The following is a 114,543-nucleotide window of genomic DNA, read 5'->3' on the forward strand; positions in this document are numbered from 1 at the left end:
GCTCCGCTTCCCGCGGGGCGCCCACCTTCCAGCCCGCAATTATGCGGAGCAGAACCCCCGCCGAAACCGGCGGCAACACAGACCTTACAGGCCGGCGCTCTGCATAATCCCGCTCTCCGCATAATCGACGCGGCCGGCGAAGACGCGGTGGCTGGGGGCGTTCTCGCCAGAGCGGTTGGCTTCGGGGACGATGCGGACGTTCTTGGCCTGGACGCTGAGGGTGACGATTTGGCCACTGAACTCGTTGCCGGTCTTCTTGAAGGTGCCGATGGTCGCCATGATAGTTCTCCTTGAACTCTGTTCCGAGCCCGCACCATTGCGGCCTCGATGGCGATCAACAGGCCGGAGGCGATCGACGCGGCACCTGCTCGCAGGCCTAAGCGGAGCGGAGGATGGCCGCCAGGCGACTTTCTTGTTTCGCGAGGAATGACGGCGCAGCCGGCAGGGGAAGAAAGTCGATCGGCGCCATTGCCGCATAGGCGATCGAGGCGTAGCCGACCTTCGGCCAGATCAGCCCATCGATGAGGTCGCTTGGAGCGCTCGGTCAGACAGAGACGCATCAAGGAGATTATTGCCGACCCGTCGCGCTGCCTACCAGACCGGCAATAAATTCAGCCGGCAGTTCCCGCCCGCGTCCAGCCGATGAAGTGGGATCGTCGCTCCAGGCGGCGCATGCGAAAGAAAGCTCAAGACATTCGCCGTCGCGGTGTTGCGCGAGCAGCTTTGCCGATTGGCTTGCGTTTCAGAGAGGCTGCGACATGGGCTGCGCAAGTCTAGTCGTCGATACGCGCTTTGCTGCATCATCGCACCAACCGACGACGGGGATGGCGCACGCAAGCCTCGCTCGACCGACCCTTCTTTGCGATGCGCTTAGGCGCGCGCCATGCCGCCTTGTCCCGAGGGCGCGGTCCCTGCCAACGTCGTCACGCGAACGAATGCAGTGACGCCGACTGCAATGGCGCCGATCACAGAGAAGATGATCTGCCATGTCTCGGACGGCATAGTATGCTTCACAATGCCATGAGTGGCGTGGTAGCCGGCGATTGCGGCGGGCGCGACAAAGGCGATGGCGATCACCAGCCTCAGCCAAAGCGGCTTCACGAATACGAGCAGGACGTGGCCGACGCCGAGAGTGATCAGGGCCGCTATAAATCCGACGGCAATGCCGCCGAGCCATCCTGCACCTGTGCCATAGGCCCAAGCGCCGGCTGTGACACCGGCAAACAAGGGGAGCGCATAGACTGCGAGATAGAATAGCAAACAGCAGAGTACGCCGATCGCGGCGATGCTGGCGATAATACCGATGACGATCATGGCGATGGTCTCCCGTGAGAAGAATGTCTAACGGTCGCGCCTTCCACCACCACCGCAGCGCGACATGAGAATAGCTGAAACCGAGCATGAACGGGAGCGGAAATCCCGTAGGATTTCCGCTTGCGGCCGTGACGCTTCGCCCGCGGTCAGCGGGCGAAGGGATCGACCTCGTGAACGATGGCCGCAGATTCGCCGTCATATTCGGTGGCGGGCATGACGCCCATGGTGCCATCGCCGGCCTGGAAGATGACGATTGAGACCATGAGGGTGGTGGCGAGGCTGAAGGCGAAGGCGTGAGCTTGATTGAGGGACATCTGACCGGCTCCTGTCTTGGAGGCGGGAGACCATCTCCCGCGCGACAGGCGCCCGATGTGTCCGGCCGATGGCCGCAATCACCGCGCAGGTGAAGCTGGAGCGGCGGCATGCTCGCATAGCCGACCCTTTACGGGTTGATGGCGTCAGGCCAGCGGCTGGACCAAGGATCAGCGCAATGGAAGCGGGAGATGGATTTCCGCCATGACGGGAGCCGCGTCGCGATCATCTTCGCGATAGCTTGCAGGCCGGCACGCGCCACGCTCGCAGCAAAGGCGTCTTCAACGGGTTGACGGGAGGACGGATGACCCCGGCGGAGCTGCAATACGCTCGTCTGATCTTGCGCGGTCGCACCGTGGATGACTTCGAGGACGTCGGCTATCATGTCCGGACGATCTCTGGAATTGCTTGGGAAGACGCATGAAGAAGCACCGCGTTTACTCAATCAGCGTCGCGAGCGTGTATCCGCACTATGTCGCCAAGGCGGAAAAAAAGGGGCGCACCAAGCCGGAAGTCGACGAAATCATCTGTTGGCTAACTGGGCATAGCCAAGAGACTCTAGATGATGAGTTGGAAAAGAAGACCACCTTCGAGGATTTCTTCGAGCATGCGCCTCAGCTGAACCCTTCGCGATCGCTGATCACGGGCGTGATTTGCGGCTATCGGGTGGAAGACATCCAAGAACCACTCATGCGGGAAATGCGCTACCTGGACAAGCTGATCGACGAACTCGCCAAGGGTCGGCCGATGGCGAAAATCTTGCGGAACTAGCAAAGCCCTTTGGGTTGAGATGAGGGCTTCCTCAGCTAGCACAAGCCATGCGATCTCGTAGTTGAACGGTGGAAAGGCGGCGCTCACGCGCCGCCTCCCTTCGGGCGGAAGTCGAACAGCGGGATGCCGAGCTTCCTGGCCTTATCGGCGAGATTGTCCTGAATGCCGGTGCCGGGGAAGACGATGACCCCGATCGGCAGGACGTCCAGCATTTGGTCGTTGCGCTTGAACGGTGCGGCCTTGGCGTGCTTTGTCCAGTCGGGCGCGAAGCCGACCTGCGGCACCTTGCGGGTGTCGGCCCATTTCGCCGCGATCTTCTCGGCGCCCTTCGGCGACTTGCCGTGCAGCAGCACCATGTCGGGGTGCTTGGCGTGGACCTGATCGAGCTTGGCCCAGATCAGGTGGTGATCGTTGAAATTGAGTCCGCCCGTGAAGGCGATCTTCGGACCGGCGGGCAGCAACACCTGATTGTCGGCGCGTTTCTTGGCGGCGAGGAAGTCCCGGCTGTCGATCATCGCCGAGGTCAGGTTGCGATGGTTGACCATCGATCCGCTGCGCGGACGCCAGTTCGATCCGGTGTGGCGCTCATAGTGTTCGGCGGCCTGGTCGCGCATCAGCTCGAAGGCGTTGCGGCGTTCGATCATGGTCTGGCCCTCGGCCGTCAGGCGTTCCAGCTCGACGGCCTTCACCTCGCTGCCGTCCTGTTCGCGCTGACCGCGGCGCTGCGCCTGCTCGTTGTCGTCCAGTTCGCGCTCGATCCGGTTGGTGGCTCGGTGGAAGACGTTGACCGTCGACCAGAGGAGATCGTCAAGGTCGGGCTCGAGGCGTGTGTCTTCCAGGGTGGCGATCAGGGCGTCGAAGATGTCGGCGATGGCGCCGGCGACATGGTCGCCCTCCGGAAGCGGTCGTGGATCGGGTTCATCCGTAAAGGGACGGTAGCCGTAAAGCTGGAGTTCGCTCAGGACATGGTCGGTGGGGGAAGAGGCGTGGTGCGGTTCGTAGTCGTCGTGCTCGCTCATCGGGATGCTCCGTCGGTTCGACCGCGACCCTCGCGGCCTTCATGGCGACGAAAGCCGGCGGGCGGTTCGGACCTGCATCCGCAGCGAAGCGGAGGGCCGGAGCGCAGCGGAGGATGACGAAGGCGGGCTATTTTGCCTCGCGATGGAAAGCGGCCTCTGGCCGCGCCGGAAAATAGTCCGCCGCAGACATTGCGGGTCCGGGCCGTTTGCTGGCCGATCGCCCTCTCGAAGGCCGAGGGCGCGGTTCTCTCCGACCTGGGGATCATCCGAGCGATGCCGACGACGGCGCTCCCGCCGCCTGCATTCTCCTTGCGGCCTATGCCGCCAGCGCCATGAAGCGCGCGACGTCCTGTGGCGCGATCTGCACCCGGGCCGCTGCCCGGAGGCTGTCCAGGCCTGCCAAGCGAAGATCCTCGTTGAAGTCGCCCAGGCTCGGAGACACCACGACCGCCTCGATCCCGGCCGCGTTCGCCCGTTCGATCAACGTCGCCATCGCACCGTCACCGGCCGGATCGTTGTCGCGGGCGATGTAGAGCCGGCGCAGCGTGTCGGGGAACAGGATGGCCGAGAGATGCGCCGCTGAGAGCGCCGCCGCCATCGGCATGGTGGGCAGCGCCATTCTGAGCGACAGCATCGTCTCGATGCCTTCGCCGGCCGCCATCACGTCGCCCGCCACACCGAAACGAACGGCATGTCCCAGGAGATCGCCCATCGCCCGTCTCGGCGTGTCGATCGGGGCCTTGTCCGAGCCGTCCGGGGCGAGCCATGTGCGATGCGCGCCGGTTTGACGCCCGCCCTGATCGGTGACCGATGCGATCATGGCCGGCCAGGTCTCGGTCGGGGAATGTTCGTCGGGCCGGTAGTAGCAGCGGGGATGGAAGCGGAGGCTTCCGGTTCCGTGCAAATCCGTAATGCCGCGTGTGCGGAGATACGTCTTGACGAGTGTGCCCGAAATCGGCTGCGCCATCGCAAACAGCCGCCGTGCCGCTTCCGGTGATCCTGATGGCGCCGGTGACTTGCGCTCGCCACCATGCGGACGGTCCGGTTCGGGATGCGGCATCGACAGGAAGGTGCGCGCCTCATCGGCGACGTCCTTGAAGTCGACCAGGCCGCAGCTCTCGCGGATGACATCGAGGAGATCGCCATGCTCGCCGGTGGCGGCGTCGGTCCATTTTCCCTTGGCGCCCTTGCCAGATTCGGCGCCCTTCAGGCGGACGAACATGGACCGCCCCGGCGTGTTGCGGGCATTGCCGACCAGCCAGTAGCGTCCTTCACGTCGGCCGTTGGAAAGATAACGACGGCAGACCGCCTCAGCCAGCCTGGCCATACGGCGTGCCAGATCGGATGCGTTGTCCGACATCGTGTCCTCCGAGACGAGAAAGGGCCCGCCATCGCTGGCGGGCCCCCGACAGTGCGGTTGGCTCCTTCGTTATTCGGCCGCGGTCGCGTGAGCTTCGAGCGCGACCGAGTCATCCTCGGCCACGTCCTTATCTTCCGCCACGGCCGTTTCGCCGCCGTCCGCCGTCATTTCTACGCCCGCCGCATCGGCGTCTGCTTCCGCGGCGTCGATGGCGTCGGTCTCAACGGAGTTCGGCACATCGCGCCCGGGCGTGCGCAGCGGCTCAGGAAGCCATCCGGACTCCGCCAACAGCGTTTCGGCCTGCCCCGCCATCTCGGCCTTCTTGAGGTGCTCGATGCGGTCACCCGCTCGCGCACCTTTCGCCTCCCGCACGGCTGCGAGGATGCGGGCCTTGGTCACCCGGCCGAAATAGGTGTCGATCGTCGGCGTCCAACCGGCTGCGACCATGTCGAGATCGACGGCCTGGGCGACCCGGTCGGCGTGGGCGAGCGCGCGAGGCTTGCGATTGTACGCCTCATAGATCGCGTTGACCGACAGCGAGACGCAATGAGCGAACAGTGCATGACGGCTGTCACCGTCGAACGTCATAAGCCCGTCCCAAAGTTCGACCGGTTCCTTGGGCAGGGTGGCGAGCCAGGCCTGATGCCGGGCGTCGAAAGCGACAGCGAGCGTGCTGTCCGCGAGACCCGGCGCTTGAGCGCTGAAACCGGCGCTCTTCAGATCGAGCTCCAGACAGGTGTCTTGCGCATAGCGGTAGAACACCTTGAGGCACAGGGAATGCAGCGCGGCGACGAAGGCGATGTCAGGATTCTCGCCCAGCGCGTGGCGAAGCGCGAGGGTCCGATGGGACGTCAGCTCGGTCATCAGCCGGTCGGGGATCGGCTTGATACCATCGTCTTCCTCGGGCTCATTCGCGGGAGGCTCCGTGCCTGCGGCCACGCTCGTACCGTCATGCTCGGTTCGCGCCGCGATCGTCGGCTCGTCGGCCGGATCGGTCTCGGCGTTCTCCGGGGCGGTCGGAAGTTCGTCCTCGGGGCGGACATAGCCGCGCTCGATGCGCGCGGTGCCAGAACCGTCGATGCTGACGAAGGCGCCAGCTCGCGCGACCTCCTCGGGATCGAAGGCCTGTGGGCGATCATCGAAGGCGGCAAGCGCCGTCTCGATCTCGCCGAGCCGCTGATCGACCTCGTCGGGCAGTTCCTCGGCTTCGGCGTAGGTCTCCTCCAGACCGTCCATCTCGGCTTGCAACGCATCGCGCGTCGCCTGCTCATCGCCGGTGAGCGGAATCTGCTCGCCGCGCAATTGCCGCAGGCCATAGGCGTGGCCGTAGGCAAAGTCGGGCGCGACATCGATCCACTTCCAGCCTTCGGCGCGGATCGCCTCGGACTGCTCGCGCAGCTTCTCGGCCACCTGCATGTCGAGGAGACCGACATCCTGCAGCCAGCCGCCGTCGTCGCCCTGGAACAGGTCGCGCAAAATCACGCCGCCCGCCTTAGTGTAGGCGTCGAGGCCGATGAACTGCGCGCGCTTATCAGACGCCCGCACCGCGCCCTCGGTGAGCATCCGGCGGATGACGTGCGGCTCCTTGGAGAAGGACTGGCTCAGACGTTCGAACACCTGTTCCTGACGCTCGTGGTCGCCGTTGACAGTGAAGGCCATGAGCTGGTCCAGCGTCATGCCGTCCTCGGCATAGACGTCGAGCAGCTTGGGCGAGACGGATGCAAGGCGGAGGCGCTGCTTGACGACCGACACGGCGACGAAGAAGGCCGCGGCGATGTCCTCCTCGGATTGGCCCTTCTCACGCAGCGCCAGAAAGGCCCGGAACTGATCGAGCGGATGCAGCGGCGCGCGCTGGACGTTCTCGGCGAGACTGTCTTCCTCGGGAATGCCGTCCTCGCGCACGACGCAGGGCACGGGTGCGGTCTTGGCCAAGCGCTTCTGCTTGACCAGAAGTTCGAGCGCGCGGAAGCGGCGGCCGCCGGCCGGAACCTCGAACATGCCGGTCTCGCCGCCTTCGGCGTCGCGAACCGGCCGCACGGTGATGCTTTGCAGGAGCGTGCGCCTGCCGATGTCCTCGGCCAACTCGTCGATCGAAACGCCGGCCTTGATCCGGCGAACATTAGACTGGCTCAGCACCAGCTTGTTGAACGGGATGTCCCGCGATGAGGACAGGACGATCTTCTGAACTCGGGTCATGGTCATTCTCCATGACGGGCGGCCGTGAGACTCTCTCTCGACCTCAACCCGTCACGAAGCGAGCGCAGCCCTCTTCCTCTAGGAAGGCTGGGGCTGCGCGGAATCGTAAAGGCGTGGAGCCGTGGACCCGGCTCCACGCCTCCCGGTACTACCGGACGCTGGAAAGGAGTTTCGCTGCTTTGCCCTCCAGCTCCAGCCGTGCATCCTGATGCGGCTTGGCGCGGGCGAGCGCCGTGATCCCCTGGACGAAATCGAAGATCGACTCCGGCGGACGCCCTTCTTCTTCCAGCACGGTGGCGATGATCTTCTCGGTCTCGGGACGCGAGAAACCGCGCCTGCGCAAGAAGCTCTCGCGATCCTCATCCTTTCGGGCGACGATCTGCTCGCGAGCGGCCCTGATCCCCGCCAGAAACGGTGCGGGCGATGACGTGGCGAAGCGTTCCAGCGCCGGCGCCGCCTGATGCGCGAACCGGTGGCTGGCGAACTTGCTGTGGCGGATTGAGATCTCCTCGAGGCCCTCGGCGCCCCAGATGTTGCGATTCATGCAGACGGCGCGGAGGTAGAAGGACGCCATGCCGAGCGTCTTGGAGCCCACCTCGCTGTTCCAGCAAAAGAAGCCGCGGAAGTAGAGGTCGGGATCGCCGTTGGGTAGGCGGCCAGCTTCGATCGGGTGGGCGTCGTCGACCAGGAAGAGGAAGACATCGCGATCGGAGGCGTAGAGGGTGGTCGTGTCCTTGGTGACCTCGACCAATGGGTTATGCGTCATGGTCGACCAATCGAGCAGGCCCGGCACCTTCCAGCGCGTATCGCCCGTACCCTCACCGGCGATCTTCATGACCGCGGCGACAAGCTCATGGTCCCAGATGCGGCCATAGTCCGGGCCGGTGACGGCGCGCAGTTCGATCCGCCCGTCGTCCGCTTCCAGCGTCTTCACCAGCTCGGCCCGGTGCGAGAGCAGCCCGTGCTGCATGTTGATGCCGGCAAGCGGCGCGGGGAGCTGCCGCATATAGCCGGCGGGCGCGCCGACCAGGCTGCACATCTGGCCGAATGACCAGTGCGTCGGAGCGATGGGCTCCTCGCGGCCGGGCACGATCAGCGCCAGACGTTCGGCGTTATCGCGACTGGCCTCGACACGAAGGGTCCGGGTCTCGACGGTGCGGGCGGTGGCACGGTCGGCGCGTGCGCGAACGGCGGCGTAGAGGGCGCTGAGCGACAGGTAGCGTTCGTCGTCCGGCCGCGAGAACCATTCGGACGACACCCGTCCGATCCGCTCGCCTTGCGAAATGTCAACTTTATACCCGGCGGAAACCGGCGATGCGCTGGAGCCGTTCCGCTCGGCGATGATGCTTGTCAGTGTCATGGCAGTATCTCCATGACGGGCCGGCCGGGAGCCTCTCTCGACGCTCAACCCGTCACGGCGACAGCCGCAGCCCTCTCCCTCTAAGAGGCCGCCGGATACTCAGACCGCCCATTACCTGTCTCTGTTCGCCACAGCACGATGGCGCGCGGTTTTGGTTGCACGGCGCACCATGGCGCTGCTCTTTTGCGGCATGACTCAGAAGCGGCGACATGCGCGCCGGGTCCTGCCTGTCTGGTCTGGCGCTCCTGAAGACCTTTTCGATTATGCGCAGCCGGCCGCACCCCGCGCGGGCGGCTCGCGCGCGTGTTCGGAGGAACCGATCAGGGTGACAGACGACTGGCCAGACGTTGTGCCGATCACCGAGGCAGAACTGCGGGTCATTGAAGGCCACTTCGCCGAAGAGCTTGACGCAATCTTCGGGCCGCGCGCCTGAAGCACGAATGAAAAGGGCTTGAATTGTTAGTCGACACGACGTACATTGTCAGGGAATTGTAGACCATGCCCGGGGTGAACCCAATGCCGCGCAAACAGCCCAAGATCGAACGGGAAACGCCCAACCGTGTCGAACGCCTCGGATTCCGTCTGGATGAAGAGACGAAGGATCTCATCGAGCGAGCCGCCCACCTCTCACGGCGCAAGGTCAGCGACTTCTGCGTAACCGCGCTCACCGACACTGCGCGCCGGACGATCGCCGAGCATGAGATGTTGGTGTTGTCCGACCGCGACCGCGCGGCATTCTTCGACGCGCTGGTCAATCCGCCTGAGCCGAGCGAGCGGCTGGTCCGCGCCCTGGCAGAGCACAAGCGCCGGGTCGCTTCCTGAGCATGGTGGCGTCTCGGCCAGATCTGAAGATCGAGGCGCTAGCGTCGCATCACGACCGGGACGGCTTTGCCTGCGGCGTTGACAGCCTCGATCGTTATCTCCGGGCGCAGGCGAGCCAGGATGTGCGACGCAAGGCAAATGGTGTCTTCATTCTGATCGAGTCGGATAAGCCCGATGTCGTGTTGGGTTATTATACGCTATGCGCGACCGGCGTGACGCAGGGCGACGTGCCCGCCGCTGCCCGCAAGTACATCCCGCGCTATCCTCTGGTCAGCGCCACGCTGGTTGGACGGCTGGCCGTCTCCGAAGCACGGCAGGGTGAGCGCCTGGGCGCGATGCTTCTCGCCGACGCCATGCGGCGCGCTTATGCGAGCGCCGCCACGGTCGGTTCTTCGATGCTGGTGGTGGACGTCATCAGTGAGCGCGCTGCCGCCTTCTATGAAGGAAACGGCTTCGTGCGGCTGCCGGATTCGCTCCGGCTGGTGTTGCCGATGCATGCAATCCAGCGATTGGTGGAACCATGACCGACGCAGAACCTGTATCGCCTGATGCGACGGTCGCAAATGCAGTCGCCAAGGCCGCGCTCTATCTGCGCGTCTCGACGGGACGCCAGGCGGAGAGCGATCTGTCGATTCCCGATCAGCGGCGACAGATCACCGCCTATTGCGTCGCCAAGGGTTGGAACGTAGCGGCTGAATTCGTTGAGCCGGGCAACACCGCGACCGACGATCGCCGGCCGGCGTTCCAGGCGATGATCGACGCGGCGCTGGTGAAACCGCCAACCTTCACCGTCATCATTGTTCATTCCTTCTCGCGCTTCTTCCGCGACCAATTCCAGTTCGAATTCTACGTCCGCAAGCTGGCGAAGAATGGCGTCCGCCTGATCTCGATCACGCAAGACCTGGGCGATGACCCGATGAGCGTGATGATGCGGCAGATCATGACGTTGTTCGATGAGTACCAGTCGAAAGAGAACGCCAAACACACGCTGCGCGCCATGAAGGAGAATGCGCGTCAAGGCTTTTGGAATGGCGCGCTGCCGCCGATCGGCTATCGCATCGTCGCCGCCGAGCAACGCGGTGCGAAAATCAAAAAGAAGCTGGAGATCGATCCGATCCACGCCGACACGGTGCGCCTGATCTACAGGCTGGCGCTCAATGGTGACGGCGACCGCGGCCCGATGGGGATCAAGTCGATCACCACCTATCTCAATGAGCGCAACATCCGCACCCGCGACGGCGGCCGGTGGGGCATCGCCTCGGTGCATCAGATCCTCACGCGCACGACCTATATCGGGCAGCATCGGTTCAACACGCGCGACCACAAGACGCGCACGGCAAAACCCGAGGCCGAGCATGCGGTCATGGACGTGCCGCCGATCATCACCGAAGCGGAGTTCGAGGCCGTCCAGGCGGCGTTGAAGGCGCGCAGCCCGAAATGGATGCCCCCGCGCGCGGTGAGCGGTCCGACTTTGCTAACCGGGATTTGCTTCTGCGCATCTTGTGGCGGTGCGATGACGCTACGGACCGGCAAGGGCAGCGCAGGCGGCATGTATCGCTATTACACCTGCTCGACGAAAGCGCGGCAGGGCGAGCGCGGTTGTCGCGGTCTGACAGTGCCGATGGACAAGCTTGACCGAGCCGTCGTCGATCACCTGGAGTGGCGGCTACTCGATCCGGCGCGTTTGACGACGATGATGGATCAATTGCTTGAGCGACGTGAGGAATGGAATGAACGCCGTCGCGGGCACATCGCAGAGCTGCGCAAGCGCGCCGCCGAAGCGGAAGCGAAGTTGAAGCGTCTTTACGAAGCGATCGAGAACGGCGTGGTCGACATGGCCGACCAGTCGCTGAAAGCTCGCATTGCAGAACTCACCGCGGTGCGCGACCAGGCGCAGGCTGACGCGGAACGCGCAGCTTCAGCGGTGGAGCGACTCGGGCCAGCGATCACGTCGGACAGTTTGCGGCGGTTCGCGCTCGCCGCTCGCCGCAAGCTGCGGAACGAAGATGGAACCTATCGGCGGGACCATTTGCGTGCGCTCGCGCAACGCGTCGAGGTCGTCGACCCGAGCGAAATTCGCATCCTCGGGACGAAAACCGAACTGCTACGGACACTTGTCGCCGCTGCGGGCGTAGAATCGGCGGCTGCCGACGTTCGCAGTTTTATACCGAAGTGGCGCACCCGGCACGATTCGAACGTGCGGCCTTTGCCTTCGGAGGGCAACGCTCTATCCAGCTGAGCTACGGGTGCCTGGATCAAGACCGAGGGCCTTCTTATCGGAAGCCTGCCATGGCGGCAACAGGGGGGCGGCGTGCGGGATGAGGGTGCACAGCTTTTCATGACCGGCGCACCCGGCCCGATTGGCGAGCGAGGCGCGTGAGAGGATCGCACGCGCGGCGACCTATCCGGCGCGGGGCTCGGCCTCGGCTTCGGCCTGCAAGGCCGCGAGGAGGGTCATGAAGCGCTCGCCCTGCACCAGCACGTGGGCGCGCAGGCGCTCGGCCGCGGCGGGACCGTCGCCTGCGAAGAGCGCTTCGACGATGGCTTCGTGCTCGGCGAAGGAGGCTTGCATGCGCCGGGGAACCTTCAGCTGGAGCCGGCGGTAGGGCTGGAGGCCGCGCTGCAGACGCAGCGCCTCGCCGGCGAGAACGCGGTTGCCCGTGGCGGCATAAACGGCGGCGTGGAAGCGCGCATTGGCGGGATAATAAGCCGCCTCGTCATGGCAGGCGACAGCTTCCCTGCAGGCGGCGTGGGCCTCGGCGATGGTGGCGCGGTCGGATGGGCCGAGGCGCTGGGCGGCGAGGCGGGCGCAGGATGCCTCGATCTCCGCCATCAGCTCGAAGGATTCGATCAGCTCGCGGGGCCCAAGCAGCACCACGAAAGCCCCGCGCCGGGGCCGGATCTCCACCAGCCCCGAGGCGGCCAGCTGGATCAGCGCCTCGCGGATTGGCGTGCGCGAGACGCCGAAGCGGTCGGCGAGACCGACCTCGTCCAGCCGCTGGCCCGGCCGCAGCCGGCCGGCGACGATGTCGTCCTCCAGGGCCTCCCGAAGGCGCGGCGTCTGCTCTCCCCGCACGAAATCTCTCCGTCGGCGGCCGATCCCAAAAACAAAGGCCAGACCGCTCCAATGCAACACGTAAATTCTTGCATACAAGATTGTTGACAGGAAATGCAATTGGGACTTCACTCCCCTCGCCGCCGTCGGAGCGCGATCCCGCAGATGCTGGTCCAGACGATTTCCTCCCCCGCCGCCGGATCTGGCCCGTCGCCGGCGTGCCACGCGCAGGCCATCGGCCCGGACTTGAGCAGAGGCATCACCCGAAAGTCATGGGGTGCGGCAGCGCTTCCAGGCTTGCCTTCGCGGCCGGCTCGCCGTCCCATTGGTATTCCAATCGGCATGTTCACCGACGGCGGGATGCGGCGATGAGTTCCAACACCTCCTTCTTCGGCGATCTTCTCACCTCCATCGCGGATCGCGGCCGCGCGCTGCTTGATCGCAACGCCCGGGTCTCGGGCGCCACCAAGGCGGCAACGCTGGTGGAGCGCTGCGAGCAGTTGCTCTCCGGCCGGGGCGAAGCGTCCGGCGTGGCGCTCGCCACCGACATCCTCGACCGCTACGCAAGAATGAAGACCGGCGAGCGCATCGCCTTCTTCGAGGCGCTGGCGGAAACCTTCGGGCCGGATCGCACGCGGCTCGAAAAGGCCATCGAGAGCTATGGCCGCACCGGATCGGACGCCGCGGCGGCCGAGCTCCACCTGGCCAGCGAGCCGCGCCGGCAGGAGCTGTTCCGGCGGTTCAACCTTGCGCCCGGCGCCACGCTCTCCCTCGTGCGCATGCGCGAGCATCTCATGGATGCGATGGTGCTGCGCCGGGACCTCGCCGCCGTGGACCGCGACTTCGGCCATCTCTTTTCGTCCTGGTTCAACCGGGGGTTCCTCGTGCTGCGCCGCATCGACTGGTCGACCCCCGCGAACGTGCTGGAGAAGATCATCCGCTACGAGGCGGTGCACGCCATCCGCGACTGGAACGACCTGCGCGCCCGCGTCGATAGCCCGGACCGGCGCTGCTACGCCTTCTTCCATCCGGCGCTCGTGGACGAGCCGCTGATCTTCGTGGAAGTCGCGCTCACCAAGGACATTCCCGGCGCCATCGCTCCCCTGCTTGACGAGCAGCGCGAGCTTCTCGATCCGGAAAAGGCAACCACCGCAGTCTTCTATTCCATCTCCAACTGCCAGCGTGGCCTCGGCGGCGTCTCGTTCGGCAATTTCCTCATCAAGCAGGTGGTGGAAGAAATCTCCCGCCAGATGCCGTCGCTCACCACCTTCGTCACCTTGTCGCCGGTCCCCGGCTTCCGCACGTGGCTGGAAGCGGAGCGCAAGGCGGAAGCCTCGCCCGCCATCACGCCTGCCGATCGCGAGACCCTGAAAGCGCTGGACGCGGCTGACTGGGCGGAGAAGGCGGAGGTGCGCGAGACGCTGGCCCCGGCCCTCGCGGCAGCCGCTGCGCACTACTTCCTGGTGGCGCGCACGAACAAGGGCAAGCCGGTGGACCCGGTGGCCCGCTTCCATCTCGGCAACGGCGCGCGGCTGGAGCGCATCAATCCCATGGGCGACCTCTCGCCGAAGGGCATCTCCCAGGCGGCCGGCCTGATGGTCAATTACCGCTACGTCCTCGCCGATATCGAGAAGAACCACGAAGCCTTCGCCGGGAAGGGCGAGGTCGTGGCGAGCGCGGCGGTCAAGAAGCTGCTGAAGGGCGAGACCGGCGTTCGCGCCCTCGTCCCCATTCCCTGAGCGCGGCCGACGCGCCCCAACGAGACGAGTGATGACCCATAACCACCTCTTCAGTGCCATCCGCGCCGCCGTTCCCGCCCTGGACAAGCCCCTGGCTTTTCTGGCCGACGGGCAGGCCGAGACCTACGGCGACGCCCTTGCCCTCTCCGCCCGTCTCGCCAACCTTCTCAAGGCGCGCGGCGTGAAGCCGGGGGACCGGGTGGCCGTGCAGGTGGAAAAGTCCTGGCCGGCGCTCGCCCTCTATCTCGCCGCGATCCGCGCCGGCGCGGTCTACCTGCCGCTCAACACCGCCTACACCCTGAACGAGGTGGAATATTTCCTCTCCGATGCCGAGCCCGCCGTGTTCGTCTGCCGCCCGGAGATCGAAGCGGAGGCGCGTGCGCTGGCAACCCGTCTCGGCGTCGCCTGCGTGGAAACCCTGGCCGCCGACGGCACCGGATCCCTGACACAGGGCGCGGCCGATTTATCCGACACGTTCGAGGACGCAGCGCGCGGGCCGGAGGATCTTGGCGGCATCCTCTACACCTCGGGCACCACGGGGCGCGCCAAGGGCGCCATGCTCACCCACGACAATCTCCTCTCCAATGCCCTGACCTTGCGCGACTGCTGGCGCTTCACCGCCGACGACGTGCTGCTCCACGCCCTGCCGCTGTTCCACACCCATGGCCTCTTCGTCGCCTCCAACATCGTGCTGCTGGCCGGCGCCTCCATGGTGTTCCGGTCGAAGTTCGACCCCAAGGAGGCCACCGCGCTGATGTCGGCGGGCAAGGTCACAAGTCTCATGAGCGTGCCCACCTTCTACACCCGCCTCCTCGACCAGCCGGGTCTCACGCGGGAGGCGACCGCCGGAATGCGGCTCTTCATCTCCGGCTCGGCGCCTCTTCTGGCGGAAACCCACCGCGCCTTCCAGGAGCGCACCGGCCACGCCATCCTGGAACGCTACGGCATGACCGAGACGGGCATGAACACGTCCAACCCCTATGACGGGGCGCGCATCGCCGGCACGGTGGGCTTCCCCCTGCCGCAGGTGGAAGTCCGCGTCACCGACCCGGAGACCGGACGCGTCCTGCCAGCCGACGAGATCGGCATGGTGGAGGTGAAGGGCCCCAACGTCTTCAAGGGCTATTGGCGCATGCCTGAGAAGACGGCGAGCGAGTTCCGCGACGGCTTCTTCATCACCGGAGACCTCGGCAAGATCGACCCTGCGGGCTATGTCCACATCGTCGGCCGCGGCAAGGACCTCGTCATCACTGGCGGCTTCAACGTCTACCCGAAAGAGGTGGAAGGCGAGATCGACGCTATCCCCGGGGTGGTGGAGAGCGCGGTGATCGGTGTGCCCCATCCCGATTTCGGCGAGGGGGTCACCGCCGTGGTGGTGACGGCGCCCGACGCGGTGCTCACCGAGGATGCCATCCACCGCGCCCTCGAATCCCGCCTTGCCAAGTTCAAGCAGCCCAAGCGCGTCTTCTTCGTCGGCGAGCTGCCACGCAACACAATGGGCAAGGTGCAGAAGAACGTGCTGCGCGAAACCTACAAGGACATCTATCGCAACGTTGCGTAAAGTAGCCGCCCTCGGGCGGAGGGGCCGACGGCGGGTCAACTGCCGCGGAACTTAAGACAACAGAAAACGGGATACGCCAACGGCCCGCGCTTGAGCAGGTCGAACCGGGAGGAAAGCCATGATCGGACCGCGTTCCATCGCACGCGCGAAAGCGCTTGCCTGCGCCCTTGCCTTCACCGCCTTCGCCGGGCCGGCGCTGGCGCAGGACATCACGCTCAAGGCCTCGCACCAGTTTCCCGGCGGTAAGGGGGATCCGCGCGACGAGATGGTGCAGATGATCGCCCGCGACGTGGAGGCGGCCAACGTCGGCCTGAAAATCCAGGTCTTCCCCGGCGCCTCCCTGTTCAAGGCCAACGAGCAGTGGGGCGCCCTCACCAAGGGCCAGCTCGACATTTCGTCCTTCCCGCTCGATTACGCCTCGGGCCGCGTGCCGCAATTCTCGGCGACGCTGATGCCCGGCCTGGTGCGCAATTTCGATCGGGCGGACCGCCTCAACGCCTCGCCCTTCATGCAGGAGATCAAGAAGATCGTCGAGGCGCAGGGCGCCATCGTGATCGCCGACGCGTGGCTCTCCGGAGCCTTCGCCTCCAAGAAGGGCTGCATCACGGGCCCGGACAGCATCAAGGGTCAGGTGACGCGGGCCGCGGGCCCCGCCTTCGAGCAGATGCTGGCGGCCGCCGGCGCCTCCATCGCCTCCATGCCGTCTTCGGAAATCTACTCGGGCATGCAGACCGGCGTGCTCGACGCCACCAACACCTCATCCGAGAGCTTCGTCTCCTACCGCCTGTTCGAGCAGGTGAAGTGCCTCACCGCGCCGGGCGCCAACGCCCTGTGGTTCATGTACGAGCCCGTGCTCATGTCGAAGCAGGTGTTCGACCGGCTGAAGCCCGAGCAGCAGAAGGCCATCCTCGCCGCCGGCAAGAAGGCTGAGACGTGGTTCGCGCAAGAAGTGCGCAAGGGCGACCAGAAGCTCGCCGAGACCTTCAAGAAGGCCGGCGTCGAGGTGATCGAGATGTCCGCATCCGATTACGACGCCTGGCTGAAGGTGGCGCAGGCGAGCGCCTACAAGAACTTCTCCGACAAGGTGAAGGGCGGCGACGAGCTCATCAAGAAGGCGCTCGCGGTGCAGTGACGGCACGGCGGGCGTCCCCGTGGCGCCCGCCTGCCTCGCCCGTCAGGCGGCGTGCCGCTCGCCGACGTGGCCGTTCCGCAAGGACCTTCCGCCAGAACTTCCGCCACAAGGCTTTTCCATGACACGCTCCTTCCTCGCCGCCGTGGACGGGCTCTCGCGTGCCGCGGCGCTGCTCGCCGGGCTGCTGCTCATCGCGTCCATGCTGGTGATCTGCCAGATGATCTTCCTGCGCTACGTGTTCCGCGCGCCCACCATCTGGCAGACCGACTTCGTGATCTTCACCGCCACGGCCGCCGTCTTCCTCGGCGCGCCGTACGTGCTGCTCACCCGCGGCCATGTGGGCGTCGATGTGATCGAGATGGTGGTGACAAAACCGGTCCAGCGCCTGCTCGGCATCGCCGGCGCCGTCCTGGGCCTTGCCTTCGCCCTGGCGATGACGGTCGCGAGCTCCATCTTCTTCTACGAGGCCTATGTGAACGAGTGGCGCACCTCCACGGTGGCGGCCATCACCCTGTGGATCCCGCTGCTGCCGCTGCCAGTCAGCTTCGCCCTGCTCTCCCTCCAGTATGTCGCCGAACTGGTGCGCCGCATTACCGGCACCGACGGCTTTGGAGAACGCCCGTGACGAGCCTCTCCCCCACTCTGGCCGGCCTTCTGGTGATCGGCCTTCTCTTCCTGCTGCTCGCCACCGGGATGCCCATCGCCTTCGCCCTCGGCCTCACCGCCATCGGCGGCCTGCTGCTGGCCAACGGGCCGGGGGTGTTCGAGGTGCTGGCAGAGACCATGTTCGCCGGCATCGCCAACCTCGCCTATGTCTCGATCCCCATGTTCGTGCTGATGGGCGCGGCCGTGGCGGCGACGCCGGCAGGACGCGACCTCTACGAGGCGCTGGACCGCTGGCTGAACCGGGTGCCGGGCGGCCTCGTGCTCTCCAATATCGGCGCCTGCGCCATCTTCGCCGGCATGACCGGGTCGAGCCCCGCCACCTGCGCCGCCATCGGCAAGATGGGCATCCCGGAGATGCTGAAGCGCGGCTATCCGGCGTCCGTCGCCACCGGCTCCATCTGCGCCGGCGGCACGCTCGGCATCCTCATTCCGCCATCCGTGACCATGATCGTCTACGGCATCGCCACCGAGACCTCCATCGGCCGGCTGTTCCTTGCCGGGGTGATGCCGGGCCTGATGCTGACCGCCATGTTCATGGCCTGGGCGCTGTACGACTGCCGGCGCAAGGGGTTCCGCTTCGACGACCGGGGCCGCAGCTTCTCCTTTGGCGAGAAGCTCGCCGCTCTGCCGCGGGTGGCGCCCTTCCTCATCATCATCCTCGGCACGCTCTACGTGCTGTACGGCGGCGTCGCCACGCCGTCCGAGGCCGCGGGGGCCGGGGCGTTCCTGACGCTGGGCGTCGTCATCATCATGTACCGGTTGTTCCGGCCGAAGCCCATCTTCGAGATCTTCTCCTCGACCATGCGCGAAAGCGTCATGATCATGATGATCATGGCCTCGGCCGAGCTGTTCGCCTTCGCCTTGTCGTCGCTGTTCATCACCCAGACGGTCGCCGCCACCATCGCCGGGCTGGAGGTGAACCGCTGGGTGCTGATGGGCATCATCAACCTGTTCCTGCTGGTGGCCGGCATGTTCCTGCCGCCGGTCGCCATCATCGTGATGTCGGCACCCCTGCTCTACCCGATCATCGTCTCGTCGGGCTTCGATCCCTATTGGTTCGCGGTGGTCCTCACCATCAACATGGAGATCGGCCTCATCACCCCACCGGTGGGCCTGAACCTGTTCGTGGTCAATGCCATCGCACCGCAGGTGCCGACCGCGCAGGTGCTCAAGGGCGCCCTGCCCTACGTGCTGCTGATGCTGGGCGGCATCGTCATCCTCAGCATCTTCCCCGCCATCGCCACTTGGCTCCCCGACCTCATCATGGGGCCGGTGCGCTGAGGCTGGCTCAGCGCGTCACCGGGATCACGTCCACGCCCACCGCGAGGGCGTGATCGCCGGAGGTGACGATCACTCCGTCCACAGGCGCCACGTCGGCATAGTCGCGGCCGACGGCGAGGATGATGTGGTCGTCGCCGGCGGGGATGGCATTGGTGGGGTCGAGGCCGATCCAGCCGAGATCGGGCCCGCACCACACCTCGGCCCAGGCATGGGTGGCGTCCGCTCCCTCGAGCCGTGGCTGGCCCTCGGGCGGAATGGTCCGCAGATAGCCGGAGACGTAGCGCGCCGGCAGGCCGAGGCCGCGCAGGCCGGCGATCATCACCTGGGCGAAGTCCTGGCAGACCCCCGCCTTCGCGGCGAAGGCCTCGTGCGGCGCCGTGGTGACGATGGTGGCGCCGGGCTCATAGGTGAAGTCGTCGTGGATGCGGTGCATCAGCTCCAGCGCCCCTTCCAGCACCGGGCGGTCGCCGCGGAAGCTCGCGGCGGTCCAGTCGGTGATGTCGGCGTCGAGAGGCACCGAGCGGCTCGGAAACAGGCCATGGGCGGCGGCATCCGGGCCGAGGTCCTGCTGCTCCAGCGCCGCGGCGCGGACCTCGTCCACGAGGGCGGTCGTGGCGGGATCCGGCAAGGGCGTGGAGATCACCTCCACCCGGCTGCGGGTGGTGATGGCGAGCTTCCCGTGCGGCTGGTCGATGGTGAGCCAGGCGAGGCCGTTGCCGAAGAAGTCGATCCCGTGCTCGATCTCGGCGGGCTCGGGTTCGATGTCCAGCATGTGGGCAATGACGTGCTGGTGGCCGATGCGGTCCACGGGCGCCATGCGCAGCACCTGGCGCACCACGCGCACCGGCACCTGGTAGCTGTAGGTGGTGGTCTGGCGGATGTCGTAGAGCACCTTCAAACCTCTCTCGCCGCTCCGGCGCGATCGCTCACATGCCGATGGTGAGGGTCATTTCGGGGGAATGGCCCTGCAGGAAATAATGCGCCGACACCTCATCGGAGAGCTGCATCAGCATCTCCTCCATCGCATCGAACCATTGCGGCTCGAAACTTTCCGCCGTGGAGGCGGCGAGCTCCGCCTCCATGCGGGCGACGAGGCGCTCCCACAATGGCGGGGGCGCATCCTGGTCGCGGCCGGGCATGACCTTCAGATGGTTGGCCATGCGGTGAACCTGGAACGCCACCGATCGCGGATTGTCCGGGTCGAGCAGCACGAGATCCAGCACGGGGCCGCGGGCCTCCATCATCACGTAGCGCGTGCGGTAGGTGATGAGGCTGTCGGCCACCTGGAGCAGCGCATCCAGCGAGCCGTGGGGCGCGCCCAGCTCGCCGAAGGTACGGGCGAAACGCAAGGTGCCGATGGACCGCTCGATGCGCCGGCCCAGTTCCAGGAAGCGCCAGCCGGTGAGCCGGTTCATGTTCTCGGAAGCCAGGCCCGAGAAGGCCGCGATAATGCGCAGCGCCGCATCCGCCCGCTCGGCCACGTCGGCCTCCGAAGGGGCGCTCGGGACGGGGGCGGCGACGCAGGTCTCAAGGTCCACCAGAGCCCGCCACGCGTCCGGGGAGAAGCGGTCGCGGATCACCGAGGCGGCCGCCCGGGCCGCCTGCACCAGCTGGGGAAGGGCGCCCGGAACATCGCGCCGGGTCAGCACGGCGACCGCGTAGCGGGCGGGCGTCGCCCGGGCGAGATCGCGGGGCATGGCACCCCACGCGCCGAGCAGGCGCAGGAGGCGCCCGACGAGGGGGCTGGCGCTGCTGTCGCCGCTTTCGGCGAGCCGGCCCACCAGCACGCGGGAGAGTCGCAGCGTCGCCTCCGCCCGCTCCACGTAGCGCCCGAGCCAGAAGAGATTGTCCGCCGCCCGGCTTGGCAGGGTGCCAGAGGAGCGGCGAACCCTCACGTTGTCGGGGCTTGGCAGAAGCGTGGCGTCGGTGACCTCGGTGTCCGACAGCACCCACACGTCGGCCGAGCGGTCGCCCTTCTGCATGGAGACGGCGCGCGCGTCGGCGGCCGAGGAAATGCGGCAGAATCCGCCCGGCATTACCGCCCAGCCCTTGTCGGTGGCGGCGAGGAACACCCTCAGCATGAACGGGCGCGGGGTGAGCTTCTCCCCGGTCCAGACCGGCGTGGTGGACAGGCGGGCGATGTCCTGCCCCACCACGTCCGCACCGCGCCGCGCCAGAAGGGTGGACAGGCGCCGGCGATCGGCATGGGAGAGATCCGCGCCCAGCACCGAGCCGCCGTCCGGCAGGCCCGGCAGCACCCGGCCGAAGGCCGATGAGATGACGAGCTCGTCGAGATGCTCCATCACCTGCGCCCGCTCCGCTGGCTGGCCGCACCACCAGGTGGCCACATGGGGCAAGGTGAGGGGCCGCCCGGTGAGGCGGGTGGCGATGCGTGGCAGGAAGGCGAGGAGCGCCGGCGCCTCCACGATGCCCGTGCCGAGCGCATTGGCCAGCGCCACCCCGCCCATGCGCACCGCCTGCACCAGCCCCGGCACGCCAAGGCGCGAGCGGGCATTGAGCTCCAGGGGATCGGCGAAGTCGGCGTCGAGCCGGCGCAGCAGCACATCGATGCGCCGCAGGCCGGCGACGGTGCGCACATGGAGCGTGTCGCCGCGCACGGTGAGGTCCTCGCCCTCCACCAGAAGGAAGCCGAGATAGCGGGCAAGCAAGGCGTGCTCGAAATAGGTCTCATTCAGCGGGCCGGGGGTGAGCAGGCCGATGCGGCCCTCCCCCGTCCGGTCGAGCTTCATCAGCGAGGTCCGCAGCGCCTGGAAGAAGGCGGCGACCCGCTTCATGTTGAGATTGCGGGAGACGTCCGGCAGCGCGCGGGTGGAGGCGAGGCGATTCTCCAGCGCATAGCCGGCGCCAGATGGCGCCTGGGTGCGGTCGGCCAGCACCCACCAGCGCCCGTCGGGCCCCCGCCCCACATCGGCGGCATAGACCCGCAGGTAGCGGCCGCCCTCGGGCCGCACGCCCACCAGCGGCCGCAGGAATTCGGGGCTGCCGGCGACCGCCGCCGCGGGAAGGTCGCCGTCGGCCACCAGATGGCCGGGACCGTAAAGGTCCTGCAGCACCTCTTCCAGCAGTTCGGCCCGCTCGATCAGGCCCTTGGAGAGGGTTTCCCAGTCCGCATCGCCGATGATGAGGGGCATGTGGCTGAGTGACCACGGCCGCTCGCCGCCACCGGCGTCGTCATAGACGCGGTAGAACACGCCGCTGTCGCGCAGATAGCGATCGGCCGAGGAGAAGCGGCGGCGCAGCTCCGCCGATCCAAGCTCGGCCAGCGCCGCGAGGAAGGGCAGCCAATGCCGGCGCGGCTGGCCTTCGGCGTCCATCATCTCGTCGCGGACGCCCGGAAGTGTCCGGTATCCGCCGATGAGACTCTCGGCCGCGGCCCTCTCGAATACTTCGCTCCGCTGCTCGGCCCCCGACACGATAATCCCTTCCGCGCCCGGTGCGTCCGGGCGTCCCATTATGCCTGCCACAGCGGGAGATGCACCTTTCTTCCGTTCATCCGCAGTGCCGCCCGTGCCGACGGACGGGCGGAACCGCGGGCGAAGCGCGAGCTGGACTGGTCCTTGACCGAGCCGCCCCGGTCGTCCGGGCGGCTCGCTCTTCAGGCGTGATGCAGCGGCGTCATGCGTCGAACGGCCGGCGCAGGTCGAGGGTGGTGGGGAATTCGTCCGGCGCCGTCTCCAGCACCACCGTTGCGGCGCCTGGCGTGTGGCCGAATGGGACGAAGCGAGCCAACCGCCGTGCCTCGGCCTCGTAGGAGTTCACCGGGAAGGTATCATAATTGCGGCCGCCCGGGTGGGTGACGTGATAGACGCAGCCGCCGCGCGAGCGCTGGCTCCAGGTATCCACCACATCGAAGGTGAGAGGCGAGTGCACCGGGATGGTGGGGTGCAGCCCCGACCACGGCTGCCAAGCCTTGTAGCGCACGCCGGCGACGAACGTGCCGTTCCGCCCGGTGGGGGCCAGCGGCACCTTGCGGCCGTTGCAGGTGAGGATGTGACGCGAGGGATTGAAGCCCTCCACCTTCACCTGAAGGCGCTCCACCGAGGAGTCCACGTAGCGCGCAGTGCCGCCGATGACTCCCTCCTCGCCCAGCACGTGCCAGCATTCCAGCGCCTGCCGCACCTCCACGTCCACGCCGCTGCGCTGGACCGTGCCGAAGGACGGGAAGCGGAACTCGTACTGGGCCCGGAACCACTCGGGGTCGAAGGCATAGCCGGCGTCGCCGAGGTCCTCCAGCACGTCGAGGAAGTCCGCCCAGACGAAGTGGGGGAGCATGAAACGGTCCGTCAGGATCGTGCCCCAGCGGGTGCAATGGCCCTGCACGGGGTTGTTCCAAAGCCGGGCGATGAGGGCGCGCAGCAGCAATTGCTGCGCAAGGCTCATGCGCCAGTCCGGCGGCATCTCGAAGCAGCGGAATTCCACCAGCCCGAGACGGCCCGACGTGCTGTCGGGCGAATAGAGCTTGTCGATGGAGATTTCCGTGCGGTGGGTGTTGCCGGTCACGTCCACCAGCAGGTTGCGCAGCAGCCGGTCCACGAGCCATGGCGCAGGCGGAGTGCCGGAGCCGGGCAGCGGGATCTTGGAGAAGGCGATCTCCAGCTCGTAGAGGCTGTCGTGGCGCGCCTCGTCCACGCGCGGGTGCTGCGAGGTGGGGCCGATGAACAGGCCGGAGAACATGTAGGAGAGCGAGGGATGGCGCTGCCAGAAGAGCAGCAGGCTCTTCAGCAGGTCGGGCCGGCGCAGGAAGGGGCTGTCGGCCGGCGTGGCGCCGCCCACCACCACGTGGTTGCCGCCGCCGGTGCCCGTGTGGCGACCGTCCACCATGAACTTCTCGGTGCCGAGGCGGGCGAGCCGCGCCTCCTCATAGAGGATGCGCGTGATCTCCACGCAGCCGGCCCAGCTGTTGGAGGGATGCACGTTCACCTCCAGCACACCCGGATCGGGCGAGAGGCGGATCACGTCGAGGCGATAGTCGAAGGGCGGCGGATAGCCTTCGAGATGGATCGGGGAGTTGAGCTCGATGGCGGCCTGCTCGATGGCGGCGATGAGGTCGATATAGTCCTCCAGCACCTCCACCGGCGGCAGGAACACGCACAGGCGCCCACCCCGCGGCTCGACGCAGAGAGCGGTCCTCGTATCCACCGTGAAGATCTGGGTGTCGTGGCGCGCGAGATAGTCGCGCACCTCCGCCTGGGCCCGCTCGCCGGCGCCGAAGGCCTCGGTGCGCGGCGCCACGGAATAGCGCTCGCGGGTCACGTCGTAGGGCACCTCGGGCATTTCCCCGCCCTGGTCCGCGGCGCTGCGATAGCGCGCCGCCACCGCATCGGCGTCGGGCAGCGGGCCGCGCGGCTCGAAGGGGTCGGCCGGCACGGTGTAGGGATAGCGGGTCGGCGCCAGATACTTCAGCGATTCCAGCGGAAGGCGATAGCCGATGGGGCTTTCGCCGGGAATAAGGAAGAGGAACTCGCGGCGGTAGCTCCACTCCTCCGAGCGCCATGCCGGCCCCTCCGGGGTGGCGACCCGGCGCAGGGGCAACACGGAGCCGGAGGGCGTGCCCAGGCCCTGATTGAAAGCGCGGGCCAGCATGCGGCGCTGTACCTCGTCCGCCATGCGCTCGTCGCCGGGGGCGATGTTCTCGGGAAGGCACTGCTCCTTCCACATGAAATAGATGTTGTCCTCGTAGGCCTGCTGGACAAACTGTTCCCCGGCCCCGAGCTTCTCCGCCACCGTCTTGCAGAAACGCTCGGCATCGGCGGAGGTGGCGCCGTAATTCACCTTCTCGTCGGCGATCAGGTCCTCGCGCCGCCACATGGGCTGGCCGTCCTTGCGCCAGAACAGGTCGAACGACCAGCGCGGCAGCGTTTCGCCCGGATACCACTTGCCCTGGCCGTAGTGCAGGACGCCTTCGGTCGAGAAGCGGCGGCGCAGACGGCGGATGAGCTCGTCGGCGCGCACCCTCTTCTGCGGGCCCAGGGCCTCGGTGTTCCATTCGGGCGACTGGTAGTCGTCGATGGAGACGAAGGTGGGTTCGCCACCCATGGTCAGGCGCACGTCGCCGGCCTTGAGATCCTCGTCCACTTTCCGTCCTAGGGCGTCGAGGGCGCTCCAGGTCTCGTCCGAGAAGGGCAGCGTCACGCGCGGCGCCTCGGCCACGCGGGTGACGTTCATCTCGAAGCCGAACTCCGTCTCCGCCTTCTCCATGAGGTAGCCGCTGATGGGCGCGGCAGAACGGTAGTGGGGGGTCGCAGCGAGCGGGATGTGGCCTTCGCCGCAGAGCAGGCCCGAGGTGGGATCGAGGCCGATCCATCCCGCGCCCGGCACGAACACCTCGCACCAGGCATGGAGGTCGGTGAAGTCCACGTCGGTGCCCGAGGGCCCGTCGAGGGCGGCGACGTCCGGCTTCAGCTGGATCAGGTAGCCCGAGACGAAGCGCGCGGCGAGGCCGAGGTGGCGCAGCAACTGCACCAGCAGCCAGCCGGTGTCGCGGCAGGAGCCGAGCTTCTTCGCCAGCGTCTCGTCCGGCGTCTGGACGCCGGGCTCCATGCGGATCACGTAGCCGATATCGCGCTGGAGGCGCTGGTTGATGCCGACCAGGAAGTCGACGATGCCCATGGGCTCGCGCGGCACCGAGGCCACCAGGGCGTCGAACAGCGCGCCCTCGTTCTCCAGCTCCAGATAGGGCGCGAGCTCGGCCTTCAGCTCGGGCGCGTAGGTGAAGGGAAACTTCTCGGCATAATCCTCGACGAAGAAGTCGAACGGGTTGAGCACGTCGAGCTTGGCGAGGAGGTCGACCTCCACCTTGAAGGTCTTCACCTTCTCCGGGAAGACGATACGGGCCAGCCAATTGCCGAAGGGATCCTGCTGCCAGTTGATGAAATGCTCGGCAGGGGAAATCTTGAGCGCATAGGCCGGAACGTCGGTGCGGCTGTGGGGCGCCGGCCGCAGCCGGATGGTCTGCGGGCCGAGGACGACGGGCCGCTCGTAGGTGTAGCTCGTGACGTGATGCAGGCTCGCGAGGATCGACATGATGGCACCTGGTCCTGCGGGCGGCAGCCCAATGGAGGGTCAGGAGAGCCGAGCCGGGCTGCTTCGGATGGCGCCCGGACGATTGCCCCCTGAAATCTGAGACGACTTATCTACCGCCCCGCTTGCGATGCAAGCCGGGCGGTGTGTGGCGGCGGTTTGTGGTCAAGGTTAGACAAGGCTGTTATGGGGCGGAAGCGCGACTTTGCGGCGACAACCGCCCACCTGCGGGGCAGTTGCCTGGTGTTTCAGCAGTGCCGCCGCGACCCGATCAGGCAGATGCGGGAGCCGGCGGCACGCCGGCACCACCGACGGGCGTTTCCGGCGGCTCGGGCGGCGCATGGCCGCGCGCGGTCTTCTTCTTGCCCTTGCGCCCTTCCTCGAAGCGCTGAAGCACCGTGTAGAAGGACGGCACGAACAGCACGGCAAGGCAGGTGGAGGCCAGCATGCCCGACACCACCGCGATGCCGATGGACTTGCGCGAGTTTGCGCCGGCGCCGGTGGCGAACACCAGCGGCAGCACGCCGAGGATGAAGGCGAAGGAGGTCATGAGGATGGGGCGGAACCGCAGGCGCGAGGCCTCCACCGCCGCATCCATGATGTCCATGCCCTCCATCCGTTTCTCGCGGGCGTATTCGACGATCAGGATCGCGTTCTTGGAGGCAAGCGCGATCAGCAGCACGAGGCCGATCTGGGTATAGAGGTTGTTGGGCACCCCGAGGGCGAGGAGCGCGCCCACGGTGCCGAGCAGGGCCAGCGGCACCGCGAGGATCACCGACAGGGGTTGGATCCAGCTCTCATACTGTCCGGCGAGGACGAAATAGACCAACAGGATGGCGAGGCCGAAAACATAATAGATCTGATTGCCGACCGCCTTCTCCTGGTAGGACATGGCGGTCCATTCAAAGCCGGTGCCCGGCGGCAGTGTCGAGGCGGCGATCTGCTCCATGAGCGAGAGGGCCTGGCCGGACGAGAAGCCGGCCGCGTTGGATCCCACCACCGACGAGCTCGGATAGAGGTTGTAGAGCGAGATCAGCGGCGGGCCCTGCACCATCTTGATGTCCACCAGGGTGCCGAGGGGCACCATGGCGTTCTGCGAGGGCGAGCGCACCTTCAGCTGCATGAGGTCGGCCGGGGTCACCCGGTAGCCCGACTCGGCTTGGATGTAGACTTGGAAAACGTTGCCGAACTTGTTGATCTGGTTGACGTAGGTCGAGCCCAGATAGGCCGAGATGGTGTCGAACACCTGACCCACCGTGACGCCCAGGGTCTCGGCCTTGATGCGGTTGACGTCCACCTGGATCTGCGGCGCACCGGCGCGGAAGGAGGACGAGACATGAGTGAGGGCGGACTGCGCCCGCGCCTTGTCCACCATGGACGTGGTGATCTGCTCCAGCAGGCGGTAGTCGAAATTACCGTTGCGCAGCTGCGGCTGCATGGTGAAGCCGGCGGCGTTGCCGATGCCCTGGATGGCCGGCGGCACGAGGATGAGCACCTCGGCCTGCTCCACGTCCGCCACCGCCTTGTTCAGATTCTGGTAGAGCGACAGCAGGTCCTGCCCGGTGGTGGAATAGCGCACGTCCCAGGGCGTGAGCGTGATGTAGGTGACGCCGGCATTGGCGAGGGTCGACGAATTGTCGAGCACCGAGATGCCGGAGATGGCGAGCACGGTCTGCACGCCCGGGACCTTGCGGATGCGCTCCGAGACGTCCGCCAGCACCTCCTTGGTGCGGTTGAGGTTCGAGGCGTCCGGCAGCTGCACGTGGGCGAGGAAGTAGCCCTGGTCTTCGATGGGCAGGAAGGCGGTCGGGATGCGGGTGAGCCCCCAGCCGGCCACCGCCATGAGGGCGATGGCGATCAGGACCATCAGCTTGGAATGATGGACCATGCGGCCGATGAGGCTGGCGTACCCGTGCTCCGCCTTGCCGTAGATCGCGTTGAAGCCGCGATAGATGAAGTTGCGCTTCTCCGGCGGCACTGGCGGCCGCAGCCACAGGGCGCACTGGGTGGGCTTGAGGGTCGCGGCGTTGATGGCGGAGATGAAGGCGGTGGCGGCGATGACCAGCGCGAACTGCTTGAACATCTGCCCGGTGAGGCCCGGGATGAACGAGGCCGGCAGGAACACGCTCATCAGCACCAGGGTGATGCCCACCACCGGACCGAACAGTTCGTCCATGGCCTTTTCGGCGGCCGGCTGGCCCTCCATGCCCTCCTCGATATGCCGCGCCACGCCTTCCACGATGACGATGGCGTCGTCCACCACGATGCCGATGGCGAGGATGATGGCGAAGAGGGTGGAGAGGTTGATGGTGAAGCCCATGGCGTCCATGGCGGCGAAGGCGCCGATGATGGTCACCGGCACGGTCGTCGCCGGCACCAGCGTGGCGCGCCAGTCCTGCAGGAACAGCAGGATGACCACCAGCACGAGGATCGCGGCCTCGAACAGGGTCTTCCACACTTCGTCGATGGAGGCGGTCACGAACAAGGTCGTGTCGAACGGGATGGCGTAGTCCAGGCCCTGCGGGAAGTCCTTCTTCAGGTCCTCCATCTTCTTGGCCACCCGCTGCGCCACGTCGAGGGCGTTGGCGGCGGGGAGCTGGAAGATGCCGATGCCGGCAGCGGGCTTGTTGTCCTGCTGGAAGTCCTTGGAATAGCTCTGCGCGCCGAGCTCCACCCGCCCGATGTCGCGGATGCGGACGATCCGGCCGCCGTCGGAATTGTCCACCTTGACGATGATGTTCTCGTAATCCTTCACGTCGTCCAGGCGGCCCGCGATGTTGACCGTGTACTGGAAGGCCGCGTTGGACGGGGCGGGAGGAATGCCGAGCTGGCCGGGGGTGACGATCTGGCTCTGCTTCTGGATGGCGTTGGAGACGTCGGTGGGCGTCAGGCCAAACGCCTGCATGCGGTCGGGGTCCATCCAGACGCGCAGGGCGTAGGTGCCGGCGCCGAACACCGCAACGTTGGCGACGCCGTCCACGCGCTCCAGCTCGTTCTGGATGTTGATGATGGCGTAGTTGTTGAGGAAAAGGCCGTCATAGCGGCCGTCCGGGGAAATAAGGGTCACGAACTCGAGGATCGAGGTGCCCTTCTGCAGGATGGTCACGCCCTGGTTCTGCACCGCCGCCGGAAGCGAGGCGAGAGCGATGTTGACCCGGTTCTGCACCAGCACCTGCGCCATGTTCGGATCGGAGCCGATGGCGAAGGTCACGACCAGCGTATAGGTGCCGTCCGAGGCCGACCAGGACTGCATGTAGAGCATGCCCTCGACGCCGTTCACCTGCTGTTCGATGGGCAGGGCGACCGTGTCGATGAGCGTCTTGGCCGACGCGCCGGGATAGGAGGTGGAGACCGACACCGTGGGCGGCACGATGTTGGGATATTGCGAGACCGGCAGCCGCATCAAGGACACGAGGCCGATGAGCACGAACACCAAAGCGAGCACGTTCGAGAGGACCGGCCGCTCGATGAAAAAGCGCGAGATCATGGGCGCTGCCTGATGTTCGAGGGCGGTCAGTTCTTCGGAGCGGCGGGAGCGGCCGGCGCGGGTGCAACCGACGGCGCCGGAACCGCGGGAGCGTTGGCCGGGGCGACGCCCGCCGGCTTCGGCAGCGGCTTGTTGCCGTCATCGGTAGCGGGCGGCGCGACGCCGACGATCTTGCCCTGCTCGGCCTGAACCTTGGAGCCCGGCACCGCGCGCTGCATGCCGTTGATGACGATGCGATCGCTGGTGGTGAGGCCGCTCGACACCGCGCGCAGGCCGTCGGCCTGGAGCTGGCCGAGGGTGATCTGGGTCTGGCTGACCACGTTGTCGGCGTTGACCGTCAGCACGTAGGGGCCGAGCTGGCTGTAGCTGATGGCGGAATCGGGGATCAGCACGGTCGGCGCCGGCTTGCCCAGGGGCACGCGGACGCGGGCGAACAGGCCGGGGAGGAGCGCGAAGTCGTCGTTCTGGAACACGCCGCGCACGGTCAGCGTGCCAAGGCTCGGATCCACCTGCGGCGCGATGTAGTCGATGCGGCCGCGATGGGGATAGCCGGTCTCGGTCTGCAGCCCGATCTCGATCGGGATGTCCGGGATGTCGTGGGTGAGGGAGGTGAGCGAACGCCCGTCCTTCGCGAGGTTTTCCTTGATTCGCAGGACTTCCTGCTCGCTCAGGGTGAACCAGACCCAGATCGGGTTGAGCTGCACGATGGTGGCGAGCTTGGTGGGCCCGCTGTAGCCCACGAGGGCGCCTACATCCTGCAAATGCGCCGTCACCGCGCCGTCGAACGGCGCCGCCACCTGGGTGTAGCCAAGATTGATCTCGGCGAGCTGGAGCGAGGCCTGCGCATTGGCCACGCCGGCAACGGCGGAATCGCGCTTGGCGCGGGCCTGGTCGAGGGTCGCCTGGGAGGCGAAGTCCTGCTTGGCGAGCTGGGCCTGACGGTTGTACTCCGCCTCGGCCTGCACCTGCGACGCCTGGTTGGACGCAAGCGTCGCCTTCGCCTGGTCGAGCTGCGCCTGGTAGGTGTCCTGCTCGATGGTGAAGAGCACGGTACCCTTCTTGGCGAAGGCGCCGTCCTTGTAATTGATGGCGGTCAGGAAGCCCTGGACGCGGGCATTGAGGTCCACCGAATTGATGGCGGCCGTGTTGCCGGTGAGCTCAAGCACGCGGCTGACCGGCTTTTCCACCACGGACGCCACGGTCACCGTGGGAGGCGGAGGCGGCACATAGGTGTTCTTTTCCTCGCAGGCCGCCATGGTGAGCCCTGCGCACAGAGCAAGGCCCGCACGTCCCGTACGGAACACCTGAATACCCCCCACCATTCCTAATCCCCCAATTGTGCCGCGATACTAGAGGCCGGGATTCGGCATGTCCACGAACGCCCCTGCTCTATCCTGCTTGCGCCGGATGGATTTGGCTGAAGCGGTGCAGGATGGCAACGCTTTCCATCCGGTGGAGGGAATGCTCAGGCGGCTTTGCTGAGAGCCACATCGGGCCGTCGGTTGGTCGCCCTTGTCGAATGGTGGCGCGCGATGCGGGGGCCTCGCATTGACATTGCACCGACCCGTTCATAAGTGTCCGCTTGGTGTGCTGCCCGCCGAAGCGGTGCGGTTGCGGCTGCGCGTTTGGTCGCTGCGCCCGCTTCCCGTCCGGTCGGACTTCAAGACGCCCCATTGGGGGTGTCCAACGGCGCGCATCGTTGACCGGAGGGTCCGGCGGCCCGTCTCCGCCCTCCTTGAGACCTGACGGAACGGAACAGAGAAACCCATGTTAGGTGGACTTGCCCGCAAGCTCTTCGGCTCCGCGAACGATCGCCGGGTGAAAGGCTACCGTCCCCGCGTCCAGGCCATCAATGCGCTGGAGAAGGAGCTCGAAGCCCTCTCCGACGACGCGCTGCGCGCGCGGACCGAGATGTTCCGCACCCAGTTCGCCGAGGGAACGAGCCTCGACGACCTGCTGGTGCCCGCATTCGCCACCGTCCGCGAGGGCGCCAAGCGCGCGCTCGGCATGCGCCATTTCGACGTGCAGCTCATCGGCGGCATGGTGCTGCACGACAGCTCCATCGCCGAGATGAAGACCGGCGAAGGCAAGACGCTGGTCGCGACCCTCCCCGTCTACCTCAATGCCATCGCCGGCAAGGGCGTGCACGTGGTGACGGTGAACGATTATCTCGCCAAGCGCGACGCCGAGTGGATGGGCAAGCTCTATCGCTTCCTCGGCCTCTCCACCGGCATCATCGTCCACGGCCTCGACGACGACGAGCGCCGGGACGCCTACAATTGCGACGTCACCTACGCCACCAACAACGAGCTGGGGTTCGACTACCTGCGCGACAACATGAAGTACGAGCGCGCCCAGATGGTGCAGCGCCCGCACTTCTACGCCATCGTGGACGAGGTGGACTCGATCCTCATCGACGAGGCGCGCACGCCCCTCATCATCTCCGGCCCGCTCGACGACCGGTCCGACTTCTACAACACCATCGATCTCTATATTCCCCGCCTCTCCAAGGAAGACTACGAGGTGGACGAGAAGCAGCGCTCCGTCACCATGACGGAAGCGGGCATGGAGAAGATGGAGCAGATGCTGGCCGAAGCCGGCATCCTGAAGACCGAGAGCCTCTACGACATCGAAAACGTCTCGGCGGTCCACCACGTCAACCAGGCCCTGCGCGCGCATACCCTGTTCCAGCGGGACAAGGACTATATCGTGCGCAACGGCGAGGTGGTGATCATCGACGAGTTCACCGGCCGCATGATGCCGGGACGACGCTATTCGGAAGGCCTCCACCAGGCGCTGGAGGCCAAGGAGCGCGTCCAGGTCCAGCCGGAGAACCAGACCCTCGCCTCCATCACCTTCCAGAACTATTTCCGCCTCTACGAGAAGCTCGCCGGCATGACCGGCACCGCTGTCACCGAGGCGGCGGAGTTTTCCGACATCTACAAGCTCGAGGTGTTGGAAATCCCCACCAACGTGCCGATCTCCCGCGTCGACGACGACGACGAGGTGTATCGCACCGCGAGCGAGAAATACGCCGCCATCATCGAGCTCATCAAGGATTGCTCGCAGCGCGGCCAGCCGGTGCTGGTGGGCACCACCTCCATCGAGAAGTCCGAGCTTCTGGCGGAATTGCTCAAGCAGGCCGGCTTCCACCAGATCGACTTCGGCGACCCCAACGCCTTCGCCCACGACCGCTCCGGCAAGGCCTTCGCAGTGCTGAACGCGCGCTATCACGAGCAGGAGGCCTATATCGTCTCGCAGGCGGGCGTGCCCGGGGCGATCACCATCGCCACGAACATGGCCGGCCGCGGTACCGACATCAAGCTCGGAGGCTCCGCCGACATGCGCATCGCGAGCGAGCTGGAACACCTTCCCGAGGGGGCGGAGCGCACCGCCGCCGAGGATAAGATCCGCGCCGAGGTGGAGGAGTTGAAGCAGAAAGCGCTGGCCGCCGGCGGGCTCTTCGTGCTCGGCACCGAGCGCCACGAGAGCCGGCGCATCGACAACCAGCTGCGCGGCCGCTCGGGCCGCCAGGGCGACCCCGGCCACTCCAAGTTCTTCCTGTCGCTCGAAGATGACCTGATGCGCATCTTCGGGTCGGACCGGCTCGACGGCATGCTGCAGCGCCTCGGCCTCAAGGAAGGCGAGGCGATCATCCATCCCTGGATCAACAAGGCGCTGGAGAAGGCGCAGCAGAAGGTGGAGGCGCGGAACTACGACATCCGCAAGAACCTCCTGAAGTATGACGACGTGCTCAACGACCAGCGCAAGGTGGTGTTCGAGCAGCGCGTGGAGCTGATGAACGACGACGATGTGGCCGAGACCGTGGAGGACATGCGCCACGCCCTCATCACCGAGCTCGTCGCCAAGTTCATCCCCGAGAATGCCTATCCCGAGCAGTGGGACGTGGACGGCCTCGACGAGGCTCTCAAGGAAGTCCTCGCTTTGGACCTGCCGGTCAAGGACTGGGCCAAGGAGGAGGGCATCGCCGGGCCCGAGGTGACCGAGCGCATCATCCGCCGCGCCGACGAATGGATGGCCGCCAAGACCGCCCAGTACGGGCCGGACATCATGCGCTATGTGGAGAAGTCCATCCTTCTCCAGACCCTCGACCATCTGTGGCGCGAGCACATCGCCATGCTCGACCACCTGCGGCAGGTGGTGGGCCTGCGCGGCTACGCCCAGCGCGATCCGCTCAACGAATACAAGTCCGAGGCTTTCAACCTCTTCTCCGCGCTGCTGAACCGCCTGCGCGAGATCGTCACCGCCCAGCTCATGCGGGTCGAAATCGTCGCCCAGCCGCCCATGACGGACGAACTGCCCGCCATGGAGGCGCACCACGTCGACCCCTTCACGGGCGAGGACGAGATGTCCAGCGTCGGCGCCGCCCTTGGGCAACGGCCGGAGCCCCTGTTGTCGGGGGACGTGGCGGTGGCGGAGCGCGATCCCGACGATCCGTCCACCTGGGGCAAGGTCGGCCGCAACGAGGCCTGCCCCTGCGGCTCGGGCAAGAAGTTCAAGCACTGCCACGGCCGCTTCGGCTGAGGTGGCACCCCCGGCGCGGTCATCCCGCGCCGGGCCACGGCCTGCAGGCTCAGCCGCGCCGGTGGCCGATCGCCCGGTCGATCCCCACGAAGATCAGCGCGGTGACGAAGAACACGACCGCCAGCACCACGGCATTCTGAGCCATCTTCTCGGCCCCGAGCTTGGCCGGATCGAGGAACCAGTAGGCGTACCAGCCGTCCGCCTCACCGCGCGCCAGCGCATAGACGAGATAGGCCAGTGGTGGCGCCATGGCCCATGGGGTATCGGCCAGCCGCAATCGCCCGTGGGGCCCAAGCAGCCAGACAATCAGGAACAGCACCGGCACCGCCTGATGCAGCAGGCGGTCGGCGACCAATTGCGCGCCTTGCGGGCTCCAGACGTGGCGTAGCAGCAACGCATAGATGATCCCGACCAGCACGATGGAAACCACCGCCGTCAACCGCGCCCGTGCCCCGGTGAGCGCGTGCAGCCCGCCCAGCGCGATCTCGGTGGCGACGATGGCGACGCCGAGGTTGGTGAGCACCGTGAAGAAGCCGAGGAAGCGCCACAGCGCCGGGCCGAAGCCCTGGCCGGCGGCGGCCATCGTCTGGACCACGATAACCAGCTGGAGGATCAGCGCCGCCCAGCCGACGACTGCCGTGAGGGCGGCCATCGGTCGGCACCACGCACCATGCCCCATTCCCCGCCTCCCCCAGCGTTCCCGAGGCGAGCCTAAGCTCAACCTCCTACGGCCGGCAAGGAGCGCGCCAGCGCGGCCCGCCGAAGCGGTAGGCGCCTCGGTCTACTGGGAATAGGAGCTGGTTGCGACCGCCGTCGGCTTCGGCGACGGGAGGGGCTTGGCCGGGGCGCCCGGGGCCTCAGCCGGTGCTGCCGCTGCGCCGGTGCTGCCGGTGGTGGCCGGGGCGCCGTCGCCGTCATCGGCGCGCATCAGCGCGTCGGCCTGGAGCTTGGCCGGCGTCTCCTTCGGCGGGTTCACATACTCAGGCAGGCGGCCGGGCGCCTGGGTATAGGAGAGTTGGCCGGTCTCGCGCTCCTTGAGCTTGGCGAGGAACACGGGGTGCATGCCGCCATCGGCGCCGGTCTTCACCGGGGCCACGGGAGAGGTGGTGGCGAGCGCCGCCACCTGCGCGTCGTCCGAACGCTGCTTGGAAGCCACCGCCGAGGCAATCTGCTCCGGCACCTGATAGGGCGGGCAGGCCTGGCTGGCCTCGAAAGAGCGGCCCGGCGCCGGCGTGGCGTCGAACACGTAAGTGCGGTTGCAGACCGACACCTTCGGCTCCTGCTTGGTCACCTCGAAGTGGTCGTAGCCCTGCTTCAGGTTCCGCCAGAAGGCCATATTGGGGTTATTGCGGTAGCGGGCGAGGTTCTTCGCCGTCATCCGGAAGGGATAGGCCTGCACCTGGAAGGCGCGCTGGCCGCCGGCGAAGCTCTCGCGGGCGAGGGAAAAGATTTCGGAAATCTGGTCGTCGGTCATGGCATAGCAGCCCGAGGACGAGCAGTCGCCGTGCACCATAAGGAAGTCGCCGGTGCGCCCGTAAGCCTTGTCATAGGCGTTCGGGAAGCCAAGATTGAACGCCAGATAATAGCTGGAATTCGGGTTCATCTGGCCGGGGGTGATCGTGTAGAAGCCCTCCGGCGCCTGCCTGTCACCCGTTCCCACCTTGGGGCCCAGCTCTCCTGACCAGCGGCAGATGGGATAGGTCTTCAGCAGCGCGTAGCTGCCGTCATTGGCCACCTTCCACACCTCAAGCTCAGATTCCTGCTTGAAGATGCGCACCAGGATGGGGCTCGACGGCGCCATGTCCTTCTTGGCGATCAGAGAGACCATCTCCGGAGACAACGGCTTGTTGGCCTTGCGCGCCACCTCGGAATCTGTGGCGTTGCAGCCCGCGAGCACCAGCGCCGCGCAGCCGGCGAGGGCCACCATGCGGAACCGGGACGAAAGACGGCTGAAGGCAAAACGGCTCAACACGCTGCTCCTGGGTCCACACCGGCCATGCGACCGATAAGGCTAGCCCCCCGCCCTTGACGGGACGTTACCGCCGCCGTGCTGGCACCGATGGAGAAAATAAGGCAAATGCGGCCAAGATGAGGAGCGGCGCACGCTTGTCCCTCATGCCGTGCCGACATGGTTAAAGCGACCTGCCGATGGCGAGGAACTTGTCGCGCCGCGCCTTGCGCACCGCGGTCCCGTCCATTCCGGCCAGCGCACCCAGCGCTTCGGCGATGGCGTCGCCCGCCGCGGCGATGGCGGCATCCGCATCGCGATGCGCGCCGCCCGCGGGCTCCTTGACGATGCCGTCGATCACGCCGAAGCGGAGCAGGTCCTGGGCGGTGATCTTCATGTTGGTGGCGGCATCCTGCGCCTTGGCGGTGTCGCGCCACAGGATGGAGGCTGCGCCTTCCGGCGAGATCACGCTGTAGATGGCGTGCTCCATCATCAACACCTTGTTTGCGGTGGCGATGGCGATCGCCCCGCCCGAGCCGCCCTCGCCGATGATGAGCGCCACATTGGGCGCCGCCAGCGAGAGGCAGGCGTCAGTGGAGCGGGCGATGGCCTCGGCCTGGCCCCGCTCCTCGGCGCCGATGCCGGGATAGGCGCCGGCGGTATCCACCAGCGAGATCAGCGGAATGGCGAAGCGGTCGGCAAGCTCCATGATGCGGGCCGCCTTGCGGTAGCCCTCGGGGCGCGCCATGCCGAAATTGTGCCGGATGCGGGTTTCGGTGGAGGAGCCCTTTTCGTGGCCGAGGACGCACACCGCCTCGCCGCGAAACCGCGCGAAGCCGCCGATGATCGCCTCGTCCTCGCCGAACTTGCGGTCGCCGGCGAGCGGCGTGAAATCCTCGAACAGGCCGCGGGCGAAGTCGGCAAAATGGGGCCGCTGCGGGTGGCGGGCCACCAGCGTCTTCTGCCAGGGCGTGAGGTTGGCGTAGAGCGCCACCAGCGCGTCGCGGGCCTTGCCCTCGAGTTTCAGCACCTCGTCGGTGATCGCGACGCCATCGCCGGAAGACGCGAGCGCGCGCAGCTCTTCGACCTTGGCCTCGAGTTCGGCAACCGGCTTCTCGAAGTCCAGATAGCTGCGCATGGGGGTCCGTGAGGTTGGAGGAGGTCGAGGCCCCCCGGAAGCGGCCGGAAGCTGCCTTTGCCGGGCGGGCAAGTCAAGCTGTCCGTCGGTGCCCGGAGGCCGTCCGGCCGGGTGGCGGACTGCAACGGATCGGGACCGGCAGCGTTGTCTCTAAATCGTGGTGACATCAAGGAGGCCGTCATGGCCGTAGAAGAACTTCATCGGCGCAAGGCTGCCCCCGCAAAGCCCGAGCAGGAGGCGCCCGAGTCCAATCCCGGAAAGCCGGACGCCGCCGAGAAAGCGACGAAGGAGGAACCCGCCGCGGGTCCGCATGCCCGACCTGGACTGACCGACAACGAACGCACCCCCGGCGCGGGCGCCCTGCCCGATCCCGACGAGCCGAAGGACCAGGACGCGACCGGCTGACGCAGGCCGAGCGCCGCGCCCGTTGCGGCGCGGCCTTGTTCGCAGAGGGTCCGGGGCGCTATTGCTGATCCGCCACCTCCCCCGGAGACCGTTCCGACGATGCGCGCCCTGCTCGACGTCATCCTCGTCGTCCTTCAACTTTACGTCTGGATCCTGATCGCGGCGGCCGTGCTGTCGTGGCTGGTCGCGTTCAACGTGGTCAATCCCTACAATTCCTTCGTGCGGAATGTGGGCGAATTCCTGTACCGCGTTACCGAGCCGGTACTCGCGCCGATCCGCAACATCCTGCCCAATCTCGGCGGTATCGACCTTTCGCCGATGGTGTTGATCCTGCTGATCTTTTTCCTCCAGCAGGTGATCGCCTACTACATTTACCCTTACGTGTTCTGACGCGTGGCCTTCGCGCGGGTCGTGGCGGACGGTGTCGAGGTGACGATCCGCGCCACACCCCGCGGTGGCCGCGATGCCCTCGACGGGGTGGCCGTGCTGTCGGACGGCCGGGAAATCCTGAAGGTCCGGGTGCGGGCTGTCCCGGAAGACGGAGCGGCCACGGCGGCGGTCGCGAAGGTCATCGCCGCGGCCGCCGGGGTGGCGGCCTCCCAGGTCCGCCTGACGTCCGGCGCCACCGCGCGGGTGAAGACTTTCCGCATCGCCGCGTCCGATCCCGACGCCATGCTCCGACGACTCGGGGCGGCCGCCGGGTCCGTCAAGGGCAATACGGGCAAGGGCCCCTGAGGCGCGTCGGTCAGGTGGGCTTGAGAAAGTCCTGCCGCATGGGCGTGAACACATCCACCAGCACGCCGGGCTGGATGCAGATGGCGCCGTGATGGACGCCCGACGGCACGTAGAAGCTGTCGCCGGCCTTCAGCCGCTCGGTGCGCCCGCCGATGGTCAGCTCGAACATGCCGCTCTCAACGCTGGTGATCTGGACGTGAGGATGGCTGTGCGGCACGCCGGCCGGCCCCGCCTTCCGGCAGATGACGCGCACCATCATGATCTCGTCGTTGAAGGTGAGGATCTGCCGGCTCACCACCTCGTCCAGCACCTCCACCTCGGCCGCGTCGGCGAAGGCGAAGACGTTGCCCTTCTCGCTCATGATCCTTCTCCCCCTCGGCTCAGCGCGCGAGCCAGCCGCCATCAACCGGCAGCACGATGCCGTGGACATAATCCGCCGCCTTGGACGCGAGGAACACCGCCGCTCCCCCGAGGTCGGAGGGATCGCCCCACTTGCCCGCCGGAATGCGGGACAGGATGGCGGCATTCCGAGCCTCGTCCTCGCGCAGCGCCTGCGTGTTGTTGGTGACGAAGTAGCCGGGCGCGATGGCGTTCACATTGATGCCCCGGCCCGCCCACTCGCAGGCGAGCAGCCGGGTGAGCCCCGCAAGGCCGCTCTTGCTGGCGGTGTAGGAGGGAATGCGGATGCCGCCCTGGAAAGAGAGGAGCGAGGCGATGTTGATGACCTTGCCGCCCTTGCCGTCCGCCAGCATGCCCTTGGCCACCTGCTGGGTGAGGAAGAAGCTGGACTTGAGGTTGACGTTCATCACGTCGTCCCAGTCCTTCTCGGTGAAGTCGATGGCATCGGCGCGTCGGATGATGCCGGCATTGTTGACGAGAATGTCGATGCGCCCACCCTCGCCCGCCTCGGCAACCACGCGCGCGATGGGCTCAACGCTCGAAAGATCGGCGGCCACGGCGGAAAAGGCGGCACCGGTGGCGCGCACCAGATCCGCCGTCTCGTCCATGGCGGAGCGGCCGACTCCCACCACATCGGCGCCGGCCGCGCCGAGCGCCACGGCGATGGCCTGGCCGAGGCCGGTGTTCGCGCCGGTGACGACGGCGCGGCGGCCGGTCAGGTCGAAGGGGCTGACAGACCGGTCCATGGCGGCCGTGCTCACTTCAGCTGGTCCATGGCCACCATGTCCATGTCCGTATAGTCGATATTGTCGCCGCCCATGCCCCAGATGAAGGTATAGGCGCGGGTGCCGCAGCCCGAATGGATGGACCAGGGCGGGGAGATCACCGCCTGCCCGTCCGCCACCACGATGTGCTTGGTCTCCTGCGGCTCGCCCATCAGGTGGATGACGCGGGCATCGGCGGCGAGATCGAAATACAGATAGACCTCCGACCGCCGGTCATGGACATGGCAGGGCATGGTGTTCCACACATTGCCCTCCTCGAGCTGGGTCATTCCCATGACGAGCTGGCACGACTTCACCACGTCCGGGTGAATCATCTGGTAGATGGTGCGCTTGTTGGCCGTGGCGTTGTCGCCGAGCGGCATGGACTTCGCCTCTGCGACGCGCACCACCTTCGCCGCGTAGCGGGCGTGAGCGGGGGTGGAGAGCAGGTAGAAGCGGGCCGGGGCGTCGGCGCTGTCGGAGGCGAAAGTCACCGCCTTCGTGCCCATGGGCACGTAGAGCGCGTCGCGGTGGCCGAGGGCGAAGGCCTCGCCGTCCACGCTCACCGTACCTGCACCGCCGATGTTGAAGATGCCGAGCTCCCGCCGGTCGAGGAAATTGGGCGAGCCTATGGTGGCCTTGTCGCTCTCCAGCGCCAGAGGCACGGTGCCGGGCGTGGCACCGCCGATGACGAAGCGCTCCACGTGGCTGTAGGTGAGCAGCACCTTGCCGGGCTCGAACATCCGCTCCACCAGGAAATTCCTGCGCAACGCCTCGGTGTCGAAGCTCTTCACCGCGTCCTGGTGATGCACATGGCGCACGTCGATCATCATGGGATGGGTCTCGCAGCAAGTCCGGGCGCGCCGCGCCCGCTCGGGATTAAAGTGGGCGGGTCAGCGGAACATGGCCGGGAGCCAGAGCGACACCGCCGGCACGTAGGTGACGATCATCAGCACCGCGACGGAGGCGCCGAAGAACGGCCAGATGGTCTTCATGGCTTCGCCGATGGTGATCTTGCCCACCGCGCAGCCCACGAACAGCACCGACCCCACCGGCGGCGTATTCAGGCCGATGCCGGCGTTGAGGATCAGGATCACGCCGAAATGCACCGGGTCGATGCCGAAGGCCTTCACCAGCGGCAGGAAGATGGGCGTGCAGATGATGATCATCGGCGCCATGTCCATGAAGGTGCCGAGGATGAGGAGGATGATGTTGATGAGAAGCAGGATCACATAGGGGTTGGACGACAGGGCCTGCATGGCCTCGATGGTGGCCTTCGGAACCTGCAGGAAGGCCATGAGCCAGCCGAAGGATGCTGCCGTGCCGATCACCAGCAGCACCATGGCGGTGGTGCGCACCGCCCCCAGCGTCGCCTCCACGAAGCCCGACCAGTCCATCTCGCGATAGACCAGCGTGGTCACCAGGAGCGCATAGATCACCGCGATGCAGGAGCTTTCCGTCGCGGTAAAGATGCCCGAGCGGACGCCGCCGAAGATGATGCCGATGAGCAGGATGCCCGGCACCGCCGCGACGACGGCGCGCAGCACCGCATACCAGCCGGGGAAGGTGCCGGCCGGGTAGCCGCGGCGCAGGGCCACCACATAGGCGGTGATCATCAGCGCGGCGGCGAGCAGTATGCCGGGCACGATGCCGGCGGTGAACAGGTCGGCGATGGAGATGGTGCCGCCCGCGGACAGGGAATAGATGATCATGTTGTGTGACGGCGGGATCATCAGCGCGATGATGGCCGAGTTCACCGTCACGTTGACCGCATAGTCCTTGGCGTAGCCGTGGCGCGCCATCTGCGGAATCATGATGCCGCCGATGGCCGAGGCATCCGCCACCGCCGACCCCGAGATGCCCCCGAACAGGGTGGAGGCCACCACGTTCACCTGGCCGAGGCCGCCGCGCAGATGGCCGACGAGGCTCGCCGCCATGCCGATGAGGCGGTCGGCGATGCCGCCTCGCATCATCAGGTCGCCGGCGAAGATGAAGAACGGAATCGCCAGCATGGAGAAGGCGTTCATGCCGGAATTCAGCTGCTGGAACACCACCACCGGCGGCAGCCCCATGTAGAGCACGGTCGCGAGAGAGGCGAGGCCGAGGCAGAAGGCGACCGGCGTGCCGATGAGGAGCAGAAGGGCGAAGACGCCGAACAGGATGGTGATGGCCATAAGGTCTGTCCTTCCTGCGTCATTCGACCGTGTGGGTGGGCATGAGCGGCACGGCGGGGACGCTGCGCTCGACGAGGTCGGTGAGGAGGCGCTCGAAGGAAAAGAGGCAGATCAGCGCGCCGCCGCCCACCAGGGGCAGGTAGTCCACGCCCTGCGGCAGGTCGACGCCCGCCATCTTGGCGCTCCAGGTGCCCATGGCGAGATCCCAGCCGTACCAGGCCATGGCGGCGCCGAAGCCCATCACCAGGACATGGGTCGCAACCTCCATGATCCGGCGCACCGCCGGCGGGGCGAAATGCAGGCCGATCTCGAAGCCAAGGTGCATGCCCTCGCGCACGCCGACCGCCGCACCGAGCAGGATGAACCAGCTCATGAGCAGGAGGGACAATGGCTCGGTCCAGCTCGGCGAGGCGTTCAGCACATAGCGGCCGATCACCTGCCAGAACACCGCCGCCGTCATGGCGATGAGGCCGGCGCCGGAGATCCACAGCGCCACGTTCGAGAGCATGCGCACCGCATGCCGGAGGGCGAGGAGCATGGACGTGGCTCCCATGGTGCTTCCACCTGTTGCGGTTTGCTCGCTCATGTCCGATCCGCCTCAAGGCGGTGCGCCGGGCGGACCCGGCGCACCCGGTCAGTCTCAGTTCACCGCGCGGATACGGGCGACGAGGTCCTTCATCTTGTCGGTCGTGACGAACTTGTCGTAGACGGGCTTCATCGCCTCGATGAACGGCTTCTTGTCCACCTCGTTGATGATGGCGCCACCCTTGACGACCCGATCCTTGGATTCGGTGTCGCGCTTGGCCCAGAGCTCGCGCATCTTCTTGGTGGCCTCGAGGCCAGCCTCCTTGAACATCTTCTGATCCTCAGCGCTCAGCTTGTCGAAGGCGCGCTTCGACATGACGAACACCTCGGGGGCCAGCGAATGCTCGGTGAGCGAATAGTATTTCGCCACCTCGTAATGCTTCACCGAGTCATAGGAAGGATAGTTGTTCTCGGCACCGTCGACGAGGCCGGTCTGGAGCGCCGAATAGAGCTCGCCGAAGGGCATGGGGGTGGCGTTGGCGCCCAGAGCATTGATCATGCCGATGAAGAGGTCCGACTGCTGCACGCGGATCTTCATGCCCTTCATGTCGTCGAGCGTCTTGATGGGCTTCTTGGAATTGTACATGGAGCGGGCGCCGCTATCGAAGAAGCCGAGCACCACGAGCCCGTGCGGCTCGAACGCCTTGGCGATCTCCGCGCCGATGGGGCCGTCCACCACCTTGTACATGTGGTCAGTGGAGCGGAACAGGAACGGCATGCCGAGCACCGCCGTCTCCGGGATCAGGTTGTTGAACGGCGCCGTGTTGACGCGGTTCAGGTCGATGACGCCGAAGCGGGTCTGCTCGATGGTATCCTTCTCGCCTCCGAGCTGGCCGGAGGAGAAGACCTGAACCTTGTACTTGCCGTTGGACTTCTTCTCGATAATTTCGCCGAAATACTTCACCGATTCGACGGTCGGGTAGCCGTCGGGATGGATGTCGGCGGAGCGCAGGGTGGTCTGAGCCAACGCCGGCAGCGCCGGCAGGGCCGAGAGCGCCAAGGCGACGGCGCAGGAGGTCAGGCGGCGACGGGTCAGCATGGGCATTCTCCCCTGTTTTTCAGTCACTCGGCCGTTCGGGCCGTTTGGTCGTTTCGACCAATTCGTGTTGGGATCGCCGGGCGATCCGGGCTTGAACCAAAGCGCCGGACGCGGCGCGCGCAGGGCGCAGCGGCTATCCAAGTGAGCTTGTATGGTAGTATTGTTTGGTATGCAACGGGGACGTTGGGAAATGGATGCCATCACGCCGGCGCCGCAGGGCTCCGCCGCACACCGCCTGGAAGCGGAGTTGCGGCGCGCCATCATCGGCCTTGAGCTGGCCCCCGGCACGCGGCTGTCGGAGCAGGAGATCGCGGCCCGCTTCGGGGTCTCGCGCCAGCCGGTGCGCGAGGCGCTCATCGGCCTCGCCCGCACGCGCTTCGTGGAGATCCTGCCCCAGCGCGGCACGATTGTGGTGAAGATCTCCGTGCGCAAGATGATGCAGGCCCGATTCGTCCGCGAGGCGGTGGAATGCGCCGTCGCCCGCCGCGCCGCCGAGGGCTTCGATGCCGGCGCCCGCGAACGCATCTGCGACCTTCTCGACATGCAGGACAAGCTGGCGCGGCGCGGCGACCATGCCGCCTTCCAGCGCCACGACGAACTCTTCCACATCACCCTGAGCGAAGGTGCCGGCTGCCCGCTGGCGTGGGAGGCGGTCAGCGACATCAAGGCCCATATGGACCGCGCCTGCCACCTCTCCCTCACCGGCCCCGAGGTGATGCTGCCGCTGGTCGCGCAGCACCGCGCCATCATCGACGCCATCGACGCCCGCGACGCGAACGCCGCCGAAGGCGCCATGCGCGCCCATCTGAGCGAGATCCTGCGCGCCCTGCCGCACATCGAGGCCGAGCACCCCGAACTGTTCGAATAGGGTGCGGCCGGGGGCGCCCATCACATCACCGCGCCGATCTGCCAGGGTACGAACTCGGCGTCGCCATAGCCCAGCGCCTCGGACTTGCTGGGCGCGCCGGAGGCCACCTCCAGCACCTTGGCGAAGATCTCCCGCCCCTTCGCCTCCAGCGACACGCCATCGAGCACGTCGCCGCAATTGATGTCCATGTCCTCCTCCATCTTGCGGTAGATGTCGGAATTGGTGGCAAGCTTGATGGAGGGGGTGGGCTTGGCGCCGAAGGCCGAGCCGCGGCCGGTGGTGAAGCAGATGATGTTCGCACCACCCGCCACCTGCCCTGTCGCCGCCACCGGATCGTAGCCGGGCGTGTCCATGAAGACGAAGCCCGGCGTCGTCACCGGCTCGGCATATTCGTAGACCGCGCGCAGGGTGGAGGAGCCGCCCTTTGCAGCGGCGCCCAGCGACTTTTCCAGGATGGTGGTGAGCCCGCCGGCCTTGTTGCCCGGCGAGGGATTGTTGTTCATCTCCCCCGCGTTGCGGGCGGTGTACTCCTCCCACCACTTGATCCGCGCCACCAGCTTCTCGCCCACCTCGCGGGTGGCAGCGCGGCGGGTCAGCAGGTGTTCGGCGCCGTAGATTTCCGGCGTCTCGGAGAGGATGGACGTGCCACCCTGTGCCACCAGCAGGTCGGACGCGACGCCAAGCGCCGGATTGGCGGTGAGGGCGGAATATCCGTCCGAGCCGCCACACTGGAGCGCCAGCACGATCTCGGAGGCGGGGCGCGTCTCGCGCCGCGCCGCGTTGGCGCGCGGAGCCATCTCCTTCAGGGTGTAGAGGATGTGCTCCACCGTGCGGCGCGTACCGCCCTCGTCCTGGATGGTGAGGGTGCGGAAGCCGTCGGCCTCGTCCACCGCATATTCCTGCTTGAAGCGGGCGATCTGGAACATCTCGCAGCCGAGCCCCACCATCACCACCGCAGCGAAGTTCGGATGGGTGGCGTAGCCCCACAAGGTGCGCGAGAGCACGTCGTAGCCCTCGCCCTTGGAGGCCATGCCGCAGCCTGTGCCGTGGATGATGGGCACGATGCCGTCGATGCCGGGAAAATCCGCCAGCAGCCCCGCGCGCTCCGCCGCCTGCGCCGCAAAGCGCGCCACCGAGGCCGAGCAGTTCACGCTGGTGAGGATGCCGAGATAATTGCGCGTGCCGGTGCGCCCGTTGGAGCGGCGGAAGCCCTCGAAGGTCGCGCGCTCGGCCTCCGGCACGCGGGCATCCGCCTTGGCGTCCGCGGCAAAGGCATAGTCGCGGGCAAAATCGTGCAGCACCACATTGTGCGTGTGGATGTGCTCGCCCGGCGCGACGGCCTGCGACGCGAAGCCGATGATCTGGCCGAACTTCACCACCGGCGCACCCTCGGCGATGGGCTGGAGCGCGAACTTGTGGCCCTTGGGAATGCGCTGGGCCGCCACGACCCCGGCCGCCGGCGCGCCCGCGCGTACCTCGTCGAGCGCCACCGCCACATTGTCCTTGTCGGACAGCCTGAGGACGCGCGGCGCCGTGCCGGTCTCAGCCTCCATCCCCGATCCTCCCGCAGAGCACGCCGTATCCGGCGTCTTCATTGACGCTTTTGATATGCTAATATATTAGCGAGAGGGCCGCCGCAAGAGCGGCTGGCTTGAGCCGAAGGGAGATGTCAGGGGTGGCGGCCAACGGAGCGGATCTCAGGCGCAAGCTCGCGTCCCGCGGCGAGACCGTCCGCGCCGTCCCGGCTTCGGCACGGATACATGCGGCGCTGCGCGACGATATCGTCGCCATGGTGCTGGCGCCCGGAATGCCCTTGCAGGAGAAGCAGATCGCGCTGTCCTGCGGGGTCAGCCGCACCCCGGTCCGCGAGGCCATCCTGAAGCTCGCCGACGAGCGCCTGGTGGACATCTTCCCTCAGTACGGCACCTTCGTCTCGCGCATCTCCGTGCAGGCGGTGCGCGACGCCATGATCATCCGCAACGCCCTGGAGCGCACCAGCGTGCGCGAGGCTGCGGCACGGGTCGCGGCCGTGCCGGAGAAGGCGCGGCGCGCCCTCGTCGCGCCCCTCGTCGCGCTCGTCCGCCAGCAGCGCGCGACCCACCGCGCCGGCGAGCTGGCCGCCTTCCACGCCGCCGACGAAGGCTTCCACCAGATCATCGCCGATCTGGCCGGGCATCCCAACCTGTGGCGGGTGATCCGGCAGGAGAAAGCCCATGTGGACCGCTGCCGCCTCCTGACCCTGCCCTCGCCGCAGCGCCGCGCCAGCGTCATCGCCGAGCATCAGGCGGTGGCGGACGCCATCGCCGCCGGCGATGCCGATGCGGCGGAGGCGGCGATGGCGGCCCACCTCGGCCGGGTCATCCCCAGCGTCGAGGATCTGTGCCGGGCCCATCCGGATTATTTCGAGGCGGAGCTCGCGCCCGCCGAAGCCGCGAACGCGAGGTGACGCCTTGTCCGCCCTCATCCATCCCGACCGCCTTTTCCCCGCAGATCCCGCGGTGCGCGCCGTCGCGCGCAGGCTCTATGCCGAGGTGGAAGCGCTTCCCATCGTATCCCCGCATGGCCACACCGATCCGAGATGGTATGCCGGGAACGAGAATTTCCCCGACCCCGCCCGCCTGTTCGTGACGCCGGACCATTATGTGTTCCGCATGCTCTACAGCCAGGGCATCCCGCTGGAGCAGCTCGGCGTCCCGCGTGCCGACGGCGGCGCCACCGAGGCGGACGGACGTGCTGTCTGGCGCCTCTTCGCGGCCAACTATCACCTCTTTCGCGGCACCCCCACCCGGGCCTGGCTCGACCACGCCTTCGCCACCCTCTTCGGCCTGGAGCAGCGGCTCAGCGCGGAAACCGCCGATGCCTCCTACGACCTCATTGCCGAAAAGCTGCAGCAGGACGCGTTCAAACCGCGCGCTTTGTTCGAGCGGTTCAACATCGAGGTCATCGCCACCACCGAGAGCCCCCTGGACGACCTTGCCGCCCACGCGCAGATCCGCGCCAGCGGCTGGGCCGGCCGCGTCGTGACAGCCTACCGCCCGGATCCGGTGGTCGATCCGGAGTTCGAAGGCTTTGCCGCCAACCTCAGGGCCTTCGGCGACCTGGCCGGCGAGGATACCTTCTCCTGGACGGGATACCTTGCCGCGCACCGCAAGCGGCGCGCCTATTTCAAGAGCTTCGGCGCTACCTCCACCGATCACGGCCACCCCACGGCCGCCACCTTCGACCTTCCGCCGGCGGAAGCGGAAGCCCTGTTCCGCCGCGTCACCGGCAATGCCGCGGTGAGCGCTGCCGATGCCGAGCTGTTCCGTGGCCAGATGCTGACGGAAATGGCGGCCATGAGCGTCGAGGACGGGCTGGTGATGCAGATCCACCCCGGCGCGGTGCGCAACCACAACGGCCAGATCTTCGAGCGCTACGGCCGCGACAAGGGTGCGGACATTCCCTCGGCCACGGAATATGTCCGCGCACTGAAGCCGCTGCTCGACCGCTTCGGCAACGAGAGCAGCCTCACCATCATCCTCTTCACGCTGGACGAAACCGCCTATGCCCGGGAGCTGGCACCGCTCGCCGGCCATTATCCGGCGCTGCGCCTCGGGCCGGCCTGGTGGTTCCACGACAGCCCCGAGGGGATGAAGCGCTTCCGCGCCATGACCACCGAAACGGCCGGCTTCTACAACACGGTCGGCTTCAACGACGACACCCGCGCCTTCCCCTCCATTCCCGCCCGCCATGACGTGGCGCGGCGCATCGACTGCGGATTCCTGGCGGAGCTGGTCTGCGAGCACCGGCTCGACGAGGACGAGGCGGTGGAGGTGGCGCGTGACCTCGCTTATGGCCTCGCCAAAAAGGCCTACCGGCTGTGACCGGCCGGCGCCTTTCCCTCGCCACCCTTGACCAACTCCCGCCCGCCATCCGCCGCCCCGCCTACGACGTGGCTGCGGCGCAGGTGGGCGTGGTGCATCTGGGCGTCGGCGCCTTCCACCGGGCCCATCAGGCGGCCTACCTGGATGACATCCTGGGGCGCGGCCACGCGGGATGGGCCATCGCCGGTGCCAGCCTGCGCTCGCCGGAGACGTCCGACGCGCTCGATCCGCAGGACGGCCTCTACACCCTCGCCGAACGCTCCGGCGCAGGCGATGCACTGCGGGTCATCGGATCGCTGCGCCGGCTGCTCGTCGCGCCCCGCGACCCCGAGGCTCTCCTTGCCGCCATGTGCGATCCCAAGGTGCGCATCGTCTCCCTGACGGTCACCGAGAAGGGCTATTGCCACGACCCGGCCAGCGGCACGCTCGACGAGGCCCATCCCGACATCCGCGCCGACCTTGCAAGCCCGCAGCGTCCGGTGAGCGCGCCGGGCTATCTCGTTGAGGCCCTCGCCCGCCGCCGCGCCGCAGGCATCGCCCCCTTCACCGTGCTCACCTGCGACAACCTTCCCGCCAACGGCCGTACCGTGGCGCAGGTGACGGCGCGCCTTGCAGCGCTGCGGGACAACGACCTCGGCCGATTCGTGGCGGGCGAGGTCGCCTTCCCCTCCACCATGGTGGACCGCATCGTGCCCGCCACCACGGATGAAGACCGCGCCATGGTGCGGGCCGGCCTCGTCACCGCGCAGGGAGCGCTCGCCGATGCCTGGCCGGTGATGACCGAGCCGTTCAGCCAATGGGTGGTGGAGGACCATTTCCCCTCGGGCCGACCGCCGCTGGAGGAGGTGGGCGTGGAGGTCGTCGCGGATGTGGCGCCGTTCGAGCACATGAAGCTGCGCCTGCTCAACGGCGCCCATTCCACCCTCGCCTATCTCGGCTACCTCGCCGGGCACGCCACCATATCGGACGTGATGGGCGTCCCGGCCTTCGTGCGGCTGGTGAAGCGACTCCAGGACGAGGAGGTGACGCCGACCTTGCACCTGCCCGCCGGAGTCGACGTCGCCGCCTACAAGCGAGCGCTGCGGGCCCGCTTCGCCAATCCCGCGCTGAGGCACCGCACGTGGCAGATCGCCATGGACGGTTCGCAGAAGCTGCCGCAGCGCCTGATCGCCACCGCGCGCGACCGCCACGCCATCGGGGCGCCCATCCCGCTGCTCGCCTTGGGGATCGCCGGCTGGATGCGCTACGTCACCGGCCGCGACGAGGCCGGGGGTGCCATCGACGTGCGCGATCCCCTCGCGACGCGGCTGAGGGGACTGGCTGACTCGGCTGGGCCCGACGCGGCGCGGCTGGCGCCGGCGCTGCTCTCGGTCCGGGAGGTGTTCGGCGACCTCGGCGCCGATCCGCGCTTTGCCCGTGCGGTGACCGACGCCCTCGCGCGGCTTCTCCGCATGGGGGCGGCGGCGGCGGTGGAGGACGTGGCCGCGGGCTGAGGCGCAAGGGCTCCGCGGTTGGCGGCGCTCAGTGCTTGTTGCTGGAGAGGTTGTCCGACCAGGCCAGCACAAGGCTCGACCCCACGAACACCACATGGATGATGACGAGCCACATGAGCGTGGTCTCCGTCATGGTCCCCTTGTCGAGATTCATGAAGGCTTTGAGCAGCTGGATCGCGGAAATGGCGACGATGGAGGCGAGCAGCTTCTGCTTGAGGCCGGTGAAGTCCACCCGCGTCATCCATTCCGGCCAGTCGGGATGGCCCTCGGGGTCGATCTTGGAGACGAAGTTCTCGTAGCCGGAGAAGATCACGATCACCACGAGGTTGCACGTAAGCGTGAGGTCCACCAGGGCGAGGATGCCGAGGATGATGTCGCTCTCTGTGGCTGAGACGGCATGCAGCACGAAGTGCAGCAGTTCGTGGCCGAACTTGAACAGCAGCACCAGCATGGCGACGACGAGGCCGACATAGAACGGCGCCAGGATCCAGCGGCTGCGGAACAGCACCGATTCGATCGCCCGCTCGATCATCCCGTCCCCCTCCGGCCTCTGCGCGCCCGGCGCAGGCTGCCCTCATACAGGCGGCCAAGGGGTGCCACGACGAGGGGCACAGGGCAAGCGGGCAAAGATTCGCAGGCCCGCCGCTCCGCCCTACTCCTTCACCGCGCCGGTCATGGACGAGACGTAATAGTCCACGAAGAAGGAATAGAGAATCACCACCGGCAACGACCCGATCAGGGCGCCGGCCATGAGCGATCCCCATTCATAGACGTCCGAGCGCACCAGCTCCGTGAGCACGCCCACCGGAACCGTCTTGTTCTCCGACGACTGGATGAAGGTGAGCGCGTAGATGAACTCGTTCCACGACAGGGTGAAGGAGAAGATGCCCGCCGAGATCAGCCCCGGCACGGAGAGCGGCAGCAGCACCTTGATGAGGATCTGCCAGCGCGAGGCGCCGTCCACCAGCGCGCATTCCTCCAGCTCGAACGGGATGGAGCGGAAGTAGCCCATCAGCAGCCAGGTGGAGAAGGGCACGAGGAAGGTCGGGTAGGTGAGGATCAGCGCCAGTTTGGTGTCGTAGATGCCGAGCCCGAACACCATGATGGCGAGGGGGATGAACAGGATGGACGGCGGCACGAGATAGGCGAGGAAGATGCCGAGGCCCACCCAGCGCGAGCCGTTGAAGCGCAGCCGCTCGATGGCGTAGGCCGCGAACACGCTCGTCACCAGCGAGATGATGGTCGCCGCCACGGAGATGTAGACCGTGTTCCACAGCCAGTTGGGATAGGAGGTCTCGAACAGGAGATACTTGATGTGCTCCAGCGTCGGCTCCACCACCCACAGCGGCGAGTAGTTGTTGTAATCCGTCAGCTGGAAGTTCGGCTTCACCGCGGTGATGGCCATCCAGTAGAACGGAAACAGCAGAACGAAGACGAAGATGAGAAGCGGCAGGATGACCGTGACGATCCGCTTCGGCAGGCTGTCGAGATAGCTCATGCCGGTGGAGTTGTCGGTCATCGTGGTCTGGGACTGGGACATGGCGGTCCTCGCAAATAGGAGTGCGGCGCGGGTGCTGGGGCGGGGTCAGTCCGCCCCGCCCTGCTGCCACTTGCGGCGCTGCAAGCCGAAATAGGAGAAGAGGATCGCCGCCAGCAGGAACGGGATCATCGCCACCGCGATGGCAGCCCCCTCGCCCAGCTGCCCGCCGGGAATGGCGCGCTGGAAGGACAGCGTCGCCATGAGGTGCGTGGAGTTGAGCGGGCCGCCGCGCGTCAGCACGTAGATGAGCTGGAAGTCGGTGAAGGTGAACAGCACCGAGAAGGTCATCACCACCGCGATGATCGGCGAGAGCATGGGCAGCGTGATGTAGCGGAAACGCTGCCAGTTGCTGGCGCCGTCCAGCGTCGCCGCCTCGTGCAGCGATGGCGAGATGGTCTGAAGGCCGGCGAGCAGCGAGATGGCGACGAAGGGAATGCCGCGCCAGACGTTGGCCGCGATCACCGAGGCGCGGGCGTTGGCCACGTCGCCGAGGAAGTTGATGGGTGCGGAAATCAGCCCCATCTTGATGAGTGCCCAGGAAATGATCGAATACTGGCTGTCGAAGATCCACCAGAATGCGATGGCCGAGAGCACGGTCGGCACCACCCACGGCAGCAGCACCACGGCGCGGAAGAAAGCCTTGAACGGCAGGTTCTCGTTGAGCAGCAGCGCCAGCCACAGCCCGAGGGCGAACTTCAGGATCGAGGCGGCGATGGTGTAGAGCAGCGTGTTGAACACCACCAGCCAGAACAGGCTGTCGCCCCATAGCGATTCATAGTTCTCGAGGCCGATGAACACGCCCTCTCGGCCGATGCGGGTGTCGGTGAAGCCGAGCCAGACGCCGAGGCCGAGGGGGTAGGTGAGGAAGAACAACAGGAAGACCGCGGCCGGCAGCATGAAGGCGATGCCGAGCACGTGGCGGCCCTGGCCGATGCCGGCCCAGAAGGACCGCTTGTGGGACGGCTCAGCCGCTGCGACGTTGGCCATGGAACGGGTCTCCGGAATCGCTGTCTTATTGGCCTCTCCCGGTGGAGAGGGTCTTGTCCGTCGCCGCATGGCCGGCCTCGGGCCAGCCACCTGCGCGGTGCCGCCGCGTGCCTGCGCGCCCTTGCGCAAACGACGTGGCGTGAGTGCCCGGCGCACGGCCGGGCGCCACCGCGGTGTCGGAGGAGCCGGCACCCGGCTCCTCCTGCGCCTCAGCGGTAGATGCGCTCGGCGCGCTGCTGGGCGCGCTTGGCCGCCTCCTCGGGGGAACGCTGGCCCGTGGCGGCCTCGGCCACCATGTCCACCACGATCCAGTCGGCCATGGCGGCGGCCGACTGGGGGCCGAGGGGACCGGCATAGCCGTTGGGCTGCAGGGTCTCGGAGGCCACCGAATAGGCGGCGTGGATCGGCTTGGAGGTCCACACCGGATTGGAGGCGAAGGACTTCAGCGTCTGGCAGCAATAGGCGCTCGCACCAGTGAGCCAGGCGTTGTACTGCGGCGCGTCGAACATGAAGGCCAGATAGGCCTGCGCCGCCTTGGGATACTTGGTGTATTTGAAGATGGCGGCGGTGGTGGTCTGGTGCAGCTCCACCTTCTTGCCGATGGGGCCCACCGGGAAGTTGGTGGACCGCATGTCCGCTGCCATGTCGGCAAGCTTCGGATCGTTGGCCGCCGCGTAATAGATGGACACGCCGTTGGCGGTGACCGCGAGGTCGCCGGCGATGAAGGCGCGATTGTTGTTCACGTCGAGCCAGCTCTCGGTGCCCGGGATGAAGGTCTTGTAGAGCTCGGCCACGTAGCGCAGGGCGGCGACGGTCTCCGGCGAGTTGATGACCACCTTGCCGTTCTCGTCCACCATCTTGCCGCCGTGGCTCCACAGCACCCAGTGGCAGAAGTTGTTGCCGTCGCCCACGCCGTGGCCCAGGGTGAAGCCCATGGGATGGCCCTTGGCCTTCAGCGCCTTGCCGAGTTCCAGGAGGGCCTTGGTGTCCTTCGGGAATTCGCTGAAGCCGGCGTCCTTTACCCAGCTCTCGCGGTACACCACGGCATTGCCGATGGTCGCGAGCGGGAGGCCGACGAAGCGGTCCTTGACCTTCGCGTACACCTCGTTGCCCGGATAGAACCCGCCGTACTGGGCGGAGAGGCCCTTGGCGAGGTCCGTCACGTCAAGCAGCTTGTCGGGATACTGCTGGGCGTCGTCGAACCACACCCACACCATGTCGGGGCCGGAGCCCACATTGGCGGCGACGGCGGCCTTCGGACGGATGTCCTCCCAGCTCTCCTTGTCGATGCGCACCTCGATGCCGGTGGCCTCGGTGAACTTCTTGGTGTTGGCGATCCAGGCGTCTTCCTCGCCCTTCACGAAGGGCGCCCAGCGCAGGAGCCGCAGCGAGGCGCCGGGCTCCGGCTCGAACTTGGGAACGGATTGGGCAAAGGCCGGGGTGCCGCCCATGAACGGCAGGGCCATGCTGCCGGCGGCAAGGCCGGCGCCGCCCATCAGCAGGTCGCGTCTGGAAATCGTCATTGGTCTTCCTCCCGTGAAGCGGTTTGGTGCGGCGCGCCGTTCCGGCGCATGGCCGGACGGTCTTGTTTCGCCGATTGAATGTGTCAGAGGCGCTTGCCGGTCGCCTCCTCAAAAAGGTGTGTGAGTCCGGGCTGGGGCGCGATGTGGATGGTGTCGCCGGGCGCGAAGGCGAGGCGTTCGCGGAACAGGCAGGTGATCTCCTGGCTGCTTGCGCCCTCGCCGAGGCGGGCGATGACGAGGATCTCAGAGCCGGTGGGTTCGGTCACCACCACCTTGGCCGGTGCCCCGGCGGGATCGAGCCGGATGTGCTCGGGCCGGAGCCCGTAGATCACCGCCTGCCCGTCCGTGAGCCCCGCCGCGTCGGGCAAAGGCACGAGGACGCCGCTGTCGGTCTCGAGCTTCGGATCGGCCCCGAGCCGCACCTTGCCCTTGACGAAATTCATCGACGGCGAGCCGATGAAGCCGGCCACGAACTGGTTCGCCGGACGGTCGTAGAGATCGAGCGGCGCGCCAATCTGCTCGACGATGCCGTCATGCATCACCACGATCTTGTCGGCCATGGTCATGGCCTCGATCTGGTCGTGGGTGACGTAGACCGTGGTGGTCTTGAGCCGTTGGTGCAGTTCCTTGATCTCGGTGCGCATCTGCACGCGCAGCTGGGCATCAAGGTTGGAGAGGGGCTCGTCGAACAGGAACACCTGCGGATCGCGCACGATGGCGCGGCCCATGGCAACGCGCTGGCGCTGGCCACCGGAAAGCTGGCGGGGATAGCGGTCCAGAAGCTTGGTGAGATTGAGGATCTCGGCCGCCCGCTTGACCCGGCTCTCGATCTCGGATTTCGGGGCTTTGCGCAGCTTCAGCGAGAAGCCCATGTTGTCCGCGACGCTCATGTGGGGGTAGAGCGCGTAGTTCTGGAACACCATGGCGATGTCCCGTTCCTTCGGCGGCATGTCGTTGATGACGCGGTTGCCGATGAGGATCTGCCCGCCGGTGATGTTCTCCAGCCCGGCGATCATCCGCAGGAGGGTCGACTTCCCGCAGCCGGACGGCCCCACGAGGACCACGAACTCGCCGTCGCGGATGCTGACGTCCACCCCGTGGATGACCTGCGTCGATCCATAGGCCTTCTTCACACCGCGAATATCCACGGTCGCCATGAAGCGTCCTCTCCCCTCGCCTGTTCCACGCGTGCCGAACCAGAGCCTCGCTCTCGGCTTACGGCCGCACCATTCTTGGACCGGGCGGGCCCCGGTCGTGCGCCCTTGCGAAACGCGGCGCGATCATGGTGCGAGGCGAGATACGGATCAAGTGGATTTTTAAAACGATTGAAGCACATTGGACGAAGGTCGGAGATGGGGCTACACATGGGGCTTCCGGTAGTACCGGCCGTCCCCCGGCCGCGGCCGCCGGACCTCCGGCGACGGCCCTTCCCGCCTCGCGCCTTTCGAAATCCCGAGCCCTGACCGAGACCTGCCATGACCGATGCCGCGACCGCCGCTGCCCGCCCGGCCCTGCTTCTCACCGGACCCGTGATGGAGGACGTGGTCGAGCGCCAGCTCGCCGAACGCTTCACCCTGGTGCCGCTCGAAGAGCTCGGAACGGCCGACGCCGGCGCGGTGCGCGCCATCGCCACCCGGGGCAAGGTCAAGGTGGACGATGCGCTGATGGCGCGCCTGCCGCATCTCGAAATCGTCGCCAATTTCGGCGTCGGTTACGACACGGTGGATGCCGCCGCCGCCGCCGCGCGGGGCGTCGTGGTCACCAACACCCCGGACGTGCTGAATGAGGAAGTGGCCGACCTCACCCTCGGCCTGCTGCTCGCCACCGTCCGCCAGATCCCGCAGGCGGAGCGCTTCGTGCGCGCCGGCCAGTGGATCAAGGGCGCCTTTCCCCTTGGCCCCACCCTGCGCGACCGCACCGTGGGCATCCTGGGCATGGGGCGCATCGGCAAGGCCATCGCCCGCCGGCTCGAGGCCTTCGGCGTCCCGGTCGCCTACCACAGCCGTCGGCCCCAGCCGGACGTCGCCTACCGCTATTACGACTCGCTGGTGGCGCTGGCCCGAGCGGTCGACGTGCTGGTGGTCATCATTCCCGGCGGCCCGGCCACGCGGCGCATCGTGAACGGAGAGGTGCTGGAGGCGCTGGGCCCGAACGGCATCCTCATCAACGTGGCGCGCGGCACGGTGGTGGATGAGCCGGCCCTGCTGGCGGCCCTCACGTCCGGCACCATTCTCGCCGCCGGCCTCGACGTGTTCGAGGACGAGCCCAACGTTCCCGAGGGGTTCATGGGCCTCGACAATGTGGTGCTGCTGCCCCACGTGGGCTCCTCCACCCATTTCACCCGCACCGCAATGGGGCAGCTGGTGGTGGACAACATCCTCTCCTGGCTCGACGGGAAGGGCCCCCTGACTCCGGTCGCCGAGACCCCCTGGCCACGGACCTAGCACTGCCCGCCTTCGCCGGGAATCAGGAAGCCCCTGCGCGGGACGGTTTGCGCGCTGCCGCCCGGACGGGGCCGCGCGCGCCGGACGCGGCGGAGGATGATCCCGCGGCCGCGCGGTGCTAGCATCCCGGCTCCGTGGACGGCTTCGAGGGCAGGATGACTCCAGGGCATCTTCCGGCATGGCATCCGACGCGCGGTCATGGCCGCTGCGGTGTGCCGCCTTGGCGAGGGCGCTGCGCAGCCGTCGCTTTGGCCCTTGCGGCGGCATCGGCCATGAGCCTCGGTACCGCCGCTGCTCAACGCGCCGATCCCCCCACGGCTCCCAAGCCGCCCCCGCAAGGCGCAACGCCGGCGCCCGCGGCGGCGGCAAAGCTCGATCCAACAGTGCGTGAGGCCGCGGCACGTGTTGCCGCGCCTTTCCGGCTGACCAGCGCTGACGGATCGCGCGGGTGCGCCTTCGCCCTGAAGCCCGATTCGGCGGGTGCCGGGCTCGCCGTGGAGTTCGACCGCGCCGCCTGCGCCATAATCGGATTCTCTGCGCAGGTGACCGCCTGGATCCCGGACCCTTCGGGCTCCATCCGCCTGCTCAACGCCCAGGGCCGCACGGTGGCTGAATTCACCGAGGGAACCGGCGGCAGCTATGAGGCGCTGCGCGAGGGCGACGGCGTCTATTTCCTTGCCAATCCCGCCGTGGCGGACGGCACCGAGTTGCGCGCCGAGGAAGTGGTGGGCGATTGGGACCTTGCCCGCCAGGCTGGTACGCCCGTGTGCCGCTGGACGCTGCTGGACGCACCGGCGCGCGGCGGCGGCTTCCGCCTGAGCGTGCAGGACGGCTGCGACGCCGCCCTGCTCCGTTTCGGCCCCACGGCATGGGACATCGAAGGCGGCAACATCCTGGTGCGGGGTGAGGGCGGCGCGGCCGTCATCCGCTTCGCGCGCCAGGAGGACGGCGGCTGGGCGCGTACGCCCGAACGTGGACGTCCGCTCCTGATGGTCCGCCCCTGACGGGGCTTCGACACGAAGTCGTCCGATACTGATGCGCGGGTGACCCGCCAACCGTCGGCGCGGGGCATGGATGTCATTGCTGCGCCGTGCGCGAAAAGAGAATCGCGTTCGCGCCCAGCGCTCCCTGTGCCCGGAAAGCTTCATTGATGCGTTAAGACGGTTTTATGATACCGTAACCGTATGGTTAATAACTCCTTGTCCGGCAGATGTGTTTCCCGGCAAGAACACGCGTTCCGGGCGTTTCACCCGGGTGCGTTGCAACCGTGCAACACAGGAATCTAGCATTTGCAACGGTTTGCCTAAACCAGCGGCAGTGTGTGCCTCAAATTTCTCATTGGACACAGAGGCCGTACCTGATTTTTATCAGTCTAAATCGCTGCGGGGAAAACGTTATGAACAAGATTGCAGTCGTCGCCGCCTCCATGCTCCTGGCCGGGGCCGCGTCCGTGGGCACCGCCGGTGCCGCGGACCTTGCCGCCATGCCGGTCAAGGCGGTCGCCGCTCCCGAGCCCGCCCCGCTGTGGGACGTGGCCTTCGGTGTGAAGCTCGCCACTGATTACGTGTTCCGCGGCATCTCGCAGACCGACGGCAATATGGCCGTCCAGGGCTACGCCGAGCTGCGCCTCTTCGACTGGATCTACGGCGGCGTGTGGGCGTCCAACGTGGACTTCCCCCCGATCAATCAGTTCGGCACGGGCTTCACCGGCCTCAGCGACCCGACCGCCGAAGTCGACATCTACGGCGGCCTGCGCCACACCTGGGGCGGCCTCACCCTCGACCTCGGCTTCGTGTATTACTACTATCCCGGTGAGATCGGCGTGAACACGCTGGCGCTGGGCGTTCCCGCGGTCAACATCGACTACTGGGAAATCTACTTCAAGCCGACCTACGTCATCAACGACGTGTTCACCGTGGGCGGCAACCTCTACTACACCGACAGCTACGCCGGCTCGGGTTCGGACGGCACCTACCTGTCGGGTACCCTCAAGGTGGACTTCACCAAGTGGAGCACCGTCCCCGGCGTCGGCTTCTACGTCTCGGGTGAGCTCGGCTATCAGTGGCTCGGCCAGACCGACTTCGGCAACATCTTCGTCGCCAACTACGAGCTGCCCTCCTACACCACCTGGAACGTGGGCGTCGCCTTCACCTACAAGGCTGCCACCCTCGACCTGCGCTACTACGGCAGCACCCTCTCCGAGGGCCCGGCCTTCGTCTCCGGCGTCGGCTTTGCGCCCTACGGCTCCTGCGGCGTGGTCTCCGGCCTGTCGAACGTCTGCGGCGACCGCTTCGTGGCCAGCCTCTCCTTCGACACCACCTTCCTGGCTCTGAAGTGATCTGATCCACGTCTCCCGACGTGACCAAAGGCCCCGCGCTTCGGCGCGGGGCCTTTTGCGTTATGGCGCCGGGGAGCGACGCGAGCGCCAGGCTGCCCCTCGGCTAGTGCCCCGGGAGAACCAGCAGCGTGCGGGTCTTGGGCAGCGTTTCCCGGGACAGCATCACAAACGGCTCGCTCGACCGCTCGACCGTCCACTCCTGCCCCAGGCGGGCCAGGAAGCGCTCCAGGCCGTACTGGCTGAAATAGTGCATGGGGATCACAAGCGGCGCGTTGATTGCCTTGAGCACCTCCACCATGCCCTCGATGTCCAACGTGTAGGAGCCGTCCACCGGCGCCAGCACCACGTCGATCCGCCCCAACGCCTCCAGATGATCCTGGGTGAGCAGGTGGTGCAGGTGCCCGAGATGGGCGATGCACAGGCCCGAAACCTCGAACACGAACATGGAATTGCCGTCGTATTCGGTGCCCGCCCCGCGCCGGATGTTGGTGGGCACGTTGCGGATCCACACGTCTTCCAGGGTCAGCTCGTGATGGGCCGGCCCGCCCTGGGGGTTCCAGCCGCGCAGTACGAACTCGATCTCCGGGTCGGGCGCTTCGGTGAAGTGGGTATCGTGAGCGCGGTTCATGGTGGCGACGCGCGGCACCACGTTGGCCCGCACATAGTCATTGTAGTCGGTGACGATGGTGACCCCGGCCGGACTCTCGATGAGGAAGCTCGCGTGGCCGACGAAGGTCAGGCGCACCAGGCTCGTCGCCTGCGCCAGCCGCAGCATGGCCCCATCCAGCGCGGCGAGCCGGACCTTCGGCCGCTCGGCCACCATGCGTGGGCATTTCTCAGGTTGCGCCAAGGCGATTCCCGAGCTGACCGCGAGCGCCGTCGCCGCCAGGACCAGCCGCCGAAACAATGCCAGCGGCCGGCCGGCACGGGGGGCGCGGGCAACCGCAGGGGACAGGCGACGGCGCGGCGCAGGGCGGCTGGGCTCAGTCATGAAGACTCCCTCAGGGGATCGCCGCCGCCCTGACGGTACGGCGAGCATGGGCCGGCGGTGCGGAAATATGGATCGACCCGATTGTGGCGACTTGCACCGCCCGCGCAATCGCTCGTGCCGTAACGCCAGCGTGAGCGCCGCATCGACCCGTCGCGCCCCAGCCGGCGCCCGGGAGGCGATGGACGGGGCTGCCGGGATGGGCAATCGTGCGCCGCCCGCGCGGGAATCGCGCCTGCGCCTGTTTCGGGAGGCTTCACAATGTCTTTCAGCATGGTCACGCTTCAGCCGGCAGTCGCCCTCATCGCGGGCGTCCTGATCCTTGCCTTTCCGCGGCTTCTGAACGTGCTTGTGGCGCTTTACCTCATCATCGTGGGCGTGACCGGGCTGATGGGCCATTGATCGCGCTCGGAGCGTGGCCGTGCGCCGCGGGAACAGCGCTTCGGATTGCCCAGTTGATGCTTGGTGCGCTGCACGCTAAAGCATCCGCCAACCCGCACATCCCACCCACAGGGCCACAGGGATCAGCCACATGACGAAATGGGTCTACACCTTCGGCGACGGCAAGGCCGAGGGCAAAGCCGACATGAAGAACCTGCTCGGCGGCAAGGGCGCGAACCTCGCCGAGATGTCGAACCTCGGCCTGCCCGTCCCTCCCGGCTTCACTATCACCACCGAGGTGTGCACCTATTATTACGCCCATGGCCAAACCTACCCGGCCGAGCTGAAGGGCGAGGTGGAGACGGCGCTGGCCCAGGTCGGCCAGCTTACGGGCAAGTCGTTCGGCGATGCGGCAAACCCGCTCCTAGTCTCGGTGCGTTCCGGTGCCCGCGCCTCCATGCCGGGCATGATGGACACGGTGCTCAACCTCGGCCTCAACGACGAGACCGTGGGTGCGGTCGCCCGCCTCGCCGACCGGCGCTTCGCCTACGACAGCTACCGGCGCTTCATCACCATGTATTCGGACGTGGTTCTGGGCGTGGATCACCACCATTTCGAGGAGATTCTGGAGCACTACAAGCTGCAGAACGGCCACACCCTCGACACCGACCTCGACGCCGACGACTGGGCGGCTCTGGTGGTCAAGTATAAGGAGAAGGTCCAGACCGAGCTCGGCAAGCCCTTCCCCCAGGATCCGCACGAGCAGCTCTGGGGCGCCATCGGCGCGGTGTTCTCGTCCTGGATGAACGCGCGCGCCATCACCTACCGCCGCCTCCACTCCATACCGGAGAGCTGGGGCACGGCGGTGAACGTGCAGTCCATGGTGTTCGGCAACATGGGCGACACCTCGGCCACCGGCGTCGCCTTCACCCGCAATCCTTCCACCGGCGAGAACGCGCTTTATGGCGAGTTCCTGGTGAACGCCCAGGGCGAGGACGTGGTGGCGGGCATCCGCACCCCGCAGGACCTGACCGAGAAGGCGCGCACCGCCGCCGGCTCCGACAAGCCCTCCATGGAAGTCGCCCTCCCCGACGCCTTCAAGGAATTCGAGCGCATCTCGCATGTGCTCGAGAATCACTACCGGGACATGCAGGACCTCGAGTTCACGGTGGAGAAGGGCAAGCTCTGGATGCTCCAGACCCGCTCCGGCAAGCGCACCGCCAAGGCGGCCCTGCGCATCGCCGTGGAGCTCGCCGCCGAGGGCCTCATCACCGAGCAGGAGGCGGTTGGCCGCGTCGATCCGGCGGCCCTCGACCAGCTGCTGCACCCGGCCATCGACCCCAAGGCCGAGCGCAAGGTGATCGCCTCCGGCCTGCCGGCCTCGCCCGGCGCGGCGGCGGGCGCCATCGTGTTCTCGGCCGACGAGGCCGAGGCCATGAAGGAGAAGGGCCTCAAGGTCATCCTGGTGCGCGTCGAGACGAGCCCCGAGGACATCCACGGCATGCATGCCGCCCAGGGCATCCTCACCTCGCGCGGCGGCATGACCTCCCACGCCGCCGTGGTGGCGCGCGGCATGGGCAAGCCCTGCGTCTCGGGCGCCGGCTCGCTGCGCATCGACTATGCGGCGCAGACCCTGACCGTGTCGGGACAGACCTTCAAGAAGGGCGACCACATCACCATCGACGGCTCCACCGGCCAGGTGCTCGCCGGCGAGGTGCCGATGCTCCAGCCGGAGCTGTCGGGCGAGTTCGCGACCCTCATGGGCTGGGCCGACAAGGTGCGCAAGCTGAAGGTGCGCGCCAATGCCGAGACCCCGGCGGACGCCCGCATGGCGCGCTCGTTCGGCGCCGAGGGCATCGGCCTGTCGCGCACCGAGCACATGTTCTTCGACGCCGGCCGCATCCTCGCCGTGCGCGAGATGATCCTCGCCGACGACGAGGCCGGCCGCCGCGCCGCTCTGGCGAAGCTCCTGCCCATGCAGCGCGACGATTTCGTCGAGCTGTTCGAGATCATGAAGGGGCTGCCGGTGACCATCCGCCTGCTCGACCCGCCGCTGCACGAATTCCTGCCCCACACGGCGGAGGAGACGGCGGAGGTGGCGAAGAGCCTCGGCGTCGACATCGAGCGCATCGAGCGGCGCAACAAGGAGCTGCACGAGGTCAACCCGATGCTCGGCTTCCGCGGCTGCCGCATCGCCATCGCCTTCCCCGAGATCGCCGAGATGCAGGCCCGCGCCATCTTCGAGGCGGCGGTGATCGCCGCCCAGAAGACCGGCGAGGCGGTGGTGCCGGAAGTGATGGTGCCCCTCATCGCGACCAAGGCGGAGTTCGACATCGTGGACAAGGTCATCCGCGACACCGCCGCCGCGGTGGAGAAGGAGACCGGTGCCACCCTCACCTTCCAGGTGGGCACCATGATCGAGCTGCCGCGCGCCGCCTTGCGCGCGGAGGAGATCGCCAAGGGCGCCGAGTTCTTCTCCTTCGGCACCAACGACCTCACCCAGACCTGCTTCGGCGTGTCCCGCGACGACGCCGGCACCTTCCTCGGCCCGTATGTGCAGAAGGGGATCATCGAGACCGACCCCTTCGTCTCCATCGACGTGGACGGCGTGGGCGAGCTGGTTAAGATCGGCGTGGAGCGGGGTCGCAGGTCGCGGCCGGACATCAAGCTCGGCATCTGCGGCGAGCACGGTGGCGATCCGGCCTCGGTGACCTTCTGCCACGAGGTGGGGCTCGACTATGTCTCCTGCTCGCCCTTCCGCGTGCCCATCGCCCGCCTCGCGGCGGCGCAGGCGGCCCTGAAGCACTGACGCGGTAATCCGCTTCGAAAACCCCTGAAAGGCCGCCCGAAAGGCGGCCTTTCTGCTTGAAACAGCTCCGCCCCAAGCGGCGCCGGAACCTTAGGCCCTGCTGCACCGTTTCCCTCGCGCCCCCATTCGGGAGCGCAACTGTCAGAGGGAAGCCATGCAAGACGCGCAAGTGGGCTGGATCGCCGCCATCATCATCGGGGGCCTCGCCGGCTGGTTCGCCTCCATGTTCATGAAGAGCGACACGGGCCTGCTCATGAACATCATCCTGGGCATCATCGGCGCGGCCATCGCCAGCTTCCTGTTCGGGCTGGTGGGCGTCGGCTTCGCCGGCTGGCTCGGCTACCTGATCGCCGGCTTTGTGGGCGCCTGCATCCTCATCGGTGGGGCAAGGGCGATCAGAGGCTGATCGCCCCGCCGGATCACTGCACGAACGTATTGGCGAGCGTGCCGATACCTTCGATCTCGATCTCGATGGAATTGGTGGGCTCCTTCATGGTGCCCACCCCCACCGAGGTGCCGCAGGCGATGAGGTCGCCGGGGTTCAGCGTCATGTCCTTCGACAGCATGGAAACCAGCTGCGCCGGGGGAAAAATCATGTCCGCCAACGGATAGTTCTGGCGCTCCTGCCCGTTGAGAATGGTACGCACGCGCGCCGCCGCCGGGTCGAAATCGGTGACGATCCATGGGCCGAACGGGCCGTAGCCGTCGATGCCCTTGGCCCGCGCCCATTGCGGAAACGTGGGGTCACGGTTCAGGATGTCGGCGGCGGTGATGTCGTTGACCACCGTGTAGCCGAAGATGCCGGCCGCCGCCTCTTCCTCGCTGGCATGGGCGAGGGTGCGACCGATAACGATGCCCAACTCCCCTTCATAGACCGTCTTGCCCTCATAGCCCTTGGGCTTGCGCACCGTCGCGCCCGGCGCGGACACGGAGGTGGTCGCCTTGAGCAGATAGAGCGGCTCGGCGGGCTCGGCCACCTTCAGCTTGGCGGCCAGTTCGTGGAAGTTGTTCCACAGGGCCACGATCTTGGTGGGTGCGCAGGGCGCCTCCAGCGCCACGTCCGCGAGCTTCAGCGCCTCGGCAGTCGGCGTCGCGCCCGCGAACATGCAGCCCTCGTGGACGGTGATGGTGTCGCCCGCGAGCGTGCCAAAGCCGGTCTTTCCGTTGGCGGCGAAGCGCAGCCAGGTGGTCATGGGTGTTTCCTTTGATGATGGGTTGGGGGCGCGCGGCACCCTCGTGCCTCGGCCGACTGGAACGAAGTGGAAGGAGAGCCGTGGCCCAGCGCGAAACGTCGCCGAAGGCGGCTTCATTTCGCAGTCGAGGGCTTCCGCCGGCTTCGCCGACTTTCCCCTGGGCCCCGGTTCAGCACTGCGGCGATCGCCGTTGCTTGTCCCGGGGCACTGTTGGATCAGCCCTTCAGCACTTCCACCAGGGTCTTGCCGAGGCGGGCGGGAGAGGGCGACACGCGGATGCCCGCCGCCTCCATGGCCGCGATCTTGTCCTCCGCCCCGCCCTTGCCGCCGGAGATGATGGCGCCCGCATGGCCCATGCGGCGCCCGGGAGGCGCCGTGCGGCCGGCAATGAAGCCCACCATCGGCTTCTTGCGGCCCTTCTTCGCCTCGTCGGCGAGGAACTGCGCCGCCTCCTCTTCCGCCGAGCCGCCGATCTCGCCGATCATCACGATCGACTTGGTCTCGGGGTCGGCCAGGAACATCTCCAGCACGTCGATGAATTCCGTGCCCTTCACCGGGTCGCCGCCGATGCCCACCGCGCTGGTCTGGCCAAGGCCCTCCTGCGAGGTCTGGAACACCGCCTCATAGGTCAGCGTGCCCGAGCGCGAGACGATGCCCACCGAGCCCTTCTTGAAGATGTTGGCCGGCATGATGCCGATCTTGGACTCGCCCGCCGTCACGATGCCCGGGCAGTTGGGGCCGATGAGGCGCGACTTCGAGCCGGACAGCGCCCGCTTCACCTTCACCATGTCCATCACCGGGATGCCCTCGGTGATGCAGACGATCAGGGGAATCTCGGCGTCGATGGCTTCGAGGATGGCGTCGGCGGCGCCGGGCGGCGGCACGTAGATCACCGAGGCATCGGCCCCGGTCTTCTCCTTGGCCTCCATCACCGTGTCGAACACCGGCAGGTTGAGGTGGGTGGAGCCGCCCTTGCCGGGGGAGGTGCCGCCGACCATCTTGGTGCCGTACATGATGGCCTGCTCGGCGTGGAACGTGCCGTTCTTGCCGGTGAAGCCCTGGGTGATGACCTTGGTATTGGCGTCGATGAGCACGGACATCACGCAGCTTCCTTCTTCACGGCCGCGACGATCTTCTGCGCCGCATCGTCCAGATCGTCCGCCGGGATCACGTTCAGACCACTCTCGCGGATGATCTTCTTGCCCTCGTCCACGTTCGTTCCGGCAAGGCGCACCACCAGCGGCACCTTCAGCCCCACCTGCCGCACGGCGGCGATGACGCCCTCGGCGATCACGTCGCAGCGCATGATGCCGCCGAAGATGTTGACGAGGATGCCCTCCACGTTCGGGTCGGCGGTGATGATCTTGAACGCCGCCGTCACCTTCTCCTTGGTCGCGCCGCCGCCCACATCCAGGAAGTTGGCGGGCTCCATGCCGTAGAGCTTGATGATGTCCATGGTGGCCATGGCAAGGCCCGCGCCGTTGACCATGCAACCGATGGTGCCATCGAGGGCGATGTAGGAGAGGTCGTAGCGCGAGGCCTCGATCTCCTTGAAATCCTCCTCGCTCTCGTCGCGCAGCTGCGCCACGTCCGAGTGGCGGAAGATGGCGTTGGAATCGAACGCCACCTTGGCGTCGAGGCAGACCAGCCGGCCATCCTTCGTCACCACCAGCGGGTTGATCTCCAGAAGGCTCATGTCCTTCTCGGTGAAGGCGTTATAGAGGTTGGCGGTGAGCGCCACAGCCTGCTTGCCAAGCTCGCCGGTGAGGCCCAGCGCCTGCGCCACCTTGCGGCCGTGCAGCGGCTGAACGCCGGTGGCGGGATCGACGGAGAAGGTGATGATCTTCTCCGGGGTCGCGTGGGCGACCTCCTCGATGTCCATGCCCCCCTCGGTGGAGACAACAAAGGCGACGCGCGACGTGGCGCGGTCCACCAGCATGGAGAGATAGAATTCCTTGTCGATGGACGCGCCTTCCTCGATGTAGAGGCGGTTCACCTGCTTGCCGTCCGGCCCGGTCTGGACGGTGACGAGGGTGTTGCCCAGCATCTCGGCGGCGTGGGCCTTCACCTCGGCGGGGGTTCGCACCACGCGCACGCCGCCCTTCGCGCCCGCCGGCAGTTCCTTGAAGCTGCCCTTGCCGCGGCCGCCGGCATGGATCTGTGCCTTGACCACGAAGGCGATACCGCCCATGGCGCGCGCCGCGTCCTCCGCCTCCTGCGCCGTGAACGCCGCGACGCCGCGGGACACGGGGACGCCGAAACCGCGCAGAATCGCCTTGGCCTGATACTCGTGGATGTTCATCGGGGCTTCCTCCCTCGTCGCGGCCGCGCAGGGCGCGGCACGGCGCGGCTCTTGACGGCTGCGCGCTTCGACCAAAGTCGTAGTGTGCACGCAAACCCCTGCCGGCACCAATGCGACACCGCGCCGGTGGGGCCGCAGACGTGACGCGCGCGGCAGTTTCTGTGATGGAGATCGCCTCATCCCCTCAGGGGCGGCGCGGGAGCCGGCGGCCGGAGCGCTCAGCGCCCGGGCAAGGCCGGAAGAAAAAACGCGCGGGTCACGCGCGGCCTGGTCCTGCACCGCACGTGCGGAGCATCGCCTTCGCCGCATCCCGCTGCTTCACAGCCGGGCGGACGAGGACGGAAAGGGCGACCGCCCGGACGCGCCGGGCGATCACGGCAGAGAAAGCCGCGGCGGGACGAGGGCCCCGCCGCAGGGCACGATCAGACCACGCGGCCGTCGTGCATGGACTTGATCTGCTCGGCCGAATAGCCGAGCTCGGCCAGCACCTCGTCGGTGTGCTCGCCGAGCAGCGGCGAACCGGTGACCTCGACGCTCATGTCGGAGAACTTGATGGGGCTGCCGACGGTGAGGTACTTGCCGCGCTCCTTGTGATCCACCTCGACGATGGTGCCGCTCTTGCGGAGCGACTCGTCCTCGGCGATCTCCTTCATGGTGAGCACCGGGGCGCAGGGGATGTCGAACTTGCGCAGGATGTCCACCGCCTCGAACTTGGTCTTGTCGGACAGCCACGCCTCGATGACGGCGAAGATGTCGAAGATCTTGTCCTGGCGGGCGCGGGCGGTGTTGTAGGCCGGGTCGTCGATCCACTCCGGCTTGCCGATGGCTTCCGCCACCTTGCCCCAGGCCTGCTCCTGCACGGTGAAGTAGATGTAGGCGTTGGGATCGGTCTCCCAGCCCTTGCACTTCAGCACCCAGCCGGGCTGGCCGCCGCCGCCCGCGTTGCCGCCGCGCGGCACCACGTCCGAGAAGGTCCCGTGCGGGTACTGGGGATACTCCTCGAGGTAGCCCACGCGGTCGAGGCGCTGCTGGTCGCGCAGCTTGACGCGGCAGAGGTTGATGACGGCGTCCTGCATGGACACGGCCACCTTCTGGCCCTTGCCGGTCTTGTTGCGGGCGTGCAGCGCGGTGAGGATGCCGATGGCGAGGTGCATGCCGGTGTTGGAGTCGCCGAGCGCCGCCGCGGACACGGTGGGCGGGCCGTCCCAGAAGCCGGTGGTGGAGGCCGCGCCGCCGGCGCATTGGGCGACGTTCTCGTACACCTTCAGGTCTTCATAGTGGTGGCCGTCGGAGAAGCCCTTCACCGAGGCGACGATCATGCCCGGGTTGAGCTCGTTGATGTGCTCCCAGGTGAAGCCCATGCGGTCCAGCGCACCGGGGGCGAAGTTCTCGACGAGAACGTCGCTCTCCTTGATGAGCTTGGTGAGAACCTCCTTGCCCGCGGGGGTCTTGGTGTCGAGGGTCAGGGAGCGCTTGTTGGAGTTCAGCATGGTGAAATAGAGCGCGTCGGCGTTCGAGATGTCGCGCAGCTGGTTGCGCGTCACATCGCCGGAGCCGGGCCGCTCCACCTTGATCACGTCCGCGCCGAACCAGGCGAGGAGCTGGGTGCAGGCGGGGCCGGCCTGAACGTGCGTGAAGTCGATGATCTTGATGCCTTCCAAAGGCTTGCTGGTCATTGTCGCGTTCCCTTTGTCAAACGTTGCCTGAACATCTCGGCAAGGCAGGGCATCGCCCCTCGCCTCCCCGGAACCCATCCGGCGGACGGTCGCGGACCGCCGCCGGCACGATCGCGCCGGTAGGGCCGGCCTGTTATGCTTGGGACTGCTCCTTCAGCCTGGCCTCCGCTTCCGCGAGGCGCTTGCGAAGGTCGCGCTCCTCCTTCCATCGCTCCGTCTCGTCCCGGATGACCGAGGCGACATGGGTGGACGCGCCGTCGGCCGAGCGCAGCAGCGCCACGGTGAAGGCGATGGAAAGCGCATGGCCGTCCTTGTGGATGGCCGGCACGCGCAGAAGGCTCGTCCCGTAGCGGGTGACGCCGGTGCGCATGGTCTCGTGATAGCCGTCCCAGTGCCGCTGGCGCTGGCGCTCCGGGATGATGATGTCGAGGGAGCGGCCGAGGGCCTCCTCCGGGGAATAACCGAACATGCGCTCGGCGGCCGGATTCCAGAACGCGATTTCCCCCGCCGTGTCGCAGACGACGAGCGCGTCTCCGACGGCATCTAGCAGCTGAGCAAGATCTAGGGCCGCGTTCATCATTCTTCCTCTCGAACAGTCCAGCCTCCGCGCCGTCGCCGGCAGGGGCGGTCCCTTAAGGGTGCCGCCCCGGAGGAAACGTCTACTCCGCCGCCATCCGCCGCGGCGTGCCGATGGCGCCGGAGGCGCGCAGCGCGTCGATGCGGTCGGGGGCGAGCCCCAGCACCTGGGCGAGCACTTCCTCGGTATGCTCCCCGAGGAGCGGCGAGCGCTCCACCTCGACCTGGTTGTCGGACAGCTTGATGGGATTGCCCACCGTGAGATAGCTGCCGCGCACCGGATGGGGAACCTCCACCAGCGTGCCGGTGGCATAAAGCGACTGGTCCTCGGCGATCTCCTTCATGGAGAGGATCGGGCCGCAGGGGATGTCGTACTGGTTGAGGATCTCCATGGCCTCGAACTTGGTGTGGGCCATGGTCCACGCCTCGATGCGGGTGAAGATCTCGTTGAGGTGCGGCAGGCGCGCGGCCGGCGTCGCATAATCGGGATCGGTCTTCCACTCGGGCTCGTGGATGACGTCGCAGATCTTCCCCCAGACCGGCGCCTGGGTGATGAAATAGATATAAGCGTTGGGATCGTGCTCCCAGCCCTTGCAGCGCAGGATGCGCCCGGGCTGGCCGCCGCCGGAATCGTTGCCGGCGCGCGGCACGGTCTCGCCGAACGGCACGCCCTCGCCAAATTGGCTGTATTCCTTGAGCGGGCCGTTGGCGAGGCGCTGCTGGTCGCGCAGCTTCACCCGGCACAGGTTCAGCACCGCATCCTGCATGGCGCACATGACGCGCTGGCCGCGGCCGGTGTGCTCGCGCTGGAACAGCGCGGTGACGATGCCGAGCGCGAGATGCAGGCCGGTGCCCGAATCGCCGATCTGGGCGGCGCTGACCATGGGCAGGCTGTCGCGGAAGCCGGTGGTGGAGGCGGCGCCGCCCGCGCATTGGGCGACGTTCTCATACACCTTGCAATCCTCGAACGGGCCTGGGCCGAAGCCCTTCACGGAGGCGAGGATGAGGCGCGGGTTGATGGCCGAGAGGCGCTCCCACGTGAGGCCCATGCGGTCGAGGGCGCCGGGGGCGAAATTCTCCACCAGCACGTCGCACTGGCGCACCAGCTGCTCCAGCACGGCCTTGCCGTCCGGGTTCTTGGTATCGAGGGTGACCGACCGCTTGTTGGAGTTGAGCATGGTGAAGTAGAGGCTGTCCGCGCCATCGAGATCGCGCAGCTGGCCGCGCGTCACATCGCCTTCGCCCGGCCGCTCCACCTTGATCACGTCGGCGCCGAACCAGGCGAGCAGCTGGGTGCAGCTCGGTCCGGACTGAACGTGGGTGAAGTCCAGGATACGGACTCCGTCTAGTGCCTTGCCCATCGAATCCTCGCAATTCCGCTCTGTTTTGTTCCCGGTTCTACTCTTGTTGTTGTTGAGTTCATCGGGTTGGGCCGGCGGGACTGAGCCCCGCCAGCCAAGGCTCGAGAAGCGTTACGCCTCTCACTTCTTCTTCTTGACCACGCTCTGCGGGTTGAGCGAGCCGATGTTGCCGCTCTCCGAGCCGGCAGCCGGGTCGATCTCCGCATTGATGAGCGTGGGCTTGCCTGAGTCCATGGCGGCGCTGACGGCGCGATAGAGCTCGTCGGGGGACGTGACGTTCACGCCCACGCCGCCGAAGGCCTCCATCATCTTGTCGTAGCGCGAGCCGGGGACGAACACCGTGGTGCCGGGATCACGGCCCGTGGGGTCCGTGTCGGTGCCGCGATAGATGCCGTTGTTGTTGAAGATCACGATGGTGACCGGCAGGTTGTAGCGGCAGATGGTCTCCACCTCCATGCCGGAGAAGCCGAAGGCGCTGTCGCCTTCGACCGCCAGAACCGGCTTGCCGGTCTCCACCGCCGCGCCGACGGCAAAGCCCATGCCGATGCCCATCACGCCCCAGGTCCCCACGTCCAGGCGCTTGCGCGGCTGGTACATGTCGATGATGCCGCGGGCGAGGTCGAGGGTGTTGGCGCCCTCGTTCACCAGGATGGCATCGGGACGCTCCTTGATGACGGTCTTCAGCGCGCCGAGGGCCGAGTGGAAGTCCATGGGCACCGAGTTCTTCAGGAGCTTCGGCGCCATCTTGGCGATGTTGGCTTCCTTCTTGGTGCGGATGTTCTCGATCCACTGGGTCGGCGGGGCCTTCCAGGAGCCGTCGAGACGGTCGCTGAGAGCAGAGATCACCGAGCCGATGTCGCCCACCAGCGGGGCGGCGATCTCGACGTTGGAGTCCATCTCCTTGGGCTCGATGTCCACCTGGATGAACTTCTTCGGGGCATCGCCCCAGGTCTTGCCCTTGCCGTGGGAGAGCAGCCAGTTGAGGCGCGCGCCCACCAGAAGCACCACGTCGGATTCCTTGAGGGCGGTGGAGCGCGCCGCGCCCGCCGACTGGGGATGGGTGTCCTCCAGCAGGCCCTTGGCCATGCTCATGGGCAGGAAGGGGATGCCGCTCTTCTCCACGAAGGCGCGGATCTCGGCGTCCGCCTGGGCGTAGGCCGCGCCCTTGCCGAGGATGATGAGGGGGCGCTCGGCGCCCTTGAGCAGCTCGATGGCGCGGTCCACCGCGGCCGGGGCCGGGATCTGCGCCGGGGCGGGATCGATCACCTTGACCAGCGACTTGGCGCCGGCCTCGGCATCCATCACCTGGCCGAACAGCTTGGCCGGCAGGTCGAGATAGACGCCGCCGGGACGCCCCGACACCGCCGCGCGGATGGCGCGGGCGACGCCGATGCCGATGTCCGCCGCGTGCAGCACGCGGAACGCCGCCTTGCACAGGGGCTTGGCGATGGCGAGCTGGTCCATCTCCTCATAGTCGCCCTGCTGCAGGTCGACGATCTCGCGCTCGGACGAGCCGGAGATGAGGATCATCGGGAAGCAGTTGGTGGTGGCGTTGGCGAGGGCGGTCAGGCCGTTGAGGAAGCCCGGCGCCGACACCGTCAGGCACACGCCCGGCGACTTGGTGAGGAAGCCGGCGATCGCCGCCGCGTTGCCGGCATTCTGCTCGTGACGGAAGGAGATGACGCGGATGCCCTCCGCCTGGGCCATGCGGCCGAGGTCGGTGATCGGAATGCCGGGCACGCCGTAGATGGTCTTGATGCCGTTGAGCTTCAGGGCATCGATGACGAGATGGAAACCGTCGGTCAGATCGCGCTCCGCCTCGGCGGCAGCGTCGATGTGCACCACATTGTCCTCGATCTTGGTCTTTTCCGCCGTTGCCATTTGGCGTCTCCTTGCTGTGTCGTCCCGCTGCGGCCTGTGATCGGCCTATTCGGGGAAGACACCGTGCCGTTCCACATGGGCCGCAAGACCCATGGTGTGTTCCCGCACCAGGCGCTCGGCGAGATCAGGGTCCCGTTTCTCGAGCGCGTCGATGATCGCCATGTGTTCCCGCATGGAGATTTCGAACCGGTTCTCCTGCCGCACCGACACCGCGCGGATGGCGCGCATGTGCAGGAACAGGTTCTCGGTCATGTCCACGATCAGCCGGCAGCCGCCCATGCTGATGACGGCGTGATGGAAGGCGATGTTCGCCTCCGAATATTCGTTCATCTGGTTGGCGAGGGCCTGCGCCTCGAACTCGTTGAAGAGCCGGCGCAGGCTCGCGATCTCGCTGTCCGAGGCCTGGGTCGCGGCAAGCCGCGCCGCCATGCTCTCGAGCGCCGCCCAAACCACGATGAGGTCGAGGATCTCGCGCTTGGTCTTGCGCACCACGAAGATGCCCCGGCGCGGCACGGAGCGCACGAAGCCCTCCTGCTCCAGCACGGTCATCGCCTCGCGGATGGGGGTGCGCGACACGCCCAAAGTCTCGGAAAGCTGGCGCTCGTCCAGCCGAAACTCAGTGGTTGAGCCGTAGATGTCCATCTGGGTGATGGCGCGCTTCAGCGCCTCGTAAGCCAGCATGCGCAGGCTCGAGGCCGCCTCCAGCGGCTCCACCTTGAGCTTCGGAGGATCCGCGATCGCTGTCGCGGGGGTCTGATGCACGGGCGTCTGATGCACGACCTTCGTTCCTCTCCCTGGCAACAGCCACCTTCTGGCGAGGCGTTCCGCTGCCGTGAAATACTGTATACGGTCTTCATTACGCCAAAGCAATCCCGATGTTCGGGAATTCGGTTCCGCGCCGCAGCATGGCGTGGATTACTAGGTGTCGCGGACGGTCGGTCGCTGGGCTCATCGGGCGCTTGGTGAGCCGGCTGCCGAAAGGGGCGGCGCTGCCGCCGCCCCTGGTCGTTCCGCCGCCCGCCGAAGCGGGTCAGCGGCTCTTTTTACTCTGCCGCTGCGGGCTTCGAGCCCTGCGGGCGGATGCGCGCCATGAGCATGGAGATCAGCGGCCAGGCAAGCATCACCAGAGCCAGCGTCACGATCGAGCCCACCAGCGGGTTGGACCAGAAGATGGACAGGTGGCCCTGCGACACCAGCATGGCCTGCCGGAAGGACGATTCGGCCATGTCGCCGAGCACCAGGGCCAGCACCAGCGGCGCGAGCGGATACTGGAGCTTCTTGAACAGGTAGCCGATGACGCCGAAGACCAGCATGACGGCGATGTCGAGGCCGGCGTTGTGCACCGTGTAGGCACCCACCGCGCAGATCACCAGGATGATCGGGGCGATGACGCTGAACGGGATGCGCAGGATGGCCGCGAAGATCGGCACGGTGGTCAGCACCACGATCAGGCCGGCGATGTTGCCGAGGTAGATCGAGGCGATGAGGCCCCACACGAAGTCCTTCTGCTCGACGAACAGCAGCGGGCCGGGCTGGAGACCCCAGATCAGCAGGCCGCCGAGCAGCACCGCCGCGGTGGGCGAGCCGGGGATGCCGAGGGTGAGCATGGGAAGCAGCGCCGAAGTGCCGGCGGCATGCGCCGCCACTTCCGGCATCACCACGCCTTCCAGTTCGCCCTTGCCGAAGTTGCGTCCGTTCTTGGAGAACTTCTTGGCAAGGCCGTAGCTCATGAAGGAGGCCGGGGTGGCGCCGCCCGGGGTCACGCCCATCCAGCAGCCGACGATGGCCGAGCGCAGGCAGCCCACCCAGTATTTCGGCAGCTTCTTCCAGGTCTCCCACACCACCTTGGCATTGATGGCCGCGCTCTTGCCCTTGAAGGCGAGGCCTTCCTCCATGGTGAGCAGGATCTCGCCGACGCCGAACAGGCCGATGACCGCCACGAGGAAGTCGAAGCCGCGCAGGAGCTCGACCGAGCCGAAGGTCATGCGCAGCTGGCCGGTCACCGTGTCGATGCCCACCGCCGCCAGGGCGAAGCCGAGCATCATGGCCGCGATCACCTTGGCCGCCGGCTCGCGTCCCATGCCGACGAAGGCGCAGAAGGTGAGGAGGTAGACCGCGAAGAATTCGGCCGGGCCGAACTGCAGCGCGAACTTGGCGATCACCGGCGCGAGGAAGGTGATGAGCAGGACGGCGAAGAAGGCGCCGATGAAGGAGCCGGTGAAGGCTCCGGTCAGCGCCTCGCCGGCCTTGCCCTTCTGGGCCATGGGATGCCCGTCGAACGTGGTCGCGACGCTCCAGGGCTCGCCGGGAATGTTGAACAGGATCGACGTGATGGCGCCGCCGAACAGCGCTCCCCAATAGATGGAGGAGAGCATGATGATGGCCGACACCGGCGTCATCGAGAAGGTGAGCGGCAGGAGGATGGCGACGCCGTTGGCGCCGCCCAGCCCCGGCAGCACCCCGATGAGGACGCCGAGGGTGATGCCGACGAACATGTAGACGATGTTCATGGGATCGGCGAGGACGCCGAACCCTCCGATGAGTGACGTTAGCGCTTCCACGGGGTCCTCCTTGCGCCACCTCGGCCGCTTCTGCGGCGGCTCTCAGGGCGGGGGCGTTGCTCGTTGTCCTGGGATGCCACCCGGTTGGACGCGCCGCCCCGGCGGGACGATGCGGCGGTCGCGGGCGGCGCGGCCGAAGGCGACGCGGCTGAGCCGGCACGCCCGGGCGGATCGGATGAGGCGGCCGGCCGGCCCCCTCGGGGTGCGGCGGCCTGCCGGTGCGCGGGGCGGCCCGCCCTTCCCCGGCGGCCGCATTTCGCGCGCAGCGTCTCTTGTGAGGGCCGGCGCTCTGAGGCGCGCGGGCCGGCGGGCCACCCCGGAGGGGCGGCCCTTGTCGTCAGTAGCCGAGGGCAGCCTCGAGCGGGCCCTTGGGCAGCGGCACCAGGAACCAGACCTCGAACATCATGAACAGCACCAGCGGCACGCCGATGGCCACGGGCAGGATCTTCACGATCGGATACTTGCCCAGCCACCACATGAAGAAGGCGATGAACACCGCGGAGGCGAGATAGATGCCGACGAGGAAGATGAGGCCCACATAGACCGCGGTGGGCACCAGCACCTGCATCACCGAAACCAGCTGGGAGCGGTCGACGAAGTTGGCGTTGTCGGGATGGCGCGTCACCAGATTCTGCACCAGCGTGGCGGCGGAAGCGATGAACATGATCAGCCCGACATAGAAGGGAAAGTAGCCGGCCTGCGGGCCGTCGCTCGCCCAGCTCGCGCCGACGCGCCAGCTGTCCGACATGACGAGCGCCGACAGGGCCATGAAGAGCACCGCCACCACCATGTCCATGGTGCGGTTGGTGACCGTCTTCTCATTGTGTGCGATGGGGCCGGAATGGCCGGTTTCCGTGCTCATGAACCTGATCCTCCCACAGCCCGAAGGCCGAACTGGACACCCGCCGCGCAGGGGCGGCGTCGCCGGCGGGGCCCTGCCCCGGGTCCGGCGTTTCCGGGCCTCGCCGCGCGGCGGAGCCCGCATGTCGCTTCAGGCGGATGGCCTTTGGCCGGACCTCGCGGGAGGCGCACCCTGATCGGGCGGCTCCCGCCGGCCGTGCCGTGCGGCCAGGCCTTTCGACGCCTTACTTGGCGACGAAGCCCGCCTTCTCCATGAGGTCCTTGTGGGTGGCCTCGGCCTTGGTCAGCCAGGCGCTGTATTCAGGCCCGGTGAGCGCGGTGGTGTTGAACGCGCCCTTCTGCATGAATTCCTGCCACTCGGGGGTGGCGCGGATCTTCTTGAACAGCTCGACGAAGTATTCGACCTGGTCCTTGCTGGCGCCGGGCGGCATGAGGATGCCGCGCAGCATCAGATATTCAATGTCCAGGCCGGATTCCTTGCAGGTCGGGATGTCGTTCCACGACTTGCCGTTGGCGATCGGCTCCTTGTAGGGCAGCCGCTGGAGATCGAACACGCACAACGGCTTCAGCTCGCCGGCCCGCCACTGCGACACCGCCTCGATGGGGTTGTTGACCGAGGAGGTGACGTGGCCGCCCACCAGCTGGGCCGCGACGTCGCCGCCGCCCTTGTAGGGCACGTAGATGAACTTGGCGCCGGTCTTCTGCTCGATGGCGGCGGTGATGATCTGGTCTTCCTGCTTGGAGCCGGTGCCGCCCATCTTGAAGATCTGGTCGCCGGAAGCGGCCTTGAGCGCGGCGAGGTACCCCTTGACGTCGTCATAGGGCGCCTTGGCGTTCACCCACAGCACGAACTCGTCCAGCGCAAGCATGGACACCGGGGTCATGTCCTTCCAGGAGAAGGGGACGCCGGTGGCGAGCGGGGTGGTGAAGAGATTCGACAGGGAGATGATGATCTTGTGGGGGTTGCGGTTGGCCCCCTTCACGTCGAGGAAGCCCTCGGCGCCCGCGCCGCCGGACTTGTTGATGACCACGAGGGGCTGGGACATCAGATTGTTCTTCTGAACGATGCCCTGGATCATGCGCGCCATCTGGTCGGCGCCGCCGCCGGTGCCGGCGGGTACGATGAATTCGACCGTCTTGGTCGGTTCCCAGGCGGCCAGCGCGCCGGCCGGGGCGAGGGCCGCGGCGACTGCGAGCGCAGCCACACCTTTCCTGATGGTCCTGGCGAATGCCGAATGCATTTTGGTCTTCCTCCCGGATCGTCCGCGGTTTTATTTGTGCGGATCGTGACTTACGAGCTGGTAGCGACAGGCCCTTGGCGAGGCCGAACTGTTTTTACCTCTTCGCTTCTCGGCTTGGGGGATGGGCTTTGCCCGATGTTTATCCCCGGACCTGTCCCGAAGCGCGTCGGCAATGACCGGTCTACTTCCTAGGCCCCGATCTGTTGCAGCGTCATGCTTGCCCATTTCACCGCTGACGTAGCGGTTACTTGAAGAGTATATTGCATGTCAGAGGTGTCAATTGGAATTTTCAATTTCGCATTCGGTGCTCTGTATACCAGAATGTGAAATACTGTATTCCAATATGGTCAGCGACCCTTACCGATACGCCGCATAATCCTGGGACAAGCTTTCATCGGCGCCGGAATACAGGCGCGTCATCTGCTCGGCTGCCGCGGCCACGCGCCGGCCAAGACGCAGGATGCGATCGTCGCTCATGCGCACCGCCGGCGCGGATACCGATACCGCCCCAATGGGATCGCGCCATTCGTTGAGGATGGCCGCCGCCACCGCGCGCATGCCCGGGGCGTGCTCTTCGCGGTCCACGGCGAATCCGCGCTCGAGGATCTCGCTCACGTCATCCATCAGCACCCGCTCCTCGCGATGGGTGGCGGTGGTGAACGGCTCGTAGCGGATCTGCGCCAGGCAGGCGCCGCGGAACGAGGGGCTCGCCGCTGCCAGCACCGCCTTGCCGGCGGCCGTGGCGTGAAGCGGCAGGCGGGCGCCGAGGCGGAAGAAGGCGCGCACCGGCGCATGGGCCTCCGCCTGCGCCACCACCACCAGTTCCATGGCGTCGAACATGGCGAGGTTCACGGTCTCGTCCGTCTCGTGCAGCAGGCGGCGAATCACCGGGCGGCCGATGTCGGGCAGCTTGCGGATGCGCAGGTAAGCGGCGCCGATGCGGAACAGGCCGAGGCCCACGGTCCAAAGCCCCGTGGACAGATCGTGATTGACCAGCTGGCGCTTCTCCAGCGTGGTGAGGAGCCGGTGGACGGTGGAGACCGGCAGCTCGGCCCGGCGGGCGATCTCTGCGAGGGCCATGCCGTCCTGGTCGGCCACCACCCGCAGCAAGGCGATGGCCCGGTCCAGCGACTGGACCTCGGCGCCGCCCTCCGCAGCCGCGCCGGAGGCGGGACGTCCCCTGCGCCTCGGCGCGAGCTCCGTGTCCGGCATCCAAAACCCTCCTCTGCCCCTGCCCCGGGACCCGCGCCCGTGACGATGCGCGCGCCCGCCTGCACGCCTTCTGGCGCGACTCCGGCCTGTTGCCATCAAACTACCCGGCTGCGCGGCTGCGTCCACCCTGCGTCAAATTTTCCACGTTGCGGAATTAATTTCCATTGGTATCGTGCCGCCACTTGCCCTTGAGCGCCGCACGCGCTTTTATCTGGCATACAAAATACGCAGCGACGAATGCGAGCAGGAGGATCGGCCATGAAGGTGTGCATCTATGGTGCGGGAGCGATTGGCGGCTACCTGGGCGTACAGCTCGCCCACGCCGGCGCCGAGGTCAGCCTCGTGGCGCGTGGCGGCCATCTTGAGGCGATGCAGACCAACGGGGTCAAGCTTCTCATCGACGGCGAGGAGCGCGTTGCCAAGGTGCGCGCCACCGACAACCCGCACGAGCTCGGCCCGCAGGATTACGTCATCGTCGCCCTGAAGGGCCATTCCGTGCCCGGCGTGGTGGAGCAGATCCGTCCGCTGCTCGGCAACGACACCAGCGTGGTCACCGCCGTGAACGGCGTGCCTTACTGGTATTTCTATAAGCACGGCGGCCCCCTGGAGAACCGCACCCTCGGCACCATCGATCCCGGCGCCCGCCAGTGGGAGGTGCTGCGGCCCGAGCGCGCCATCGGCTGCATCGTCTATCCCGCCACCGAGGTGGTGGAGCCGGGCGTCATCAAGCACATCTATGGCGACAAGTTTCCCCTCGGCGAGCCGTCGGGCGAGATCACCCCCCGCGTCACCGCCCTCAGCCAGATGATGGAGAAGGGCGGACTGCGCGCCCCGGTGATGACCAACATCCGCGACGAACTGTGGCTGAAGCTGTGGGGCAACCTGTGCTTCAACCCCATCAGCGCGCTGACCCACGCCACCCTCGACATCATCGCCGCCGATCCCGGCACCCGCGCCGTGGCCAAGGCCATGATGCTGGAGGCCAAGGCCATCGCCGAGCGCATCGGCGTCAATTTCCGGGTGGATGTGGAGCGCCGCATCAATGGTGCCGGCGCCGTGGGCGCGCACAAGACCTCCATGCTCCAGGACCTGGAGCGCGATCGCCCCATGGAGATCGACCCGCTGGTGAGTGTGGTGCAGGAGATGGGGCAGATGCTGGAGATGCCCACCCCGACCCTCGACGTGGTGCTGGCCCTGGTGCGCCAGCGCGCCGGCATGGCCGGGCTCGGCGCCATCCTCGCCAACCCGCCGGTGACCGCCGCCGACCTCGAGCCGCAGAAGAAGGCCGCCGTGCACTGAGCGCGGCGGGTCCAAAAAGAAAGGCCGGGCGAGAGCCCGGCCTTTTCATTTCAGTCGTCGATTTTCACTTGCGATCGAGAAAGCCCCGTCCGCCGGCTCATCAGATCGCCGGGCGAGAGCCGAACTTCATTCCGCCTGCGCGGCGACGGCGGCCATGGGCGAACCCATCTGGTCCGTCTGGCTGGCATTGAGCGCCATGCCCGTCAGCACATAGCCCAGCACCAGGGCGGCAAACACGGCGATTCGCTTGAACATCCTCGTCCCTCAACCTTGCGTCGCGGCAACCCGTCCGACGGCGTCCCAGCCTCGCAGCGGCGCGGCACCGGGCGTCTATCAGCCCTGAACCACACCCCACCTGAATGAATGCGTCAGCATCGGTTCATAAAGGCTGAACGGGGCCTTGGCGTTCCCCGGAAAATCCGGGAAATCCACACCGGCTCCGCCGGCGCTGCGGCCGGGGCGTGCCCCCTCGCGACTCAGCTGCAGCAGGGCCGATGTACACCGCGGTGCGCGCGCTGTCTGTGTCCGGCCGGACACACCCGCGGGCCGCGAAGGCGACTGGTAAAGCGTCCGTTTAGACGGGCGAGTCGGGCGCTTTACTCGGCCGGGCGCAGGCTCTAAGCGAAAGCACCCTTTTGCAACGCAGCACGGCCCCATGCTCCGCAAGCTCTACGACTGGATCATCGCCTATTCCGCGAAGCCGTCGGCGCCCTGGGCCCTCGCCCTGGTGTCGTTCGCGGAGAGCTCGGTCTTTCCCGTGCCGCCGGACGTGCTCCAGGTGCCCATGACGCTGGCGCGGCCGGACAAGGCCTGGCGCTACGCGCTCATCGCCACCATCGCCTCGGTGCTGGGGGGCCTCGTGGGCTACGCCATCGGCGCGCTGCTGTACGAGAGCGTGGGCAAGTTCCTGATCGACCTCTACGGCTACGGCTCGAAGGTCGACCAGTTCCGCGCCGCTTATGCCCAGTACGGGCATTGGGTGATCCTGCTGAAGGGCCTCACCCCCATCCCCTACAAGCTGGTCACCATCACCTCGGGCTTTGCCGAGTACAACCTGTTCTGGTTCGTCCTGCTGTCGCTCATCACCCGCGGGGCGCGCTTCTTCCTGCTGGCGGCGCTGCTGCACCATTTCGGCCCGCGCGCCCGCGAGTTCATCGAGAAGCGGCTCGGCCTCGTCACCCTCGGCCTACTGGCAGTGGTGGTGCTCGGCCTCGTCGCCGCCGTCTATCTGGTCTGACGCGCGACGCAAGTGCGGGCAGCCCCGGCGGGGCCGCCCTGTTCCCTCAAGCCATCACTGCGCCGGACGCGGCCGCGACAGGACCGAGGCGGTGCCGGCGGCGGCGCTGTCCGTCGTCGCGGTGCCGGCGCCGGCCTTGCGGCGTTGGGGCTGGGCGGCAGGCGCGGTCGCCGACGGCGTGGACGCGGCGGACTGCTGGGCCGCGGACGTGCCCGCCTCCGGCTTCGAGGATGTGGCCGAGGCGGTGGGCGACGGCTGGGCGGGAGCCGAGGCCACCGGCTGCGGAGCCGAAGCGGCAGGCGCCGGGTCGGGCCTGGCGGCAGCCGGAGCGGCCGGCGCGATCGCGGCCGGCGCGGGCGTGACGGCGGCCATGGTGGCTTCCGGCGGGCGCGTTGGCGGCAGCGGCGCACTGGGCGCAGCCTGGACCGTCGGCGGAGCCTGCACGGGCGGCACGGACTGGGACGCCGGAGGCGGCGGCGGCCGCGACGTGGTTCGGGGCGGCGGCACGGTGCGCGGCGGGGGTGGATAGGCACCAGGCGGCGGGGCCGGGGCGGCGATGGTCGGACCGCCGACGACGCTGCGGGCGCTGATGACCCGGCCGGTGAAGGCGTTGATGCGCAGCAGGGCGAGGCCTTCCTGATCGACCGCGCTCACCAGATAGAAGCGCCCCGAGAGTTGCGGCTTGCCCACGTCCCAATAGCCCATGCCGCGCACGATGGCCCGGATCTCGCCCGGCGGCAGCATGGGATAGGCCCGCGGCACGGGTGCCCCATAGCCGCGCGGCACGCCATAGGGCTGCTCATAGATCAGCACCTGGGCAGCGGCGGGCAGCGTCCCACCCATCAGCAGGGCGGCGAGGGGCAGGGCCGTCGGTATCAGGCGGAGCCGGGCCAGCGGGCTGGCCTTTCGGTCGCGGCGAGGGGGCATGGCGCTCCTCCGGGCAGTTCAGGGACAAATACAGCGCGCGCCTGACCGCCGACGGGCGCGGCAGGTCGCGCCACCGCCGGACGTCCGGGCGATTCCCTGACACTAGACCGAGCCAATGCGGCGCCGTTGGGACGGCGGAGGTGGCCAACTGTCGATGACGCGCCCCCGCGGCGGTGAAACGGCGTTGCGCGCAGGACCACCAGACCGTACCGTTCTTTCGCCAAAGCGCAGGGCAGCGCAATTTTTCGCCAAGCTGACCGGATCTGCGCCATGATGGCGCTTGTGAGGCAGCCACTTTTCTGGCATCTTCGACCAGATAGGGAAGCTGTACTTCCCTATCTCCCGCGTCGACGATACGGATTGCTCAGCTCGCGTTCAGCTGGACGTGAGCCCCTCTGCGCGGCGCGGCGGTGGTGCAAAAGTTGCAAAGCGGGCTGTGCACATCGCCGGGGCGGGATCCGGGGCCACGCCTGCCGCGTGCGGCGGGACGGATGTTAAGGTGGGTCGCAAGACGGGGAAGGACGGCGGAGCCGCGGGCGCCGCCGCCAAGACAGAAGGAATGGCATCATGGCAGCGACGGATCGCAAGGATGGCTTGAACGGAAGCGTGGCTCACCCGGCCGCCGCCGTGAAAGACACGGCGATCGTCGGCCGTCCGGCCGCCTTCGGCCTGTTCGACCCGGCCCATGAGAAGGACGCCTGCGGCGTCGGCTTCATTGCCGACATCAAGGGCCGCAAGAGCCACCGCATCGTGCAGGACGGCATCAGCATCCTGCTGAACCTGGAGCACCGCGGCGCGGTGGGCGCCGACCCGCGCGCCGGCGACGGCGCCGGCATGCTGGTGCAGATCCCGCACAAGTTCTTCGTTAAGGAGGCCGACGGCCTCGGCTTCGCCCTGCCCGAGCCGGGCGCCTACGCGGTGGGCCACATCTTCATGCCGCGCGACGCCGAGGGCGAGCAGATCGTCCGCGCCGCCTACGAGCGGGTGATCGCGGAGGAGGGCCTCGTCCTCATCGGCTGGCGCGACGTGCCCACGGACAATTCCTCCCTCGGCGTCAGCGTGCTGCCGACCGAGCCCAAGCACGCGCAGATCTTCATCGGCCGCGGCGAATTTGCCGGCGACGAGGACGGCTTCGAGCGCCGCCTCTTCGTGCTGCGCAAGATCATCTCCAACACCGTCTATAATGCGAACGATCCGCGCACCGCGGGCTATTACCCGGTGTCGCTGTCCTGCCGCACCCTTGTCTACAAGGGCATGTTCCTCGCCGACCAGCTCGGCGCCTATTATCCGGACCTGCACGATCCGGACTTCGAGAGCGCGCTTGCCCTGGTGCACCAGCGCTTCTCCACCAACACCTTCCCGGCCTGGCCGCTGGCCCACCCCTATCGCATGGTGGCCCACAACGGCGAGATCAACACCCTGCGCGGCAACGTCAACTGGATGGCGGCGCGGCAGGCGAGCGTGGATTCCGAGCTGTTCGGCGCCGACATCTCCAAGCTCTGGCCCATCAGCTACGAGGGCCAGTCGGACACCGCCTGCTTCGACAACGCGCTGGAATTCCTGGTGCAGGGCGGCTACTCGCTGCCCCACGCCGCCATGATGCTGGTGCCCGAGGCCTGGGCCGGCAACCCGCTCATGGATGAGGAGCGGCGCGCCTTCTACGAGTATCACGCCTCCCTGATGGAGCCGTGGGACGGCCCCGCCGCCATCGTCGCCACCGACGGCCGCCAGATCGTCGCGACGCTGGACCGCAACGGCCTGCGCCCCGCCCGCTACATGGTGACGAGCGACGACACCATCGTCCTCGCCTCGGAAATGGGCGTGCTCACGCTGCCCGAGGAGAAGATCGTCACCAAGTGGCGCCTCCAGCCGGGCAAGATGCTGCTGGTGGACCTGGAGGAAGGCCGCCTCGTCCCCGACGAGGAGATCAAGACTTCGCTCGCCCGCGCCAATCCCTACAAGGAGTGGCTGAAGCACACCCAGCTGGTGCTGGAGGACCTGCGCCCCGTGGAGGCGCGCGAGGTGCGCACCGACGTGTCGCTGCTCGATCGCCAGCAGGCGTTCGGCTACACCCAGGAAGACCTCAAGCTGCTCATGGCGCCCATGGCCATCACCGGCCAGGAGGCGGTCGGCTCCATGGGCACGGACACGCCCATCAGCGTGCTGTCCAACAAGTCGAAGTCGCTGTTCACCTACTTCCAGCAGAACTTCGCCCAGGTGACGAACCCGCCCATCGACCCGATCCGCGAGGAACTGGTGATGAGCCTCGTCTCCTTCATCGGGCCGCGGCCGAACATCTTCGACCTGGAGGGCAACGCCCGGCGCAAGCGCCTGGAAGTGCGCCAGCCCATCCTCACCAATGAGGATCTGGAGAAGATCCGCTCCATCGGCTTCATGGAGGAGCGGTTCGACACCCGCACGCTGGACATCACCTACCCGTCCGACAAGGGCGCGGCCGGCATGGCCGACGCGGTGGAGCGGCTGTGCGAGCGCGCCGAGGCGGCGGTGCACGGCGGCTACAACATCATCATCCTGTCCGACCGCCTGGTCGGGCCGGACCGAATCCCGATCCCGGCGCTGCTCGCCACGGCGGCGGTGCACCACCACCTCATCCGCAAGGGGCTCAGGACCTCGGTGGGTCTCGTGATCGAGACCGGCGAGGCCCGCGAGGTGCACCACTTCGCCTGCCTCGCCGGCTACGGCGCCGAGGCCATCAACCCCTATCTCGCCTTCGAGACGCTGCTCGCCATGAAGGACGAGATCCCGGAGGAGGTGGACGACAAGGAAATCGTCAAGCGCTTCATCAAGTCCATCGACAAGGGCCTGCTGAAGGTGATGTCCAAGATGGGCATCTCCACCTACCAGTCCTATTGCGGCGCGCAGATCTTCGACGCGGTGGGCCTCTCGTCCGAGGTGGTGAACCGCTATTTCTTCGGCACCGCCACCACCATCGAGGGCGTCGGCCTGCCGGAGATCGCCGAGGAGACCGTGCGCCGGCACACCCTCGCCTTCTCCGACGCGCCCATCTTCCGCATGGCGCTCGACGTGGGCGGCGAATATGCCTACCGCATCCGCGGCGAGGACCACGCCTGGTCGCCGGAGACGGTGGCCGTGCTCCAGCACGCCGTGCGCGGCAACGCCAAGGACAAGTACAAGGCCTTCGCCGCCATGATCAACGAGGAGGACAAGCGCCTCCTCACCGTGCGCTCGCTGTTCCGCATCAAGGGTGCGGACGAGATCGGCAACGCCGCGGTCCCCCTCGATGAGGTGGAGCCGGCGGCGGACATCGTGAAGCGCTTCGTCACCGGCGCCATGTCGTTCGGCTCCATCTCGCGCGAGGCGCACACCACGCTTGCCATCGCCATGAACCGGATCGGCGGCAAGTCGAACACCGGCGAGGGCGGCGAGGAGCCCGAGCGCTTCAAGCCTTTGCCCAACGGCGACAGCATGCGCTCCGCCATCAAGCAGGTGGCCTCCGGCCGCTTCGGCGTGACGGCGGAATATCTCGTCAATTCCGACGTGATGCAGATCAAGGTCGCGCAGGGCGCCAAGCCAGGCGAGGGCGGGCAATTGCCCGGCCACAAGGTGGATGCGGTGATCGCCAAGGTGCGCCACTCCACCCCGGGCGTCGGCCTCATCTCGCCGCCGCCGCACCACGACATCTATTCCATCGAGGACCTCGCCCAGCTCATCTACGACCTGAAGAACGTGAACCCCGACGCCGACGTGTCGGTGAAGCTGGTGTCCGAGGTGGGCGTGGGCACGGTGGCGGCCGGCGTCGCCAAGGCGCGCGCCGACCACATCACAATCTCCGGCTTCGAGGGCGGCACGGGCGCAAGCCCGCTCACCTCCATCAAGCACGCCGGCTCGCCCTGGGAGATGGGCCTCGCCGAGACCCAGCAGACGCTGGTGGCCAACCGCCTCAGGTCGCGCGTCGCCCTGCAGGTGGACGGCGGCCTGCGCACCGGCCGGGACGTGGTGATCGGCGCGCTTCTGGGCGCCGACGAGTTCGCCTTCTCCACCGCGCCCTTGATCGCGGCCGGCTGCATCATGATGCGCAAGTGCCACCTCAACACCTGCCCGGTGGGCGTGGCGACGCAGGACCCGGTGCTGCGCAAGCGCTTCAAGGGCACGCCCGAGCACGTCATCAACTACTTCTTCTTCATCGCGGAAGAGGTGCGCGAGCTCATGGCCGCCCTCGGCTTCCGCAAGGTGGAGGAGATGGTGGGCCGCGCCGACGTGCTGGACCAGAAGGCGGCCATCGACCACTGGAAGGCCAAGGGCCTCGACTTCTCGCGCATCTTCGCTCTGGCCGACGTGCCGCCGGAGGTGGGCATCCGCCACACCGAACGCCAGCACCACCCCATCGAGAAGGTGCTCGACCGCACCCTCATCGCGCAGGCGGCCCCGGCGCTGGAGCGCGGCGAGAAGGTGGTGATCGAGACGCCGATCCGCTCGGTGGACCGATCGGCCGGTGCCATGCTCTCCGGCGCCGTGGCCAAGGCCTACGGCGGCGCGGGCCTGGAGGACGACACCATCCACGTCACCCTCTCGGGCACGGCGGGCCAGGCCTTCGGCGCCTTCCTCGCGTGCGGCGTCACCTTCGACCTCGTGGGCGAGGCCAACGACTATGTGGGCAAGGGCCTGTCGGGCGGGCGCATCATCGTGCGGCCGCCGGCCCACTCGGCCATCGTGCCGGAGAATTCCATCATCGTCGGCAACACGGTGATGTACGGCGCCACCGAGGGCGAATGCTTCTTCCGCGGTGTCGCCGGCGAGCGCTTCGCTGTGCGCAATTCGGGGGCAATCGCCGTGGTCGAGGGCACAGGCGACCATGGCTGCGAGTACATGACCGGCGGCATCGTGGTGGTGATCGGCCCCACCGGGCGCAATTTCGCGGCCGGCATGTCGGGCGGCGTCGCCTATGTGCTGGACGAGGACAAGAGCTTCGCCAAGCGCTGCAACCTCTCCATGGTGGATCTCGAGCCGGTGGAAGAGGAGGAGGACCTGCTGGAGCGCCTCCACCACCACGGCGGCGACCTGGAGTTCAAGGGCCGCATCGACGTGCAGGGCGACATGTCCCGCCACGACGAGGAGCGCCTGCACCAGCTCATCGCCAAGCATCTGCACCACACCGGCTCGGCACGGGCGCAGATGATCCTCGACAACTGGGCCGACTACCGCTCCAAATTCGTCAAGGTCATGCCGGTGGAATACCGGCGCGCCCTGCGCGAGATGGAGAAGCGCCGCGGCCTCCAGGCGGCGGAATAGCCCGGCGCCTCAGCCGGACTGGCGGCGGCCGAAAAGGCCCCGCCAGCGCCCGCAAGAGCCCCTCCCCCGTTCGCCGGGGAGGGCGTATCCGCCAAGGCCGAGGAGCCGGCGCGCGCCAAAGCCGAACGGGCGCGAAATCCGAGTCCTCAAGATGGAACAATTCTTGTAATGGAGCACGTGGTGCGCCCGCGGTGGCAGGCGGCGCGCGGCGGTTCCCTCAAGGTTCGCCAACGAGGTTTTTATGGGCAAGGTCACGGGGTTTCTGGAAATCGACCGGCGGGAGCAGAAGTACCAGCCGGCGTCGGATCGCATCCGCCATTTCCGCGAGTTCACGCTGCCCCTGCCCGACGCCGAGGTGACCAACCAGGCGGCGCGCTGCATGGATTGCGGCATCCCCTTCTGCCACGGCCCCAACGGCTGCCCGGTCCATAACCAGATCCCCGACTGGAACGACCTCGTCTATCGCGACGAGTGGGAGGAGGCCGCGCGCAACCTCCATTCCACCAACAATTTCCCCGAGTTTACCGGCCGCGTCTGCCCCGCCCCCTGCGAGGAGGCCTGCACGCTCAATCTTGAGGACATGCCTGTCACCATCAAGACGGTGGAGCAGGCCATCGCCGACAAGGCGTGGAAGAAGGGCTGGATCAAGCCCGAGCCCGCCGAGGTGAAGACCGGCAAGAAGGTCGCCGTCGTCGGCTCCGGCCCGGCGGGCCTTGCCGCCGCCCAGCAACTCGCCCGCGCCGGCCACGACGTGCATGTCTACGAGCGCGAGCCCAAGGCCGGCGGCCTGCTGCGCTATGGCATTCCCGACTTCAAGATGGAAAAGCACCACATCGACCGCCGGGTGGCGCAGATGGAGGCGGAAGGGGTCACTTTCCATTACAACGAGAACATCGGCGTCGTCCGCCCGCTGCAGGAGCTTCTCGACGGCCATGACGCCGTGCTTCTCGCCGGCGGCTCGGAGGCCCCGCGCGATCCCAAGCTGCCCGGCCAGGAGATGGAGGGCGTACATTACGCCATGCCCTATCTCGTGCAGTCCAACCGCCGCGAGGGCGACGAGCCGGTGAACGAGATCCCGATCCTCGCCGGCGGCAAGCACGTGGTGGTGGTGGGCGGCGGCGACACCGCCTCCGACTGCGTCGGCACCGCCTTCCGCCAGGGCGCGCTCTCGGTCACCCAGCTCGACATCCGCCCGGTCCCCCCCATGAAGGAGGACAAGCTGGCCGTGTGGCCCTACTGGCCCACCAAGTTCCGCACCTCCTCCTCGCAGGCCGAGGGCGCCGAGCGCGAGTTCGCCTGCGCGACGCTGGGCATCGAAGGCCGCAACGGCCGCGTCACCGGGGTGAAGTGCGCCCGCGTGGACCAGAAGCGCCAGCCGATCCAGGGCACGGAATTCGTGCTCAGGGCCGACCTCGTCTTCCTCGCCATCGGCTTCGCCCACCCGCTGTTCTCCGGGCTGGTGGAGCAGTCGGGCGCGGCGCTGGACAAGCGCGGCAACCTCGAGGCGGACGAGGAGCGCTACCTGACCTCGGTGCCCAAGCTCTACGCCGCCGGCGACATGCGCCGCGGCCAGTCCCTGGTGGTATGGGCCATCCGCGAGGGCCGCCAGGCCGCCCACGCCATCGACAAGGATCTGATGGGCGCCACGACCCTGCCGCGCTGAGGCAGGAGCGGCGGCGGCGAAGGACGGGCGGCGACAGGACGGATTTCGCGCCGCCCCGCCTGCGCGCAGGCGTCGCGTTCCAGCGGTCGTGCGTCTTTCCGCTTTCGTACCCCTTCCCGCTTTCTTCCGCCTTCCCGCCGTCGTGCTCCGGCTTGACCGGAGCACCCATCTCGCCACATCGAGCCGCGCCCGGCCATGCCATGGGCCCTCCGGTCGAGCCGGAGGGCGACAGTGTGGAGGGCGGCCGACGCACGAAGCGGAGCCAAGGTGCCGCTTGCACCACCGCCGTCGTGCTCCGGCTTGACCGGAGCACCCATCTCGCCACATCGAGCCGCGCCCAGCCGAGCCATGGGCCCTCCGGTCAAGCCGGAGGGCGACGGTGTGGGGGGAGGCCGACGGACGAAGCGAAGCCAAGGTGCGGCTTCCACCGCCGTCGTGCTCCAGCTTGACCGGAGCACCCATCTCGCCACATCGAGCCGCGCCCGGCCATGCCATGGGCCCTCCGGTCGAGCCGGAGGGCGATGGCGGTGTGAGGAATAAAGGCGATGCGCAATCAAACATCACCGGCAGGCTCCCTCTCCCATCGGGAGAGGGATGGGGTGAGGGGCGCGCCGCACTACCGGACAAGGCGCCTCCGCGCCGCCGTCCCGCAACGACAAAACACGCGCCGCCCTTACGTCTCCACCAGTCCGGTCGTATCGCCGGACGCCGCCGAATCGCTGCGGCCGTGGGGCTTGGCGAGATATTCGCCGGAGCGCATCTCGTGCAGGCGGGAGACGGTGCGGGAAAACTCGAACGCCTCGGCCCCCTCGGTTCCGAGATAGAGCTGCTCCGGCTCGGCGGCGGCCGAGGCGATGAGCTTCACGTTGGCGTCGTACAGCGTGTCGATGAGCGAAATGAAGCGCTTGGCCTCGTTGCGCTGGTCCGGCCCGAGGATGGGAATGTGCTCCAGCACGATGGTGTGGAACATGCGCGCAAGGCTCAGATAGTCGGGATTGGGCCCCAGCGCCGCCTCGCACAGGTCGGCGAAGGAGAAGCGCGCCGCGCCCTGCCCCTGGGCGGGAATGACGAGCTTGCGGCCCTTCAGCAGGATCTCCCCGCCCCGGCCGCCGCCAGGTCCGGCGAGACGGCGCCATGCCGCGTTCACCGCCGCGTCCGCCTCGGGGCCGAGGGGCGTGTGCCAGGTGCTGACGCCTTCCAGCTTCTCCATGCGGTAGTCGGTGCGCGAATCGAGGCTGATGACCGCCATGCGCTCCTCGATCATGCCGATGAAGGGCAGGAACAGCGCGCGGTTGAGGCCGCCGGCATAGAGGTCCTGCGGCGCCACGTTGGAGGTCGCCACAACCACCACGCCGTCGGCGAACAGCTTCTCGAACAGGCGGCCGAGGATCATGGCGTCGGCGATGTCGGTGACGTGGAACTCGTCGAAGCACAGGAGCCTCGCCTCGTCGGCCAGCGCCTGCGCCACCGGGGCGATGGGATCGGCGGTCTTGCGCTCCCCCTGCTTCTGGGCCTGCCGCTCGCGGAAGATGCGCTCGTGCACGTCGCCCATGAATTCGTGGAAATGCGCCCGCTTCTTCCCGCGCGCCGGCAAGGCGTCGTAGAACAGGTCCATCAGCATGGTCTTGCCGCGTCCGACCTTGCCGTAGACATAAAGCCCCTTGGGCTGCGCGGGGGCGCGCCGCTGGAACAGCCAGCCCAGCGCCGATGATTTCTGCGCCAGTGCCCGCTGCCGCAGGTCCAGCTCCAGGCGGGCGAACTCCTCCACCACGCCGGCCTGGGCCGGGTCTTCCGATATGTCCCCGGCGGCGAGGCGCGCCGCGTAGAGCTCCGTGACCCGCGCCGTCGTCTCTCCGGCCATGAACGCATTCCTGCTCGTGCCGGGCCGCGCCGGCATCGGGAGGCTTCAGGGAACGGCGCGCCGAAGCCCGGCACGCCCTGGATGGTGCCCCCGCTTAGAGCAGATCGGGCAAAAGATGAAGTCGCTGGCTCACAGTGGCCCGGGCAGCGGATGCCCCGGCATCAGCTCGTAGGGCGGCTTCCAGCCCGGCAGAGCGGCGATACGGGCGGCCCAGCGGGCAAGGTTGGGATAGTCCTCCAGCTCGACGCCCGCCCGCTCGGGATAATAGATGTAACCGGCCAGGGAGATGTCGGCGACGGTGGGGGCATTCCCCACGAAGAAGTCCGAGCCCGCAAGATGCGCGTCGGCGATGGCATAGGCCGCAGTGGCGCGGCCGCGCAGGAAGCGCGTCACGTCGTTCTCCGCTTCCCCCTTGAGGCCGACGAGGAACCGCAGGGTGGCGAAATAGGAGGTGAACTTGTGGTTGTCGAACAGCACCCAGCGCATCACCTCGCGCCGGGCGGCCTCGTCCTGGGGCAGGAAACGGCCGCATTTGGCGGCGAGATAGTCGAGGATGACGCCGGACTGGGAGAGCTTCACGTCGCCATCCACCAGCACGGGCACCTCGCCCATCTCGTTCACCTCGCGCCGATAGGCCTCGGTGCGGGTCTCGCCATTGAAGAAATCCACGAACACGTGCTCCCACGGGAGCGCACACAGTTCGAGCATGAGGGCAACGCGATAGGCGTTGCCCGATTGGGCGAAGCAGTAGAGTTTCAGGGGCGTCACGTCGTCCAGGCCTCCGTGGAACGGATGGTGCAGGCTAGCGCCGGCGCGCGCGCTTGCGCAGCCCCCCGCGCGCGCCTTGACGAAAGACATGAAGAGAGCCGACCGCACCGATGGAGTCCGCCGCACCGCCCCGACCTCCGAGGGTGCCCCTCGCCCGCCAGCTGAAGGCCTGGCTCGCCGAGCATGATCCCGGCGGCATCGACGCATCGCGCGCGGCGCATCTGGGCGTTGCCTTCGTCATCGTCATCCTCGGCGCCTACGCCACCTCCACCGGCTTGCGCCTCGGCATGGACGTCACCTTCCCGATGATGGCCGGCTGCGCCTGCCTGGTGATGATCTCGTTCAATCCCGGCGCCAGCGCCGCCGCCGAGGGCCGCACCATGCTGCGCCTCTTCGGCCTTGGCTTCGCCTCGCTCGCGGTGCTCACCGTCATCGGGCCGGGCGAAGGCCCCCCCAACGAGGTGGTGCAGAAGCTCCTGCTGATCCCCCTCTCCTTCTGCGCCCTCGCCCTGCGGCGCTACGGCATGGACGGCCAGCGGGCGGGCCTGGCGCTCATCGTGGTGGCGACGGTGGGCACCATCATCCGCCCGACGCGCCTTGAGGCCGCCTATCTGCTTCTCGCCTTCTGCCAGGGCGCCATGGTGGCAGCGGCGGTGCGGCTGTCGCCGTGGCGGCCGTCCGCGGTCAACGCTTTCGTCGAGACCACCCTCGACATGCAGAGCGCCGTCGCCGGCTATCTCAGGGAATTGTCGGAGGCGGTGCGCCACGGCCGCCCCTTCCCCGCCGAGGCCACCGAGGTGCTGGAAAACCTGCGCGGGCGGGTGTGGAACGCCCTTGCCAACGCCATCGCCGAGGACCCCTCCGCCCAGCCCGATTTCGAGCAGCTGCGGGTGCGGTTCTACCGGCTCAGGGTCGCTGTGCAGCTGCTCGCCGGCTGCGTGCCGGAAAAGGCCCCGGACACGCCGGACTGGCGCCGCCCCTTCGCCGCCGCCGCCGACCACATCGCCCGGCGGCTGGAGGCGGTGGACGTGTCCGACGTGCATGCCGAGGAGCGGTTCGAGCGGGCGGTGGCGCAGCTGCGGCACGTCGCCTTCGCCCCGGAGCTGTCGCCGGACGCGCGCTTCGCGCTGCTGCGGGCGCTGACCGCCTTCGACCGCCTCTCCATGGTGGTCACCGGCATCGCGGCCGCGGAGATGGCGCCTTTCCCGCCCCCGCATCCGGATGCGGAGGAGGCCGGGCCGCCGGCGCCCCGGGCGATCCCGGTGATGGTCAAAGGCCCGGACGGCCGGCCCACCCTGTCGGCGCCCTTCCGGGTGGCGTGCCAGGGCGCGGTGGCCACCGCGCTCACCACCGCCCTCGACCTCGTCGTTCATCTCGACCACGCCTATTGGGCGACCCTGACGGTGATGTTCGTCATCGGCAACAGCGTGGGCGAGACCTACAACCGGGTGCGCTACCGCACCTTCGGCACCGTCGTCGGTGTCGCCCTCGGCATCGGCCTGTTTCTCGGGCTTGAAGGCCAGATCTGGCTCCTCGCGGCCTTCTGCATGCTGGCGCAGATGATCGCGGTGGTGACCCAGAAGGACCGCTACGACGTAGCCTCGGCCGCCGTCGGCTTCTCCGTGGTGCTCGGCCTGCACCTCATCTCCGGCCTCGGGCCGGAGGGCATGGTGGCGCGCATCTACGAGACCGCCATCGGCGCCGGCATCGCGCTCGCGGTGTCCTATCTGGTGCTGCCCGTCTATCTCACCGAACAGGTGCGGCCGGAGGTGCGCGCGCTGCTGCGCCGCTGCCGCGCCGCCTTCGCCTCCTGGTGGCCGCACGGCGGCGAGAAGGAGAGCGTCGCGGCCCTGGTGCAGGACGTGCGCTCCCTCGGCGTGCGCCTGCCCAACCTCGGGGCGGAACAGGTGTTCGGCCATTCCGCCGGCGACGTCGCCAACATCGTCTCCACCCTCGACGTGCTCATCACCTATCTCGCCCTGATGGAGGACGTGGCGCACCGCCTCGCCGCGTCCGACCCCAAGGAGGAGCTGGTGACGGTGGTGGAGGCGGCGCGCTCGCGCACGCTCACCGCCTTCGAGGTGGTGCTCGGCGAGGCGGGCGCCGGCAGCGCCGATGCCGCCAACCCGGTGGTGGCGGCCGCCGTCTCCACCGTGCTCGGCATGTCCGACGACCGGGCGGTGAAGGAGGTGCTGCCGCTGGTGGCGGACTATCTCGCCTATTCGGAGGCGGTGCTGCGCCCCCTGCGCGAGCTGCGCACCGCCTTGCGCGAGACGCCGTGGCGCAAGGAGGACGTGATCGCCGCCGGCGCCGCACGGCCGACGCAGGCGCGCTGACGCGGGTTGCCGGCCCTACAGCCCCACTGTCTTGAAATGCTTGGAGAGCTTGAGCCCCTGCCCCTGGTAGTGGGAGCGCATGTCGGCGCCGTAGAGCGTGCCGGGGCGGAACGCCATGCGCTCGTAGACGAGGCGGCCCACCGTCTGGCCGTGCTCCAGGATGAAGGGCACCTCGCGCGAGCGCACCTCCAGCACCGCACGGGCGCCGCGCCCGCCGGCGGCGGCATTGCCGAAGCCGGGGTCGAAGAAGCCGGCGTAGTGCACCCGGAATTCGCCCACCAGCGGATCGAAGGGCACCATCTCCGCCGCATAGTCGGGCGGCACATGCACCGCCTCCCGCGAGGCGAGGATGTAGAAAGCATCGGGGTCCAGCACGAGGCTGGCCGAGCGCTCCGGCCGCACCCGGATGGGCTCCCAGAAATCCTCCACGTCGAGCACGCCGGCCTGGTCCACGTCGATGACGCCGGTGTGCTTCTTGGCGCGGAAGCCCATGAGACCACCCAGCGCGTCGCCGGCGAGATCGACGCCGAGCGCGATGCCCCCCGCCGCCACGTCCGGGCTCGCCGCGTCCACGAGGCAGTCGGAGGCCTGCAGGTTCAGCAGCTCCAGATCCGAGAGCCGGGCGACACCGCGGCGGAACCGCAGCTGCGACAGGCGCGAGCCCGTGCGCACGAGGATGGGGAAGGTGCGCGGGGAGATTTCGAGGTAGAGCGGACCGCTATAGCCCGCCGGGATGGTGTCGAAGGCGCGGGCGCCGTCGGTAATGACGCGGACGAACACGTCGAGGCGCCCGGTTGAGCTCTTGGGATTGGCCGCGGCGGCAAGGTCCGCCGGCAGCTTCAGCCGCTCGAACAGCTCCACCAGATAGACGCAGCCGGTCTCCAGAACCGCGCCCTTGCCGAGGTCGAAATCGTGCAGCGCGAGGTCGTCGAGCCGCTCCTTCACCGACACGCCCGCGCCCGGCAGGAAGCTGGCGCGCACGCGCCACGCGGTCTTGCCGAGCCGCAGGTCAAGGCTCGCCGGCTGGATCTGGTCGTCGTCCAGGGCCTTGCGGCAGGCAATGGCGCCTGACGCCTTCAGCCCCCCGATCGCCTCCGCGGGCAGGATGCCGGGCTTGAGATGCTCCGTCGCACGCACCGTCATTTCCGCTTTCCCGTCCCTTTCGTTCGATTTACCGGACGAAGCCCTTGACGCCAAGGGGAAGCCCGATCTTAACTGCGGCGGTGGCGTATTTGAGCCGGCCGGCTTGCAGCCACGTTAAACAACCATGCTAAAAGGCCGGGGACGATGAAACGGGAGCCTTGCCGCACGCCGCGCCAGCGGATGTGGCCTTGCCGCCCGGCACCGGTCCCCTCGGCCTCCGTTCGGAGTCCGTCATGTCCGTGGCGCCAAAGCCCGCCCCCCGTTTCGTCCCCCGTGATCCCCTTACACTCCACCCGGAGACGCGCCTAGTCCATGGCGGGACCACGCGCTCGCCCTTCGGCGAGACCTCCGAAGCGCTGTTCCTCACCCAGGGCTTTGTCTATGACGACGCCGAATCCTGCGAGGCCCGCTTCAAGGGCGAGGATCCGGGCTTCGTCTACTCGCGCTATTCCAATCCCACCACCGCCATGTTCGAGGAGCGCATGGCGCTGCTGGAAGGGGCGGAGGCGGCCCGCGCCACCGCGTCCGGGATGGCGGCGGTGAATGCCGCCCTGCTCTGCCAGCTCTCCGCCGGCGACCATGTGGTGGCGGCCCGCGCCCTGTTCGGCTCCTGCCGCTGGATCCTGGAGGACTTCCTTCCGCGCTACGGCGTCGCGACCACGCTGGTGGATGGCACCGACCTTGCCGCCTGGCAGGCGGCCGTGCGCCCCACCACCAAGATCTTCTTCCTGGAAAGCCCGACCAACCCCACCTTGGAGCTGATCGACATCGCCGCGGTGGCGCAGATCGCCCACGCGGCGGGCGCCTGCCTCATCGTCGACAACGTCTTCGCGACGCCCCTGCTCCAGCACCCGTTCGAGCTCGGCGCCGACATCGTTGTCTATTCCACCACCAAGCATGTGGACGGTCAGGGCCGCTGCCTCGGCGGGGTGATCCTCTCCTCGCAGAAGTTCGTCACCGACCATCTCCAGACCTTCCTGCGCCAGACCGGCCCGTCCATCTCTCCCTTCAACGCCTGGATCATGCTGAAGGGCCTGGAGACGCTGGCGCTGCGCGTCGAACGCATGCAGGCGAGCGCGGCGCGGGTGGCGGATGCCCTCTCCGGCGGGCGCGGCATAACGAAGGTGATCTATCCCGGCCGCGACGACCATCCCCAGGCCGAACTGGCCCGGCGTCAGATGAAGGGCGGCGGCACGCTGGTGACCTTCGTGGTGGATGGCGGCAAGGAAGGCGCGTTCCGCTTCGCCAACGCGCTGCGGCTCATCCGCATCTCCAACAATCTCGGCGACGCCAAGAGCCTCATCACTCATCCAGCTACCACCACGCACCAGCGATTCACCCCCGAGGCGCGGGCCGAGATGGGCATCTCCGACGGGCTGCTGCGGCTTTCCGTGGGCCTCGAACATCCCGACGACCTGATCGCGGACCTCGCTGCGGCTGCAGAAGCCTTGTGAACAAAGGCGTCTTGCCGCACTGCGGCACGACCTGTTGCGCGCGGGCGACAACGCGGGTTCACTGTGGGCGGGCGGGGGCATTTTCTCCCGCGCTGTGGGGAGCTCGAGCGGGTATGTACCGCGCCATCACTCGGAATATTCAGGTGACCGCGACGCCGCGCTATGTGGCGGAGCGGTCCGAGCCCGATCAGGGCCGTCATTTTTGGGCTTATACCATCGAGGTGGCCAATTTGGGCCACGAGACCGTGCAGCTGAAGGCGCGCCACTGGGTCATCACCGACGCCAACGGCCACACCGAGGAGGTGCACGGCGCCGGCGTCGTCGGCGAGGAGCCGACCCTGCCGCCCGGCGGGCGTTTCGAATATACGAGCGGCGTGCCCCTCAATACGGCGACGGGAATCATGCACGGCCGCTACGAGATGGTGGCGGACAACGGCGATGCCTTCTCCATCGAGATCCCGGCCTTCTCGCTCGACGTGCCGGACGTGCGCCGCGTGCTGAACTGAGGCGGTTTTCTTTCAAGGTCCGGCGCGGCGCCGCGCCGGACGCCTCGTTTCCTCCCCTTTTCAATACCCCTTATTTGCGGTCCTTGAACGTTTCAGAGCCATGATGCGGCTGCGGCCCCGCCGGGGCGGCCACCAGAACGAGGGCAAGGGGGAGACATGCACGCGCGCATTCCCACGGTGGAGGCCGAGGCCGTATCGGTGCTCAGCCTGCGCCCGGTTGCGACGACGCTGGGCCTGCTCCTGTCCATCCTCGGCGTCTCCATGCTGGCGCCCGCGCTGGTGGATTTCGCCAGCCGCTCGGGCGGCCAGGGCGCCTTCGTCGGCGGCGCGGCCATCACCATCTTCGTCGGCGTGCTGCTGTGGATGAGCGGGCGCGGGCAGATGGCGCGCAAGCTCGACCTGCGCCAGGCCTTCCTGCTCACCTCCTCGGTCTGGATCGTGCTGTCGGCCTTCGCCGCCCTGCCGCTCATGTGGGGGCCGCCGCGCCTCTCCTTCACCGCCGCCATGTTCGAGAGCATGTCCGGCCTCACCACCACCGGCGCCAGCGTGATGAGCGGGCTCGACGCCATGTCGCCGGGCATCCTGCTGTGGCGGGCGCTGCTTCACTGGTTCGGCGGCATCGGCATCATCGCCATCGCCATCGCCGTGCTGCCGGTGCTCTCCATCGGCGGCATGCAGCTGTTCCGCACCGAATCCTCGGACAAGTCGGACAAGTTCCTGCCCCGCGCCGGGAGCATCGCGAAACGCCTGCTCATCGCCTACGTGCTGCTCACCGCCGTCTGCGCCGGCTTCTATCTCGCCGCGGGGCTGCGCACCTTCGACGCCGTCACCCTCGCCATGTCGACCCTCTCCAGCGGCGGGTTCGCCAATTCCGACCAGTCGCTGTCGGTGTTCGCCAACCCTTCGGTCGACTATGTGGCCATCGTCTTCATGCTGGTCGCGGCGCTGCCCTTCCCGCTCTATGTGCGCGCCCTCTCCGGGGATGTGCGGCGGCTCTTCACCAATCCGGAGGTGCGCGTCTTTCTCGCCATCGTCGCGGCATTCACGCTGCTGTCGTTCCTCCAGCAGAGCCTGCAGGGGGTAGCGACCGGCGAGAAGGCTTTCCGCGGCGCGCTGTTCACGGTCTCCTCGCTGATCTCCACCACCGGCTTCATGGCCATGGACTACACCAATTGGGGGGCGGCCTCGGACGCCATCTTCTTCGTGGTGATGTTCCTCGGCGGCTGCACCGGCTCCACCGCCGGCGGACTGAAGGCGCTGCGCCTCTCCATCACCGCCAAGGCCATCCGCCAGCACCTCAAGCGCATCTCGTTCCGCGCCGGCGTCTTCCCGCTGCGCTACGGCGGCGCGCCGGTGGCCGACGACGTGGTCGCCTCGGTGCTGTCCTTCGTGTTCCTGTTCCTGCTCACCTTCTTCCTGGTGGGGGTCGGCCTCAACCTCATGGGCCTCGACCTGCGCAGCGCCTTCTCGGCCGCCATCGCCTGCCTTGCCAACGTGGGTCCCGGTCTCGGGCCCGTGGTGGGGCCGGCGAGCAATTTCGGCAGCCTCTCCGACCCCGCCCTGTGGCTGCTCACCGCCGCCATGATGCTGGGCCGTCTGGAGATCCTCACCGTCCTCGTGCTGTTCCTGCCGCGCTTCTGGGTGCGCTGACGCGCGCGTCCCCCAGCCCACGCGGCGCCTGAGCGAAGCAAAGTCTCAAGCCCGCGCGGCGCCTGAGCGAAGCAGCGACTCGCGCGACGCGTCGGCGCTCCGCTCTCAGAAATGCGCCATGTAGCCGCCGTCCACCGCCAGCACGTGGCCGGTGACGTAGGAGGCGGCCGGCGAGGCGAGGAACACGGCGGCCCCGGCCACCTCTTCCGGCCGGCCCCAGCGGCCGAGGGACGTGCGGCGCGAGAGCCATTCGGCCACCGCCTGGTCGCGCGCCTGCGCCTCGTTGGGTGCGGTGAGGAAATAGCCCGGTGCGATGGCGTTCACGGTGATGCCGTGGGGGCCGAGATCGGCGGCGAGGGCGCGGGTGAAAGCTTCGAGGCCGCCCTTCGCCGTGGTGTAGGCGGCGTCTCCCGCCCGCGACAGCGGCCCGGCGATGGAGGTGATGTTGATGATCCGCCCGCCGGCGTTGCGCGCAACCATGCCCCGCGCCACCTGCCGGGTAAGATGGGCGGGGGCGAGCAGGTCGAGCTCCACCAGCCGGCGGAAATCGGCGTCCTCCATGTCGAGGAAGGCCCGCCGGTCGCGGGCGCCGGCATTGTTGACGAGGATATGGATGGGCGGCCCGTCGGCCAGCGCCGCGTCCACCGCCGCCGCGTCGCACACGTCCAGCACGAAGGGCTCGGCCTTGCCGCCCTTGCGGATGATGGTGGTGACCGCGGCGCCGAGGCGGTGGGCGTCCCGCCCGTTCACCAGCACATGCGCCCCGGCGAGGGCGAGGGCGGTGGCGATCTCGAAGCCGAGACCCGCCACCGAGCCGGTGACGAGGGCGGTCTGGCCTTCCAGCGAGAAGGGATGGGTCACGGCGGGCTCCGGGCGACAGGGGGTCGAACCTGCCTAGCGCCCGGCGGCGATTCACGCCAGCAGGTAGCCCATCAGCGCGCCGCAGATGGCGAAGAAGAACAGGCCGCCGTCGTGCAGCGCCAGGGCGGCCCGGCTCGGCGGGCCGGCGCGGTAGACCCAGGCGGTGGCGCCCACGGTGGCGATCGACCAACCGGCGCCCACCAGCACCAGCGCCGCCGTGATGGTGCCCGGGGTGGCGTGGCTGTCCAGCCACACGCCGAGCGCCACCAGCGCGGTGCCGGCGAGGGCGACGGCCGCGGGCGGCACCCGCTCGCCCACCAGGGCCAGCGGCACCGCCGGCGCATACATGGCGGCCACGTGCAGGGCGATGAAGCCGAACACCGCAGCCCCGCCGATGCCGCAGCCCACCAGCGCCAGCGGCGCGCCGGACATGACGGCGTTCATGCCGAGCCATGCGGCGCCGCCCACCAGCGTCGGCAGGGCGATGGCCGAAAGCGGCGCCCGCGCCCGCGGGCGGAACGAGCTGGTGGGATCGGCGGCGAGCGTCACCGCCACACCGAGGGAGCAGGTGTGGGCCAGGGCCGCGAGGCCCGCGGCGCCCACCAGGAAATAGGGCGCGGCCAGTTCCTCGGCGAAGCCGGCCAGCGTCGGCCCGGCAAAGGCGGCGAGCAGGCCGCCGGCCATCACGCCGCCGGTGGCGGCGGCAGGCCGCCCGCTCGCGGCGGCCGCTTCGTGCCGGTAGAAGAAGGAGAAGCCCTGCGCCATGCCGAGCCACAGGGCGCCGAGGCAGGCCCAGCCGAACTGGCGCTGGACCAACCCCGCCACCAGCAGCGCGCCGCCGGCGATGCCCACCGAGGCGCCCAGCGCAAATCCGGTGCGCCGGCCGAAGGCGTCGCGCAGGAAGGAGGCAGGGAAGGAGGCGAGCGCCGCGCCGAGCAGCATGGCGGCGAACGGCCAGGTCGCCATCTCGGGACGCGGCGCGAGGGCGGCACCGGCGAGCGGCAGCGCGGCGGAAGCCACGGTTTGCGCCAGCACGGCGAAGGCGAAGCCCAAGGCCAGGCCGAAGGTGGAGACCGCGCGCGGCCCGTTGTCATTGGCAGGGGCGTCGAGCTGCGGGTCGCAGACGCAGACCAGCATGCCGGCGCGGGGCTCGGGCGCGGAGGCGACGCGCCTCATGGCCGCGCGCGGCCCTTGTCGGCGTGGCCCTGCTGCGGCAGGTCGTCGTCCGCCAGCACACGCACGGCGGCGCCGTCGAGGTCGTCATACTGCCCGCTCTTCAGGCTCCACAGAAAGGCGAAGAGCCCGCCGATGCCCAGCAGCAAGGCGAGCGGCAGGAGATAGACGAGGACGTTCATGCGGCCACCTCCTCCAGCGCGTCCGCCTCGGCGCCTCTGCGGGCGTCGTTCGCCTCATCCTTGCGCCCGGGCCGCGCCGCGCGCAAGGCGTTCACCGTGACGAGGATGGACGAGCCGGACATGGCGAGGGCCGCAACCAAAGGCGTCACAAGCCCGGCGATGGCCAGCGGCACCGCGATCACATTGTAGAGCACGGCGATGGCGAGGTTCTGCCGCATCAGAAGCGCGGCGGTGCGCGAACCGTCCACCGCGCTCAGCACCGGACCGAGCCTTCGGCCAAGAAACACCGCATCGGCCTGCGCCTGCGTCACCGCCGCGCCGCTGGCGGGGGAGAGGGAAACGGCGGCGGCGGCGAGTGCCGGGGCGTCGTTGAGGCCGTCGCCCACCATGAGCACGCGGCGGCCCCGCGCCTTCAGCGCATCGAGCACGGCGATCTTGCCGGCCGGCTTCAGCCCCGCCTCGGCGACTGCGATTCCGAGGGCGGCGGCCACGGGCTGGACGGCGGCGGCGCGGTCGCCGGAGAGGATGCGCACGTCGAGGCCGCGCGCCTTCAGCGCCTCCACCACCTGCCGCGCGTCGGGCCTGAGCGCCTGCTCGATGCCCATGACCAGACTCTGGGTGCCGTGGCGGAACGCGATGAGGGAGGCGCCGGCCGGCAAAGTCGCGGGCGCGACGGCATCGCAGAAGGCGAGGCTTCCGAGGCGCAGCACGCGCCCGTCCAGCACGGCCTCCACCCCCTGCCCGCTCAGCTCGGTGACGTTCTCGAGAGGGGCGCCGTCGGCGCGCTGGGCGACCACGCGGGCAAGCGGATGGCGGCTCGACAGCGCGAGCCGGCCGGCCAGCGCCACCAGGGCCGGATCGGCGCCGCGTGGCAGCGCGAGGGCCGGCTCGGGCAGGGTCAGCGTGCCGGTCTTGTCGAACACCACGGTGTCCACCAAGGCGAGCCGCTCGAGCATGTCGCCGGCATTGACCAGCAGTCCGGCGCGGAACAGCCGGCCGGTGGCCGTCACCTGCACCGCCGGCACGGCGAGCGCGAGGGCGCAGGGGCAGGTGATGATGAGCACGGCCACCGCGATCATCACCGCATCGTGCACGCCGGCACCGGCGAGGATCCAGCCGATGGCGGAGACCAGAGCGGTGAGGTGGACCATGGGGGCGTAGAGCCGCGCCACCCGGTCGGCGAGGCGCACATAGGCGCCCTTCTCGGCCAGCGCGCCGTCGAGCAGGCGCTGGACGTCGTCCACCAGCGTGTTCTCGCCGCCGGCGGTGACGGTCAGGTGGAGCGCACCCTCGCCGTTGAGGCTGCCGGCATAGACCGGATCGCCGGCCTTGAGCGGCCGGGGCAGCGTTTCGCCGGTGACGAGGCTCTCGTCCACGGCGGACAGGCCGGAGGCCACCACGCCGTCGGCGGCGACGCGCTCGCCCGGCTGGACGAGGATGGTGTCGCCCGCCTTCAGCGCCTGCACGGGGACCAGAACCGGGACGCCGTCGGCACCGAGGCGGTGGGCCATCTCGCCGCGCAGGGCCGCGATGTTGCCGGCGGTGGCGCGGGTGCGCCGGCGGGCCTCATGATCGAGATAGCGGCCCGCCAGGAGGAAGAACAGCAGCATGATGGCGCTGTCGAAATAGGCGTGCTCGCGGCTCAGCGCCGTCTCGAACACGCTCATCCCCAGCGCCAGTGTGACGCCGATGGTGATGGGCACGTCCATGTTGAGACGGCCGGAGCGGATGGCCCGGACCGCGCTCTGGAAGAAGGGCTGGCCGGCATAGGCCGCCGCCGGCAGAGCGATGAGGGCAGAGATCCAGTGGAAGAAATCGCGCGTCTCCGGCGTGATGTCGGTGACATTGCCCGACCAGACCGACACCGAGAGCAGCATGATGTTCATGGCGGCGAAGCCGGCGACGCCAAGGCAGCGCAGCAGCCAGCGGGCGTGGCGCGCCTCGTTCTCCTCGGCCCGGCCGGCAAAGGGATGGGCGCGATAGCCCAGAACCTCCAGCTGGCGCACCACCACGTCCGGCGTCGTCTCCTCGCGCCAGGCGACCGTGAGGCGGTGGGTGGAATAGTTGAGGCGGGCGCGCACCACGCCGGGCAGCGCCTTCACCCCGTTCTCGATCTCCGCGATGCAGGCCGCGCAGTCGATGCCGTCGATGGCGAGGCTCATCTGGGCGAGGCCGTCCTCGGCCTTGCCGACGAAGATGGAATAGTCGATCGCCTCTGCCATGCTTCCAACCCCGGGGGCCGCGGGGATCTGGGGGCTATCCGGCCCCGGAAAAAGGGGAGTACGACAGAGCGGCTGGCGCGACGAGCCGACGCCTCTCGTACTCAAGGCGCGGACGGCACTGGACGGTCGCCGCCCGGCAGTCTCGATGCCGCCTCGGAACGCCGGTGAAACCCGTCGCCCGTCTCAAGCGGCTTACGGAAGCTGCACCCGATTCTTGGACCGGAACATGCGCTCCCCGCCTTGCGCAAAATCAATCACCAGGTCCCACTGGCCCGGCGCCGCCGCCGCCCGCGCGCGATAGCGCCCGTCGCCGAGCGGCTCCAGATCGAGATCCACGTCCCGCCGCGCATCGGTGGGATGGGCGAGGCGCCCGTCGGCGACGAGGCCGGTGAGGGGCGTTCCCGAGGCGTCGCGCACCTTCACCAGCACCTCGCGCCCGCCGGCATTGGTGGAATCCAGGCTTACGTCCACCTTCCAGTGGCGGGCGGCCTGGCGTTCCGCCGCCTCGTGCTCGGCGGTGAAGGCGAGGCCCGCCTTGTAGGAGCTTTCGGTCTCCACCCCGGCGAAGGTGGACACCGCAAAGCGGGCCATGATGACGTTGACTCCGATCACCACGCCGAAGAAGGCGAGCAGCATGGCGAGCACCGCCCGTCCGGTGAGCGGGCGGCGGCCGGCCTCGGGAGAGGCCGAATCGGGGGCAGCCGGGGCAGCAGCTGGGGCCATGGGATCACTCCGTCTCGGATCGCGGCCGCTCATGGGCCGATGAAATGGTCGGTGACCGCCGCGGTGAGGCCGGAGGCCTTGTCGCGGAGGCGGAAAGTGAGGGGCAGCGAGGCCGAAGGCGCGAGCTTGTCGTGGGTGGTGACGAGCACGCGGATCTCGCGGGTCTGGTCCGGCCCCACCACGAGGCCGTCGGCATTGTCGCCGATGACTTCCAGCTGGCCGCCGGGCACGCCCTCGATGGAGAGGATGAAGCTGCGCTCCTCCAGCTTCTTGTTGGTGAGGCGCAGCGTGTAGGCATTGCGCAGCGCTCCGTCGGACAACCGCACGAAGAGGGGATTGCGGTCGTGGATGGCGGCCACACCCTCTGTGGCGCGGCCGAGCAGCGCGGTCAGCATCAGGCCGCTGACCAGAACGATCAGCCCCGCATACAGGATGGTGCGGGGCCGCACGATGCGCTGCACGAAGGGCTTGCCGGCAAGCCGCGCCTCCAGGCTCGCCTCGCTGTCATAGGTGATGAGGTTGCCGGGCCGGCCCACCTTCTGCATCACCGTGTTGCAGGCGTCGATGCACAGGCCGCACTGGATGCACGGCAGCTGCAGGCCCTTGCGGATGTCGACCCCGGTGGGGCACACGGCGACGCACTGGTCGCAGTCGATGCAGTCGCCGGCAGGCAGGCCCTTCTCACGCAGCACCGCCGCCTTCTTCACGGAGCCGCGGGGCTCGCCCCGGTCATAGAGATAGGTGACGTTGAGGGCGTATTCGTCGGTGAGCGCGGCCTGGATGCGCGGCCACGGGCACATGTAGGTGCACACCTGCTCGCGCATGTGGCCGGCGAGGGTATAGGTGGTGAAGGTGAGCACGGCGATGGACATGTAGGCCACAGCGGGCGCCTGGAAGGTGGCGAGCTGCACCACCAGCGTCGGGGCATCGGCGAAATAGAGCACCCACGCGCCGCCGGTCCACCAAGCGATCAGCAGCCACACCGAATGCTTCAGCGTCTTGTGGGCGAACTTCTCCATGGACCAGGGCGCGGCGTCGGCGCGCATGCGCTCGCGGCGGTCGCCCTCGATCATGCGCTCCACCGCCATGTAGAGGTCGGTCCACACGGTCTGGGGACAGAGGTAGCCACACCACACGCGCCCCGCCACCGCATTCATCAGGAACAGGATGAGCGCGGCAAGGATCAGCAGGCCGGCGACGTAATAGAATTCCTGCGGCCAGATCTCGAGGAAGAAGAAATAGAATCGCCGGTTGGGGAAGTCGATGAGCACCGCCTGGCTCGGGGCATCGGGGCCGCGGTCCCAGCGGATGAAGGGCAGCAGATAATAGATGCCGAGGGTGACAGCGAGCACGATCCACTTGATCTGCCGGAACCGGCCGTGAACGCTCTGCGGATAGATCTGCCGGCGCGCCTCATAGAGCGGGATGTCTTCGTCGCTCAAGGCGGCGGCGGAAACGCCCGCCACGGCCGCGGCGGGCTTGTGCTGAGATTTGGTGGGCAGCGCAGTCATTTTTCTCGGCCAAGGTTCGCCGATCGAACGCGGATCGGCAGTCCAGTCGGGGCCCGCCCCTCAGAGCGCGTGCCGGTCGGCGCGCGGAGCGGCCGGACCGGGCGATGCGGTCTGTGGCGTCATGTTAGAGGACGATCCGAAGATCACATTGATCCAGATCTGATCGGACCGCGCCCCAAGGTGGCGATCGTCCGGAGCGGGGCGTCCCGCTCCCGGCGCCAGAACATTCATAAGCTAGAATGTTTCGTGCGCCACGAAGGCGAAAGGTCGCGCTGGCGTTCCGCCGCGCGACCTTTTGGCTCTCTCCCCTGCGGTGCCATCCGTGTCCGGCGACGCCGCCCCCCCCTGGATCCGGCCCCGGTCCGTCCGGGCCGGGACTGGCCTCAGCGGCCGCCGCCCAGCGAGTGGACGTAGACGGTGAGCGCCTTGATGGTGGTCGGGTCGAGGCGCGCGTTCCACTGGGGCATCACGTTGCCGCGGCCGTTGACGATGCCGTACTCGATGGTCCCCTTGTCCGAGCCATAGAGCCAGATGCCGTCGGTGAGGTTGGGCGCGCCCATCTCCTGGTTGCCCTTGCCGTCGTCGCCATGGCAGGCGGCGCAGTTGGAGGCGTAGACTTCCTTGCCCTTGTCGAAGTCGGCGCCTGGCTTGGCGAGGCCGGCCAGGGTGCGCACATAGTCCGCCGCCGCCGAGATCTCGGCCCGCTGGAGGATGCCGTCCTTGCCGAAGGCCGGCATGTTGCCCTGGCGCGTGTCCGGATCGCTGGAGCGGATGCCGTGCTGGATGGTCTGCTGGATCTGCTCCAGCGAGCCGCCCCACAGCCAGTCGTCGTCATTGAGGTTGGGGAAGCCGGTGGCGCCGCCGCCGCCCGCGCCGTGGCACGGGGCGCAATTGTCGGCGAAGGCCACCCGCCCCTGGGCCCGGGCGAGGGACAGCAGCGCCGGCGTCTGCTCGATCTGCTCGAGCGAGGCGTTGGCGAGCTTCGCCGCGCTCTCGGCACGCAGGGCCTGGAGGTCGGCGATCTGCACCGCCACCGCGGCGCGCGAATGCCAGCCGAGCAGACCCGGGGTCGCGGAGGAGATCAGCGGCCAGGCGGGGAAGAGGATCCAGTAGCCCACCGCCCACACGATGGTGGCGTACCACACCCACAGCCACCAGCGCGGCAGCGGATTGTTGAGCTCGGAAATGCCGTCCCATTCATGCCCGGTGGTGGAGACGCCGGTGGCGCTGTCCACCTTCCCGTGTTGGGTATCGTGTGTCGTGCTCACGGGATCAATCCTCTTTGAGCGGGATATTGGCGGCGTCGTCGAACTCCTTCTTCCTCCGTTTGGAGGGCCAGAAGGCGTAGGCAACCACCAGCAGGAAGGCGAGGACGAAGAGCACGAGGCCCCACGTCTGGGCAAAGGCCGCGAGGCCGAGGTAGGTGTCCTGCATGGCTCACCTCACGTTCGCCTGGTTGTCGTAGAGCTTGAAGTCCACCAGCGTGCCCAGCATCTGCAGATAGGCGATGAGGGCGTCCGCCTCGGTCAGCTCGCCGGGGTTGGCGTCGTAGTCCCGGGCCTGCGCCTTGGGATAGCGCTTCAGCAGGCCGTCCACGTCGGCGCCGTCGATGGTGGCCTGGGTGCGCAGGTCGTCCTGAGCCTTGGCGATCATCTCGTCGCTGTAGGGCACGCCGAGGATCTGCTGCACCTTCATGTCCTCGGCCACGTGCTTGGCGTTGAGCCGGGTCTTCGCCAGCCAGGGGTAGCTCGGCATGATGGAGGCCGGCACCACCGCGCGCGGGTTGTTGAGGTGCTCCACCTGCCACAGGTCCGAATACTTGCCGCCGACGCGGGCAAGGTCGGGACCGGTGCGCTTGGAGCCCCACTGGAACGGGCGGTCGTACATGCTCTCGGCGGCCAGCGAGTAGTGGCCGTAGCGCTCCACCTCGTCACGCAGCGGGCGGATCATCTGCGAGTGGCAGTTGTAGCAGCCCTCGCGGACGTAGATGTTGCGCCCGGCGAGCTCCAGCGGCGTGTAGGGGCGCATGCCCTCCACCGTCTCGATGGTGCTCTTCAGGTAGAAGAGGGGCGCGATCTCCACGAGGCCGCCCACCGAGATCATCACCAGGATGCCCAGCATCAGCCAGTAGGAGTGCTTCTCGAAGATCTGGTGCTTGGACCAGATGGAGGTTCCTTGCGTCGCCATGGGATCCTCCTCACTCGGCCGGCTGCAGGGCGAGCGTCTGCTCGGCCGCGGATTCGGTCATGGTGATGGTCTTCCAGATGTTCCAGGCCATGATGAGGGCCCCTGCGAGGAAGAGGATGCCGCCCAGCGCACGGATGACGTACAGCGGGTGCATGGCCTCGACCGTCTCGATGAAGGAGTATTCGAGGAAGCCCAGCGCCGTGTAGGCCCGCCACATCAACCCCTGCAGGATGCCCGCCACCCACATGGAGGAGATGTAGAGCACGATGCCGAGGGTGGAGACCCAGAAGTGCCAGGAGATGGCCTTCACCGAATACATCTCGCGCTTGTTCCACAGCCACGGCACGAGGCAGTAGATGGCGCCGAAGGAGATGTAGGCGACCCAGCCGAGCGCGCCGGAATGCACGTGGCCGATGGTCCATTCGGTGTAGTGGCTGAGCGAGTTCACCGCCTTCACCGACATCATCGGTCCCTCGAAGGTGGACATGCCGTAGAAGGCCACGGCCACCACCATCATGCGGATGACGGGATCGGTCCGCAGCTTGTCCCACGCGCCCGAGAGCGTCATCAGGCCGTTGATCATGCCGCCCCACGAGGGCATCCACAGGATGATCGAGAAGGTCATGCCCAGCGTCTGCGCCCAGTCCGGCAGCGCGGTGTAGTGCAGATGGTGCGGGCCGGCCCAGATGTAGATGAAGATCAGCGCCCAGAAGTGCACGATGGACAGCCGGTAGGAGTAGACCGGCCGCTCGGCGCGCTTGGGGATGAAGTAGTACATCAGGGCGAGGAAGCCCGCGGTCAGGAAGAAGCCCACCGCATTGTGCCCGTACCACCACTGGAACATGGCATCCTGCACGCCCGACCACAGAATGTAGGACTTGGGCGAGAACACCGAGATCGGGATGGTGGCGTTGTTGCCGAGGTGCAGCACCGCGATGGTGATGATGAAGGCGAGATAGAACCAGTTCGCCACATAGATGTGCGGCTCGGTCCGCTTCAGCACGGTGATCAGGAACACCAACAGGTAGGTGACCCACACCGCCGTCAGGAACAGGTCCGAATACCATTCCGGCTCGGCGTATTCCTTGCCCTGGCTGATGCCGAGCAGATAGCCCGTGCCCGCGATGACGATGAAGAAATTGTAGCCCAGCGCCACGAACCACGGGGCGAGATCGCCGGCGAGGCGGGCGCGCGAGGTGCGCTGCACCACGTAGAAGGAGGTGGCGATCAGCACGTTGCCGCCGAAGGCGAAGATCACCGCCGAGGTGTGCAGCGGCCGCAGCCGGCCGAAGGAGATCCAGGGCAGGTCGAAATTGAAGACCGGAAAGGCCAGCTGGAGCGCCGCGATCACGCCCACCAGGAAGCCGGCGATACCCCACACCACGGCGGCGATGGTGCAGAACTTCACCACGTCCATGTTGTAGTTGGGCTTGCCGTCGATGAACTGCGGCACCGCGCCCGCCGGGCGGTTCATGTAGCGGTTGCCGATGGCGAACACCGAGGCGATGCTGGCCGCCGCGAAGAGGTATGCGTGGAAGGCAAATTCCGGCGTGTAGGCCTTCGCCGCCACGATAATGGAGAAAAAGGCGAAGGCGGCGAAGGTCGCGAGCAGCCCGGCTTCGCCGAACCGCCAGGACTTGGCCGGCGCCCGGATCGGATCTTGGATTGTTGACATTGCAGAACCCCTTGCGCCGGAGGGCGTGGAAACAGCACCTGCGGAGCCTTCCGGCACCATGCGCCGGAAACCCGTTTTTACCTTGATACAGGTCAAGACTGCGTGAGAGCGCGTGGTCGAAGCGCGCTGCGACCCGCCGCCGCAATGGGGAAGGAATAGCCGGCGTCAATCTGCTTCGAGACGACGCGGCTCATCATGCCGCGACGGCGCGACAACTCGGCACGTGCGTCAGATGTACGCTAATGTCCCGCCCCGCTTGAGCTCCCGGCAACGCAAAGCCATGCGCAGCACTTGGCGGGAACGGGCGCGGCCCGGTTCAGTCCAGGGTTTGACGAAATCTCGCCACGGCGATGCCCATGGCCACCACCATCAACGCCACCAGGGCGGCCGCGTCCACCGTCAGGTCGGAGAAGGCGGAGCCCTTCAGCAGGATGCCGCGCACCATGCGCAGATAGTGGGTGAGCGGCAGCCCTTCGCCGATCCACTGCGCCCACAGCGGCATGCCCGAGAAGGGAAACATGAAGCCCGACAGGAGGATGGAGGGCAGGAAGAACATGAAGGACATCTGCACCGCCTGGAGCTGGTTCTGCGCCAGGGTGGAGAAGGTGTAGCCGATGGAGAGGTTCACCACGATGAACAGCAGCGTCGCCACCACCAGAAGCAGCGGGCTGCCCTCCAGCGGCACCCCGAACAGGATCATCCCGGCGCCCATGATGAGCACCGCCTGGAGGATGCCCACCAGCACGTAGGGCGTGATCTTGCCCAGCATGATCTCCACCGGATGGATCGGCATGGAGAGCAGGCTCTCCATGGTCCCGCGCTCGATCTCGCGGGTCACCGAGAGCGCGGTGAAGATCAGCATGGTCATGGTGAGGATTGTGCCGAGCAGGCCGGGCACGATGTTGAGCTGGCTCGTGCCGGCCGGGTTGTAGCGCCGGTGTTGCACGATCTCGAATGCCGCGCTGCCCGGCTCGTCCACGAACCGCTCGCGGGTGAGGGCGGAATTGACGACGCCCGCGAGGGCCGCGAGGGCATTGGCCGAGCCGACCGGATCGGTGGCATCGGCCGCGACCAGCAATTGCGGGCCGTCGCCGCGCCGCAGGGCGCGCTCGAAGCCGGCCGGTATCTCGACAAAGAACAGCACCTCGCCGGAACGGATCATGTGCTCCGCCTCCTCGGCGCTGGAGACCTCGCGCACGAAGCCGAAGAAGGCGGTGTTGCGCAGGGCGGCAAGGATCGCCCGGCTGACGTCGTTGTTCTCGTGGGTGAAGACGGCGGTGGGCAGATGGCGCGGCGTGGTGTTGATGGCGTAGCCGAATAGGATGAGCTGAAGCAGCGGGATCATGATCATGGTGGCGAACGTCACCCGGTCGCGACGGAGCTGGATGAACTCCTTCACGATCATCGCGCCGACGCGGGTGAAGAACCCGCCGCGGTTGGCACGCGCGCTCATCGCATGTCATCCTTGGATCGGCGCATCAGGTCGATGAACACATCCTCCAGCGTGGGCGCATCGGCGCGGAAGGCGAGGCGCGTGTCGGCGCGGAAGGGCGCGAGCGCCGACTCCAGCGCCTCCGGGTCGCGCCCCGATATGTGCAAGGCGGTGCCGAAGGGCGCCACCATGTCCACCCCCGGCCGCTGGGACAGATCGCGCGCGACGTCGCGCGCGAGGCGCCCGCTTTCCTGCCCCGCGCCCCCCGTGACCTCCACCGTCACGGTGGTAAGGCCGGCCTGGGCGATCACGCTCTGCACGGTGCCTTGCGCCAGGAGCTTGCCATAGGCGATGTACGCGATCTCGTGGCAGCGCTCGGCCTCGTCCATGTAATGGGTGGAGACGAGGACGGTGAGGCCCTCGGCGGCGAGATCGTGGATCTGCTCCCAGAACTCGCGCCGCGCCTGCGGGTCCACGCCGGCGGTGGGCTCGTCCAAGAGCAGGAGATCCGGCCCCGGCAGGATGCAGGCGCCGAGCGCGAGGCGCTGCTTCCACCCGCCGGACAGCGCGCCGGCAAGCTGCTTGCCGCGGCCTTCCAGCCCGAGCCGCTTCAGCGCCTCGCCCGCGGCCTGCTCCGGCGCCGCAACGCCGTAGAGCCGCGCCACGAACTCCAGATTCTCCCGCACCGAGAGATCCTGATAGAGCGAGAAGCGCTGCGTCATGTAGCCCACGTGCTCGCGGATGCGGCGGGACTCGGTGAGAATGTCCATGCCGAGGCAGGTGCCGCGCCCCGCGTCGGGCGTCAGCAGCCCGCACAGCATGCGGATGGTGGTGGTCTTGCCCGATCCGTTGGGGCCAAGAAAGCCGTAGATCTGCCCGCGCATCACGCGCATGGAGAGATTGTCCACCACCCGCCGGCCGCCGAAGCTCTTGGAGAGCCCCTCCACCTCGATGACCACATCCGGCCCGGCTTTGGGCGGGTCGCCGGCCGGCACGACCGCGGCGTCGTTCACGGCGCAGCCCCCAGGGTGACGTTGACCGGCTGGCCCGGCCGGGCCTTCGCCGGGTCCTGCGGTCGGGCCTCCACCAGATAGACGAGCTTGGAGCGCTCCTCCCGGCTGTAGATCACCGGCGGGGTATATTCCGCCTGGGCGGAGATGAAGGAGACCTTGGCAGTGAAGGGCGTACAGCCGTCGCAGGTCACGGTGACGGCCGCTCCGGACGTCACCGCCGGCAATTGCGCCTCCGGCACGAAAAAGCGCACCTTCACCAGGTTGGGCGGCAGGAGGGAAACGATGGGCCGGCCTTCCGGCACCAGCTCGCCGGGCCGGAAATAGACCGTCTGCACCGGCCCGTCGGCGGGCGCCATCACCGTGCGGCGATCGAGCCGCACCTGCGCCGCAGCAAGGTTGGCGCGCGCCGCGAGGACCGACTGCTCGGCCGCATCGATGCTTTGGGTGCGGGCGGCGATGCGCGCGGCGGCGATTCGGCGGCGCGCCTCGTCGAGGGCGGCCTGGTTCTGGTCGTACTGGTGCTGGGCGGAGTCCAGATTGGCCTGCGAGGAAGCCCCCTTGGGCACGAGCGACTTCTGGCGGTCCAGCTCAATGCGCGACAGATCGAGGGCGGAGGCCGCCCGGCGCTCGGACGCCTCGAGCACGGCGATTTCCTCGGGGCGCTGGAGCGGTGCGCGGGCATCGGCGAGGCGCGCCTCCGCCTCCTTCAGCTGGGCGGCGGCCGCATCGCGGTCGGCAAGCTGGAGGTCGTCCTCCACCTTGGCCAGCACCTGCCCGGCCTTCACCACGGCGCCCTCGTCCACAAGCAGTTCCTTCACGCGCCCCGGCTCGGTGGGACCGACGAAGACGAGGTCGCCCTCCACGTAGCCCGAATAGCCGCCGGATCCTCCGGCGCCGCTGCAGCCGCAGATGCCGATGGCCGTGAGGGCGGCGATCACCAGGAAGCGGGCGTTCACGTCTCTCTCCATCCAAGGCCGCGCAGCAGCAGATCGCGGTGCGCGGCGAGCAATTGGCGCACGTCCAGCGGGTCGGTGGCGCCGAACATGCTGTTCCAGACGACCGCCACGATGGCCGGCGCAATGACAAGCTGGGGGAAGCGCGCAGCAAGGTCGCTGGTGATCTCGCCGCGCGAAAGGCCGCGCTCCACCACCAGCCGGATCAGCGCGATGCCACGCGTCACCACGGCGCGATGGTAATAGGCGGCGAGTTCCGGAAAGCGGGGCCCCTCGGCGATCATCAGCCGGACGAGGGCCTGCGCGGGCCCTTCCAGGATGCGCTGGGCGAGCAGTTCCATCAGCAGATCGAGCAGTTCCCGAGTCGTCCCCGGAAACAGGGCGATCAGCCCGTCGGCGTCTTCCAGGACCGGGCTGATGTTGTCCTCGATCAGGCCGCGGAACAGCGCCTCCTTGTCGGCGAAGTAGAGATAGAGCGTGCCCTTGGCGACGCCGGCCCGGCGGGCCACGTCCTCAAGGCGGGAGCCGGCGAAGCCGCGGGCGGCGAACACGGCAAGCGCGGCCGCGAGAATCTCGCGCCGGCGCTCCCCCTTGTCCTTCGGCCGGGCACGCCGGCGGCGGTGGGGCGCGCCCTCGCCGCCCGCTGCGCCGTGCTCCGGATCCGCACCATCCTCCGCGCCCTGCATGCGCCCTCGCCTTTATGACTGACTCGTCAGTCACTAACACAGGCGGCGCTTGTCGGCAAACTTCGGCGGTGCAGCATGGCGTGACGGAGGGGTGACATCCGCGCAACAGCGGCAAAACATCGCAAATTAGGGAGGTATTATGCGACCTAGCAGTTAAGGTTAATCGAAGGTTGACGGCGCAAAGGCGGCCGTCATGAGGCATTATTCCTTCGTTAACCCGCCTGGACGGCCCGCGATGTCAAAGTGCGCCTCGCCCCTCAGCATCCACATGGCTCTCGCCATGCTGCTCGCCGTCGCGGGCGCAGCATCTCCCGCTGCGGCGCAGGACACCCGCGCGCAGACCCGTTTCGCCAACCTCGTCGCCGCCTTCGCCCCCCGCCATCTCGCCGACGGCCGCGCCACCACTGCCCCTTCGGGCTTCGTGCGCTTCTGCAGCGCACATGTGGAAGAGTGCGACTATTCCGGCCCCATGGTTGCCACCATGACGCTGGATCCGGCGCGCAGGAGCGAACTCGAACGCGTCAACCGCACCGTCAACGAACTGATCCAACCCGAGACCGATCTCGACCATTTCGGCGAGACCGAACGCTGGACCTACCCCGAAGACGGGCGGGGCGACTGCGAAGACTACGTCCTCGAAAAGCGCCGCCGGTTGGTTAACGCCGGATGGCCCGCTTCGGTTCTCCTCATCACGGTAGTTCGTGATCGCGACGGCGACGGCCACGCTGTCCTGACCGTCATCACCGACAAGGGCGACCTGATTCTCGACAATCAGGAAGCCGAAATCCACGCCTGGAAGGACACGGGCTACCGCTTCGTCAAGCGTCAGTCCCAGGCCGACCCCTCCCAGTGGGTGTCCCTCGGCGAGACCCGGGTGCCCCCGGTGGTGGGCACCGGGCGCTGATCCCATCGCCCCGCCGGCGCGCCGGGACGGGACGAGAACGGGCCGGAACCGACGCCGCGGTTCCGGCCCGTTCGTTTTGCGCCGGGCCCGTCCCTGCGCCGCCTGGCACCACCCTCAGTCGATGCGCTTCAGCCCGCGGGCGTAGCGCTGGTAATTGCGCTGGTAGTGCTCGGCCGTGCCCTTCAGGCGCAGCGCCGTGGCCTCGTCGATCTGCCGCGCCACCTTGGCCGGCGCGCCGACGATGAGGGAATAAGGCTCGAAACTCTTGCCCTCGGTCACCAGCGCCTTCGAGCCCACGAGGGAATGGGCGGCGATGACCGCGCCGTTGAGCACGGTCGCCCCCATGCCGATCAGCGCCTCGTCGCCCACCGTGCAGCCGTGCAGCGTGGCCATATGGCCGACGGTGACGTGGCTGCCGAGAGTGAGGGGGAAGCCGGGATCGGTGTGGAGCACGCAGTTTTCCTGGATGTTGGTCCCCTCCCCCACCACGATCGGCTCGTTGTCGCCCCGCAGGACGGCGCCGAACCAGATGCTCGCCCCCTCCTTGAGGGTCACCCGGCCGATGACCACCGCGTCGGGCGCGATCCAATAGTTGCCGGAGGCGGGCAGCTCCGGCTCGATGCCGTCGAGGGCGTAAAGCGGCATGGGAAGTCCTCCAGTAGCGTCAGCGCGTCAGGCTCACGGGGGGTCGGGCCGGCAGTCTGGGCGCCCTGGACGGGCGCGTCCGCTTTGCCTATCGCCATCGGCGCCCGCATGCTAGAGCAGCCGCCGGCCGGGCGCCGCGTCTTCCGCATCGGAAGCGCGCGCGCCGCTCCCTTTCCCGAGGCTTGATCCGCCCCGCCCATGTCCGCGCCGAAGCCGCCGCCCCAAAGACCCCCCGCCCCGCTGACGCCCGCGCTGGCGAGCCTGCTCAACGACGGCTACCAGCACCAGCTGCGCGGACAGTATGAAGAAGCGGCGCGGGCCTATCGCAAGATCCTGAAGGTGGCGCCCGACCAGGCCGACGTGATCCACCTCCTCGGTGTCGTGCGCGCCCGCCAGGGCCGGGAGGCCGAGGCCATCGAGCTGTATCTGAAGGCGGCGCGGCGCAAGCCGGGCGATCCGAAGATCGTCTACAACCTCGCCCTCGCCTATGGCGCCGCCCGCCGCGAGGCCGAGGCGCTGGAGGCCATGGCCCAGGCCTTCGCCCTCGACCCGGCCTTGCCCCTCGCGGCCAACCTGCTCTTCCCCGCCCGCCGCGCCGCCTGGGACTGGCGCGACCACGACCGGCTGGTGGACAATCTGAAGCGCGGCGCGCTTGGCCAGAGCGCGCCGACGCTGCCCATGCTGCTGCTTCAGTCGGTGGACGATCCGGCCCTGCATCTCGCCTGCGCCCGCCGCACGGTGGAGGCGGAGAAGATGGTGGCGCGCCCGCTCTCTCCGGCCCCACGGCGGGGCCGCGAAGGCCCGATCCGTGTCGCCTATGTCTCCGCCGACTTCCGCATCCACCCCACCACCCATCTCATCGCCGCGCTTCTTGAGGGGCACGACCGCGCGCGATTCGAGGTCACCGCCATTTCCATCGGTCCCGACGACGGCTCGCCGGAGCGCGCCCGGATGGCAGGCGCGGTCGACCGCTTCCTCGATCGCCGCACGGCGTCGGCACAGGAGATCGCGCAGGAGGTGGCGCAGCTCGGCATCGACGTGCTGGTCGACCTCATGGGCCACACCCAGGGCGAGCGCATGGAGATCTTCGCCCACCGACCGGCGCCGGTGCAGGTGGGCTTCCTCGGCTATCCCGGCACCAGCGGGGCGCCCTTCTTCGATTATGTGATCGCCGACCCGGTGGTGCTGCCCTTCTCCGAGGCGGCCCACTACAGCGAGAAGATCGTCCACCTCCCCGACTGCTACCAGCCCAACGACCCGGAGCTGCCGGTGGGCGCGACGCCGGGCCGCGCCGCCTTCGGCCTGCCGGATGATG

At 67.8% G+C, this 114,543-nt stretch carries 94 protein-coding genes, 1 tRNA gene, 2 pseudogenes and 1 riboswitch (1 of these 98 only partly in view); of the genes and pseudogenes, 34 read left to right on the forward strand and 63 right to left on the reverse strand.

Annotation, left to right across the window (positions count from 1 at the left end):
- Positions 1–123: 123 nt before the first annotated feature.
- The 4 genes and pseudogenes from ABLE93_RS18565 to ABLE93_RS18580 form a co-directional block, all read right to left on the reverse strand.
- Positions 124–279 (reverse strand): annotated as a pseudogene (locus ABLE93_RS18565) (DUF736 domain-containing protein); the annotation flags it as partial.
- A gap of 591 nt (positions 280–870) precedes the next feature.
- Positions 871–1,314: a hypothetical protein gene (locus ABLE93_RS18570; RefSeq protein ID WP_348841349.1), complete on the reverse strand. Its 444-nt coding sequence runs from the start codon at positions 1,312–1,314 to the stop codon at positions 871–873.
- 146 nt (positions 1,315–1,460) lie between these two features.
- Entirely contained in the window at positions 1,461–1,628 is a 168-nt protein-coding gene (locus tag ABLE93_RS18575; protein ID WP_348841350.1) for a hypothetical protein, read from the reverse strand.
- Between the two features lie 128 nt (positions 1,629–1,756).
- Positions 1,757–2,011 (reverse strand): hypothetical protein, encoded by a 255-nt coding sequence (locus ABLE93_RS18580; RefSeq protein ID WP_348841351.1) that lies wholly within the window; start codon positions 2,009–2,011, stop codon positions 1,757–1,759.
- A gap of 35 nt (positions 2,012–2,046) precedes the next feature.
- Here ABLE93_RS18580 and ABLE93_RS18585 point away from each other — a divergent pair, with 35 nt between their 5' ends.
- Entirely contained in the window at positions 2,047–2,397 is a 351-nt protein-coding gene (locus ABLE93_RS18585) for a DUF2200 domain-containing protein (RefSeq protein WP_348841352.1), read from the forward strand.
- Positions 2,398–2,480: 83 nt separating this feature from the next.
- On the opposite strand, the gene ABLE93_RS18590 is transcribed toward ABLE93_RS18585, so the two are convergent.
- The 4 genes from ABLE93_RS18590 to ABLE93_RS18605 form a co-directional block, all read right to left on the reverse strand.
- Entirely contained in the window at positions 2,481–3,416 is a 936-nt protein-coding gene (locus tag ABLE93_RS18590; RefSeq protein ID WP_348841353.1) for a DUF2493 domain-containing protein, read from the reverse strand.
- A gap of 316 nt (positions 3,417–3,732) precedes the next feature.
- Complete coding sequence (locus tag ABLE93_RS18595) at positions 3,733–4,776, reverse strand: DUF7146 domain-containing protein (protein ID WP_348841354.1); 1,044 nt, start codon at positions 4,774–4,776, stop codon at positions 3,733–3,735.
- Between the two features lie 69 nt (positions 4,777–4,845).
- Positions 4,846–6,972: a ParB/RepB/Spo0J family partition protein gene (locus ABLE93_RS18600; RefSeq protein ID WP_348841355.1), complete on the reverse strand. Its 2,127-nt coding sequence runs from the start codon at positions 6,970–6,972 to the stop codon at positions 4,846–4,848.
- A 148-nt stretch (positions 6,973–7,120) separates the two neighbouring features.
- Complete coding sequence (locus ABLE93_RS18605; protein ID WP_348841356.1) at positions 7,121–8,332, reverse strand: DUF932 domain-containing protein; 1,212 nt, start codon at positions 8,330–8,332, stop codon at positions 7,121–7,123.
- Positions 8,333–8,501: 169 nt separating this feature from the next.
- Between ABLE93_RS18605 and ABLE93_RS18610 the strand changes: the two genes are divergently transcribed.
- The 4 genes and pseudogenes from ABLE93_RS18610 to ABLE93_RS18625 form a co-directional block, all read left to right on the forward strand.
- Entirely contained in the window at positions 8,502–8,765 is a 264-nt protein-coding gene (locus ABLE93_RS18610) for a hypothetical protein (RefSeq protein ID WP_348841357.1), read from the forward strand.
- A gap of 65 nt (positions 8,766–8,830) precedes the next feature.
- The gene (locus ABLE93_RS18615) at positions 8,831–9,154 is read left to right on the forward strand and encodes a type II toxin-antitoxin system TacA family antitoxin (RefSeq protein ID WP_348841358.1); all 324 of its coding nucleotides are present in this window, start codon (positions 8,831–8,833) and stop codon (positions 9,152–9,154) included.
- A 2-nt stretch (positions 9,155–9,156) separates the two neighbouring features.
- A complete protein-coding gene (locus ABLE93_RS18620; protein WP_348841359.1) occupies positions 9,157–9,678 on the forward strand; it encodes a GNAT family N-acetyltransferase in 522 nt (173 codons plus the stop codon).
- Positions 9,675–10,799: pseudogene (locus ABLE93_RS18625) on the forward strand (recombinase family protein); the annotation flags it as partial. The gene ABLE93_RS18620 and the pseudogene ABLE93_RS18625, both read left to right, overlap by 4 nt.
- A 528-nt stretch (positions 10,800–11,327) precedes the next feature.
- Here ABLE93_RS18625 and ABLE93_RS18630 read toward each other — a convergent pair.
- Together ABLE93_RS18630 and ABLE93_RS18635 are read right to left on the reverse strand one after the other, a co-directional pair.
- A tRNA-Arg gene (locus tag ABLE93_RS18630) sits at positions 11,328–11,404 on the reverse strand.
- Between the two features lie 151 nt (positions 11,405–11,555).
- Positions 11,556–12,230, reverse strand: a complete 675-nt coding sequence (locus tag ABLE93_RS18635) for a GntR family transcriptional regulator (protein ID WP_348841360.1) — start codon at positions 12,228–12,230, stop codon at positions 11,556–11,558.
- Positions 12,231–12,577: 347 nt separating this feature from the next.
- On the opposite strand from ABLE93_RS18635, the gene ABLE93_RS18640 reads away from it, so the two are divergent.
- The 5 genes from ABLE93_RS18640 (at position 12,578) to ABLE93_RS18660 (ending at position 18,588) form a co-directional block, all read left to right on the forward strand.
- Positions 12,578–13,948 (forward strand): malonyl-CoA decarboxylase, encoded by a 1,371-nt coding sequence (locus ABLE93_RS18640; protein ID WP_348841361.1) that lies wholly within the window; start codon positions 12,578–12,580, stop codon positions 13,946–13,948.
- A gap of 31 nt (positions 13,949–13,979) precedes the next feature.
- A complete protein-coding gene (locus ABLE93_RS18645) occupies positions 13,980–15,509 on the forward strand; it encodes a malonate--CoA ligase (protein WP_348841362.1) in 1,530 nt (509 codons plus the stop codon).
- Positions 15,510–15,627: 118 nt separating this feature from the next.
- Positions 15,628–16,641 carry a TRAP transporter substrate-binding protein gene (locus ABLE93_RS18650; RefSeq protein WP_348841363.1) on the forward strand — a complete coding sequence of 338 codons (1,014 nt, stop codon included), beginning with the start codon at positions 15,628–15,630 and terminating at the stop codon, positions 16,639–16,641.
- A gap of 118 nt (positions 16,642–16,759) precedes the next feature.
- A complete protein-coding gene (locus tag ABLE93_RS18655) occupies positions 16,760–17,266 on the forward strand; it encodes a TRAP transporter small permease subunit (protein WP_348841364.1) in 507 nt (168 codons plus the stop codon).
- On the forward strand, positions 17,263–18,588 hold the full coding sequence (locus ABLE93_RS18660; protein ID WP_348841365.1) for a TRAP transporter large permease: 1,326 nt from the start codon (positions 17,263–17,265) through the stop codon (positions 18,586–18,588). Before ABLE93_RS18655 ends, ABLE93_RS18660 begins: the two co-directional genes overlap by 4 nt.
- Before the next feature lie 7 nt (positions 18,589–18,595).
- Here ABLE93_RS18660 and ABLE93_RS18665 read toward each other — a convergent pair whose 3' ends face one another.
- The 5 genes from ABLE93_RS18665 to ABLE93_RS18685 form a co-directional block, all read right to left on the reverse strand.
- Complete coding sequence (locus ABLE93_RS18665; RefSeq protein WP_348841366.1) at positions 18,596–19,480, reverse strand: transglutaminase family protein; 885 nt, start codon at positions 19,478–19,480, stop codon at positions 18,596–18,598.
- A 34-nt stretch (positions 19,481–19,514) separates the two neighbouring features.
- Positions 19,515–22,061, reverse strand: a complete 2,547-nt coding sequence (locus ABLE93_RS18670; RefSeq protein WP_510183054.1) for a circularly permuted type 2 ATP-grasp protein — start codon at positions 22,059–22,061, stop codon at positions 19,515–19,517.
- Positions 22,062–22,224: 163 nt separating this feature from the next.
- Entirely contained in the window at positions 22,225–25,632 is a 3,408-nt protein-coding gene (locus ABLE93_RS18675; protein WP_348841368.1) for a transglutaminase family protein, read from the reverse strand.
- A 268-nt stretch (positions 25,633–25,900) separates the two neighbouring features.
- A complete protein-coding gene (locus tag ABLE93_RS18680; protein ID WP_348841369.1) occupies positions 25,901–29,116 on the reverse strand; it encodes an efflux RND transporter permease subunit in 3,216 nt (1,071 codons plus the stop codon).
- Positions 29,117–29,142: 26 nt separating this feature from the next.
- A complete protein-coding gene (locus ABLE93_RS18685) occupies positions 29,143–30,438 on the reverse strand; it encodes an efflux RND transporter periplasmic adaptor subunit (protein ID WP_348841370.1) in 1,296 nt (431 codons plus the stop codon).
- A gap of 445 nt (positions 30,439–30,883) precedes the next feature.
- Here ABLE93_RS18685 and secA point away from each other — a divergent pair, with 445 nt between their 5' ends.
- Positions 30,884–33,661 carry a preprotein translocase subunit SecA gene (secA, locus tag ABLE93_RS18690; RefSeq protein WP_348841371.1) on the forward strand — a complete coding sequence of 926 codons (2,778 nt, stop codon included), beginning with the start codon at positions 30,884–30,886 and terminating at the stop codon, positions 33,659–33,661.
- A gap of 49 nt (positions 33,662–33,710) precedes the next feature.
- Here secA and ABLE93_RS18695 read toward each other — a convergent pair whose 3' ends face one another.
- The 3 genes from ABLE93_RS18695 to ABLE93_RS18705 all read right to left on the reverse strand — a co-directional run bounded on the left by ABLE93_RS18695 (position 33,711) and on the right by ABLE93_RS18705 (position 36,747).
- Positions 33,711–34,313, reverse strand: a complete 603-nt coding sequence (locus ABLE93_RS18695; RefSeq protein ID WP_348841372.1) for a Pr6Pr family membrane protein — start codon at positions 34,311–34,313, stop codon at positions 33,711–33,713.
- 129 nt (positions 34,314–34,442) lie between these two features.
- Positions 34,443–35,630, reverse strand: a complete 1,188-nt coding sequence (locus ABLE93_RS18700; protein WP_510183055.1) for a L,D-transpeptidase family protein — start codon at positions 35,628–35,630, stop codon at positions 34,443–34,445.
- A 163-nt stretch (positions 35,631–35,793) separates the two neighbouring features.
- Positions 35,794–36,747 carry an acetyl-CoA carboxylase carboxyltransferase subunit alpha gene (locus tag ABLE93_RS18705; protein WP_348841373.1) on the reverse strand — a complete coding sequence of 318 codons (954 nt, stop codon included), beginning with the start codon at positions 36,745–36,747 and terminating at the stop codon, positions 35,794–35,796.
- Positions 36,748–36,927: 180 nt separating this feature from the next.
- On the opposite strand from ABLE93_RS18705, the gene ABLE93_RS18710 reads away from it, so the two are divergent.
- The 3 genes from ABLE93_RS18710 to ABLE93_RS18720 all read left to right on the forward strand — a co-directional run bounded on the left by ABLE93_RS18710 (position 36,928) and on the right by ABLE93_RS18720 (position 37,887).
- A complete protein-coding gene (locus ABLE93_RS18710) occupies positions 36,928–37,152 on the forward strand; it encodes a hypothetical protein (protein WP_348841374.1) in 225 nt (74 codons plus the stop codon).
- A 99-nt stretch (positions 37,153–37,251) separates the two neighbouring features.
- Positions 37,252–37,542 carry a YggT family protein gene (locus ABLE93_RS18715; RefSeq protein ID WP_348841375.1) on the forward strand — a complete coding sequence of 97 codons (291 nt, stop codon included), beginning with the start codon at positions 37,252–37,254 and terminating at the stop codon, positions 37,540–37,542.
- 3 nt (positions 37,543–37,545) lie between these two features.
- The gene (locus ABLE93_RS18720; protein ID WP_348841376.1) at positions 37,546–37,887 is read left to right on the forward strand and encodes a DUF167 family protein; all 342 of its coding nucleotides are present in this window, start codon (positions 37,546–37,548) and stop codon (positions 37,885–37,887) included.
- A gap of 10 nt (positions 37,888–37,897) precedes the next feature.
- On the opposite strand, the gene ABLE93_RS18725 is transcribed toward ABLE93_RS18720, so the two are convergent.
- From ABLE93_RS18725 to ABLE93_RS18750, 6 genes are all read right to left on the reverse strand, one after another.
- Positions 37,898–38,248, reverse strand: coding sequence for a cupin domain-containing protein (locus tag ABLE93_RS18725; protein ID WP_348841377.1), 351 nt, complete (start codon positions 38,246–38,248; stop codon positions 37,898–37,900).
- A 19-nt stretch (positions 38,249–38,267) separates the two neighbouring features.
- Entirely contained in the window at positions 38,268–39,032 is a 765-nt protein-coding gene (gene kduD / locus ABLE93_RS18730; RefSeq protein WP_348841378.1) for a 2-dehydro-3-deoxy-D-gluconate 5-dehydrogenase KduD, read from the reverse strand.
- A gap of 11 nt (positions 39,033–39,043) precedes the next feature.
- A complete protein-coding gene (kduI, locus tag ABLE93_RS18735) occupies positions 39,044–39,883 on the reverse strand; it encodes a 5-dehydro-4-deoxy-D-glucuronate isomerase (protein ID WP_348841379.1) in 840 nt (279 codons plus the stop codon).
- Positions 39,884–39,943: 60 nt separating this feature from the next.
- The gene (locus ABLE93_RS18740) at positions 39,944–41,224 is read right to left on the reverse strand and encodes a TRAP transporter large permease (RefSeq protein ID WP_348841380.1); all 1,281 of its coding nucleotides are present in this window, start codon (positions 41,222–41,224) and stop codon (positions 39,944–39,946) included.
- 19 nt (positions 41,225–41,243) lie between these two features.
- The gene (locus tag ABLE93_RS18745) at positions 41,244–41,762 is read right to left on the reverse strand and encodes a TRAP transporter small permease (RefSeq protein ID WP_348841381.1); all 519 of its coding nucleotides are present in this window, start codon (positions 41,760–41,762) and stop codon (positions 41,244–41,246) included.
- A 102-nt stretch (positions 41,763–41,864) separates the two neighbouring features.
- Positions 41,865–42,848, reverse strand: coding sequence for a TRAP transporter substrate-binding protein (locus tag ABLE93_RS18750; RefSeq protein WP_348841382.1), 984 nt, complete (start codon positions 42,846–42,848; stop codon positions 41,865–41,867).
- Between the two features lie 190 nt (positions 42,849–43,038).
- Between ABLE93_RS18750 and ABLE93_RS18755 the strand changes: the two genes are divergently transcribed.
- The gene (locus ABLE93_RS18755; protein ID WP_348841383.1) at positions 43,039–43,716 is read left to right on the forward strand and encodes a GntR family transcriptional regulator; all 678 of its coding nucleotides are present in this window, start codon (positions 43,039–43,041) and stop codon (positions 43,714–43,716) included.
- Positions 43,717–43,736: 20 nt separating this feature from the next.
- Here the strand turns inward: ABLE93_RS18755 and ABLE93_RS18760 are convergent, their stop codons facing one another.
- Entirely contained in the window at positions 43,737–45,269 is a 1,533-nt protein-coding gene (locus ABLE93_RS18760; RefSeq protein ID WP_348841384.1) for a D-arabinonate dehydratase, read from the reverse strand.
- A gap of 122 nt (positions 45,270–45,391) precedes the next feature.
- Between ABLE93_RS18760 and ABLE93_RS18765 the strand changes: the two genes are divergently transcribed.
- Genes ABLE93_RS18765 through ABLE93_RS18775 form a run of 3 tightly spaced genes read left to right on the forward strand, consistent with a single transcriptional unit; the run spans position 45,392 to position 49,072 of the window.
- A complete protein-coding gene (locus tag ABLE93_RS18765; protein ID WP_348841385.1) occupies positions 45,392–46,162 on the forward strand; it encodes a GntR family transcriptional regulator in 771 nt (256 codons plus the stop codon).
- A 4-nt stretch (positions 46,163–46,166) separates the two neighbouring features.
- The gene (gene uxaC / locus ABLE93_RS18770) at positions 46,167–47,579 is read left to right on the forward strand and encodes a glucuronate isomerase (RefSeq protein WP_348841386.1); all 1,413 of its coding nucleotides are present in this window, start codon (positions 46,167–46,169) and stop codon (positions 47,577–47,579) included.
- Entirely contained in the window at positions 47,576–49,072 is a 1,497-nt protein-coding gene (locus tag ABLE93_RS18775) for a mannitol dehydrogenase family protein (protein ID WP_348841387.1), read from the forward strand. Before uxaC ends, ABLE93_RS18775 begins: the two co-directional genes overlap by 4 nt.
- A gap of 28 nt (positions 49,073–49,100) precedes the next feature.
- On the opposite strand, the gene ABLE93_RS18780 is transcribed toward ABLE93_RS18775, so the two are convergent.
- From ABLE93_RS18780 to ABLE93_RS18800, 5 genes are all read right to left on the reverse strand, one after another.
- Complete coding sequence (locus tag ABLE93_RS18780; protein WP_348841388.1) at positions 49,101–49,604, reverse strand: TIGR00645 family protein; 504 nt, start codon at positions 49,602–49,604, stop codon at positions 49,101–49,103.
- A 120-nt stretch (positions 49,605–49,724) separates the two neighbouring features.
- A complete protein-coding gene (locus tag ABLE93_RS18785) occupies positions 49,725–50,612 on the reverse strand; it encodes a carbohydrate ABC transporter permease (protein WP_348841389.1) in 888 nt (295 codons plus the stop codon).
- A gap of 45 nt (positions 50,613–50,657) precedes the next feature.
- The gene (locus tag ABLE93_RS18790) at positions 50,658–51,599 is read right to left on the reverse strand and encodes a carbohydrate ABC transporter permease (protein ID WP_348841390.1); all 942 of its coding nucleotides are present in this window, start codon (positions 51,597–51,599) and stop codon (positions 50,658–50,660) included.
- Positions 51,600–51,808: 209 nt separating this feature from the next.
- Positions 51,809–53,122 carry an ABC transporter substrate-binding protein gene (locus ABLE93_RS18795; protein WP_348841391.1) on the reverse strand — a complete coding sequence of 438 codons (1,314 nt, stop codon included), beginning with the start codon at positions 53,120–53,122 and terminating at the stop codon, positions 51,809–51,811.
- A gap of 83 nt (positions 53,123–53,205) precedes the next feature.
- Positions 53,206–54,279 carry an ABC transporter ATP-binding protein gene (locus ABLE93_RS18800; protein ID WP_348841392.1) on the reverse strand — a complete coding sequence of 358 codons (1,074 nt, stop codon included), beginning with the start codon at positions 54,277–54,279 and terminating at the stop codon, positions 53,206–53,208.
- A 318-nt stretch (positions 54,280–54,597) separates the two neighbouring features.
- On the opposite strand from ABLE93_RS18800, the gene ABLE93_RS18805 reads away from it, so the two are divergent.
- The 3 genes from ABLE93_RS18805 to ABLE93_RS18815 all read left to right on the forward strand — a co-directional run bounded on the left by ABLE93_RS18805 (position 54,598) and on the right by ABLE93_RS18815 (position 57,904).
- Entirely contained in the window at positions 54,598–55,566 is a 969-nt protein-coding gene (locus ABLE93_RS18805) for a 2-hydroxyacid dehydrogenase (protein WP_348841393.1), read from the forward strand.
- Positions 55,567–55,838: 272 nt separating this feature from the next.
- Entirely contained in the window at positions 55,839–56,570 is a 732-nt protein-coding gene (locus ABLE93_RS18810) for a protease inhibitor Inh/omp19 family protein (RefSeq protein ID WP_348841394.1), read from the forward strand.
- 392 nt (positions 56,571–56,962) lie between these two features.
- Positions 56,963–57,904 (forward strand): TorF family putative porin, encoded by a 942-nt coding sequence (locus tag ABLE93_RS18815; RefSeq protein ID WP_348841395.1) that lies wholly within the window; start codon positions 56,963–56,965, stop codon positions 57,902–57,904.
- A gap of 103 nt (positions 57,905–58,007) precedes the next feature.
- On the opposite strand, the gene ABLE93_RS18820 is transcribed toward ABLE93_RS18815, so the two are convergent.
- Positions 58,008–58,895, reverse strand: a complete 888-nt coding sequence (locus tag ABLE93_RS18820) for an MBL fold metallo-hydrolase (RefSeq protein ID WP_348841396.1) — start codon at positions 58,893–58,895, stop codon at positions 58,008–58,010.
- A 258-nt stretch (positions 58,896–59,153) separates the two neighbouring features.
- On the opposite strand from ABLE93_RS18820, the gene ABLE93_RS18825 reads away from it, so the two are divergent.
- The 3 genes from ABLE93_RS18825 (at position 59,154) to ABLE93_RS18835 (ending at position 62,488) form a co-directional block, all read left to right on the forward strand.
- Positions 59,154–59,294, forward strand: coding sequence for a DUF3096 domain-containing protein (locus tag ABLE93_RS18825; RefSeq protein ID WP_348841397.1), 141 nt, complete (start codon positions 59,154–59,156; stop codon positions 59,292–59,294).
- A gap of 130 nt (positions 59,295–59,424) precedes the next feature.
- Positions 59,425–62,082 (forward strand): pyruvate, phosphate dikinase, encoded by a 2,658-nt coding sequence (gene ppdK, locus ABLE93_RS18830; RefSeq protein ID WP_348841398.1) that lies wholly within the window; start codon positions 59,425–59,427, stop codon positions 62,080–62,082.
- Positions 62,083–62,236: 154 nt separating this feature from the next.
- Positions 62,237–62,488: a GlsB/YeaQ/YmgE family stress response membrane protein gene (locus ABLE93_RS18835; protein ID WP_348841399.1), complete on the forward strand. Its 252-nt coding sequence runs from the start codon at positions 62,237–62,239 to the stop codon at positions 62,486–62,488.
- 13 nt (positions 62,489–62,501) lie between these two features.
- Here the strand turns inward: ABLE93_RS18835 and ABLE93_RS18840 are convergent, their stop codons facing one another.
- From ABLE93_RS18840 to ABLE93_RS18895, 12 genes are all read right to left on the reverse strand, one after another.
- The gene (locus ABLE93_RS18840; protein ID WP_348841400.1) at positions 62,502–63,275 is read right to left on the reverse strand and encodes a fumarylacetoacetate hydrolase family protein; all 774 of its coding nucleotides are present in this window, start codon (positions 63,273–63,275) and stop codon (positions 62,502–62,504) included.
- 215 nt (positions 63,276–63,490) lie between these two features.
- A complete protein-coding gene (gene sucD, locus ABLE93_RS18845) occupies positions 63,491–64,375 on the reverse strand; it encodes a succinate--CoA ligase subunit alpha (RefSeq protein ID WP_348840848.1) in 885 nt (294 codons plus the stop codon).
- The gene (gene sucC / locus ABLE93_RS18850; protein WP_348841401.1) at positions 64,375–65,577 is read right to left on the reverse strand and encodes an ADP-forming succinate--CoA ligase subunit beta; all 1,203 of its coding nucleotides are present in this window, start codon (positions 65,575–65,577) and stop codon (positions 64,375–64,377) included. Before sucC ends, sucD begins: the two co-directional genes overlap by 1 nt.
- Before the next feature lie 422 nt (positions 65,578–65,999).
- Entirely contained in the window at positions 66,000–67,253 is a 1,254-nt protein-coding gene (gene frc, locus ABLE93_RS18855) for a formyl-CoA transferase (RefSeq protein ID WP_348841402.1), read from the reverse strand.
- Between the two features lie 133 nt (positions 67,254–67,386).
- Positions 67,387–67,830, reverse strand: coding sequence for a PAS domain S-box protein (locus tag ABLE93_RS18860; protein ID WP_348841403.1), 444 nt, complete (start codon positions 67,828–67,830; stop codon positions 67,387–67,389).
- Positions 67,831–67,912: 82 nt separating this feature from the next.
- The gene (gene frc, locus ABLE93_RS18865; RefSeq protein WP_348841404.1) at positions 67,913–69,190 is read right to left on the reverse strand and encodes a formyl-CoA transferase; all 1,278 of its coding nucleotides are present in this window, start codon (positions 69,188–69,190) and stop codon (positions 67,913–67,915) included.
- A gap of 120 nt (positions 69,191–69,310) precedes the next feature.
- Positions 69,311–71,071: an oxalyl-CoA decarboxylase gene (gene oxc, locus ABLE93_RS18870; protein ID WP_348841405.1), complete on the reverse strand. Its 1,761-nt coding sequence runs from the start codon at positions 71,069–71,071 to the stop codon at positions 69,311–69,313.
- A 45-nt stretch (positions 71,072–71,116) separates the two neighbouring features.
- Complete coding sequence (locus tag ABLE93_RS18875; RefSeq protein WP_348841469.1) at positions 71,117–71,752, reverse strand: GntR family transcriptional regulator; 636 nt, start codon at positions 71,750–71,752, stop codon at positions 71,117–71,119.
- A gap of 362 nt (positions 71,753–72,114) precedes the next feature.
- Positions 72,115–73,581 carry a tripartite tricarboxylate transporter permease gene (locus tag ABLE93_RS18880; RefSeq protein WP_510183058.1) on the reverse strand — a complete coding sequence of 489 codons (1,467 nt, stop codon included), beginning with the start codon at positions 73,579–73,581 and terminating at the stop codon, positions 72,115–72,117.
- Between the two features lie 388 nt (positions 73,582–73,969).
- Positions 73,970–74,494 (reverse strand): tripartite tricarboxylate transporter TctB family protein, encoded by a 525-nt coding sequence (locus ABLE93_RS18885; protein WP_348841407.1) that lies wholly within the window; start codon positions 74,492–74,494, stop codon positions 73,970–73,972.
- 223 nt (positions 74,495–74,717) lie between these two features.
- Complete coding sequence (locus ABLE93_RS18890; RefSeq protein WP_348841408.1) at positions 74,718–75,734, reverse strand: Bug family tripartite tricarboxylate transporter substrate binding protein; 1,017 nt, start codon at positions 75,732–75,734, stop codon at positions 74,718–74,720.
- 357 nt (positions 75,735–76,091) lie between these two features.
- Positions 76,092–76,946 carry an IclR family transcriptional regulator gene (locus ABLE93_RS18895; protein ID WP_348841409.1) on the reverse strand — a complete coding sequence of 285 codons (855 nt, stop codon included), beginning with the start codon at positions 76,944–76,946 and terminating at the stop codon, positions 76,092–76,094.
- 258 nt (positions 76,947–77,204) lie between these two features.
- Between ABLE93_RS18895 and ABLE93_RS18900 the strand changes: the two genes are divergently transcribed.
- Positions 77,205–78,245 (forward strand): 2-dehydropantoate 2-reductase, encoded by a 1,041-nt coding sequence (locus ABLE93_RS18900; RefSeq protein ID WP_348841410.1) that lies wholly within the window; start codon positions 77,205–77,207, stop codon positions 78,243–78,245.
- 126 nt (positions 78,246–78,371) lie between these two features.
- Here ABLE93_RS18900 and ABLE93_RS18905 read toward each other — a convergent pair whose 3' ends face one another.
- A complete protein-coding gene (locus tag ABLE93_RS18905) occupies positions 78,372–78,500 on the reverse strand; it encodes a hypothetical protein (protein WP_348841411.1) in 129 nt (42 codons plus the stop codon).
- A gap of 400 nt (positions 78,501–78,900) precedes the next feature.
- On the opposite strand from ABLE93_RS18905, the gene ABLE93_RS18910 reads away from it, so the two are divergent.
- Positions 78,901–79,482, forward strand: a complete 582-nt coding sequence (locus ABLE93_RS18910) for a YqaA family protein (protein WP_348841412.1) — start codon at positions 78,901–78,903, stop codon at positions 79,480–79,482.
- A 54-nt stretch (positions 79,483–79,536) separates the two neighbouring features.
- Here ABLE93_RS18910 and ABLE93_RS18915 read toward each other — a convergent pair whose 3' ends face one another.
- Positions 79,537–80,409 (reverse strand): hypothetical protein, encoded by an 873-nt coding sequence (locus tag ABLE93_RS18915; protein WP_348841413.1) that lies wholly within the window; start codon positions 80,407–80,409, stop codon positions 79,537–79,539.
- Positions 80,410–80,976: 567 nt separating this feature from the next.
- Here ABLE93_RS18915 and gltB point away from each other — a divergent pair.
- Entirely contained in the window at positions 80,977–85,680 is a 4,704-nt protein-coding gene (gltB, locus tag ABLE93_RS18920; RefSeq protein WP_348841414.1) for a glutamate synthase large subunit, read from the forward strand.
- 241 nt (positions 85,681–85,921) lie between these two features.
- Positions 85,922–87,343: a glutamate synthase subunit beta gene (locus tag ABLE93_RS18925; RefSeq protein WP_348841415.1), complete on the forward strand. Its 1,422-nt coding sequence runs from the start codon at positions 85,922–85,924 to the stop codon at positions 87,341–87,343.
- A 673-nt stretch (positions 87,344–88,016) separates the two neighbouring features.
- Here the strand turns inward: ABLE93_RS18925 and zapE are convergent.
- Both zapE and ABLE93_RS18935 read right to left on the reverse strand, forming a co-directional pair.
- Positions 88,017–89,204, reverse strand: a complete 1,188-nt coding sequence (gene zapE, locus ABLE93_RS18930) for a cell division protein ZapE (RefSeq protein WP_348841416.1) — start codon at positions 89,202–89,204, stop codon at positions 88,017–88,019.
- A gap of 129 nt (positions 89,205–89,333) precedes the next feature.
- Positions 89,334–89,972, reverse strand: coding sequence for a glutathione S-transferase family protein (locus ABLE93_RS18935; RefSeq protein WP_348841417.1), 639 nt, complete (start codon positions 89,970–89,972; stop codon positions 89,334–89,336).
- Between the two features lie 143 nt (positions 89,973–90,115).
- Between ABLE93_RS18935 and ABLE93_RS18940 the strand changes: the two genes are divergently transcribed.
- Positions 90,116–92,308 (forward strand): FUSC family protein, encoded by a 2,193-nt coding sequence (locus ABLE93_RS18940; protein WP_348841418.1) that lies wholly within the window; start codon positions 90,116–90,118, stop codon positions 92,306–92,308.
- A 15-nt stretch (positions 92,309–92,323) separates the two neighbouring features.
- Here the strand turns inward: ABLE93_RS18940 and ABLE93_RS18945 are convergent, their stop codons facing one another.
- The gene (locus tag ABLE93_RS18945; RefSeq protein ID WP_348841419.1) at positions 92,324–93,451 is read right to left on the reverse strand and encodes a 2'-deoxycytidine 5'-triphosphate deaminase; all 1,128 of its coding nucleotides are present in this window, start codon (positions 93,449–93,451) and stop codon (positions 92,324–92,326) included.
- A gap of 70 nt (positions 93,452–93,521) precedes the next feature.
- A riboswitch (SAM riboswitch) is annotated at positions 93,522–93,602 on the forward strand.
- An 82-nt stretch (positions 93,603–93,684) separates the two neighbouring features.
- On the opposite strand from ABLE93_RS18945, the gene ABLE93_RS18950 reads away from it, so the two are divergent.
- From ABLE93_RS18950 to ABLE93_RS18960, 3 genes are all read left to right on the forward strand, one after another.
- Positions 93,685–94,905: an O-succinylhomoserine sulfhydrylase gene (locus ABLE93_RS18950; RefSeq protein WP_348841420.1), complete on the forward strand. Its 1,221-nt coding sequence runs from the start codon at positions 93,685–93,687 to the stop codon at positions 94,903–94,905.
- Between the two features lie 113 nt (positions 94,906–95,018).
- Positions 95,019–95,411, forward strand: a complete 393-nt coding sequence (apaG, locus tag ABLE93_RS18955; RefSeq protein WP_348841421.1) for a Co2+/Mg2+ efflux facilitator ApaG/CorD — start codon at positions 95,019–95,021, stop codon at positions 95,409–95,411.
- A 156-nt stretch (positions 95,412–95,567) separates the two neighbouring features.
- Entirely contained in the window at positions 95,568–97,061 is a 1,494-nt protein-coding gene (locus ABLE93_RS18960; protein WP_348841422.1) for a TrkH family potassium uptake protein, read from the forward strand.
- 105 nt (positions 97,062–97,166) lie between these two features.
- Here the strand turns inward: ABLE93_RS18960 and ABLE93_RS18965 are convergent, their stop codons facing one another.
- The 14 genes from ABLE93_RS18965 to ABLE93_RS19030 form a co-directional block, all read right to left on the reverse strand.
- Entirely contained in the window at positions 97,167–97,922 is a 756-nt protein-coding gene (locus ABLE93_RS18965) for an SDR family oxidoreductase (protein WP_348841423.1), read from the reverse strand.
- Positions 97,923–97,973: 51 nt separating this feature from the next.
- On the reverse strand, positions 97,974–99,098 hold the full coding sequence (locus ABLE93_RS18970; RefSeq protein ID WP_348841424.1) for a hypothetical protein: 1,125 nt from the start codon (positions 99,096–99,098) through the stop codon (positions 97,974–97,976).
- Positions 99,095–99,277 (reverse strand): cbb3-type cytochrome oxidase assembly protein CcoS, encoded by a 183-nt coding sequence (gene ccoS, locus ABLE93_RS18975; RefSeq protein ID WP_348841425.1) that lies wholly within the window; start codon positions 99,275–99,277, stop codon positions 99,095–99,097. The genes ABLE93_RS18970 and ccoS overlap by 4 nt, the downstream gene beginning before the upstream one ends.
- On the reverse strand, positions 99,274–101,499 hold the full coding sequence (locus tag ABLE93_RS18980) for a heavy metal translocating P-type ATPase (RefSeq protein ID WP_348841426.1): 2,226 nt from the start codon (positions 101,497–101,499) through the stop codon (positions 99,274–99,276). The genes ccoS and ABLE93_RS18980 overlap by 4 nt, the downstream gene beginning before the upstream one ends.
- 192 nt (positions 101,500–101,691) lie before the next feature.
- The gene (locus tag ABLE93_RS18985; RefSeq protein WP_348841427.1) at positions 101,692–102,222 is read right to left on the reverse strand and encodes a FixH family protein; all 531 of its coding nucleotides are present in this window, start codon (positions 102,220–102,222) and stop codon (positions 101,692–101,694) included.
- A gap of 29 nt (positions 102,223–102,251) precedes the next feature.
- A complete protein-coding gene (gene ccoG / locus ABLE93_RS18990) occupies positions 102,252–103,733 on the reverse strand; it encodes a cytochrome c oxidase accessory protein CcoG (RefSeq protein ID WP_348841428.1) in 1,482 nt (493 codons plus the stop codon).
- 383 nt (positions 103,734–104,116) lie between these two features.
- Positions 104,117–105,001, reverse strand: a complete 885-nt coding sequence (gene ccoP / locus ABLE93_RS18995) for a cytochrome-c oxidase, cbb3-type subunit III (protein ID WP_348841429.1) — start codon at positions 104,999–105,001, stop codon at positions 104,117–104,119.
- A 4-nt stretch (positions 105,002–105,005) separates the two neighbouring features.
- Complete coding sequence (locus ABLE93_RS19000; RefSeq protein WP_348841430.1) at positions 105,006–105,167, reverse strand: cbb3-type cytochrome c oxidase subunit 3; 162 nt, start codon at positions 105,165–105,167, stop codon at positions 105,006–105,008.
- Positions 105,168–105,170: 3 nt separating this feature from the next.
- Positions 105,171–105,920, reverse strand: a complete 750-nt coding sequence (gene ccoO / locus ABLE93_RS19005) for a cytochrome-c oxidase, cbb3-type subunit II (protein WP_348841431.1) — start codon at positions 105,918–105,920, stop codon at positions 105,171–105,173.
- 10 nt (positions 105,921–105,930) lie between these two features.
- A complete protein-coding gene (gene ccoN / locus ABLE93_RS19010; RefSeq protein ID WP_348841432.1) occupies positions 105,931–107,595 on the reverse strand; it encodes a cytochrome-c oxidase, cbb3-type subunit I in 1,665 nt (554 codons plus the stop codon).
- A gap of 316 nt (positions 107,596–107,911) precedes the next feature.
- Complete coding sequence (locus tag ABLE93_RS19015; RefSeq protein WP_348841433.1) at positions 107,912–109,048, reverse strand: ABC transporter permease; 1,137 nt, start codon at positions 109,046–109,048, stop codon at positions 107,912–107,914.
- The gene (locus ABLE93_RS19020; protein WP_348841434.1) at positions 109,045–110,040 is read right to left on the reverse strand and encodes an ABC transporter ATP-binding protein; all 996 of its coding nucleotides are present in this window, start codon (positions 110,038–110,040) and stop codon (positions 109,045–109,047) included. Before ABLE93_RS19020 ends, ABLE93_RS19015 begins: the two co-directional genes overlap by 4 nt.
- Entirely contained in the window at positions 110,037–110,996 is a 960-nt protein-coding gene (locus ABLE93_RS19025; RefSeq protein ID WP_348841435.1) for an HlyD family secretion protein, read from the reverse strand. The genes ABLE93_RS19020 and ABLE93_RS19025 overlap by 4 nt, the downstream gene beginning before the upstream one ends.
- Positions 110,993–111,679, reverse strand: a complete 687-nt coding sequence (locus ABLE93_RS19030; protein ID WP_348841436.1) for a TetR/AcrR family transcriptional regulator — start codon at positions 111,677–111,679, stop codon at positions 110,993–110,995. Before ABLE93_RS19030 ends, ABLE93_RS19025 begins: the two co-directional genes overlap by 4 nt.
- Positions 111,680–111,914: 235 nt before the next feature.
- On the opposite strand from ABLE93_RS19030, the gene ABLE93_RS19035 reads away from it, so the two are divergent.
- Entirely contained in the window at positions 111,915–112,583 is a 669-nt protein-coding gene (locus ABLE93_RS19035) for a transglutaminase-like cysteine peptidase (protein ID WP_348841437.1), read from the forward strand.
- Between the two features lie 114 nt (positions 112,584–112,697).
- Here ABLE93_RS19035 and ABLE93_RS19040 read toward each other — a convergent pair whose 3' ends face one another.
- A complete protein-coding gene (locus ABLE93_RS19040; protein ID WP_348841438.1) occupies positions 112,698–113,228 on the reverse strand; it encodes a gamma carbonic anhydrase family protein in 531 nt (176 codons plus the stop codon).
- A 198-nt stretch (positions 113,229–113,426) separates the two neighbouring features.
- On the opposite strand from ABLE93_RS19040, the gene ABLE93_RS19045 reads away from it, so the two are divergent.
- Positions 113,427–114,543: the 5' portion of an O-linked N-acetylglucosamine transferase, SPINDLY family protein gene (locus tag ABLE93_RS19045; RefSeq protein ID WP_348841439.1), read on the forward strand. Its footprint extends 623 nt past the window's final position; only the first 1,117 of its 1,740 coding nucleotides appear in the window; it begins with the start codon at positions 113,427–113,429; its stop codon lies beyond the right edge, outside the window.

The organism is Xanthobacter pollutisoli (assembly GCF_040044995.1).
Classification (GTDB): Bacteria; Pseudomonadota; Alphaproteobacteria; order Rhizobiales; family Xanthobacteraceae; genus Xanthobacter.

Bases quoted from the DNA above. Each gene is read 5' to 3' on its own strand.
- zapE (WP_348841416.1), bottom strand. From the start codon at position 89,204: ATGGCCGGAGAGACGACGGCGCGGGTCACGGAGCTCTACGCGGCGCGC.
- ABLE93_RS18725 (WP_348841377.1), bottom strand. From the start codon at position 38,248: ATGAGCGAGAAGGGCAACGTCTTCGCCTTCGCCGACGCGGCCGAGGTG.
- ABLE93_RS18985 (WP_348841427.1), bottom strand. From the start codon at position 102,222: ATGGCCCCAGCTGCTGCCCCGGCTGCCCCCGATTCGGCCTCTCCCGAG.
- ABLE93_RS18640 (WP_348841361.1), top strand. From the start codon at position 12,578: ATGAGTTCCAACACCTCCTTCTTCGGCGATCTTCTCACCTCCATCGCG.
- ABLE93_RS18880 (WP_510183058.1), bottom strand. From the start codon at position 73,581: ATGAACATCGTCTACATGTTCGTCGGCATCACCCTCGGCGTCCTCATC.
- ABLE93_RS18715 (WP_348841375.1), top strand. From the start codon at position 37,252: ATGCGCGCCCTGCTCGACGTCATCCTCGTCGTCCTTCAACTTTACGTC.
- ABLE93_RS18820 (WP_348841396.1), bottom strand. From the start codon at position 58,895: ATGACTGAGCCCAGCCGCCCTGCGCCGCGCCGTCGCCTGTCCCCTGCG.
- ABLE93_RS19040 (WP_348841438.1), bottom strand. From the start codon at position 113,228: ATGCCGCTTTACGCCCTCGACGGCATCGAGCCGGAGCTGCCCGCCTCC.
- ABLE93_RS18595 (WP_348841354.1), bottom strand. From the start codon at position 4,776: ATGTCGGACAACGCATCCGATCTGGCACGCCGTATGGCCAGGCTGGCT.
- oxc (WP_348841405.1), bottom strand. From the start codon at position 71,071: ATGGCAACGGCGGAAAAGACCAAGATCGAGGACAATGTGGTGCACATC.
- ABLE93_RS18620 (WP_348841359.1), top strand. From the start codon at position 9,157: ATGGTGGCGTCTCGGCCAGATCTGAAGATCGAGGCGCTAGCGTCGCAT.
- ABLE93_RS18780 (WP_348841388.1), bottom strand. From the start codon at position 49,604: ATGATCGAGCGGGCGATCGAATCGGTGCTGTTCCGCAGCCGCTGGATC.
- ABLE93_RS18600 (WP_348841355.1), bottom strand. From the start codon at position 6,972: ATGACCCGAGTTCAGAAGATCGTCCTGTCCTCATCGCGGGACATCCCG.
- ABLE93_RS18610 (WP_348841357.1), top strand. From the start codon at position 8,502: ATGGCGCTGCTCTTTTGCGGCATGACTCAGAAGCGGCGACATGCGCGC.
- ABLE93_RS18905 (WP_348841411.1), bottom strand. From the start codon at position 78,500: ATGTTCAAGCGAATCGCCGTGTTTGCCGCCCTGGTGCTGGGCTATGTG.
- ABLE93_RS18925 (WP_348841415.1), top strand. From the start codon at position 85,922: ATGGGCAAGGTCACGGGGTTTCTGGAAATCGACCGGCGGGAGCAGAAG.
- ABLE93_RS18570 (WP_348841349.1), bottom strand. From the start codon at position 1,314: ATGATCGTCATCGGTATTATCGCCAGCATCGCCGCGATCGGCGTACTC.
- kduI (WP_348841379.1), bottom strand. From the start codon at position 39,883: ATGATGATCGACGTGCGCCATGTGCATCACCAGGACGCGGTGAAGAGC.
- sucD (WP_348840848.1), bottom strand. From the start codon at position 64,375: ATGTCCGTGCTCATCGACGCCAATACCAAGGTCATCACCCAGGGCTTC.
- ABLE93_RS18795 (WP_348841391.1), bottom strand. From the start codon at position 53,122: ATGACGATTTCCAGACGCGACCTGCTGATGGGCGGCGCCGGCCTTGCC.
- ABLE93_RS18810 (WP_348841394.1), top strand. From the start codon at position 55,839: ATGAGCCTCGGTACCGCCGCTGCTCAACGCGCCGATCCCCCCACGGCT.
- ABLE93_RS18970 (WP_348841424.1), bottom strand. From the start codon at position 99,098: ATGAGGCGCGTCGCCTCCGCGCCCGAGCCCCGCGCCGGCATGCTGGTC.
- ABLE93_RS18670 (WP_510183054.1), bottom strand. From the start codon at position 22,061: ATGGGACGCCCGGACGCACCGGGCGCGGAAGGGATTATCGTGTCGGGG.
- ABLE93_RS18860 (WP_348841403.1), bottom strand. From the start codon at position 67,830: ATGAACGCGGCCCTAGATCTTGCTCAGCTGCTAGATGCCGTCGGAGAC.
- ABLE93_RS18705 (WP_348841373.1), bottom strand. From the start codon at position 36,747: ATGCGCAGCTATCTGGACTTCGAGAAGCCGGTTGCCGAACTCGAGGCC.
- ccoG (WP_348841428.1), bottom strand. From the start codon at position 103,733: ATGACTGCGCTGCCCACCAAATCTCAGCACAAGCCCGCCGCGGCCGTG.
- ABLE93_RS18890 (WP_348841408.1), bottom strand. From the start codon at position 75,734: ATGCATTCGGCATTCGCCAGGACCATCAGGAAAGGTGTGGCTGCGCTC.
- ABLE93_RS19015 (WP_348841433.1), bottom strand. From the start codon at position 109,048: ATGAGCGCGCGTGCCAACCGCGGCGGGTTCTTCACCCGCGTCGGCGCG.
- ABLE93_RS18740 (WP_348841380.1), bottom strand. From the start codon at position 41,224: ATGGCCATCACCATCCTGTTCGGCGTCTTCGCCCTTCTGCTCCTCATC.
- ABLE93_RS18825 (WP_348841397.1), top strand. From the start codon at position 59,154: ATGTCTTTCAGCATGGTCACGCTTCAGCCGGCAGTCGCCCTCATCGCG.
- frc (WP_348841404.1), bottom strand. From the start codon at position 69,190: ATGGGCAAGGCACTAGACGGAGTCCGTATCCTGGACTTCACCCACGTT.
- ABLE93_RS18755 (WP_348841383.1), top strand. From the start codon at position 43,039: ATGGATGCCATCACGCCGGCGCCGCAGGGCTCCGCCGCACACCGCCTG.
- ABLE93_RS18790 (WP_348841390.1), bottom strand. From the start codon at position 51,599: ATGGCCAACGTCGCAGCGGCTGAGCCGTCCCACAAGCGGTCCTTCTGG.
- ABLE93_RS18835 (WP_348841399.1), top strand. From the start codon at position 62,237: ATGCAAGACGCGCAAGTGGGCTGGATCGCCGCCATCATCATCGGGGGC.
- ABLE93_RS18590 (WP_348841353.1), bottom strand. From the start codon at position 3,416: ATGAGCGAGCACGACGACTACGAACCGCACCACGCCTCTTCCCCCACC.
- ccoS (WP_348841425.1), bottom strand. From the start codon at position 99,277: ATGAACGTCCTCGTCTATCTCCTGCCGCTCGCCTTGCTGCTGGGCATC.
- ppdK (WP_348841398.1), top strand. From the start codon at position 59,425: ATGACGAAATGGGTCTACACCTTCGGCGACGGCAAGGCCGAGGGCAAA.
- ABLE93_RS18950 (WP_348841420.1), top strand. From the start codon at position 93,685: ATGTCCGTGGCGCCAAAGCCCGCCCCCCGTTTCGTCCCCCGTGATCCC.
- apaG (WP_348841421.1), top strand. From the start codon at position 95,019: ATGTACCGCGCCATCACTCGGAATATTCAGGTGACCGCGACGCCGCGC.
- ABLE93_RS18580 (WP_348841351.1), bottom strand. From the start codon at position 2,011: ATGATAGCCGACGTCCTCGAAGTCATCCACGGTGCGACCGCGCAAGAT.
- ABLE93_RS18900 (WP_348841410.1), top strand. From the start codon at position 77,205: ATGAAGGTGTGCATCTATGGTGCGGGAGCGATTGGCGGCTACCTGGGC.
- ABLE93_RS18945 (WP_348841419.1), bottom strand. From the start codon at position 93,451: ATGACGGTGCGTGCGACGGAGCATCTCAAGCCCGGCATCCTGCCCGCG.
- ABLE93_RS19035 (WP_348841437.1), top strand. From the start codon at position 111,915: ATGTCAAAGTGCGCCTCGCCCCTCAGCATCCACATGGCTCTCGCCATG.
- ABLE93_RS19000 (WP_348841430.1), bottom strand. From the start codon at position 105,167: ATGCAGGACACCTACCTCGGCCTCGCGGCCTTTGCCCAGACGTGGGGC.
- ABLE93_RS18800 (WP_348841392.1), bottom strand. From the start codon at position 54,279: ATGGCGACCGTGGATATTCGCGGTGTGAAGAAGGCCTATGGATCGACG.
- ABLE93_RS18680 (WP_348841369.1), bottom strand. From the start codon at position 29,116: ATGATCTCGCGCTTTTTCATCGAGCGGCCGGTCCTCTCGAACGTGCTC.
- ABLE93_RS18685 (WP_348841370.1), bottom strand. From the start codon at position 30,438: ATGGTGGGGGGTATTCAGGTGTTCCGTACGGGACGTGCGGGCCTTGCT.
- ABLE93_RS18710 (WP_348841374.1), top strand. From the start codon at position 36,928: ATGGCCGTAGAAGAACTTCATCGGCGCAAGGCTGCCCCCGCAAAGCCC.
- ABLE93_RS18615 (WP_348841358.1), top strand. From the start codon at position 8,831: ATGCCCGGGGTGAACCCAATGCCGCGCAAACAGCCCAAGATCGAACGG.
- ABLE93_RS18585 (WP_348841352.1), top strand. From the start codon at position 2,047: ATGAAGAAGCACCGCGTTTACTCAATCAGCGTCGCGAGCGTGTATCCG.
- ABLE93_RS18575 (WP_348841350.1), bottom strand. From the start codon at position 1,628: ATGTCCCTCAATCAAGCTCACGCCTTCGCCTTCAGCCTCGCCACCACC.
- ABLE93_RS18645 (WP_348841362.1), top strand. From the start codon at position 13,980: ATGACCCATAACCACCTCTTCAGTGCCATCCGCGCCGCCGTTCCCGCC.
- ABLE93_RS18785 (WP_348841389.1), bottom strand. From the start codon at position 50,612: ATGTCCCAGTCCCAGACCACGATGACCGACAACTCCACCGGCATGAGC.
- ABLE93_RS18650 (WP_348841363.1), top strand. From the start codon at position 15,628: ATGATCGGACCGCGTTCCATCGCACGCGCGAAAGCGCTTGCCTGCGCC.
- ABLE93_RS18760 (WP_348841384.1), bottom strand. From the start codon at position 45,269: ATGGAGGCTGAGACCGGCACGGCGCCGCGCGTCCTCAGGCTGTCCGAC.
- ABLE93_RS18980 (WP_348841426.1), bottom strand. From the start codon at position 101,499: ATGGCAGAGGCGATCGACTATTCCATCTTCGTCGGCAAGGCCGAGGAC.
- ccoN (WP_348841432.1), bottom strand. From the start codon at position 107,595: ATGTCAACAATCCAAGATCCGATCCGGGCGCCGGCCAAGTCCTGGCGG.
- ABLE93_RS18875 (WP_348841469.1), bottom strand. From the start codon at position 71,752: ATGCTGGCTTACGAGGCGCTGAAGCGCGCCATCACCCAGATGGACATC.
- ABLE93_RS18915 (WP_348841413.1), bottom strand. From the start codon at position 80,409: ATGCCCCCTCGCCGCGACCGAAAGGCCAGCCCGCTGGCCCGGCTCCGC.
- ABLE93_RS18895 (WP_348841409.1), bottom strand. From the start codon at position 76,946: ATGCCGGACACGGAGCTCGCGCCGAGGCGCAGGGGACGTCCCGCCTCC.
- ABLE93_RS19030 (WP_348841436.1), bottom strand. From the start codon at position 111,679: ATGCAGGGCGCGGAGGATGGTGCGGATCCGGAGCACGGCGCAGCGGGC.
- ABLE93_RS18960 (WP_348841422.1), top strand. From the start codon at position 95,568: ATGCACGCGCGCATTCCCACGGTGGAGGCCGAGGCCGTATCGGTGCTC.
- secA (WP_348841371.1), top strand. From the start codon at position 30,884: ATGTTAGGTGGACTTGCCCGCAAGCTCTTCGGCTCCGCGAACGATCGC.
- sucC (WP_348841401.1), bottom strand. From the start codon at position 65,577: ATGAACATCCACGAGTATCAGGCCAAGGCGATTCTGCGCGGTTTCGGC.
- ABLE93_RS18885 (WP_348841407.1), bottom strand. From the start codon at position 74,494: ATGAGCACGGAAACCGGCCATTCCGGCCCCATCGCACACAATGAGAAG.
- ABLE93_RS18910 (WP_348841412.1), top strand. From the start codon at position 78,901: ATGCTCCGCAAGCTCTACGACTGGATCATCGCCTATTCCGCGAAGCCG.
- ABLE93_RS18750 (WP_348841382.1), bottom strand. From the start codon at position 42,848: ATGCTGACCCGTCGCCGCCTGACCTCCTGCGCCGTCGCCTTGGCGCTC.
- kduD (WP_348841378.1), bottom strand. From the start codon at position 39,032: ATGGACCGGTCTGTCAGCCCCTTCGACCTGACCGGCCGCCGCGCCGTC.
- ABLE93_RS18745 (WP_348841381.1), bottom strand. From the start codon at position 41,762: ATGCTCCTCGCCCTCCGGCATGCGGTGCGCATGCTCTCGAACGTGGCG.
- ccoO (WP_348841431.1), bottom strand. From the start codon at position 105,920: ATGGCGACGCAAGGAACCTCCATCTGGTCCAAGCACCAGATCTTCGAG.
- ABLE93_RS18840 (WP_348841400.1), bottom strand. From the start codon at position 63,275: ATGACCACCTGGCTGCGCTTCGCCGCCAACGGAAAGACCGGCTTTGGC.
- ABLE93_RS18605 (WP_348841356.1), bottom strand. From the start codon at position 8,332: ATGACACTGACAAGCATCATCGCCGAGCGGAACGGCTCCAGCGCATCG.
- frc (WP_348841402.1), bottom strand. From the start codon at position 67,253: ATGACCAGCAAGCCTTTGGAAGGCATCAAGATCATCGACTTCACGCAC.
- ABLE93_RS18815 (WP_348841395.1), top strand. From the start codon at position 56,963: ATGAACAAGATTGCAGTCGTCGCCGCCTCCATGCTCCTGGCCGGGGCC.
- gltB (WP_348841414.1), top strand. From the start codon at position 80,977: ATGGCAGCGACGGATCGCAAGGATGGCTTGAACGGAAGCGTGGCTCAC.
- ABLE93_RS18695 (WP_348841372.1), bottom strand. From the start codon at position 34,313: ATGGCCGCCCTCACGGCAGTCGTCGGCTGGGCGGCGCTGATCCTCCAG.
- ABLE93_RS18805 (WP_348841393.1), top strand. From the start codon at position 54,598: ATGACCGATGCCGCGACCGCCGCTGCCCGCCCGGCCCTGCTTCTCACC.
- ABLE93_RS18655 (WP_348841364.1), top strand. From the start codon at position 16,760: ATGACACGCTCCTTCCTCGCCGCCGTGGACGGGCTCTCGCGTGCCGCG.
- ABLE93_RS18675 (WP_348841368.1), bottom strand. From the start codon at position 25,632: ATGTCGATCCTCGCGAGCCTGCATCACGTCACGAGCTACACCTACGAG.